The sequence below is a fragment of the Spongiactinospora sp. TRM90649 genome (assembly GCF_029382225.1).
In the GTDB taxonomy this organism is placed as follows: Bacteria; Actinomycetota; Actinomycetes; order Streptosporangiales; family Streptosporangiaceae; genus Spongiactinospora.
This window is the reverse complement of sequence record NZ_JARLTC010000035.1, coordinates 1-113,892: the sequence shown is the minus strand read 5'-3', so window position 1 is coordinate 113,892 and position 113,892 is coordinate 1. Positions and strand designations below refer to the sequence as shown.

General features: G+C 71.5%; 105 protein-coding genes, 2 tRNA genes and 2 pseudogenes (1 of these 109 only partly in view). 51 read left to right on the top strand and 58 right to left on the bottom strand.

The window, feature by feature from the left end; all coding sequences use genetic code 11:
* The 3 genes in view from P3X83_RS34395 to P3X83_RS34385 are tightly spaced (at most 42 nt apart) and all read right to left on the bottom strand, a layout consistent with a single transcriptional unit that may run on beyond the window.
* Positions 1–275, bottom strand: partial view of a TatD family hydrolase gene (locus P3X83_RS34395; RefSeq protein ID WP_277309506.1) — the 5' end (the start) only. It extends 622 nt beyond the left edge of the window; the window shows 275 of its 897 coding nt (coding positions 1–275); it begins with the start codon at positions 273–275; its stop codon lies beyond the left edge, outside the window.
* Entirely contained in the window at positions 247–2,034 is a 1,788-nt protein-coding gene (metG, locus tag P3X83_RS34390) for a methionine--tRNA ligase (RefSeq protein WP_277309505.1), read from the bottom strand. Before metG ends, P3X83_RS34395 begins: the two co-directional genes overlap by 29 nt.
* Positions 2,035–2,076: 42 nt before the next feature.
* Entirely contained in the window at positions 2,077–3,327 is a 1,251-nt protein-coding gene (locus P3X83_RS34385; RefSeq protein ID WP_277309504.1) for a glycosyltransferase, read from the bottom strand.
* Between the two features lie 100 nt (positions 3,328–3,427).
* Here P3X83_RS34385 and P3X83_RS34380 point away from each other — a divergent pair, with 100 nt between their 5' ends.
* The gene (locus tag P3X83_RS34380) at positions 3,428–4,996 is read left to right on the top strand and encodes a hypothetical protein (RefSeq protein WP_277309503.1); all 1,569 of its coding nucleotides are present in this window, start codon (positions 3,428–3,430) and stop codon (positions 4,994–4,996) included.
* On the opposite strand, the gene P3X83_RS34375 is transcribed toward P3X83_RS34380, so the two are convergent.
* The 7 genes from P3X83_RS34375 to P3X83_RS34345 all read right to left on the bottom strand — a co-directional run bounded on the left by P3X83_RS34375 (position 4,941) and on the right by P3X83_RS34345 (position 14,999).
* Positions 4,941–6,476: a phospholipid carrier-dependent glycosyltransferase gene (locus P3X83_RS34375; protein ID WP_277309502.1), complete on the bottom strand. Its 1,536-nt coding sequence runs from the start codon at positions 6,474–6,476 to the stop codon at positions 4,941–4,943. The genes P3X83_RS34380 and P3X83_RS34375 overlap by 56 nt on opposite strands.
* A 70-nt stretch (positions 6,477–6,546) precedes the next feature.
* Positions 6,547–7,383 carry a 16S rRNA (cytidine(1402)-2'-O)-methyltransferase gene (rsmI, locus tag P3X83_RS34370; RefSeq protein ID WP_277309501.1) on the bottom strand — a complete coding sequence of 279 codons (837 nt, stop codon included), beginning with the start codon at positions 7,381–7,383 and terminating at the stop codon, positions 6,547–6,549.
* A gap of 41 nt (positions 7,384–7,424) precedes the next feature.
* Positions 7,425–10,421, bottom strand: a complete 2,997-nt coding sequence (locus P3X83_RS34365; RefSeq protein ID WP_277309500.1) for an NHLP bacteriocin export ABC transporter permease/ATPase subunit — start codon at positions 10,419–10,421, stop codon at positions 7,425–7,427.
* A gap of 2 nt (positions 10,422–10,423) precedes the next feature.
* Positions 10,424–12,562, bottom strand: a complete 2,139-nt coding sequence (locus P3X83_RS34360; RefSeq protein ID WP_277309499.1) for an NHLP family bacteriocin export ABC transporter peptidase/permease/ATPase subunit — start codon at positions 12,560–12,562, stop codon at positions 10,424–10,426.
* A gap of 77 nt (positions 12,563–12,639) precedes the next feature.
* Positions 12,640–13,410, bottom strand: coding sequence for an HlyD family efflux transporter periplasmic adaptor subunit (locus P3X83_RS34355; RefSeq protein WP_277309498.1), 771 nt, complete (start codon positions 13,408–13,410; stop codon positions 12,640–12,642).
* Between the two features lie 150 nt (positions 13,411–13,560).
* Complete coding sequence (locus tag P3X83_RS34350; RefSeq protein ID WP_277309497.1) at positions 13,561–13,740, bottom strand: hypothetical protein; 180 nt, start codon at positions 13,738–13,740, stop codon at positions 13,561–13,563.
* Between the two features lie 593 nt (positions 13,741–14,333).
* Complete coding sequence (locus P3X83_RS34345; RefSeq protein ID WP_277309496.1) at positions 14,334–14,999, bottom strand: TetR/AcrR family transcriptional regulator; 666 nt, start codon at positions 14,997–14,999, stop codon at positions 14,334–14,336.
* A 103-nt stretch (positions 15,000–15,102) separates the two neighbouring features.
* Between P3X83_RS34345 and P3X83_RS34340 the strand changes: the two genes are divergently transcribed.
* The 3 genes from P3X83_RS34340 to P3X83_RS34330 all read left to right on the top strand — a co-directional run bounded on the left by P3X83_RS34340 (position 15,103) and on the right by P3X83_RS34330 (position 19,344).
* Positions 15,103–16,065: an NAD(P)-dependent alcohol dehydrogenase gene (locus P3X83_RS34340; protein ID WP_277309495.1), complete on the top strand. Its 963-nt coding sequence runs from the start codon at positions 15,103–15,105 to the stop codon at positions 16,063–16,065.
* Between the two features lie 211 nt (positions 16,066–16,276).
* Complete coding sequence (locus tag P3X83_RS34335; protein ID WP_346742774.1) at positions 16,277–17,911, top strand: phospholipid carrier-dependent glycosyltransferase; 1,635 nt, start codon at positions 16,277–16,279, stop codon at positions 17,909–17,911.
* A 113-nt stretch (positions 17,912–18,024) separates the two neighbouring features.
* On the top strand, positions 18,025–19,344 hold the full coding sequence (locus P3X83_RS34330) for a hypothetical protein (RefSeq protein ID WP_277309494.1): 1,320 nt from the start codon (positions 18,025–18,027) through the stop codon (positions 19,342–19,344).
* Here the strand turns inward: P3X83_RS34330 and P3X83_RS34325 are convergent.
* Together P3X83_RS34325 and P3X83_RS34320 are read right to left on the bottom strand one after the other, a co-directional pair.
* Positions 19,331–19,993: a class F sortase gene (locus P3X83_RS34325; RefSeq protein WP_277309493.1), complete on the bottom strand. Its 663-nt coding sequence runs from the start codon at positions 19,991–19,993 to the stop codon at positions 19,331–19,333. The two genes, P3X83_RS34330 and P3X83_RS34325, sit on opposite strands and share 14 nt — an antisense overlap.
* Positions 19,994–19,999: 6 nt before the next feature.
* A complete protein-coding gene (locus tag P3X83_RS34320; protein ID WP_277309492.1) occupies positions 20,000–20,608 on the bottom strand; it encodes a hypothetical protein in 609 nt (202 codons plus the stop codon).
* A gap of 191 nt (positions 20,609–20,799) precedes the next feature.
* Between P3X83_RS34320 and P3X83_RS34315 the strand changes: the two genes are divergently transcribed.
* Positions 20,800–21,198, top strand: a complete 399-nt coding sequence (locus P3X83_RS34315; protein ID WP_277309491.1) for an STAS domain-containing protein — start codon at positions 20,800–20,802, stop codon at positions 21,196–21,198.
* Positions 21,199–21,248: 50 nt separating this feature from the next.
* Here P3X83_RS34315 and P3X83_RS34310 read toward each other — a convergent pair whose 3' ends face one another.
* Entirely contained in the window at positions 21,249–22,154 is a 906-nt protein-coding gene (locus P3X83_RS34310; protein WP_277309490.1) for an endonuclease/exonuclease/phosphatase family protein, read from the bottom strand.
* Between the two features lie 378 nt (positions 22,155–22,532).
* Between P3X83_RS34310 and P3X83_RS34305 the strand changes: the two genes are divergently transcribed.
* From P3X83_RS34305 to P3X83_RS34245, 13 genes are read left to right on the top strand one after another with little or no spacing between them, the layout of a single operon-like run.
* Positions 22,533–23,492 carry a Gfo/Idh/MocA family oxidoreductase gene (locus P3X83_RS34305; protein ID WP_277309489.1) on the top strand — a complete coding sequence of 320 codons (960 nt, stop codon included), beginning with the start codon at positions 22,533–22,535 and terminating at the stop codon, positions 23,490–23,492.
* On the top strand, positions 23,489–24,202 hold the full coding sequence (locus P3X83_RS34300) for a hypothetical protein (RefSeq protein WP_277309488.1): 714 nt from the start codon (positions 23,489–23,491) through the stop codon (positions 24,200–24,202). The genes P3X83_RS34305 and P3X83_RS34300 overlap by 4 nt, the downstream gene beginning before the upstream one ends.
* Positions 24,187–25,029 (top strand): sugar phosphate isomerase/epimerase family protein, encoded by an 843-nt coding sequence (locus tag P3X83_RS34295; protein ID WP_277309487.1) that lies wholly within the window; start codon positions 24,187–24,189, stop codon positions 25,027–25,029. Before P3X83_RS34300 ends, P3X83_RS34295 begins: the two co-directional genes overlap by 16 nt.
* On the top strand, positions 25,026–25,811 hold the full coding sequence (locus P3X83_RS34290) for a sulfotransferase (protein WP_277309486.1): 786 nt from the start codon (positions 25,026–25,028) through the stop codon (positions 25,809–25,811). The genes P3X83_RS34295 and P3X83_RS34290 overlap by 4 nt, the downstream gene beginning before the upstream one ends.
* Positions 25,808–26,236 carry a VOC family protein gene (locus tag P3X83_RS34285; protein WP_277309485.1) on the top strand — a complete coding sequence of 143 codons (429 nt, stop codon included), beginning with the start codon at positions 25,808–25,810 and terminating at the stop codon, positions 26,234–26,236. The genes P3X83_RS34290 and P3X83_RS34285 overlap by 4 nt, the downstream gene beginning before the upstream one ends.
* 1 nt (position 26,237) lies before the next feature.
* Positions 26,238–27,500, top strand: a complete 1,263-nt coding sequence (locus tag P3X83_RS34280; RefSeq protein WP_277309484.1) for an MFS transporter — start codon at positions 26,238–26,240, stop codon at positions 27,498–27,500.
* Positions 27,500–28,900, top strand: a complete 1,401-nt coding sequence (locus tag P3X83_RS34275; RefSeq protein WP_277309483.1) for an Ldh family oxidoreductase — start codon at positions 27,500–27,502, stop codon at positions 28,898–28,900. Before P3X83_RS34280 ends, P3X83_RS34275 begins: the two co-directional genes overlap by 1 nt.
* Positions 28,901–28,904: 4 nt before the next feature.
* Positions 28,905–29,636, top strand: coding sequence for a polysaccharide deacetylase family protein (locus tag P3X83_RS34270; RefSeq protein ID WP_277309482.1), 732 nt, complete (start codon positions 28,905–28,907; stop codon positions 29,634–29,636).
* On the top strand, positions 29,612–30,457 hold the full coding sequence (locus tag P3X83_RS34265; protein ID WP_277309481.1) for a glycosyltransferase family 2 protein: 846 nt from the start codon (positions 29,612–29,614) through the stop codon (positions 30,455–30,457). The genes P3X83_RS34270 and P3X83_RS34265 overlap by 25 nt, the downstream gene beginning before the upstream one ends.
* 1 nt (position 30,458) lies before the next feature.
* Positions 30,459–31,988, top strand: coding sequence for a condensation domain-containing protein (locus tag P3X83_RS34260; RefSeq protein ID WP_277309480.1), 1,530 nt, complete (start codon positions 30,459–30,461; stop codon positions 31,986–31,988).
* Positions 31,985–34,363: an amino acid adenylation domain-containing protein gene (locus tag P3X83_RS34255; protein WP_277309479.1), complete on the top strand. Its 2,379-nt coding sequence runs from the start codon at positions 31,985–31,987 to the stop codon at positions 34,361–34,363. Before P3X83_RS34260 ends, P3X83_RS34255 begins: the two co-directional genes overlap by 4 nt.
* 38 nt (positions 34,364–34,401) lie before the next feature.
* Complete coding sequence (locus P3X83_RS34250; protein ID WP_277309478.1) at positions 34,402–35,133, top strand: thioesterase domain-containing protein; 732 nt, start codon at positions 34,402–34,404, stop codon at positions 35,131–35,133.
* Positions 35,115–38,060, top strand: a complete 2,946-nt coding sequence (locus P3X83_RS34245; protein WP_277309477.1) for an AMP-binding protein — start codon at positions 35,115–35,117, stop codon at positions 38,058–38,060. Before P3X83_RS34250 ends, P3X83_RS34245 begins: the two co-directional genes overlap by 19 nt.
* On the opposite strand, the gene P3X83_RS34240 is transcribed toward P3X83_RS34245, so the two are convergent.
* Positions 38,053–39,189: an acyltransferase gene (locus tag P3X83_RS34240; RefSeq protein WP_277309476.1), complete on the bottom strand. Its 1,137-nt coding sequence runs from the start codon at positions 39,187–39,189 to the stop codon at positions 38,053–38,055. The genes P3X83_RS34245 and P3X83_RS34240 overlap by 8 nt on opposite strands.
* Positions 39,182–40,081 (bottom strand): alpha/beta hydrolase, encoded by a 900-nt coding sequence (locus P3X83_RS34235; RefSeq protein ID WP_277309474.1) that lies wholly within the window; start codon positions 40,079–40,081, stop codon positions 39,182–39,184. The genes P3X83_RS34240 and P3X83_RS34235 overlap by 8 nt, the downstream gene beginning before the upstream one ends.
* Positions 40,082–40,326: 245 nt before the next feature.
* Between P3X83_RS34235 and P3X83_RS34230 the strand changes: the two genes are divergently transcribed.
* Genes P3X83_RS34230 through P3X83_RS34220 form a run of 3 tightly spaced genes read left to right on the top strand, consistent with a single transcriptional unit; the run spans position 40,327 to position 45,605 of the window.
* Positions 40,327–41,499 carry a sensor histidine kinase gene (locus tag P3X83_RS34230; RefSeq protein ID WP_277309473.1) on the top strand — a complete coding sequence of 391 codons (1,173 nt, stop codon included), beginning with the start codon at positions 40,327–40,329 and terminating at the stop codon, positions 41,497–41,499.
* Entirely contained in the window at positions 41,496–42,149 is a 654-nt protein-coding gene (locus tag P3X83_RS34225) for a response regulator transcription factor (protein ID WP_277309472.1), read from the top strand. Before P3X83_RS34230 ends, P3X83_RS34225 begins: the two co-directional genes overlap by 4 nt.
* Positions 42,150–42,206: 57 nt before the next feature.
* Positions 42,207–45,605: a protein kinase gene (locus tag P3X83_RS34220; RefSeq protein ID WP_277309471.1), complete on the top strand. Its 3,399-nt coding sequence runs from the start codon at positions 42,207–42,209 to the stop codon at positions 45,603–45,605.
* A 66-nt stretch (positions 45,606–45,671) separates the two neighbouring features.
* Here P3X83_RS34220 and P3X83_RS34215 read toward each other — a convergent pair whose 3' ends face one another.
* The 9 genes from P3X83_RS34215 to P3X83_RS34175 form a co-directional block, all read right to left on the bottom strand.
* Entirely contained in the window at positions 45,672–46,454 is a 783-nt protein-coding gene (locus tag P3X83_RS34215; RefSeq protein ID WP_277309470.1) for a sulfite exporter TauE/SafE family protein, read from the bottom strand.
* Positions 46,455–46,466: 12 nt separating this feature from the next.
* Complete coding sequence (locus P3X83_RS34210; RefSeq protein ID WP_277309469.1) at positions 46,467–47,036, bottom strand: rhodanese-like domain-containing protein; 570 nt, start codon at positions 47,034–47,036, stop codon at positions 46,467–46,469.
* 26 nt (positions 47,037–47,062) lie between these two features.
* Positions 47,063–48,466, bottom strand: coding sequence for an MBL fold metallo-hydrolase (locus P3X83_RS34205; protein WP_277309468.1), 1,404 nt, complete (start codon positions 48,464–48,466; stop codon positions 47,063–47,065).
* A gap of 126 nt (positions 48,467–48,592) precedes the next feature.
* Complete coding sequence (locus tag P3X83_RS34200; protein WP_277309467.1) at positions 48,593–48,862, bottom strand: metal-sensitive transcriptional regulator; 270 nt, start codon at positions 48,860–48,862, stop codon at positions 48,593–48,595.
* A 120-nt stretch (positions 48,863–48,982) separates the two neighbouring features.
* The gene (locus P3X83_RS34195) at positions 48,983–52,063 is read right to left on the bottom strand and encodes an amidohydrolase family protein (RefSeq protein WP_277309466.1); all 3,081 of its coding nucleotides are present in this window, start codon (positions 52,061–52,063) and stop codon (positions 48,983–48,985) included.
* A 345-nt stretch (positions 52,064–52,408) separates the two neighbouring features.
* Positions 52,409–52,780, bottom strand: coding sequence for a hypothetical protein (locus P3X83_RS34190; protein WP_277309465.1), 372 nt, complete (start codon positions 52,778–52,780; stop codon positions 52,409–52,411).
* A gap of 68 nt (positions 52,781–52,848) precedes the next feature.
* On the bottom strand, positions 52,849–53,223 hold the full coding sequence (locus tag P3X83_RS34185; protein WP_277309464.1) for a roadblock/LC7 domain-containing protein: 375 nt from the start codon (positions 53,221–53,223) through the stop codon (positions 52,849–52,851).
* A gap of 29 nt (positions 53,224–53,252) precedes the next feature.
* Positions 53,253–54,194 carry a hypothetical protein gene (locus P3X83_RS34180; RefSeq protein ID WP_277309463.1) on the bottom strand — a complete coding sequence of 314 codons (942 nt, stop codon included), beginning with the start codon at positions 54,192–54,194 and terminating at the stop codon, positions 53,253–53,255.
* Between the two features lie 3 nt (positions 54,195–54,197).
* The gene (locus P3X83_RS34175; RefSeq protein ID WP_277309462.1) at positions 54,198–54,572 is read right to left on the bottom strand and encodes a roadblock/LC7 domain-containing protein; all 375 of its coding nucleotides are present in this window, start codon (positions 54,570–54,572) and stop codon (positions 54,198–54,200) included.
* Positions 54,573–55,055: 483 nt separating this feature from the next.
* Between P3X83_RS34175 and P3X83_RS34170 the strand changes: the two are divergent.
* Positions 55,056–55,496 (top strand): annotated as a pseudogene (locus P3X83_RS34170) (NAD(P)-binding oxidoreductase); the annotation flags it as partial.
* Between the two features lie 7 nt (positions 55,497–55,503).
* On the opposite strand, the gene P3X83_RS34165 reads toward P3X83_RS34170, so the two are convergent.
* The gene (locus P3X83_RS34165; protein ID WP_277309461.1) at positions 55,504–55,788 is read right to left on the bottom strand and encodes a hypothetical protein; all 285 of its coding nucleotides are present in this window, start codon (positions 55,786–55,788) and stop codon (positions 55,504–55,506) included.
* Between the two features lie 311 nt (positions 55,789–56,099).
* Positions 56,100–56,555 carry a carboxymuconolactone decarboxylase family protein gene (locus tag P3X83_RS34160; protein ID WP_277309460.1) on the bottom strand — a complete coding sequence of 152 codons (456 nt, stop codon included), beginning with the start codon at positions 56,553–56,555 and terminating at the stop codon, positions 56,100–56,102.
* A gap of 179 nt (positions 56,556–56,734) precedes the next feature.
* Here P3X83_RS34160 and P3X83_RS34155 point away from each other — a divergent pair, with 179 nt between their 5' ends.
* The gene (locus tag P3X83_RS34155; protein WP_277309459.1) at positions 56,735–59,221 is read left to right on the top strand and encodes a tetratricopeptide repeat protein; all 2,487 of its coding nucleotides are present in this window, start codon (positions 56,735–56,737) and stop codon (positions 59,219–59,221) included.
* A 70-nt stretch (positions 59,222–59,291) separates the two neighbouring features.
* On the opposite strand, the gene P3X83_RS34150 is transcribed toward P3X83_RS34155, so the two are convergent.
* From P3X83_RS34150 to P3X83_RS34075, 16 genes are all read right to left on the bottom strand, one after another.
* Positions 59,292–59,564, bottom strand: coding sequence for a hypothetical protein (locus tag P3X83_RS34150; protein WP_277309458.1), 273 nt, complete (start codon positions 59,562–59,564; stop codon positions 59,292–59,294).
* A 213-nt stretch (positions 59,565–59,777) separates the two neighbouring features.
* The gene (locus P3X83_RS34145) at positions 59,778–61,241 is read right to left on the bottom strand and encodes a serine hydrolase domain-containing protein (RefSeq protein WP_277309457.1); all 1,464 of its coding nucleotides are present in this window, start codon (positions 61,239–61,241) and stop codon (positions 59,778–59,780) included.
* Positions 61,242–61,345: 104 nt separating this feature from the next.
* Complete coding sequence (locus P3X83_RS34140) at positions 61,346–62,104, bottom strand: SIS domain-containing protein (RefSeq protein ID WP_277309456.1); 759 nt, start codon at positions 62,102–62,104, stop codon at positions 61,346–61,348.
* On the bottom strand, positions 62,101–63,324 hold the full coding sequence (locus P3X83_RS34135) for a hypothetical protein (protein ID WP_277309455.1): 1,224 nt from the start codon (positions 63,322–63,324) through the stop codon (positions 62,101–62,103). The genes P3X83_RS34140 and P3X83_RS34135 overlap by 4 nt, the downstream gene beginning before the upstream one ends.
* Positions 63,321–63,986 (bottom strand): N-acetylmannosamine-6-phosphate 2-epimerase, encoded by a 666-nt coding sequence (locus tag P3X83_RS34130; RefSeq protein ID WP_277309454.1) that lies wholly within the window; start codon positions 63,984–63,986, stop codon positions 63,321–63,323. The genes P3X83_RS34135 and P3X83_RS34130 overlap by 4 nt, the downstream gene beginning before the upstream one ends.
* Before the next feature lie 2 nt (positions 63,987–63,988).
* Entirely contained in the window at positions 63,989–64,924 is a 936-nt protein-coding gene (locus P3X83_RS34125) for a BadF/BadG/BcrA/BcrD ATPase family protein (protein ID WP_277309453.1), read from the bottom strand.
* Positions 64,921–65,742, bottom strand: a complete 822-nt coding sequence (locus tag P3X83_RS34120; protein WP_277309452.1) for a carbohydrate ABC transporter permease — start codon at positions 65,740–65,742, stop codon at positions 64,921–64,923. The genes P3X83_RS34125 and P3X83_RS34120 overlap by 4 nt, the downstream gene beginning before the upstream one ends.
* Positions 65,739–66,629, bottom strand: a complete 891-nt coding sequence (locus P3X83_RS34115; protein ID WP_277309451.1) for a sugar ABC transporter permease — start codon at positions 66,627–66,629, stop codon at positions 65,739–65,741. The genes P3X83_RS34120 and P3X83_RS34115 overlap by 4 nt, the downstream gene beginning before the upstream one ends.
* Positions 66,630–66,631: 2 nt before the next feature.
* Positions 66,632–67,813 carry an extracellular solute-binding protein gene (locus P3X83_RS34110; RefSeq protein WP_277309450.1) on the bottom strand — a complete coding sequence of 394 codons (1,182 nt, stop codon included), beginning with the start codon at positions 67,811–67,813 and terminating at the stop codon, positions 66,632–66,634.
* Positions 67,814–67,954: 141 nt separating this feature from the next.
* Positions 67,955–68,668 (bottom strand): GntR family transcriptional regulator, encoded by a 714-nt coding sequence (locus P3X83_RS34105; RefSeq protein WP_277309449.1) that lies wholly within the window; start codon positions 68,666–68,668, stop codon positions 67,955–67,957.
* Positions 68,669–68,865: 197 nt separating this feature from the next.
* Positions 68,866–69,615 carry a PQQ-binding-like beta-propeller repeat protein gene (locus P3X83_RS34100; protein WP_277309448.1) on the bottom strand — a complete coding sequence of 250 codons (750 nt, stop codon included), beginning with the start codon at positions 69,613–69,615 and terminating at the stop codon, positions 68,866–68,868.
* 212 nt (positions 69,616–69,827) lie between these two features.
* Positions 69,828–70,559, bottom strand: a complete 732-nt coding sequence (locus P3X83_RS34095; protein WP_277309447.1) for an alpha/beta hydrolase — start codon at positions 70,557–70,559, stop codon at positions 69,828–69,830.
* Positions 70,560–70,594: 35 nt separating this feature from the next.
* On the bottom strand, positions 70,595–71,770 hold the full coding sequence (locus P3X83_RS34090) for an MFS transporter (protein WP_277309446.1): 1,176 nt from the start codon (positions 71,768–71,770) through the stop codon (positions 70,595–70,597).
* 76 nt (positions 71,771–71,846) lie between these two features.
* On the bottom strand, positions 71,847–72,107 hold the full coding sequence (locus P3X83_RS34085) for a hypothetical protein (protein ID WP_277309445.1): 261 nt from the start codon (positions 72,105–72,107) through the stop codon (positions 71,847–71,849).
* Positions 72,104–72,262, bottom strand: a complete 159-nt coding sequence (locus P3X83_RS34080; RefSeq protein WP_277309444.1) for a hypothetical protein — start codon at positions 72,260–72,262, stop codon at positions 72,104–72,106. The genes P3X83_RS34085 and P3X83_RS34080 overlap by 4 nt, the downstream gene beginning before the upstream one ends.
* 28 nt (positions 72,263–72,290) lie before the next feature.
* Entirely contained in the window at positions 72,291–73,244 is a 954-nt protein-coding gene (locus P3X83_RS34075; protein WP_277309443.1) for a YafY family protein, read from the bottom strand.
* Positions 73,245–73,306: 62 nt separating this feature from the next.
* On the opposite strand from P3X83_RS34075, the gene P3X83_RS34070 reads away from it, so the two are divergent.
* Positions 73,307–74,194 (top strand): NAD(P)H-binding protein, encoded by an 888-nt coding sequence (locus tag P3X83_RS34070; RefSeq protein WP_346742773.1) that lies wholly within the window; start codon positions 73,307–73,309, stop codon positions 74,192–74,194.
* A 387-nt stretch (positions 74,195–74,581) separates the two neighbouring features.
* Here P3X83_RS34070 and P3X83_RS34065 read toward each other — a convergent pair whose 3' ends face one another.
* Complete coding sequence (locus tag P3X83_RS34065) at positions 74,582–75,283, bottom strand: hypothetical protein (RefSeq protein WP_277309442.1); 702 nt, start codon at positions 75,281–75,283, stop codon at positions 74,582–74,584.
* A gap of 177 nt (positions 75,284–75,460) precedes the next feature.
* On the opposite strand from P3X83_RS34065, the gene P3X83_RS34060 reads away from it, so the two are divergent.
* The 3 genes from P3X83_RS34060 (at position 75,461) to P3X83_RS34050 (ending at position 80,370) form a co-directional block, all read left to right on the top strand.
* Complete coding sequence (locus P3X83_RS34060) at positions 75,461–76,357, top strand: aminoglycoside phosphotransferase family protein (protein ID WP_277309441.1); 897 nt, start codon at positions 75,461–75,463, stop codon at positions 76,355–76,357.
* A gap of 774 nt (positions 76,358–77,131) precedes the next feature.
* Positions 77,132–79,471 carry a tetratricopeptide repeat protein gene (locus tag P3X83_RS34055; RefSeq protein WP_277309440.1) on the top strand — a complete coding sequence of 780 codons (2,340 nt, stop codon included), beginning with the start codon at positions 77,132–77,134 and terminating at the stop codon, positions 79,469–79,471.
* A 248-nt stretch (positions 79,472–79,719) separates the two neighbouring features.
* Positions 79,720–80,370, top strand: a complete 651-nt coding sequence (locus P3X83_RS34050) for an HAD family hydrolase (RefSeq protein ID WP_277309439.1) — start codon at positions 79,720–79,722, stop codon at positions 80,368–80,370.
* 233 nt (positions 80,371–80,603) lie between these two features.
* Here P3X83_RS34050 and P3X83_RS34045 read toward each other — a convergent pair whose 3' ends face one another.
* Positions 80,604–81,017 carry a GntR family transcriptional regulator gene (locus P3X83_RS34045; protein ID WP_277309438.1) on the bottom strand — a complete coding sequence of 138 codons (414 nt, stop codon included), beginning with the start codon at positions 81,015–81,017 and terminating at the stop codon, positions 80,604–80,606.
* 106 nt (positions 81,018–81,123) lie between these two features.
* Here P3X83_RS34045 and P3X83_RS34040 point away from each other — a divergent pair, with 106 nt between their 5' ends.
* Entirely contained in the window at positions 81,124–81,501 is a 378-nt protein-coding gene (locus tag P3X83_RS34040; RefSeq protein WP_277309437.1) for a hypothetical protein, read from the top strand.
* A gap of 174 nt (positions 81,502–81,675) precedes the next feature.
* Here P3X83_RS34040 and P3X83_RS34035 read toward each other — a convergent pair whose 3' ends face one another.
* From P3X83_RS34035 to P3X83_RS34025, 3 genes are all read right to left on the bottom strand, one after another.
* Positions 81,676–82,266 (bottom strand): guanylate kinase, encoded by a 591-nt coding sequence (locus P3X83_RS34035; protein WP_277309436.1) that lies wholly within the window; start codon positions 82,264–82,266, stop codon positions 81,676–81,678.
* The gene (locus tag P3X83_RS34030) at positions 82,263–83,003 is read right to left on the bottom strand and encodes an AAA family ATPase (protein WP_277309435.1); all 741 of its coding nucleotides are present in this window, start codon (positions 83,001–83,003) and stop codon (positions 82,263–82,265) included. The genes P3X83_RS34035 and P3X83_RS34030 overlap by 4 nt, the downstream gene beginning before the upstream one ends.
* A 553-nt stretch (positions 83,004–83,556) precedes the next feature.
* The gene (locus tag P3X83_RS34025) at positions 83,557–83,928 is read right to left on the bottom strand and encodes a winged helix-turn-helix domain-containing protein (protein WP_277309434.1); all 372 of its coding nucleotides are present in this window, start codon (positions 83,926–83,928) and stop codon (positions 83,557–83,559) included.
* Between the two features lie 131 nt (positions 83,929–84,059).
* Between P3X83_RS34025 and P3X83_RS34020 the strand changes: the two genes are divergently transcribed.
* The 8 genes from P3X83_RS34020 to P3X83_RS33985 all read left to right on the top strand — a co-directional run bounded on the left by P3X83_RS34020 (position 84,060) and on the right by P3X83_RS33985 (position 89,807).
* A complete protein-coding gene (locus P3X83_RS34020; protein ID WP_277309433.1) occupies positions 84,060–84,383 on the top strand; it encodes a hypothetical protein in 324 nt (107 codons plus the stop codon).
* Complete coding sequence (locus P3X83_RS34015; protein WP_277309432.1) at positions 84,383–85,759, top strand: FtsK/SpoIIIE domain-containing protein; 1,377 nt, start codon at positions 84,383–84,385, stop codon at positions 85,757–85,759. Before P3X83_RS34020 ends, P3X83_RS34015 begins: the two co-directional genes overlap by 1 nt.
* Positions 85,756–86,385, top strand: a complete 630-nt coding sequence (locus P3X83_RS34010; RefSeq protein WP_277309431.1) for a DUF2637 domain-containing protein — start codon at positions 85,756–85,758, stop codon at positions 86,383–86,385. The genes P3X83_RS34015 and P3X83_RS34010 overlap by 4 nt, the downstream gene beginning before the upstream one ends.
* A complete protein-coding gene (locus tag P3X83_RS34005) occupies positions 86,382–86,681 on the top strand; it encodes a hypothetical protein (RefSeq protein WP_277309430.1) in 300 nt (99 codons plus the stop codon). The genes P3X83_RS34010 and P3X83_RS34005 overlap by 4 nt, the downstream gene beginning before the upstream one ends.
* Before the next feature lie 17 nt (positions 86,682–86,698).
* Entirely contained in the window at positions 86,699–86,869 is a 171-nt protein-coding gene (locus P3X83_RS34000) for a hypothetical protein (protein WP_277309429.1), read from the top strand.
* Between the two features lie 210 nt (positions 86,870–87,079).
* A complete protein-coding gene (locus P3X83_RS33995) occupies positions 87,080–88,402 on the top strand; it encodes a replication initiator (RefSeq protein ID WP_277309428.1) in 1,323 nt (440 codons plus the stop codon).
* Positions 88,399–88,584: a helix-turn-helix domain-containing protein gene (locus P3X83_RS33990; RefSeq protein WP_277309427.1), complete on the top strand. Its 186-nt coding sequence runs from the start codon at positions 88,399–88,401 to the stop codon at positions 88,582–88,584. Before P3X83_RS33995 ends, P3X83_RS33990 begins: the two co-directional genes overlap by 4 nt.
* The gene (locus P3X83_RS33985; RefSeq protein WP_277309426.1) at positions 88,581–89,807 is read left to right on the top strand and encodes a site-specific integrase; all 1,227 of its coding nucleotides are present in this window, start codon (positions 88,581–88,583) and stop codon (positions 89,805–89,807) included. The genes P3X83_RS33990 and P3X83_RS33985 overlap by 4 nt, the downstream gene beginning before the upstream one ends.
* 68 nt (positions 89,808–89,875) lie before the next feature.
* Here the strand turns inward: P3X83_RS33985 and P3X83_RS33980 are convergent.
* The 7 genes from P3X83_RS33980 to galU all read right to left on the bottom strand — a co-directional run bounded on the left by P3X83_RS33980 (position 89,876) and on the right by galU (position 94,652).
* Positions 89,876–89,949 (bottom strand) — tRNA-Ala (locus tag P3X83_RS33980).
* Positions 89,950–90,029: 80 nt separating this feature from the next.
* Positions 90,030–90,713: a hypothetical protein gene (locus P3X83_RS33975; RefSeq protein WP_277309425.1), complete on the bottom strand. Its 684-nt coding sequence runs from the start codon at positions 90,711–90,713 to the stop codon at positions 90,030–90,032.
* Positions 90,714–90,837: 124 nt separating this feature from the next.
* Positions 90,838–91,482, bottom strand: coding sequence for a GNAT family protein (locus P3X83_RS33970; protein ID WP_277309424.1), 645 nt, complete (start codon positions 91,480–91,482; stop codon positions 90,838–90,840).
* A 58-nt stretch (positions 91,483–91,540) separates the two neighbouring features.
* The gene (locus tag P3X83_RS33965) at positions 91,541–92,038 is read right to left on the bottom strand and encodes a molybdenum cofactor synthesis domain-containing protein (protein ID WP_277309423.1); all 498 of its coding nucleotides are present in this window, start codon (positions 92,036–92,038) and stop codon (positions 91,541–91,543) included.
* Positions 92,035–92,508, bottom strand: a complete 474-nt coding sequence (gene moaC, locus P3X83_RS33960; protein WP_277309422.1) for a cyclic pyranopterin monophosphate synthase MoaC — start codon at positions 92,506–92,508, stop codon at positions 92,035–92,037. Before moaC ends, P3X83_RS33965 begins: the two co-directional genes overlap by 4 nt.
* Positions 92,505–93,719 (bottom strand): gephyrin-like molybdotransferase Glp, encoded by a 1,215-nt coding sequence (gene glp, locus P3X83_RS33955; protein WP_277309421.1) that lies wholly within the window; start codon positions 93,717–93,719, stop codon positions 92,505–92,507. The genes moaC and glp overlap by 4 nt, the downstream gene beginning before the upstream one ends.
* Positions 93,720–93,752: 33 nt before the next feature.
* Positions 93,753–94,652: a UTP--glucose-1-phosphate uridylyltransferase GalU gene (gene galU / locus P3X83_RS33950; protein ID WP_277309529.1), complete on the bottom strand. Its 900-nt coding sequence runs from the start codon at positions 94,650–94,652 to the stop codon at positions 93,753–93,755.
* A 43-nt stretch (positions 94,653–94,695) separates the two neighbouring features.
* On the opposite strand from galU, the gene P3X83_RS33945 reads away from it, so the two are divergent.
* The 3 genes from P3X83_RS33945 to P3X83_RS33935 all read left to right on the top strand — a co-directional run bounded on the left by P3X83_RS33945 (position 94,696) and on the right by P3X83_RS33935 (position 97,347).
* The gene (locus tag P3X83_RS33945) at positions 94,696–95,265 is read left to right on the top strand and encodes a 5-formyltetrahydrofolate cyclo-ligase (RefSeq protein WP_277309419.1); all 570 of its coding nucleotides are present in this window, start codon (positions 94,696–94,698) and stop codon (positions 95,263–95,265) included.
* 62 nt (positions 95,266–95,327) lie between these two features.
* Positions 95,328–96,827, top strand: coding sequence for a potassium/proton antiporter (locus P3X83_RS33940; RefSeq protein ID WP_277309418.1), 1,500 nt, complete (start codon positions 95,328–95,330; stop codon positions 96,825–96,827).
* 160 nt (positions 96,828–96,987) lie between these two features.
* On the top strand, positions 96,988–97,347 hold the full coding sequence (locus tag P3X83_RS33935) for an FmdB family zinc ribbon protein (RefSeq protein WP_277309417.1): 360 nt from the start codon (positions 96,988–96,990) through the stop codon (positions 97,345–97,347).
* A gap of 80 nt (positions 97,348–97,427) precedes the next feature.
* Here the strand turns inward: P3X83_RS33935 and P3X83_RS33930 are convergent, their stop codons facing one another.
* Positions 97,428–97,574, bottom strand: coding sequence for a hypothetical protein (locus P3X83_RS33930; protein WP_277309534.1), 147 nt, complete (start codon positions 97,572–97,574; stop codon positions 97,428–97,430).
* Here P3X83_RS33930 and P3X83_RS33925 point away from each other — a divergent pair.
* From P3X83_RS33925 to mscL, 6 genes are all read left to right on the top strand, one after another.
* The gene (locus tag P3X83_RS33925) at positions 97,519–97,797 is read left to right on the top strand and encodes a hypothetical protein (protein ID WP_277309528.1); all 279 of its coding nucleotides are present in this window, start codon (positions 97,519–97,521) and stop codon (positions 97,795–97,797) included. The two genes, P3X83_RS33930 and P3X83_RS33925, sit on opposite strands and share 56 nt — an antisense overlap.
* Positions 97,731–98,537, top strand: a complete 807-nt coding sequence (locus P3X83_RS33920) for a hypothetical protein (protein ID WP_346742772.1) — start codon at positions 97,731–97,733, stop codon at positions 98,535–98,537. The genes P3X83_RS33925 and P3X83_RS33920 overlap by 67 nt, the downstream gene beginning before the upstream one ends.
* Positions 98,534–98,860 carry a MarR family winged helix-turn-helix transcriptional regulator gene (locus tag P3X83_RS33915; protein WP_277309414.1) on the top strand — a complete coding sequence of 109 codons (327 nt, stop codon included), beginning with the start codon at positions 98,534–98,536 and terminating at the stop codon, positions 98,858–98,860. Before P3X83_RS33920 ends, P3X83_RS33915 begins: the two co-directional genes overlap by 4 nt.
* A 473-nt stretch (positions 98,861–99,333) precedes the next feature.
* Entirely contained in the window at positions 99,334–100,140 is an 807-nt protein-coding gene (locus tag P3X83_RS33910; RefSeq protein WP_277309413.1) for an S-methyl-5'-thioadenosine phosphorylase, read from the top strand.
* Positions 100,141–100,307: 167 nt separating this feature from the next.
* Positions 100,308–100,958 (top strand): Flp pilus assembly protein CpaB, encoded by a 651-nt coding sequence (cpaB, locus tag P3X83_RS33905; protein ID WP_277309412.1) that lies wholly within the window; start codon positions 100,308–100,310, stop codon positions 100,956–100,958.
* Between the two features lie 73 nt (positions 100,959–101,031).
* Positions 101,032–101,433 (top strand): large conductance mechanosensitive channel protein MscL, encoded by a 402-nt coding sequence (gene mscL / locus P3X83_RS33900; RefSeq protein WP_277309411.1) that lies wholly within the window; start codon positions 101,032–101,034, stop codon positions 101,431–101,433.
* A gap of 55 nt (positions 101,434–101,488) precedes the next feature.
* Here mscL and P3X83_RS33895 read toward each other — a convergent pair whose 3' ends face one another.
* The gene (locus tag P3X83_RS33895) at positions 101,489–102,661 is read right to left on the bottom strand and encodes a D-alanyl-D-alanine carboxypeptidase family protein (RefSeq protein WP_277309410.1); all 1,173 of its coding nucleotides are present in this window, start codon (positions 102,659–102,661) and stop codon (positions 101,489–101,491) included.
* Positions 102,662–103,484: 823 nt separating this feature from the next.
* Between P3X83_RS33895 and P3X83_RS33890 the strand changes: the two genes are divergently transcribed.
* A tRNA-Arg gene (locus P3X83_RS33890) sits at positions 103,485–103,557 on the top strand.
* A 2,026-nt stretch (positions 103,558–105,583) separates the two neighbouring features.
* Here the strand turns inward: P3X83_RS33890 and P3X83_RS33885 are convergent.
* Positions 105,584–106,594, bottom strand: a complete 1,011-nt coding sequence (locus P3X83_RS33885; protein WP_277309409.1) for a site-specific DNA-methyltransferase — start codon at positions 106,592–106,594, stop codon at positions 105,584–105,586.
* Positions 106,591–107,055, bottom strand: a complete 465-nt coding sequence (locus tag P3X83_RS33880; protein ID WP_277309408.1) for an XF1762 family protein — start codon at positions 107,053–107,055, stop codon at positions 106,591–106,593. Before P3X83_RS33880 ends, P3X83_RS33885 begins: the two co-directional genes overlap by 4 nt.
* A gap of 229 nt (positions 107,056–107,284) precedes the next feature.
* Here P3X83_RS33880 and P3X83_RS33875 point away from each other — a divergent pair, with 229 nt between their 5' ends.
* From P3X83_RS33875 to P3X83_RS33855, 5 genes and pseudogenes are all read left to right on the top strand, one after another.
* A complete protein-coding gene (locus P3X83_RS33875; RefSeq protein ID WP_277309407.1) occupies positions 107,285–108,490 on the top strand; it encodes a hypothetical protein in 1,206 nt (401 codons plus the stop codon).
* Positions 108,491–108,562: 72 nt separating this feature from the next.
* Positions 108,563–109,942 (top strand): conjugal transfer protein TrbL family protein, encoded by a 1,380-nt coding sequence (locus tag P3X83_RS33870; RefSeq protein WP_277309406.1) that lies wholly within the window; start codon positions 108,563–108,565, stop codon positions 109,940–109,942.
* Positions 109,939–110,841 carry a PrgI family protein gene (locus tag P3X83_RS33865; protein WP_277309405.1) on the top strand — a complete coding sequence of 301 codons (903 nt, stop codon included), beginning with the start codon at positions 109,939–109,941 and terminating at the stop codon, positions 110,839–110,841. The genes P3X83_RS33870 and P3X83_RS33865 overlap by 4 nt, the downstream gene beginning before the upstream one ends.
* Positions 110,838–112,589: an ATP-binding protein gene (locus P3X83_RS33860; protein WP_277309403.1), complete on the top strand. Its 1,752-nt coding sequence runs from the start codon at positions 110,838–110,840 to the stop codon at positions 112,587–112,589. Before P3X83_RS33865 ends, P3X83_RS33860 begins: the two co-directional genes overlap by 4 nt.
* Positions 112,586–113,892 (top strand): annotated as a pseudogene (locus P3X83_RS33855) (ATP-binding protein); the annotation flags it as partial. The gene P3X83_RS33860 and the pseudogene P3X83_RS33855, both read left to right, overlap by 4 nt.

The window sequence follows — 113,892 nt, the reverse complement described above, 5'->3', positions numbered from 1 at the left end:
TCGGCGCACCACCGCGAGGACGCCAGGTCGTAGCCGACGGTGACCAGCCGGGTCACGCCCGCCTCGCGGGACCGCGAGACGATCGCCTCCACCGTGCGCCGGTCGGCCTGCGCGGCCTGGGCCAGCGGGTCTTCGTTGGCGGCGGCCCGCTCGCCGACCATCACGTCGAGGTGGCAGTGGCTGTCGAAGACCTCCGCCTCCAGGGGAGGAGGCGGAGGCTGCGAACGGCCGCGCGTCACGGCACGCTCACCCGCCCATCCGGGCCAGCTCCTCATCCACGACCTTCGGGTCGAGTTTCGGGAACAGCGGCGTCGGCGGGGCCAGCGGGACGCCGGCGGCGATCGGCCGGTGCTCCCAGCGGGCCGCGCCGGTGTAGTCGCCGGTGATGATCGGGTAGTCGCGCCCGCCCTCTTCGCTCACGTCGTGGATCTCCGGCATGCCCGACCAGACGCCCTCGCCGCCGAGCATGGCGTGGATCTTGTTGGAGGAGGTGGGCAGGAACGGCGTCAGCATCGTTTTGACGTCGTCGACCACCTGGAGCGCGGTGTGCAGGATGGACTTCTGCCGCTCGGGGTCGCCCTTGAGCTTCCAGGGCTCCTGCTCGGCCAGGTAGCGGTTCGCGTCGCGCACGACGTCGAGCGCCTGCGTCGCGGCGTTCTTGAACCGGGACCGGCCGAGTTCCTCGCCCACCGGGGCGAAGGCGGCCCGGGAGCGGGCCAGCAGCGCCCGGTCGGCGTCGGTGAGGTCACCGGCGGCCGGGATCACGCCGAAGTTCTTGGAGGCCATCGAGATCGACCGGTTGACCAGGTTTCCCCAGGCCGCGACCAACTCGCCGTTGTTCCGGTTGACGAAGTCGTTCCAGGTGAAGTCGGTGTCCTGGGACTCGGGCCCGGCCACCGCGATGTAGTAGCGCAGCGCGTCGGCGTCGTAGCGGGCCAGGAAGTCGCGGACGTAGATCACGACCTGGCGCGAGGAGGAGAACTTGCGCCCCTCCATGGTCAGGAACTCGCTGGAGACGACCTCGGAGGGGAGGTCGAGGGCGCCGAGCGCGCCGGGCTTGCCGTCGCGGGCGCCCTGGCCGTTGTAGCCGAGCAGCATCGCGGGCCAGATCTCGGCGTGGAAGACGATGTTGTCCTTGCCCATGAAGTAGTAGCCACGGGCGTCGGGGTTCTGCCACCACTGCCGCCACGCCTCGGGGTCGCCCGAGCGGCGCGCCCACTCGATGGAGGCCGACAGGTAGCCGATCACCGCGTCGAACCACACGTAGAGGCGCTTGTCGTTGCGGTCGCGCCAGCCGTCGAGCGGGATGGGCACACCCCAGTCGAGGTCGCGGCTGATCGCCCGGGGCTGGAGGTCGCCGAGCAGGTTGAGCGCGAACTTCAGCACGTTGGGGCGCCACTCGCCCTGCTTCGCCGAAAGGTAGGTGCCCAGGACCTCGGAGAAGGCCGGGAGGTCGAGCATGAAGTGCTCGGTCTCGACGAACTTCGGGGTCTCGCCGTTGATGCGCGACTTGGGGTTGATCAGATCGACCGGATCGAGCTGGTTGCCGCAGTTGTCGCACTGGTCGCCGCGCGCGCCGTCGTAGCCGCAGATCGGGCACGTGCCCTCGATGTAGCGGTCGGGCAGGGTGCGGCCGGTGGACGGCGAGATCGCCCCCAGCGTGGTGCGGGGGAAGATGTAGCCGTTGTCGTAGAGGCCCTTGAAGACCTCCTGGACGACCGCGTAGTGGTTGAGCGTGGTCGTGCGCGTGAAGAGGTCGTAGGACAACCCCAGCGCGGTGAGGTCTTCGGCGATCACCCGGTTGTAGCGGTCGGCCAGTTCGCGGGCGGTCAGCCCCTCCTTGTCGGCCTGCACCTGGATGGGCGTGCCGTGCTCGTCGGTCCCGCTGACCATCAGCACCTTGTTGCCCGCCATCCGCTGGTAGCGGCTGAATACGTCGGAGGGCACGCCGAAGCCCGATACGTGCCCGATATGGCGGGGCCCGTTCGCGTACGGCCAGGCGACGGCCGTCAATATGTGCTGGGACTGGGACATGCTTCCAAGCCTAGAGCCCTCGCGGGCCGCTCCCGAACCGGTTTACGCCTTGGTGGAGGTGGTTTCCTTGGATTCCTCGGCCAGGGCCTCCCTGGTGACCTGTTCGGCGGCCTCCTCCGCGGCGGAGGCGGCGACGTCGGTGGGGGTCTCCTTGGTGCGGCGAATGCCGAGAATGCTGATGAACAGGGCGGCGAAGATCGTCTGGAAGCTCATGATGAGCGCGGTGGCCGACGGCACGACCAGGCGCAGCGACTCGCGCGGGTTCAGCTCGCTGAAGCCCCTGACCTGCCAGTGGACCAGCGAGGCGACCAGGCCCGCCAGACCCGCCAGGGCCAGCAGCCCGCCGACCACCAGGCCGCGTTCCAGCGTGATCACGTCTACCAGCCGCTTGATCCGCCGGTCTTCCGGCAGGAAGCCCTCCTCGGCCGCGAAGACCTTGGTGAACAGCGCGAACAGCACCGCCTGGAAGCCGATCACCACCATGGCGGAGGCGCCGACCAGAGTGTCGACGTCGAAGGCCAGCTCGCCGATGCGCACCGGGCCGAAGGTCAGCGCGGTGCCCGCGACCACGCCGAGGACCATCATCACCAGGCCGGGGATGAAGAACAGCCAGCGGGGGCTGTAAAGGAGCAGGAAGCGCAGGTGGCGCCACCCGTCGCGCCAGGACCGCAGGTGCGGCGGCCGGGACCGGCCGTCCGGGGACAGGGTGGTCGGGACCTCGCGCACATCGAGGCCCTGCAGGGTGGACTTGACGACCATCTCGCTGGCGAACTCCATGCCGCCGGTCTGCAGCCCCAGGCGGAGGATGGAGTCGCGGCGGAAGCCGCGCAGCCCGCAGTGGAAGTCACCGACCGCCGAAGGGAAGAACAGCCTGCCGATGAAGGAGAGCACCGGGTTGCCCAGGTAGCGGTGCAGCGGGGGCATGGCGCCGGGGGCGATGCCGCCCTTGAACCGGTTGCCCATCACCAGGTCGGCGCCCTCGCGGAGCTGCTCCACGAAAGGGTTCAGGTCGGTGAAGTCGTAGGAGTCGTCGGCGTCGCCCATGATCACGTACCGGCCGCGGGCGGATCGGATGCCGCCGATGAGGGCGTTGCCGTAGCCCTTCTCCTCGACGTGCACGACACGCGCGCCCGCGTCTCTGGCGATCTGCTGTGATCCGTCGGTGCTGCCGTTGTCGGCGATCACCACCTCGCCGTCGATGTCATGCTCACGCATGCAGGCCAGTGCCTTGCGCACGCAGGTCTCCACGGTCTCCGCCTCGTTCAGGCAGGGCATGACCACGGTCAGTTCCACGTCTCAACCCTTCGTTCGCGGCACGTGCAATTTCACTATGATGCCCTCTGACCGGCCGTGTCCGGGTCAAGACCGCCAAACGGCTGGCATCCTTTAACTCATGGTGAGCGTTGTGAACAAGCCGCGGTTGAAGATGCCCGCGGTAGGCAGGGGCATGCGTCCGCTCGCCATACTGCGACGTCATCGGTGGTTCGCCGGTGCGTTCGCGCTCGGCGGCCTGCTGCGGCTGATCACCATGCTCGGCTACCGCCCGGCGCTGTGGTTCAACGACTCTTACGAATACGTCTCGGTCGCGCTGCACCCCTACCGGCCGCATCCCATCCGGCCGAACGGCTACGGCTTCTACCTGCTGGCCATGGAGCCGCTGCACAGCTTCAGCCTGGTGGTGTTCACCCAGCACCTGATGGGGCTGGCCACCGCCGTCCTGGTGTACCTGCTGCTGAGCCGCAAGTTCGGCCTGCCGGGCTGGGGGGCGACCCTCGCCGCCGTGCCGGTGCTCTTCGACGCGTACCAGATCCAGCTAGAGCACCTGATCATGTCGGACGCGCTGTTCATCCTGCTGGTGGTCGGGGTGATCACGCTGGTGCTGTGGCACCGGCGGATGTCCTGGCGCATCGGGGCGGCCGTCGGCCTGCTGTGCGCCTTCACCGCGCTCACCCGCAGCATCGGGCTGGCCATCCTGGCCCTGGTCGTGGTCTACCTGCTGATCAAGCGGGTCGGCTGGCGGCCGATCGCGGCCATGATCACCGCCTGCGCGGTGCCGGTGCTCGGCTACATGGGCTGGTTCGCCAGCACCTACGGCACGTTCGCGATGACCAGCAGCGACGGTCCCATCCTCTACATGCGCACCGCACTGTTCGCCGACTGCCACAAGATGGGCGTCGACAAGCGCGATCTCGACCTCGCGCTGCTGTGCATCGTCGTGCCGAAGGAGAAGCGCGGCATCTCCGGCCAGGGCTTCCTGTGGTGGAACCAGCAGGGGCAGAAGTTCCACATCTTCCCGGCCGGCACCAAGTTCAGCGTGGAGATGAACGAGAACGCCAGCCGGTTCGCGACACGGGCGATCATGTCCCAGCCCGGCGACTACCTGGCGGTGGTGGCGCGCGACTTCTTCCGCGCCTTCCGCTGGGACCGCCCGGTGTTCCCCGACGCCAGCACCTACCTGCAGTACGAGTTCCCGCGCGTGGAGAAACCGCTGCCCTCGTGGGACCTCTACCGGGGCAAGTCCGACTCCGACGCCGAGATCTACGAGCGCGGCTCGGCCGCCACCCAGATCGTCGCGCCGTGGGCCGACTTCATGCAGGGCTACCAGCGGGCCGTCCACCTGCCGGGCATCGTGCTCGGCGGGCTGCTGCTGATCGGCCTGTACGGCGTGGCGCTGCGCTGGCGCAAGCTCGGCGGCCCCGTGCTGCTGCCGTGGCTCGCCGCGCTCGGGCTGATCCTCGCGCCCGCCGCGACGGCCGAGTTCGACTACCGCTACGTGCTGCCCGCCGTACCGCTGGCCTGCCTGGCGGCGGGCATCACGCTGCGCCACGGCGTGCGCGTCCCGGCCCCGCTGCGCCGGGCGCTGACCCACTCACCCGGTGCCACGGGCTCTACTGGCTCTACTGGCTCTACCGGCCGATCCACGAAGGCAGCATCATCCGAGACCGCCACTCCTGATAAGTGAGCAGGTCGCCGACCAGCACCGGGTGCAGCCAGGCGAAGTTGGCCAGCGCCAGCAGGGCGAACGCGCCGACGGCCGCCGCGCCGACCGCCCGCCGGCGCGCGGTGGCGTCGGCGGGGCCGAGGATCAGCCCCGCCACGAGCACCAGGGCGAGCACCATGAACGGGATCAGCGGGGCCATGTAGAAGAGGTACATGGTCCGGTTGTCGGCGAGGGCGTAGTAGAACCACGGCAGCCAGCCCGCGGCGTAGGCGATCAGCACGGCCCCGGCCCGCCAGTCCCGCGTGGCCACGTACCAGGCGATCAGGCCCACCAGGGCGGCCAGCGCGCCGTACCAGATGACCTGCGTGCCGACGCCGTGGATGGCCTGGGAGCACGAGTCGGCCCCACACGCCTTGCTCGACCCCTTGTAGAAGAACGCCACCGGGCGCAGCAGCAGCGGCCACTCCCACGGCTCCGACATGTAGTCGTGGCCGGTCTGCAGGCCGGTGTGGAAGCCGAGGACCTGGCGGTGGTACTCGATCAGGGAGCGGACGGAGTCGAAGACGAAGTAGTACGGCCCCTGCGAGGTGGCCTGCTCCCAGTTGCGGCCGTAGCCGAGCGAGGAGACGAACCACCCGGTCCACGACACCAGGTAGACCCCCGCCGGGATCAGCGCCATGGCAGGGAAGACGCCGGGCAGGTCACGGCGCAGCGCCCCCACGTACGGCCTGCGCACCCCCACCGCGCGCCGGGCCCCGGCGTCCCACAGCAGCGACATGACGGCGAAGGCGATCAGGAAGAAGATCGCGGACCATTTCACCGCGCAGGCCGCGCCCAGGCACACGCCCGCCGCCAGCCGCCACGGACGCCCGCCCAGCCGGGGCCCTTCCGCGCTCAGCGGCGACGACTCGTACCAGGCGACGAGTCTGGCTCTGGCCGCCTCACGATCGGCGACCAGGCAGGCGAACCCGGCCAGCACCCAGAACATCAGGAAGACGTCGAGCAGCGCGCTGCGGCTGAGCACGAAGTGCAGGCCGTCGAGCGCCAGCAGCAGACCGGCCAGGCAGCCCAGCACGGTGGAGCGGGTCATCCGCCGCGCCACGCGGGCCAGGATCAGGATGGACAGCACACCCACCAGCGCCGCGACGAACCGCCAGCCGAACGGGTTCATCCCGAACAGCCACTCGCCCGCGCCGATCATCCACTTGCCCAGCGGCGGGTGCGCTACGTAGTCGGGGCAGGGCGACGCCTCCGGGGGTGTGCACCGCTCCCAGATGTTCAGGTCGCCCTTGAGGATCGCGCGGTCGGCGATCGGGTCCTGGTTGCTGCCGAGCGTCTTGCGCTCGACACCGAAGTTGACCAGCGCCCACCCGCCCTTGGCGTAGTAGGTCTCGTCGAACATGACCGCGTGCGGGCGGCCCAGATCGGTGAAGCGCAGGATCGCCCCGAACAGGGTGACGCCCAGCGGTCCCAGCCAGCCCCACAGCGGACTGCCGGGCATCGGCGGTATCAGGCGTCTGGGAGAGATGTCGGCAACTGGCACGGAACGCACCCTATGCGGGGATGATCCGTCAAGCACGATGAACGACGTCGTACAACTCCCGTTTGGGCACTCCCGCCGCCTTCGCGACGTCGGCCACCGCCTGCTTGCGCGACATGCCCGCCGCCGCCAGGCGCTCGACCTCGGCGGCCAGCGCGGCGAGGTCGGGCGGCCCCGTGTCGGGCTCGTGCCCGGCGACCACGATGGTGATCTCGCCCTTCACGCCCGGCTCCGCCCAGGCGGCCAGCACGGCGAGGCCGTCGCGGCGAATCTCCTCGTAGGTCTTGGTCAGCTCGCGGCACACGGCGGCCCTGCGGCCCGGCCCGAACGCCTCGGCCATCGCGGCGAGGGTCGCGGCGAGCCGGTGCGGGGCCTCGAAGAAGACCATCGTGCGCTCCTCGCCCGCCAGGGCGGCCAGCCTGCGCGCCCGCTCGCCCGGCTTGCGCGGCGGGAACCCCTCGAAGCAGAAGCGGTCGCTGGGCAGCCCGGACACGGCCAGCGCGGTCGTCACGGCCGACGGGCCGGGCAGCGCGGTGACCGTCACCCCCGCCTCCACGGCCAGCCGGGTGAGCCGGAACCCGGGGTCGGACACGCCCGGCATCCCCGCATCGGTGATCACCAGCACGGTGGCCCCCTCGCGCAGCACCCCGACCAGCTCCTTCGCCCGCTCGGCCTCGTTGGCGTCGTAGTACGACACCACCCGCCCCCCGATCGTCACCCCGAGGTCCGCCGCCAACCGCCGCAGCCGCCGCGTATCCTCCGCCGCCACCACGTCGGCCCCGGCCAGCGCATCGGCGAGCCGCGGCCCGACATCCCCCACCTGCCCGATCGGCGCCCCGGCCAGCACCAGCTTCCCCAACTCCGTCACGCCTACATCCTCCCAGTCCCCTGCCGCGCACGAAGCGGGGATCACACCGCCTGGGAGCGGGCGAGGCGGTAGAACAGCCCGTCCCGCTGTGCCATGAGTTCCGCCGGGGTACCGGACTGGACGATCCGGCCGCCGGACATGACGATGACCCGGTCGGCCCGGATGACGGTGGACAGGCGATGGGCGACGACCACGCGGGTGGCCCGGAGACGGCCGGTGCTTTCCGTGACGACCGCCTGGGCCTCGTTGTCGAGCGCGCTGGTGGCCTCGTCGAAAAAGAGGATCTTGGGCTGGCGGATCAGGGCCCGGGCGATCATCAACCGCTGCCGCTGACCGCCGGACAGCCCCGGGGCTCCGTCGGCGACCGGCGTGCGCATGCCCATGGGCATGCGTTCGATGTCCTGGGCGAGCCCGGCCGCGCGTGCGGCGGCCCATGCCTCATCCATCGTGTACGGCTCCGCGCCGCAGATGTTGCTGAAGACGGTGCCCGCGAAGGGCTGAGCGTGCTGCAGGACGACTCCGCACTGCCGCCGGACCTCCAGCAGGTCGAGCCGGCCGAGATCGGCTCCGTCATAGCGCACGGTGCCCGTGGTCGGCCGCTCGAAGCCGATGAGCAGCCGCAGCACGCTCGACTTGCCGCAGCCGGTGGGGCCGACGATGGCGACGAACTCACCGGCGCCGATCTTCAAGGAGATGTCGTCGAGCACGAGCGGCCCGTCGTCCGCGTAGCGCAGGGAGACACCGGAGAGTTCGATGTCGCCGGTGAGCGTCTCCGGTGCGACGCTCGCCTCGGCGACCTCGGGCGGTTCGGTCAGCAGGGGCCGGACCTTCTCGAACATCGGAACCACCTGGCCGACCGACGACACAGCGGTCACCAGCTGCGTCGCCGCCGCGAGCAGCGTGGTGAACGCCATGAGGAACGTGACGAAGCCGGACAGCGACAGAGTCCCCATGGCCGGTCCGGCGAGCAGCAGGAACAGCAGGAACGTGCCGATGGGCACCGTCACCGTGTTGATCAGCGTGATGGCCGACTGGCCGCGCTGTAATCTGCGGTACAGCGCGCGGCTTTCGGCGAAGGTGAACGCCCACCGCGCGTAGGCGTACGTCTCCGCGCCCGCGACACGTAGCTTGGGCAGCCCTCGCAGGGTGTGGAACACCTGGTCGGAAAGCCGATACTCCACCTCGACCAGCTCGCGCTGCCACCGCAGCCGCCGTACCGCGATGTACGCGAAGGCGGTGCCGTGGACCAGCACGACCGACACCGCCAGCAGCCCCAGCGAAGGGCTGTAGGCGATGAGGAGAGCCAGGTTGACCACCCCGAGCAGGACGGCGTTCAAGACGACTGTCGCGATGCCGGTCAACTGCGCGCGAATGGCGTTGATCCCGAGTGCCGCGTTCGCGAGTTCGCCTGTGGAGTAGCGCCGGAAGAAGGTCATCGGCAGGCGGAGCAGCCGATCCCACACCGCCGCCTGGATCGTGGCGTCCAGCCGTCCTTCGAGCCGCACCACGGCCACCGCGTTCACCACGGCGAAAGCGGTCATCACGACACCGGCCATGACCAGCGCCAGGCATGCCTGCACCAGGAGATCGGTGCGGGCCGCCGGAACGTACTCGCCGATGATCCGCCCGCTCAGGATGGGAACGCCCAGGCCCAGCCCGAAGGCCGCCAGCCCGGTGATCAGCAGGCGGGCCAGGTCGGCCCCGGCGCCGCGCAGGCCGAAGCCCAGCAGTCGCAGCCCGCCGACGCGCTCGGGCGGCAGGGACCGGTAGAACATCACGGCTTCGGGGCTCAGGTCCCGCGCCGTCGTCTCCGTGGCCCGCCGGCGCGTGCCGTCCGGATCCACGATGTCGTAGCCACCGCGCCGCCAGAGCAGGGCGACCGGAGTCCGGTCGCCCGCCCGATGGGCGAGCAGGGGGCCGGCCTCGTTCAGCCACCATGCCCCGGCCAGACGAACCGGCCGGGTCCGGACGCGCGAGGCCGTGGCGATCCTGGTCACGGCGTCCACCCGGCCGTCCGCGGGGCCGTGCGGGAGCCGTACATCCGTGATGCCCACGGCCCGGCAGACCAGACGGCACACAGCCAGGGCGGCGTCGACGTCTCCGGCCGATGCGGCGACACCCCCGACACCCCCGACACCGACACCGCCGTCACCGCCGGCAGGAGGTCGCGCGTGCGACGCCCGCGCGGCGTCCGCGAGCACCGACACGGCCTGCCGCATCGCCCCCTCGCTGGCCTGACGCCCGGCCTGGAGACGATCGCCGTCGACCCGGCGTTTGTCGTCGATCCATCGGTCCAGGGCGACCATCGCGTCGGTGTGGTGCCGGATCAGGATCTCCCACACCATCCCCTTCGCCACCAGCTCTCCGGTCCGCCGCAGGACCAGGTCCGCGTCGGCGACCGCGGCGATCCGATCCCCCTTGGTCAGGGCGATCACCTCTCCGGCCACCCGTTCCGCGTGCCCGCCGATCCCCGTTGGCATGACCCGGCCTGAGTCGATCACCGCCCAGGCCACCCCGTCGCCGAGGACTCCGACGTCGCCCGCCGGCAGGTGAACCTCCCGCACCCCGCCGAAGGCCGCTGGATCATCGCCGGGGAAAGCCTGCCGGACGCAGTCGTGCAGCAGCGTGATCCCATGATCCAGCGCACGGCTCAGCGCCTCGTGCCGCTCGCGCAGCGACTCCTGGTTACGCGCCTGCCCGAGCGGCCACAGCGGCACCTGCCGTACCCGGCAGCCCGGCTCCGTGCGCAGCACCAGCGCGTGCCGCGTCCGGCGGGCGGAGCCGGGGATCACCGTGTCCGCCGTCACCCGGCCGACGAAATGCCACGCGCCGCGCTCGACGGGATCGACGGCGAACAGGTCCGCCGGCGCTCCCTCGATCACCCACACACTGTGCTCGCCGCCCAGCATGACGTGCCGGGCCTCACCGACCCCCAGTTCCTCCCCGAACTCGGCCAGCAGCCCGTCCCGGCCGTGCGGACCGGGCGGCGGCGGGCTCACCCGCAGCTGCCGGGTCCTGCGGCTCGGCTCACCGTCCACGATCAGCTCTCCCGGATCAGGCGGGCGTAGACGGCCCCGAGACGAAGGAGATCGTGGTGCGTGCCGCGTTCGACGACCCTTCCTTGGTCGAGGACCAGGATCTCGTCACTGTCGCGGACCGTGCTGAGCCGGTGGGCGACCAGCACGCAGGCACACCCCCGGCGGCGGAGCCTCGTGATGATCTCCGCCTCCGTCTCCGCGTCGAGGGCGCTGGTCGCCTCGTCGAGGATCAGCAGGCCGGGCGCCCGGACCAGCGCCCTCGCCAGCTCCAGGCGCTGCCGCTGCCCGCCGGAGAAGTTGCGCCCGTCCTGTTCGACGACGCCGTGGATGCCGCCCGGCCTGGCCGCGATGACCTCGTCTAGCCGTGCGTCCCGCAGGGCGGCGAAGACGTCCTCGTCCGGGATCGACGGGTCCCACAGCGTGACGTTGTCGCGTACGGTCCCCTGGAACAGGTAGATCTCCTGATCCACGAACGCGACCGACGCGGCGAGCTCGTCTCGGCCCACCTCCTCGCGGGGCAGGCCGTCAAGCGTGATCCGGCCTTCCCAAGGCTCGCCGAAGCCCGCTATGAGCCTGCTGACCGTCGATTTTCCGCTGCCCGAGCCGCCCACCAACGCGATCTGTTCCCCAGGATGCACCTCGAACGACAGTTCGCGCAGTTGCGGTGGCGACATGCGGTCGTAGCCGAACATCACCGCCTCGAAGCGCAGATGACCCACCAGGCGGTGGGTGGTGCCGGCGGAGGCCCGGCCGAACACGGCGTCCTGCTCGGCCGTCTCGACGTCCCGGATCCGAACCAGGTCGCCGGCCGTGTCCTGCAACGTCGGCACCAGGCCGGCCAGCTCGCCGACCGGCCGCTGCAGACCCGCGACCAGCAGCTGGGCCGCGACGAGCGCCCCCATCGCGAGCTGCCCTTCGATGGACCGCAGGCCGCCGAGCAACAAAACCGCGGCCGCGGACAGGGTGGCCAGGAACAGCCCCAGGGCCGACAGCCCGGCGACCGGAACGGACACGCGCTGCTGCTCGGTCAGCAGGGCGGCCTGCTGGTCGCCCCACCGGCGGAAGTAGCCGCTCTCACCGCCGCTGGCCTTCATGGTCTCGATGAGCTGGAGGCCGCTGAACGCGATGGAGTGCAGTTTCGCCCGTTCCACCAGTTGCCGGGCCACGGCGGCGCGCCGTAGCCGCAGCACCGCCCGTACCAGGACGAGGTTGAGCGACGCCACCGAGATCCCGGCCAGCGCGAGCAGCGGATCGTAGATCCACAGCAGGACGGCGTACAGGCAGGCCGTGACCACACCGGTGATGACAGGCGAGACGGTGCGGGTGAGCGCCGCGGCGATCCGGTGGTGGGCCGCCAGCCGCTCGGCGAGATCGGCAGGGGCGCGGTGGTCGAAGAAGCCGATGGGCAGGCGGAGCAGATGTCGCATGAAGCGGGCACTGTGCCCGATCGAGACGTGCATCTCCGCCTGGAGCAACTGGGTCTGCGAGATCTGCACCAGCGATGCCGTCAGCAGGATCGTTCCGGCCATGAGGGTGAAGAACGACACGAGCGGAGGCGCGCCGCCGGCCGTCAGGATGGTGTCGGCGAACCCCCGGGTGAGAGCCGGGACGACGATGGCGAAGGCCGCCAGCAGCAGGCTCGCCAGCAGCGCCGCGGCCAGGGCGGGGCGGACGCCCCCGAGCCGGTCTCGCACGTCCCGCCAGAGCGAGGACCGGTGACCGCCGGGCCGGAAGCCGGGCCCGGGGGTCAGGGTGAGCACGACGCCGGTGAAGCCGTCGCTGAACTCCTGCGCGGTCAGCACCCGGCGCCCCCGAGCGGGGTCGTTCAGATACACGACGGGCCTGCCCCGGCGGCGCCCGGACCCTTCCCAGACCACGTAGTGGTTGAACTCCCAGAACAGGATGGCGGGCGGCTGAAGCCGGGCGAGCGCCGCCGGGCTCATCTTCTTGCCCGATGCCACCAGGCCGAAGGTCCGGGCGGCCCGCAGCAACTGACCGGCCGTGGCCCCGTTCCGTGAGACCCCGCATCGCACCCGGAGTTCCTGCGGCTCGGCGTGCCTGCCGAAGTGGGAGAGCACCATGGCGAGCGAGGCCGCGCCGCACTCCACGGGTTGCATCTGCAATATCGTCGGAGTCCGCACCGGGCGGTGGGGCGTCGCACCGGCGGTCTTCCCGTCCCGGCTTCGTCGGAGACGGCCCAAGCCGTCGGCGAATGACTTCACGGCAGGATCCAGTCGATCGGCCGCCGGGCGGGCTGGTGGATCGCCCCGGTGACCGCGGTACGCGATCGCAGCCGGGACTCGGCGGTGGCGGATCGGGGCAGTTCCACCATCACCCGCTGGACAGGTCCGCCGGGGCCGGCGAGTCCGGCCAGGTCGTCGTCGCCCACGAACGCCGCGATGTCGTCCTTGGTCCACATGGTGGGGTCGACGTCCGTGACGCGGCCCCGCAGCATGCCGTACGAGCCGGCGGGCGGCTCCATCGTCAGGTCCACCCGCTGGCCGCCGCGTACGGCCGCCGCCTGCGCGACGGGCACGAAGAGCACCGCCACCAGCCGGTCGTCCGGCGCTCCCGCGTACTCGGCCACGGCGAGCGTCTCCCCACGGCGCACGACCTGCCCGTGTCGGATGGGCACCGCGAAGACCTGACCTCGTGTGGGCGCGGTGACCTCGGTCGTGGAGCCGCCGTCGCGGACGGCGGCGATCCGGCCGCCCGGCCGCACCGCATCGCCCGGCCGCACGAAGACGTCGGAGATCTGACCACCGCTGATCGCCTGAATGGGAAAGCTGCCCCGAGGGACCGTCAAGAGCCCCCTGGCCTCCACCGGCATCTGAACGCTGCCGGCGAACGCCCAGAGGACCCCGACGAGGGCGACGGCCGCCACCGCGGCCAGGACGAGCCAGGTACGCGGGCCGGTCAGGCGTACCGGCTGATCGAGGACATCGGACGCCTGGGCGGCCGCCACCGCCTCGCCACGGAATTGAATCAACGGTTTCCCTCTAAAGGGTGTGCTGGGGTGAAAGGCGATGCGCAGCGGAAAACGACCCTCTTCACGTCATGCCGCCGACCGGAACGCGTGCGACGTATCGCACCCGTTCCGGTCGAAAGAGGTTCATCGAACCAGAGAAGAAGGAATCGATCAGATGTAACTATTGATCACGTTACGCATGCGGTGCTCGATGCGCAGCAGGGTGTCCTGGCCGGACTCCCCGACCTGGCCTTCCCAGGCACCGTTGACGGTGTCCAGCTCCTCGTCGGAGAGCGGCACCTCCACGAGGTCGTCCCGCGTCTCGCGGTTCTCGCCCGGCTTCGCCGTCATGACAGTCTCCTCTCCATGGCCGGCGGCCAGGCCGCCCGGCCATCGCACGGATACGAACAGGCAGTCCGAATCGACGCATCCGACACAGCGGCCGACCGGATGTCAACCGGCCGGCCATTCCCCCCACATTCGGCTCGCGTGCGATCGCCGGCCACCAGGAACCTGTTCCACGGGCCGCCCTGACCAGGTTCGCAGGCCATCCATCGCGGACCGGTCCCGCTATTCCCGGCAGGGCCTCCGGTTGACCCGGTTCAACACCTCGCGCGCCGCCACCGCCCGGGGAATTGGATGCCAAAACTGCCTATAAATGCCAATCAATGCACTGCTGGACGGATCGTAGTCGCCCCCACAACCCCGACGCGACCAAGTGAGAAGAACAAGCGACGAGGCCTCTCAAGTACTCATCGATGAGACGTCGAAACGCGATCGCGAGGATCTGGCGCTTTCGCGGGCCGGTGTTCGCACGCCGTGACACCGGGCGCGTTGTCACCATGTTCTGGGAGGATCACTCGGCGGCGGACGCGCTCGAAGTCCCGGCCTCCCACTGAGAGACGGTGGCCCGGATCACCGCGCCGGGATTCCTGACCGGCGAATCACCCATCGAGCGGTTCGAGGTGCACGGGCGCGGCCTCCCGAACGTGCTCCGACAGAGCCGCGGGCAGCGCGATCCGGCGAAGGTCCAGCGGGGCGGGAGGCGGCAGCGGGGCGTGCCGTCCGCTCTCGAACGCCTGGAGGAGGTAGGCGACCAGGCGGCGGGAGGACGCCAAGGTGAGCGCCGGGGACTCGTCGACGAGGCCGGCGATGGCGCGGAAGAGCAGCATGAGGTCGACGATCTCGAAGTCGGGGCGGAGGCGGCCGGTGGCCTTGGCGCGCCGTACCAGTTCCGTCAGCCTTGCCTCGGCGCTCTCGCGGGCGCGCTCGAAGGCGGGGTCGCCGGGAAATCTGGCCAGGAAGGCGGCGGTGAAGCCGCGGTCGGCGGCCTGCATGGCGCACACCTTCTCGACCATCGAGCGGAAGCCGCGCCATGCGTCGGGGTCGGCGAGCGCGTCGTCGAGCACGGCGGCGCACACGGTGAGCTGCTCCGCGAACGCCTCACTCACCAGGGCGGCCCGGGTGGGGAAGCGGCGGTAGAGGGTGGCGACCCCCACTCCCGCCCGTCTGGCGATCGCCGTGAGGGGCACGTCGATGCCGTGCGCGCAGTACGCCTCGCGGGCCGCCCGCAGGATGCGGTCGCGGTTGTCGCGAGCGTCAGCACGCAACCCACGCTCCCCGGCAGGAGTCTTATGAGAAGGCTGATCAGGCATTTCTCTCACTTCCGCGCAAGTGGAGGGCATCGTCCACTTAGCAGGTTAGCGTGACGGCATGACGAAGATGATGAGCGCGGCGCTCTTCGACTCCTACGGTCCCCCAGACGTGCTGTACGTGGGCAAGGTTCCCGTTCCCACGCCCCGGCCCGGTGAGGTGCTGGTCCGGGTCCACGCGGCCTCCGTTAACGGCGGTGAGGCTCACGCCAGGAGTGGCCGGGTGCGCCTGCTGACCGGGAACCGCTTCCCCCAGCGGGTCGGCCTCGACTTCGCCGGCGAGGTCGCCGTCACGACGGCCGGCGGCCTGCGCGAGGGCGACATGGTGTGGGGCACGATGCCCCGCAACCCACGCGCCTTCGGGAGCGTCGCCGAGTACGTCACGGTCCGGCCGAGACAGATCGCGCTCGCCCCTTCCAACCTGACCCCGGTCGAGGCCGTCTCGCTGCTCGCGGGCGGCACCACCGCGCTCACCGCGCTGCGCGACAAGGCGCGGCTGAAGGCGGGCGAACGCCTCCTCGTGCGCGGCGCGAGCGGCGGCGTGGGCAGCGTCGCCGTCCAGTACGGCAAGGCGTTCGGCGCCCGCGTCACCGGTCTCGCGCGCCCGCGCAACCTGGACTTCGTCCGCGAGATGGGCGCCGACGAGGCCCTTGACCACACCACGATCCCCCTGGCCGCGCTGGGCGCCTTCGACGTGATCCTGGACGCGGCCGGCACCCGGCACCGCGAGCTGCGCGGGCTGCTGGCCCCCGGCGGGCGCATGGTGGCCATCGCCTTCGACACGGCCCACATCGCGCGCAGCCTCGGCTACATCGCCGCCTCCGCCGTGCACGGAACGGGCAGGGTGCGCTTCTTCAGCGGGAACCCGTTCCACGACATGTACGCCGAGCTCACCCAATACGTGGAGAGCGGCACGCTACGGCCCGTCGTGGACACCGTCCATCCGCTGTCCGCCGTCGCCGAGGCGCACCGCGCCCTGGAGGCGGGCGGCGTGCGCGGGAAGCACGTGATCCAGATCGTTTGACCTGGTGGGTAAAGACGGCACGGCTGTCCGGTTCCGGACACAGGCGGCACAGCCCTGTCGGAGATCTTGTCAGAACCGCGAAAACCAGAAAACACCCAGGTCAGCGCCGCCGCTGCCGGTATGGCCCAGGTCACCGGGTCGGGCCTCCGAATTAGGACTTAGGTGGTGTTTCTTATCCTCCCGTCGCTCCAGGCCCCGTAACATTGCCCGCGTGGCGGTGACGGACTTCTCTTCCCAGGCTCCCGAGGGCTCCCAGCAGGAGCCCGTGCCGGACGTGCCGCCGAAGTCGCTGCGCGACCGGCTGGTGCCGGCGATGCCGGGCAGCGTCCTGTGGGGCTGGCTGGCCCCGATCGCAGTGGCGCTCTTCGGCGCGGTCCTGCGCTTCTCCCAGCTCGGCCAGCCCAAGGCGATCGTCTTCGACGAGACCTACTACGCCAAGGGCGCCTGGTCCCTGCTCAACTTCGGCGTGGAGCGCAAGGCGCTCGGCACCGGCGAGGATCCCATCGCCGATCGCATGCTGATGAACGGGCAGACCGGCATCTGGGAGCAGTGCTCGCCGCCGACCGCCGCCCCCTGTCCCGACTACGTCGTCCACCCCCCGCTGGGCAAGTGGATGATCGGCGCGGGCGAGTGGCTGTTCGGGATGAACCCCTACGGCTGGCGCTTCGCCGCCGCCCTCGTGGGCGCGCTGTCCATCCTGATCCTGGCCCGCGTGGCGCGGCGGATGACCCGCTCCACCGTGCTGGGCTGCCTGGCCGGTCTGCTGCTGGCGCTCGACGGCCTGCACTTCGTGCTCAGCCGTACCGCGCTGCTCGACGTCTTCCTGATGTTCTGGGTGCTGGCCGGGTTCGCCTGCCTGGTCGCCGATCGTGAGGCGGCCAGGGCCAGACTCGTCGCCTGGTACGAATCCTCGCCGATCGGAGACGAGGGCCCGTGGCTGGGCTGGCGCCCCTGGCGGCTCGCGGCCGGGGCGTGCCTGGGCGCGGCGTGCGCGGTGAAGTGGTCCGCGATCTTCTTCCTGGTCGCCTTCGCGATCATGTCACTGCTCTGGGACGCCGGGGCCCGGCGCGCGGTCGGGCTGCGCAGGCCGTACCTGGGGGCGTTCCACCACGACCTGCCCACCGGGCTGTCGGCGATGGCGCTCACCCCCGCCGTGGTCTATACGGTGTCGTGGACCGGCTGGTTCACCTCCGCACTCGGCTACGGCCGCAACTGGGACCAGGCGGTCTCGGGCGGGCCGTTCTACTTCGTCTTCGACTCGCTGCGTTCATGGGTGCAGTACCAGCTCCAGGCGCTCAGCTTCCACGGCGACCTGGTCTCCAAGCACCCCTACCAGTCCGAGCCGTGGGAGTGGCCGCTGCTGCTGCGCCCGGTGGCGTTCTTCTACGAGTCGCCGCCCAACGCGTGCGGCACGCAGAACTGCTCGCAGGCCATGCTGGGCGTGGGCACGCCGGTCATCTGGTTCGCCTCGCTGGTCGCGCTGGTCGCCATGATCGCCTGGTACGTCTCCTCCCGCGACTGGCGGGCCGGGGCCGTGCTGCTCGGTTACGCCGCGGGGTGGCTGCCGTGGTTCGCCTTCGCCGTCCTGAACAACCGGACCATGTTCCTGTTCTACATGGCCCCGGTGATCCCGTTCATGGTGCTGGCCCTGGTGCTGGCCTGCGGACTGCTCATCGGACGGCCCGACGCCTCGCCCCGGCGGCACATGGTCGGGGCGGCGCTGACCGGCGCATTGGCGCTGCTCGCGCTGGCCAACTTCTGGTGGCTGCATCCCGTGCTGGCCGCCGAGATCATCCCGTACGACGACTGGCACGCCCGCATGCTGTTTAAGAAAGGCTGGATCTGAGCTGAATACGTCGTCTTTATATAGGTTTCCCTAAGGTGGGCGACGTGGGCGAGCCGATACGCACTGGTTTCGGTCATCGTCATGGCCGGGGTCCATACGGCAGACTTCGAGGCATGCCTGCACCGGATGTCGCCGCGCTCCTCAACGAACTGGAGCGTTCCGCACCCGATGTCGTCGAAGACGCCAGGACCGCCGTCGAGTGGCTGACGGGCGGCGAGCCGCTGGAGTCCGTGACGCAGTTGGACGTCTGCGAATTCCTCTGGTACACGCTGCCGCTGAAGGTCAGCGGCGACGAACGCGAGCACGCCGCCATCGCCGACGCCCTCGGGCGGCTGCTCGACCTCGGCGGTCTCACCCGCTACGCCGCGCTGTGCCGTTCGCACACGACCACGCGGATCCTGCGCACCTACGCCCGCGACGGCGACGAGGCGGGCGGCACGGCCTACCAGGCCGCGCTCGACGCCACCGGCGTGCTGCCCCCGGACGTCCCCGATCTGCGGTGGAGTTCGATCATGGGGCCCGAGGAGCTGGGCGCGCACCTGGCGTGCTCGGCGGCCCTGGAGCTGGCGATCGTGTCCGGCGAGCTGGAGCCGGGCTCGCCCACGTGGAAGGACCAGCGCGAGGCGCTGACCCGGCGCTGGCTGACCGAGCCGCGCACCGACCTCGGCGGCGACTGCTGGCTGCACCGCGTGCACGGCGAGCGGCTGAACCGCTGGGTGCTCGGCCGGGGCGCGCAGCGGCGCGAGCTGGCCCAGCCGTTCGAGGTACGCCTGCACGCGCCGGTCCCGCTGCCGGGCGGCGACGTCCTGGGGCCGCTGCGCTGGCTGCTGCGCGGCGCGGCCGACCCCGGCGGGCTGCCGCTGACCAGGAACCACCACCTGTCGCGGGCGCTGAGCACGGAGGCGGCCGATCGGTTCGGCTGGAGCGAGGGCCGCCGGGTGCGCGGCGAATCCGACGTGCCGGTGCTGGCCACCCTGCGCGAGGCCGCCCAGGGCGAGCTGAGCGCCCTCGGCCGCGAGGGCAGGCGGCTCACCCTCACTCCGGCCGGCCGGTGCCTCCTGGACGATCCCGCGCGGCTGTGGGACGCCGCGGCGGCGGCCCTGCTCGCGCCCGGCAGGGGCGAGCACGACTTCGAGGTGTCGGCGCGGGAGGCGGCCCTGATGCTGCTGGCCGACGGCGCCGCGGTGACGGCGGCCGAGTTGCGCGAGCGCGTGGCGGGCGTGGTCAGCGGCGAAGGCTGGCAGCCCTCCTCCGGCAACGACCTGAGCGGCCCGCTCGGAGCGCTCCTGCGCCGCCTGGCCGCCTTCGGCCTGATCGCGAAGCCCCCCACCGCCGACGGCCACATCCGCCTCACCCGCTGGGGCCAGTCCGCCGCCCTGGCCGCCCTCCGGGCCCACGCCCTCCGCCCCCGCCAGTACGTCAACGTCGGCTGACCCCGTGCGCCGGGACGGCGTGGGCGAAGGCGACGATGTTGTCGAGGTACTCGCGGCCGGCCGGGTCGTAGCGTCCGCCGCAGGTGACGAGGCGGAGGGTCGGCGCAGGAGTGGGGCCGTAGACCTGGCGGGCCGGGAAGGCGGTCTTGGCGTAGACCCTGACCGCGTTCACCTCGAAGGCGGCGAGGCTGCCGTCCTCGCGGCGGATCTTCACCTCGTCGCCGGGCCGTAGCCGTCCCAGGCCGTAGAACACGGCGGGCCCGGACGACGCGGTGTCCACGTGGCCGAGCAGGGTGGCGGGCCCGCGCTCACCCGGGGTCGCGCCCTCCTCGTACCAGCCGACCAGGTTGGGCTCGTGCACGGACGGCACCGCGATCGTGCCGCCCCAGCCGCGCCCCACGGGCTCGATCGGCGCCGAGACGCCGATCGCCGGGATCGACAGGTGCACCGGCACGGACCGGCGCAGCACCGCGACCCTCGCCCCCGGCCCCGGCTCGGCGACGACCTCCTCCTCCTGCCGCTGTTGCTCCGGGACGGGCGGCGGCGCGTAGTCCCGGTTGCCCACGGCGTCCACCGCGAGCGCGGCGCCCGCCACGAAGAAGGCGCACGCGGCGGCCTTGAACAGCGCCTCGCCTGGCGAGATCCGCACTCCCGCCTACCGGCGCGCGGCGGCCCGCCTGCGGCGTGCCAGGGCGACCAGGCCGCCGGCCACGGCGACCACCCCGAAGCCCGCCCCGACGCTGGCGGCCGGGCTCACCGGAGCCATCGCGGTGGAGCCGCCGCCGGTCGCCGGGCCGTAGTCGGGCCAGGAGTCGTAGTCGTCCTCGTCGTCGTAGTACCCGCCGTCTTCGCCGTTCTCGTCGCCGAACCCGCCGTGACCGCCGTCGCCGTAGCGGCCGTCGCCGCCGAGCCCGAACAGGCCGCGGAAGCGGTCACCGTCGCCGACGTCGAGCCACGCGTCGCCGTTCACCCAGTCGGCGTCCTCCGCGCACCTGCCGCGCACCCGGTGGTGGCCGGGGCGGCCGGAGACGGTCACGTCGACGCTCCGCTCGCCGTTGAAGTCGACCCGGCCGAAGGCGTCGGAGGTCACGTACGCGTTGGAGTAGTCGTCGCAGGGGATCGTGACGCGGGCGACGCCGCCCTTGTGGACCGACCTGGGGCTCACGCTGGCGCCGTCACCGTCCTTGGCGCCGATACCGCCGTTGGCGTACGTCAGCACCCCGAACGCGATGGCCACGCCCACAGCGGCACGAAACACAGTCACGAACACTCCCCGACATCCACGCGATCAATGTCTGCTGTGTTCCCGCACGTCCCCCCTGGGATGTTCACGGCATCACCAAAGATCACCGCGTGTTACACCATGACCCACCAACGGTGATATTTCGACTATTTCGTCTATCTGACGATTAAATATCTCGTCCACGGGCACTAGGCCGCAAAGGAGGTGTGTCCATGGTGGCATTGGACGGCTTCCCGACCCTAGAAATCCGGACAGAATGTCATGGGTGCTCCCGCACCCTGTTCCTCGCCGGTGAACTCGACCTATCCGCCGTTCCCCTGGTCGAACTGCACGCCTTCCCCGCGCCCACGGACGCCGAGGGCGCCGGTCAGGATCTGGTGATCGACCTCGAAGGCATCACCTTCTGCGACTCGTCGGGCGCCGCGGCGCTGATCCGCGTGCTCGAACGCACCAAGCGCGCCAAGGGACGCCTGACGCTCACCGGGATCCCCCGGCAGATCAGGCGCCGGCTCGGGCAGATGGGGGTGATCGACCTGTTCCACACGGCCGAACCGGACGACGCCGAAGGGCGGCCGCCGCGCGCTCCGGCCCGGTCGGTGAGCCATTGGTGACGCCCAGGTCGGAACAATCGTCATTCCGCGATTTCCGGCCGCCGTGACGGTCAGGATCCGGCCCCCCGGACGGCGGGCCGCCGGGGCAGCGCGATCTCCGCGTAGATCGGGCGGTGGTCGGATCCGGTCGCGCCGTGGTCCACGTGGCAGCGCCGGACGCTCCCGCGCGGGGCGAAGAGATAGTCGATCTTCCGCAGTGCGCCCGTCCGCGCCTGCTGGTAGGTCCAGCGGCCGTTCGCCGCGCCGTCGCACTCGCCGTAGGCACGGTAGAGCGCGGCCACTGCGGGCCGCCGTGGCGTCATGTTGAGGTCGCCGCCGAAGATCGGCACGTACCCGCGCCGGACCGCCAGCGCCCGCAGCTCCCTGATCTGCCTGGTCCGGTACGGCGCGCCCGCCTGCCGGTCGTCCACCGACAGCCCCGACGACAGGTGGGTGCCGCACGCGTTGACGCGCACCGCCGGGACGACCGCGCAGATCGCCGCCCGCCGCACGTACCAGGACGGGGCGGTCAGCGGGTGGACCGTGAAGACCGCCCCCGGCCCGGCGACCGCGACGGTGACCCCCTGGGTGCCGCGCGGGCGGTTCTGCCGGTCGGGGTGACACGCGTACGGCCTGCCGTCCCACGCCGTGGTGAGCCCCCACGACCGGACCGTCCACTGCCGCCCGGTCCGCCATTCCAGGGCCAGCTCCAGCGCGAGGTCCGCGCCCGTGCACGACTCCTGGAGGAAGATCACGTCGGGCCGGATCTGGCCGGTCACCGCCTGGCGGCCGATGTTCCAGGCCAGTTCCTGGGGGCTCATCCGGTAGAACGCGCAGGCCGGGTTGGTCGCGGCGCACACGTTCCAGCTCATCACCGAGATCGTGCGAGCCGGAGCCCCGGCTTGTCGCCCGGTCGAGGCCCCCGGTGAGACCAGGGCGAGGGCGACCCCCAGGGCCAGCACGGCATGTGCGGTCATGGCCGCACATACAACCACACATTCCCCGAGGTCACGACATCACGACCGATGGCCCTGGAGCGCTCCAGACCGAGGCTCGTCACGAGCCCGGTCACTACAAAATTCATGAAACGAGAGCCGAGGTCATATTCGCCCGCTCGCATTCGAGCCCTGGTCACATTCGTCCGCACATTCCCGGCGAGTTCGCCCCTGGCGAAAGTCCATGGGCGAGTTAGGGGCGGCCACTCCGGCCGCCCCGCCTCTCCCAAAAGCACTGAACATCCCATCTACCTGCACGTTTCCCCATCAATATCCCTCTTGGCAGATAGAGAAAGACTGGATGCGATCAATACGACCTAAAGGGTTGCGGGTGTGTCGAAACTTCGGCTTAGATTTGGCATGGTTCGCAGGGGGACCGATGTACTCCGGCCGGCCTATGGGGGCACTGTGCGGGTTGCGATCATTGGCTTTGGGCGAGCGGGCAGGCAACATGTGGAAGCGATTAATCGCGCCGGAAATGTCAGCCTGCACTCCGTTCTGGAATCCAGCGAAAATGTAGACGTCTCTCCTCACCTCCGCGCGCCCTCGTGGGCCGCGGTCCTCGACGATCCCGCCATCGACGCCGTCGCGCTGTGCGTCCCGCCCGACCGGCACGCGCCGCTGGCCACCGAGGCCCTGGCCGCGGGCAAGGCCGTGCTGCTGGAGAAGCCGCCGACGACCTCCGTCGCCGAGCTCGACGACGTGATCGCCGCCGGCGGGGTGGCGGCGGTCATGCTCCAGCACCGCTTCCGGATCCCGGCGGAGGCGCCGGCCGACTGGAACGGCCGGTCGGCCGCCACCCTCCTGGTCAGCCGTCCGCGCGACACCGAGCACTACACCGGCTGGCGCGGCGACCCGGCCCAGGCGTTCGGCGGCATCACGGCCCACCTGGGCGTCCACTACCTCGACATCGCCTGCCAGTTGCTCGGCGAGGTCGAGCGGGTCGAGATCGGCGACCACCGGGAGTGCGCGCCCGGCATCGACGTCCGGGTGTCCGGCACCGTCGTGTTCCGCTCCGGCGCCACCCTCGCCTTCTGCGTGGCCGCCGACGCGGGCGCCCGGCTGGAGCAGCTCGTCGTGCTCGGCGAGGGCGGGCGGCGCTTCGAGGTGACCGACGGCGTCACCACCGTGCACGACGGCCAGGGCGGCGTCGGCCGCCGATCCGCCGCCACCGCCACCGCCCTCGACCTGCGCACGCGGGTCTACGAGGAGTTCGCCGCGGGCCCGAGGCTGTCCGCGCTCTCACGGGCCAGGCCCGCCCTGGTGGTGCTGGAGGAGATACGCCGCGCCGGTTCCCCGGCCGAGGCGGTCGCGCGATGAGCGCCCGGCTCGGGCTCTCCTCCGGGTCCGTCCCCCGGCTCAGCGCCGCCGAACTGGCCGCGCTGACCCGCGCCGGGGGCGGCGAGGTGGTCGATCTGCGCACCGGCAAGGGCCAGCGCTGGGAGCACGACGGCATCCCCGCGCTCGACGGCCTGCCCGTGGCCTTCGTCGGCGTGTCCCTGGTGCTCGGGCGCGACGACGCCGCCGACGGCCTCGCCGCCGCCAGGCGCTTCCCCGGCCGCCCGGTCAAGGTGTTCGCGGCCGAGGGCGCCGCGCGGGCCAGGATCACCCTCGACCAGATCGCCACGCTGAGCCACGACCGGGAGCCGCGCGACATCCTCGTCGAGACCCACCGGGGCGGGGCCGCGCCCGCCGAGCTGGCCGAGCTGTGCCACCGGCACGGCTGCGCCCTGGTGATCGACAATCTGGGGCTGCACGAGATCTCCGGCCACGACGACGACCCTCATGGCCCGCATGTCCTGCGGGAGCTGGCGGCGCTGGCGCGTGCCGTCCAGGTCAAGGGGTTCACGCCGGCCAGGCCCGGCGAGCGGCCCCGGCACCGGGCGCTCACCGAGACCGACCTGACCTGGCTCGACGCCTTCGCGGGGCGGGCCCCCGACATCACCGTCGAGTCCCGGGCGGGCACGCCCGCCGCCGACCTCGCCGTGCTCGGCCGCGCGTGGAGGGACCTGACGTGCGCCTGTCCATAATCGGCGACGAGATCGACCAGGACCTGCTGACCGTCGCCCGCGACGTCCGCGACCGCGGGCTCACCGGGGTCGAGATCCGGTCGGTCGGCAATGTTCGCCCGCACGAACTGACCGATGACCGGCTCCGCGAGATCCGCGAGGTCCTGGCCGTGCACGGGCTCCGGGTCGCCGGGTTCTGCCCGCCGGCGCTGAAGCAGCCGCTGCCGCGCACCGACGCCGAGGTCGCCTCGGCCAGGGCGCTGCTGGCGCGGTCCGTAGAGCAGGCCCGCGTGCTGGGCTCGCCGCACGTGCGGATCTTCACCTTCTACCGCGAGGGCGAGCCCGATCCGCGCGGGGCGGCGGCGGTCGCGCGGGAGGTCCTCTCCGGACTGGTCCCCGGCGACGGCGTCCGGCTGCTGGTCGAGACCGGCACCCGGACCAACACCCCGACCGTCGCGCTCACGCTGCGCTTCCTCGACGCTCTGGGCCGCGACGACCTGGGCGTCCTGTGGGATCCCGGCAACAGCGTGTTCAGCGGCGCCGAGCCCGTCCCCTTCCCCGGCGAGTACTTCGCCGCCCGGGAGCTGATCGGCCACGTCCACGTCAAGGATCCGGCCGGAACCACCGGATACGTCCGGCTCGGCGACGGCGACCTCCCGTGGGCCGCGATCATCGGCACGCTGGCCGCCGACGGCTACACCGGCTGGCTGTCGCTGGAGACCCACTGGCGGCAGGGCCGCACGCTCACCCAGCGGGAGCGCGACGAGCCGTGGGGCGACGCCTTCAGCCGGGGCGGACGGCAGGCCAGCGCCGAGTGCATGCGCGAACTGGTCAGGCTGGCGACATGAGCCCCGGGGCCCCCGTCGTGCTGCTCGGCGCGCAACGGTCCGGCACCACCGCACTGGCCCACGCGCTCAGCAGGGCCTACGCCGACGCCGGCGGCCTGTTCACGGTGAACGGCAAGCTGCCCTACCTGCTGCCTCGCTGGTGCACCCGCGCCGACCTGGACGGCCGGCACCTGCGCGCCGACGAGATCACCTTCGCCCTGAGCCGCAGGCCCCCGGGCGGCGAGGGCGCCGGCCTCTGGACGGCCCGCGTCGCCGAGACCCTGCGCCACGCCGCCGCCCGCGTCGCCGAGGGCGAGCCCGCCGACCCGCGCGAGCTGATCGCCGACATCGTCGCCGAGTCCTACGCCGGGTGGCCGTTCTGGGGCGACAAGTACAACGAGTACCTGCTCGACCTCCCCGCGCTGCTGGCCGCCGTCCCCACCGCCCGCCTGGTCCTGCTGGTGCGCGACCCCGGCGAGGTCGCCGCGTCCGTGCTGGCCTGGACCGGCGATCGCCCCTACCGCCCGGCCACCCTCCGGGGCGCCTACGCCAAGTGGGCGGCCTGGCACCGGGGCTGGCTCGACCTGGCGCCCACGCTCGACCCCGCCCGGCGGCTGGTGATCGGCTACCGCGAGCTGTGCGCGGGCCGCGAGACCGCGCGGCTGAGCGACTTCACCGGCCTGGACCTCGTCCCCTACCTCGGCGGGCTACGCGCGTCGCGGCGTCATCCCGGCGCGCCCCCGCCCGATCCACAGATCACCGCCGTCTGGCGGAGCGTTCGCGAAATGGAGCACGTGCGATGAGCCCGATTTCCGACCAGGGCTACGGCCCCGACCATGAGTCCCCCTTCGGCTACAGCCTGCACCATGTGCAGCTCGCCATCGCCGCGGACAGCGAGGACGCCTGCCGGGCGTTCTACGTCGGCCTGCTGGGGATGACCGAGATCCCCAAGCCGCCGGTCCTGGCGGCCCGGGGCGGCCTGTGGGTGCGGGCCGACACCCTGGAGATCCACCTGGGCGTGGAGGGCGACTTCCGGCCCGCCCGCAAGGCCCACCCGGGCATCCGCGTGGCCGCCCTGGACGAGCTGGCCGAGCGGCTGACCGCCGGTGGCGTCGAGGTCACGTGGGACGACAACTTCCCCGGCCACCGCCGCTTCTACGCCCATGACAACTCGGGGAACCGCCTGGAGTTCATCCAGCGGGACCCCAGCGTGCCAGCGGAGTGGTGACATGACCGGCTTACTCGGAAGACTGGTCGGCCTGCCCGACGTCCCCGCGGTGCGCAGGTGGGCCTGGGTCGCCGTGGTCGACTCGCTCGGCACCGGCCTGATGCTGCCCCTGGTGATCATCTACTTCACCCAGATGATCAAACTCAGCCCGGTGATGGTGGGCCTGGCCATGAGCATCGCCGGTCTGGTCGGCGTGGCGCTGGTGCCGGTCGGCGGCGCGCTGGTCGACCGGATCGGCGCCAAGCCGGTGGTGATCGGCGCGTTCGTGCTGGCCTCCGTCGGCGTCGCCGGTTACATCCTGGCCGACGGCTTCGCCCTGCTGGTCGCCGCCGTCCTGCTGGCGCAGATGGCCGACGCCACCGGACGGCCCGCCAAGCACGCCTTCATCGCGCAGATCGCCGAGGGCGAGACCCGCAACCGGCTGCTGGCCTTCAACCGGTCGATCCGCAACGCCGGGTACGGCGCGGGCGGCCTGCTCGCCGCCATCGTGCTCGGCATCGGCACCCGCCCGGCCTACATCGTCGCCATCGTGCTCGACGTGCTGACGTTCGTGGTGGCGGCGATCCTGGTGACGGCCATCGCCGCGCCCCCGCCGAAGGCCGTCCCCGCCCCCAAGGACGGCGAGCCCGCCGCGCGCGGCGGCTACCGCGAGGTGCTGTCCGACTGGCGCTACGTGGGCCTGGCCGGGCTCAACGCGCTGGTGCTGCTGCACGGCAACGCCTTCATCGTGGGCATGCCGCTGTGGCTGGTGCACCACACCACGATCCCGCAGGCCATGGTGGGCGTGCTGTTCACCGCCAACACCGTGATGGTCGTGCTGTTCCAGGTGCGGGCCACCCGGGGGCTGTCCGGCCCGGCCGACGTCGGGCCGGTCTACCGGCGCGCGGCGCTGACCTTCGCCCTCGCGGCGGCGGCCTACGTGCTCGCCCAGTACGCCGGTCTCTACGTGGCGATCGCGGTGATGGCCGTCGCGGTGGTGCTGCACTCCATCGCCGAGCTGTCGGCCTCCGCCGGGGAGTGGACGGTCTCCATCGGCCTGGCCCGGGAGCACCTGCGGGGGCGCTACCTGGCCGTGTTCGCGCTCGGCGACTCCGCCACCAAGGCGGTCGGGCCGGTGCTCGTCACCTTCCTCATCACCGACCTGGGGTCGGTCGGCTGGATCGTGCTGCTCGTGCTGATCAGTGGCGGGAGCCTGCTCAGCGCGCACCTGACCGCGCGTCACCCCCGCACGGTGGGGCCGCGCCCGGCGGAGGTGGCCACCTGATGCTGAGCCTTCGTGATCTCGTGGTCGCGGTCGGCGGGCGCGACGACGAGGTGGTCATCCTGCGGGGGGCCGATCTCGACGTGCCGCCCGGCGCGACCGTGATCGTCCAGGCCGCCCGAGGGTCGGGCAAGAGCGTGCTCGGCGCGGTGCTGCGCGGCAGGCTGCGGCCCCGCTTCGGCGAGGTGCGCGGCAACGCGCTGATCATGGACGACGCCGACCTCGTGCCCGCCGAGCACCTGTCGGCGCTGCTGGCCAGGCGCCGGACGGCGGGGCTGACGACCGTCCTGATGTGCACCGAGGTGAGCGCCGAGCGGCGGGCACTCGCCGACCGCGTGTACGTGCTGGCGCGGGGCGCGCTGGTCCCCGAGCCCGCCCCGGCCGCCGCTCCGGCGGAGCTGCGCATGCCGTCCGGCGAGGTGCGCGACCGCGCGGTCACCGCGCTGCGCGGCGCGGGCGCCGACTCCGGCACGGCGGGCCTGGTGGCCGACGTGCTGGTCGAGGCCGACGTGCGCGGCCACCACTCGCACGGCGTCGGCCTGCTGCCCACCTACCTGGAGCGCGTCGAGAAGGGCGGCATCGACCCTGCCGCCGAGCCGGTCGTCACCGAGCGCGGCGCGACCGCCAGGATCGACGCACGCGCCGGTTTCGGCCAGGTGGCGGCGGCCCGCGCGGCCGAGTGGTGCGCGGCCAAGGCCGCCGAACTGGGCGTCGCGGCGGTCGCCGTGCACGGCAACAACCACGTCGGGATGATGGCCGCCTACCGGTGGCCCTTCCAGCGGCGGCGCGTCATCGGCCTGCTCTACAACATCTCCGGCCCGAGCCTGGCCGCGCCCGGCGCGGTGCGCCCAACGCTCGGCAGCAACGCCGTCTGCATGGTCACCCCCGCCGACGGCGACGAGCCGTTCGTGGTCGACTTCGCCACCGGGGTGGTCGCGCTCGGCAAGATCCGCGACGCCGCCTACCGGGGCGAGGGCATCCCGCCCGACTGGCTGCTCGACCGGGAGGGCCGCCCCACGACCGACCCCGCCGACCTGGAACGGGGCGGATCCGTGCCGGTCTTCGGCGGTTACAAGGGGCTGGGCGTGACCATCATGGCCGAGGTCCTGGCCGGGATGCTGGCCGGTCAGACCATCAGTCCGCTCGTCGCCAAGCAGCGCAAACACCCCGAGCAGCCGATGAACGCCAGCCAGCTCTTCATCGGCCTGTCGCTCGACGCCTTCGGGCTCACCGCCCCGGGCAAGCTGGTGGACGCGCTGCGCGAGGCCGTCGCGGACGGCTACGCGGGCGACCCGCCGATGCCCTACTTCCCCGACCAGAAGGAGGCCGCGGGCACCGCTCGCGCCCGCCGCGAGGGCATCTCGGTGGCCCCCGGAGTCGCCGACGCGCTGGGGTGGAGGTGACGGCGTGCCCGCGACGACCTTCCCACAGGAGATGTCCTTCGCGGTCACCGGCTCGGCCCCCGGCTGGCCGCTGGTCCTCTACTTCCACCACGTCCATCCGGAGCTCGACCACTACACGTCGCTGACCCCGCGCGCCTTCGCCGAGGGCCTGGCCACGGTGTTCGACCTGTACGGGCCGCCGCTCGACCCCGCCGCCCTGGACGGCCCGCCGCCCGGCGAGCCCACCGTGCTGATCACCTTCGACGACGGGCACCGCGACACGCTGGAGCACGCCGTCCCGGTGCTCGACCGGTACGGCGCGCGGGCGGTGTTCTTCGCCATCACCGGCCGCGCGGGCGACCCGGCCCACCGGGACGCCGCGCTGACCTGGCCCGAGCTGGCCGCGCTCGGCGCGGCCGGGCACCGGATCGGCGCGCACACGACCACCCACCGCAAGCTGCCCGAGCTGACGGCCGCCGAGCAGGCCGCGGAGATCGGCGGCTCGCTGGGCGAGGTCGCCGAACGCCTCGGCGGTCCCGCCCCGCCGCTGGCCTACCCATACGGCCTGCCGCCCACCGCTTCGGGGGTCGTGCCGTCCGGATCCCTGGCCTTCGGCACGGTCAAGGCCGCCCCGCTGCCCTGGGCCACGGCCCCGCACCTGATTCGCCGCACCTGCCTGCCGGTCGGCCACGAACGCCACTGGCCGTCCCTCTGCCGGGAATGGAGAGACCAATGGTCGCGCCCGTCGCACGGCTGAGCACCGGGCCCGCTCCCGCGTCCTCCGGAGGGCCGATCACCGTGATCGTGCCGAGCCGCGACCGCTTCCGCGACCTGCGCCGCTGCCTGCACGCCCTGGCCGAGTGCGACACCCGGCTGCTGCACGAGGTCGTCATCGTGGACGACGGCTCCCGCCCCCGGATCTCCGACGCCGCCGCCGTGCCCGGCCTGCGCACCCGGCTGATCCGCAACCCCCGGCCGATCGGCGCGACCCGTTCGCGCTGCCGCGCCGCCGAGCTGGCCGTCTCCCCCGTGCTCGCGTTCCTCGACGACGACGCGCTGCCCAGGGCCGACTGGCTGACCCGGATCTCCGAGGAGCTGACCCCCGACCGGGGCGGCATCACCGGCCGGGTGCTGCCGTTCGACTCGGGCCTCGTCTCCCAGGCCCGGCAGGCGCGCTACCAGCAGCGTTACCGGGGCCTTGGCGCGGGGCAGCGGGTCGCGTTCTTCGCGGGCGGCAACGGCGCGGTGTGGCGCGACGCGTTCCTCGCGGCGGGCGGCATGTCCGTGACCGGCCCCGGCGGTGACAACCGTCTCGTGGACGACCTGGCCAAGCTCGGGCTCGACGTCCACTTCGTACCTTCCCTGGTGATCGTGCACCGCAACAGCAAGGGCTTCGGGCGGGCCGTGACCGACGCGTTCGGCGCGGGACGTCACCGGGGCGAATCGCCGTCCGTTTCGGAGATCGTCCGCGAGGTGACCCGCCCGGCCCCCGGCGTCCGGCCGATCATCCGGCTGACCAACCGCGTCCTCAACGTCGTTCACCTGACCGGACGCTGCCTGCCTGCGAAAGCGAGATGACATGCTGACCACCTCCGGCGACGTCGCTCAGACGCTGCGGGACGCCTGGCGCGACGCCCTGGGCCGGGAGCCCGACGACGCCAGCGACTTCTTCCTCTCCGGCGGCGACTCCCTGCTCATCGCCCGCATGGTCGCCCGGTTACGGCGCGCCGGGGTGACGATGGGCCCCAGGGACGTCCTGGCGGGCCGCACGTTCGGCGGGATCCTGCGGCGCGTCACGGCCGGCGCGCCACGGGAACAGACCGAGACCGGCGGCGAGACGCGGGCGGGCCGCACCCGCGTCCCCCTGCTGCCGACCCAGGCCCGCTGGGTGGGCAACCGGTTCACCCGGCCCGACCACTTCAACCTGGGCTGGGTGTTCCGGCTCCCCGGCGACCTCACCCACGACCGCCTGGCCGAGGCCCTGGCCGCGCTCGCCGCGCGCCACGAGGCGCTGCGCACCGCCTACCTGCTCGACGGGCGCGGGGGGGCGGCGGCCGAGGTCCTGCCCGGCATCCCCGGCCTCCCGCTGACCGTCCTGGACATCGGCCCCGACCAGGCCCCCGCCGCGCTCGCCGCCTGCCAGCGCCACCACGAGCTGGCCACGGGCGCGGTGCTCTCCGCCGCCTGGCTGCCCGGCCCCGCGCTGTTCCAGGTCGCCGTGCACCACCTCACCCTGGACGGCTACTCCATCGGCGTGCTCGCCGACGACCTGGAGGAACTGCTGTTCGGCACCGAAGGCGCCGAGCCCTCCGGGGCCCGGCCCGCGCAGCCCGCGCACTACGCGGCGGCCGTCGCGGACTGGCTGAAGGGCCCGCGCGCCGCCGCCGCGTGCGCCGAGTGGGCCGGGGCGTCCTGGGACCTCGTCACGCCCGTGCCGATCGAACGCTCCGGTGCGGCGCGGCTGCCGAGCATGACCACCGAGTCCGGCGCCCTCGCCCCCGGCGACTACGCGCGGCTGCGCGCCCGCTGCGCCGCCGAGGGCCTCGGCGTGGACTCCGCGCTGACGGCGGCGGCGGCGACCGCCATCGCCGAGCGGTTCTCGCTGCCCGCCGTCAGCGTGGACGCCTACCACCACTCCCGCGACGAACTGGAGGAGGCGCACGACCTCACCAGGACCATCGGCTACCTCCAGGCGACCTACCCGATCGTGTTCCGCCGCGCGCAGCCGGACTCCTGGTGGGACCAGGCCACCGCCGACCTCGCCCGGGTGCCCGCCGAGCGGTTCTCCTTCGACGCGCTGCGCTTCACGGGGGGCCGCACCGAGCTGCGGTCGCTGCCGAGCAGCCTGGTCAGGATGAACTTCCGGGGGCAGTTCGCCCGGCTGAACGAGCGCAGGTCCGGGCGGCTGCGCCCGGCCGAACTGCCGCCGCGCGGGATGCGCTCGCCCGAGCAGGCCGAGCCCTACCGGCTGATGCTGGAGGGCGACGTGATCGACGACTCCCTGGTCTTCACGATCAAGTTCAGCACCGACCATTACGCCCCGGAGACGGTCACGGCCCTGGTGCGGCGCACCGTCGACCTGCTCGCCTTCCCCGGGCGGGCCCGATGACCCGGTTCCTGCCGACCGACCTGCCGGGGGGCGGGCGGGAGGGCAGGACGCGCGTCACGGCCTCCCTGTCGGAGCGGGCGGTGCGGGCCTGGCACGACACCGCCGGCCGGCACGGCCTCGACACCACGACGGTGCTGCTCGGGGCGTGGGCCGTGGTGCTGGCCCGCCGTACCGGGGTCACCGACCTGCCGATCGGGCTCTCCGCCGATGACGGCGGGCCGCTCACCGTGCGGTGCGTGGTCGCCGGGCACCTGGCCATCGGCGACTACCTGGCCTCGGTGCGCGCGGCCGTCACCGGCGCGGCGGGCACGGGCCCGGCCCGCGCCTTCCTGTGCGTGGTCCCCTGCGACGACCTTGATGATGAGCACCCGCCGGTCCTCCTGCTCGGGAGCGGGGAGCATCCGACGATGGTGCTCGACGCCTCCGCAGGAGACCTGACCCGGGCGGAGGCCGCCGACCTGCTGGACTCGCTGGACACGGCACTGATCGAACTGGCGGGGGACGGCCCGCTGCGCACGGTCCGCACCATCTCGCCGGGGCAGGCGCGGCGGCTGCTGGCCGTACGCAATGGGCCGGACGTGGACTCCGGCACCGACCTGTGGGACCTGATCGCGACGGTGGCGCGAACCTGGCCTTCGGCCCCCGCCGTACGCGACGCCGACGGCCGGACCCTGGACTACGCGGGCCTGCTGGCGGCGGTGCACACGCAGGCCGACGCCCTGTCCGCGGCCGGAGTGACGGCGGGCGCCACGGTCGCCATCGCCCTCCCACGCGGCACGGCCGAGATCGTCGCGGTCCTGGCCGCCCTCCGCCTCGGCGCCGCCTACACCGGCCTCGACCCCACCCTCCCCGAAGCCAGACTGCGAGCCCTACTCACATTCGCCACCTCCACCGCCGTCCTGGCCCCCACCCACGACCAATCGGCGCACCTCGCCGCCCTGTCCCCACCCCCCTGCACCCCCCTCACCCCACCCGACCGGCCCCCCTTCCCCCCACACCCCTTCACCGCCCTCCCACCCGCCGCATCCCCCTCGCCCGCGCCCGAGGCCGTCGCCTATGTCGCCTTCACGTCCGGTTCCACCGGAGGGCCCAAGGGGGTTCGCGTTCCACGGCGGGCGGTGACGCGCCTGGTACCGCCCGGCCCGCACGCGGTCGCGGCGTGCGGGCCCGGCGAGCGGATGCTGCGGCTCGCGCCGCTGTCCTTCGACGCCTCCACACTGGAGATCTTCGCCCCGCTCACCGCCGGAGGCTGCGTCGAGGTCTACCCCGACGTGGCACCGTCGCCGCCCGAGCTAGCGGCGTTCCTCGCCGAACGGGGCGTCACCGTGCTCTGGCTGACCTCCGGCCTGTTCCGCCTGATGGTCGATCTCGCCCCCGAGGGCTTCGCGGGAGTGCGGCACGTGCTGACCGGCGGCGACGTGGTGCCGCCCGAACGGGTGCGCGCACTGCTCACCCGGTGGCCGGGCCTGCGGGTGACCAACGGCTACGGCCCGACCGAGAACACCACGTTCACCACCGCCCACCACGTACGCGGCCCGGACGACATCGCGGACCCGCTGCCCATCGGCACACCGATCGCGGGCGGTGGCGCACTGGCCCTCGACGCCGACGGCCTGCCGGTGCCACCGGGAGGCATCGGCGAGCTGTACGCCACGGGCGACGGCCTCGCCCTCGACTACCTCGGCCGCCCCGAGGAGACCGCCGCCGCCTTCGGCCTGCCCGCGCCGGACACGGGCGAGCGCACGTACCGGACCGGCGACCTGGTCCGCCTGGACGCGCTCGGCCGCTGGCGCTACCTCGGCCGCCGCGACCGGCAGGTGAAGATCCGGGGATTCCGGATCGAGCTGGAGGAGGTGCGCAGGCAGCTGCTCACACACCCGCGAGTCCGCGACGCGGTGGTGACGGTGACCGGCGAAGACGCCGAGTCACGACGCCTCCTCGCCGCCCTGGTCCCGTCCGCCCGCCCCGGCCACATACCCCCCGACCTGCTGGACGACGTCCGCCAGAAGGCAACCGCCGTCCTCCCGGCATACGCCGTCCCGGCCCTATGGGCCATCGTCCCCCGCATCCCCCTCACCCCCAACGGCAAGGTGGACACCTCCGCCCTGAGCGCCTGCGCGACCGCCACCCCTCAAACGGCGAAGGAAGGGGAGAGCCGGGCGGAGGAGTTGGCGGGGTGGGCCTGGGGGGTGGCGCTTGGTGGGGGGCCGGCGAGTTGGGACGCGGACTTCTTCGCCTGTGGTGGCGACTCGTTGGCGATGGCGCGGCTGGTCGGGTGGTTGCGTAAGGAGCATGGGCTGCGGATTCCGATGAAGGAGCTGTACAGTCGCCCGACCGCCGGCCGGTTGGCCGAGCTGATCGATGCGGAACTTTGAGCGCGTCAGGAGAGGAACGTCCAGTGGAGTCCCTGGTCATGCCGGAACATCCGCCGAACTCCCCAAAGGTCCGGCTGCTCGTGGTGCCGCACGCCGGGGGTGGCGCGGCCACCGCGAACCGGTTCAGGGACGCGGCCCCCGCCGCCTGGTCGGTCGGGGCGGTGCTGTTCGGCGGGCGGGAGAGCCGGTTCGCCGACGACCCGCCGTCCGGGTTCGCGGAGATGGTGGACGACGTGGTCGCCGCCGCGTCCGCGATGCCGCCGCACGGTGTGCCGCTGGTGCTGGCCGGGCAGTGTTCGGGCGCGAAGCTGGCGTTCGAGGCGGCGCGGCTGTTGCGCAGGCGCGGGGAGGATCTGGCGGGTCTGGTCGTGCTGTCCAGTCCGCCTCCGGACGGCGTGGCGTCCGGCCCCGACACCACGCTCCCCGACGAGCGGTTCGCCGAGGAGGTGGTCCGGCTCGGCGGCGTCCCCGCCGAGGTGGCGGAGCTGCCCGACCTGCTGGAGCTGCTGGTGCCCGCGTTGCGCGCGGACTTCGCCGCCCTGGCGTCCTACCGGACCTCCGGCGGCCCCCCGCTGGACCGCCCGGTACTGGTGCTGCACTCCCCCGGCGATCCGGGGTGCGACCGCGAGGCCGTGCGCGGCTGGGCCGTCCACGCCAAGGAGACCGCGTTCGCCGAGACGGACGGCGGGCACTTCCTGCTCGGCGAGCAGCCCTCGGCGGTGGCCTCGCTCATCGGACGCTGGATCGCCGAATGGCCGCACGACACATGAGCACGGCCGGCCCCTACGCGTACGGCGAGCGCATCGAGCGCGCCGTGTACCACCACGCCGCGCGCACCCCCGAGGCCGTCGCCCTGCGCCAGGACGATCGCACGCTCACCTACGCCGGGCTGCGCGCCGCCGCCGGGCGGGTGGCGGCCGGGCTGCGCGGGCGCGGCGTCGGTCCCGGCCATCACGTGCCGGTCCGCGTCGAGCGGTCCCCCGAGCTGGTGGTGGCGCTGCTCGGCGTGCTCGAAGCCGGGGCGTCCTACATCGCGATGGACCCGGACTGGCCGCGCGAGCGCGCCGACGACGTGCTCGCGCGGGCGGGCGCGCCCCTGGTCCTGACCGAGGGCCTGCTCACGGAGTTGCCCACCGACGAGAACGTCCCACCGGTCGGCACCGGGGCGGACGCCGCGTGTGTGTTCTTCACGTCCGGCTCCACCGGCAGGCCAAAGGGGGTGATCTCCCCGCATCGTGGGACGATCCGCACGCTGGTCAACTGCCCCACGCTGCCACTCGACGCCACCAGCGTGCTCATGCAGTCCGCCCCCCTCCCCTGGGACGGCATGTCGCTCGAACTGTGGGCCCCGCTGCTCAACGGCGGCCGGTGCGTGCTGGTCGGCAGGGGCGCGCGCACCCTCGACGCCGCCACCCTGCGTGCCGCCATCGAGCGCGACGTGAACACCCTGTGGCTGACCAGTTCGCTGTTCAACGTGCTCGCCGAGGAGGACTCCGGCCTGTTCGCGGGGGTCAGACTGCTCATGGTGGGCGGCGAGCGGGTCTCGGTGCCGCACGCCCGTGCCGTCCTGCGGCGCTTCCCCGGCCTGCGCATGGTCAACGGCTACGGCCCGGTCGAGAGCACCATCTTCACCACCACCCACGTGATCCGCCCCGCCGACATCGCCGACGACTCCACCGAGATCCCGATCGGCCGGCCGGTCCCGCGCACCGGCGTACTCCTCATCGACGAGCACGGACGGCCCGGTGAGGAAGGCGAGATCGCCGTCTCCGGCGACGGCCTGGCGCTCGGCTACCTGGCCGATCCGGAGGAGACCGCGCGCCGATTCCTCGACATCGACGGCGTGCGCCACTACCACACCGGCGACCTGGCCGTCCGCGACGCCGAGGGGAACCTGCGCTACCGGGGCCGCGCCGACCGCCAGTTCAAGATCCGGGGACTGCGGATCGAGCCAGGCGAGGTCGAGGGCGTGCTGGAGGCGCACCCGAGGGTCGCCACCGCCTGCGTGCTGCGCGTCGAGACCACCCCCGAGCGCCCCGAGGTCGCCTGCGCCTACACCACCTCGGACGGCGAGCCGGTGGACCCCGCCGAGCTACGCGCCTTCGCCGCCCGCAGACTCCTTTCCGGGATGGTCCCCGCCGTCCTGCTGCACATCCCCCGGATGCCGCTCGGCGCCACCGGCAAGACCGACCAGGCGGCGGTGCGGGAACTGCTCGCCGAGCGCGCCGGCGCGCGGGCGCCGCTGTGGGAACGCGACCTGCCGGGCGACCTCGACCTGATCGAGGCGGGCCTGACCTCGCTCGACGCCGTCCGCCTCGCCGCCCGCCTGAGCAGGCGGACCGCGCGCCGGATCACCGTCCGCGACGTCTACCGGCTGCGCACGACGGAGCGGATCCTGGCCGCCGGACGCGAGCCCGACACCGCGCAGGCGTCCTTCGGCGAAGGGGCGGAGCGGGCGCCGATGTCCCACGCCCAGCGCCGGTTCTGGGTGGCCGAGCAGCTCTCCCCCGGCGAGGCCGACAACCTGATAGTGCTGGCCTACGCGCTGGACGGCCCGCTGGACACCGCCCGCCTGGCCCGCGCGCTGGACGACGTGACGTCCCGGCACCCGATCCTGCGGACGGTCTACCCGTGGGAGGCCGAGCACCCGGTCGCGCGGGTGCTGGACAAGGGCGATCTCGCGCTGGAGACCGTCCCGGCCTCGGACGGCCACGAGACGGCCGGGCCACGCGAGGTCGCCGAGCGGATCACCGCCGACTGGTGGGACACCCCGTCCTGGCTGGACGACGAGCGCCCGCTGCGCGCCCGGCTGTGCCGTCTCGGGCCCGGTCGGCACCTGCTGTGCCTGCGGTTCCACCACATCGCCTTCGACGGCTGGTCGGAGGGCGTGTTCGCGGGCGACCTGCGCGCCGCCTACACCGGGCGGCCCCGCGAGACGCCCCCGCTCGCCTACGCCGCCTACACCGAATGGGAGCGGGCCGGCCTGGCGCGGTGGACGGAGACGGACCTGCCCTACTGGCGGCGGGTGCTGGCGTCGGCACCGCCGCCGTTCCTGCCCGCCCCGGCCGGGCAGGGCGAGGCGCGGCGGCTGGAACGAGTGCTGCGGGCCGGGCCGGGCACCGTCGCGGCGCTGGCCCAGAACTCCGGCCGGTACGGCGGGCCGCCCGTCGCGGGGCTGCTCGCCGTCACCGGGCTGGCGCTGGCGCGCACCTTCGGCGTGGACGACGTGTGCCTGGGCACGGTGACCTCCGGCCGGATGGTGCCCGAGCTGGAGAACATGGTCGGCTACACGGTCAATCCGCTGGCCGTCCCGCTGACCGGTGTGCCGGATCGCACCCCGCCGGACCTGCTGCGCGCCTCGGCCGAGGGGGTGCTCGACGCCCTGGAGCACTCCCGCACGCCGTTCGACGCGCTGGCCACGGCGCTGCGGCCGGGCCGCGAGCGGCACCCGTGGTTCCAGGCGTGGGCGGTGCTGCAGAACCCGCCGCCGCACGGGCCGCTCGGCGATGGGGTGACGCTGACCCCGCTGCGTGTCCGCCCGCCGAGGACCTCCATGGAACTGCTGCTGGAGGCCGTCCCCCAGCCGGACGGCTCATGGGACCTGGTCGTCGGGTGGCGCGAGGACGGCATCGACGGCACGGCCGCCGCCTGGCTGGCCGACGAACTCGAACGCGCGCTCCACAAGTGCTCTAAGTGATCACGGTCGGGGTGGTCCGGATACGCCCGCGCTCGTGGGCGTGGAACGCGGCGCGGCACAGCAGCAGGGCCGCCGCGAACACCGGGAGCCAGGCCAGGCGGGCCGGCGGCCAGCCCGCGTGGTCGGGCACGGTGTGCAGGCCCTCCAGGCGCTCACCGCCGAGCAGCGTGAGGAGGCTGACCGCGATCATCGCCGTCTGGTGCCACAGGAAGATCGTCATCGCGGACAGGTTGGCCAGCGCCACCACCGCCCACGCCGCCGGACGGCGCAGCCACCTGCGCAGCGGGCCGAGCAGCAGCAGTGCCGCGCCGCACTGCGCCAGGCCGAACGCGGCGGCGGCGAGCGTGGGCGGCGACTGGTTGGAGACCGGCGCGCCGGGCACGCCGACCATGGAGGCCGGGTAACCGGCCCACAAGACGAGCGCGGCGGTGGCGGCGGTGCCGCCGAGCAGGAGCGTCCAGGCGGTGGCACGGCCGGGCGGCCCCTGGCGGGCGCAGGCCGTCCCGACGCAGTACGGCACCAGCCAGCCCGCCACCAGGTTGACCCACCCGGCCCACGCCGGGCCGCCGAGCCCGAACCTGACCAGATCCGCCACCGCCACGACGGCCAGCGGCCACGCCGGGTGCAACCTGGCCACCAGCGGGGTCGTGGCCGTCAGCACGGCGAACACCAGCAGGAACCACAGCGGGCCGTACATCAGCTTGAGCAGCGCCAGGACGGTGGCACTGTCGGCCCCGGCGGCCAGCGCGGCGAACGCCACCACGGCCCACACCGCGACCAGCGCGGCCACCGGCCGGAACAACCGGGCCATCCGGACCGCGAGCCAGGTCCGGTAGGAGCGGCGGCCCGAGGCCAGGCTCCGCGCCGCCATCCAGCCGCCCACCAGGAAGAACACGGCCATCGTCTGGAGGATCCAGGAGAGCGGGGTGAGCTGGGGGAGGAACTTCAGCGGGCTGGTGACGCGGATCGTCCCGCTGTCGGCGATCAACGCGGTCACCATCCAGTGGCCGAGCACCACCCCGCAGACCGCCAGCGCGCGCAGGCCGTCCACGCCGCGATCGCGGTCATCCGGCGTCGCCGCCGCCACGCGCGCGGCCACCCCGACGGGTCCGGCGTGGTGGTCACGCATGGGGAGCCTGGCCCATGACAATGCGGGCGATGTTCTCGAGGGCGAGGCCGGGGCGCAGGTAGTCGCTGTGGCCGCCGCCGCCCGCCGCGAAGACCCGCGCGCCGAACGCCGGGGAGACCGAGTCCCGACCGAACCCGACCTCGGCGAACGGCAGCCGGACGCTGACGTGCGGCACGTTCCCGATCCAGTCGCGCGCGGCCCGGCCGGTCCAGACGGCGGCCCGTGTGCGGAGGGCGGCGACGTGCCCGGCAGCGACTCCGGCGCTGCCGTAGAGGACGACGGCCGCGGCGGCGTCCCCCACGCCCGGCGCGGCCTTGGCGCAGACGACGGCCCCGTAGGAGTGGCACACCAGGGAGATCCGCGCGGCGGGGCGGGCGGCGGCGAGCTCCCGCGTGAACGCGCGCAGCGCGGGGGCGGCCTCCTCGGCGCGGCCGGGGGTCAGGGCGGCGAGGCTCAGCACGCTGGGGGTCCGGTAGCCGAGCCAGGCGACGACGGCGGAGCGCGGACCGAGCCGCTCCGCGAGCCGTACCGAACCGCCGCGCAGCAGGCCGTACTTGTCCAGGTTGGTGTCCGAGCCGGGGACCAGGACGGCGATCCGCTCGGCCGTCGCGAGATCGCCGACGACCTCCACGACCCGGCCGCCGTCACGCCCGTCGAAGCTCAGGTAGTGGCGGGCCGGGTCCGCCATGGCCCGGAGCATCCCGGCCCGCCAGCGGTCCCCGTTCGCCGCCGCCACCCGCTCGGCCGCCACCACGGCACGCCGCCCAGCGTCATACCGCCCGGCCAACGCCCCGGCGCTGAGCGCCCCCAACCCCCCACCCTCCACAGGCACCGGAGCGCCCACCACCGAAGGCCGCGCCACCCCCACCACCCCCACCACCAACACCACCACCACGACTCCCCCCACCCCCCACCGCCGCAGGACACCCCCGCCCCGGTGGGGCGAAGGGGATGGCCGTGGCGGGTGGGGGGTGTCGGGGGGATGGGGGAGGTTGGGTCGGGGCATGGGAGTGACGGTGCCGGAGTGGGGGGACCATCGCATCGGACCGTTGGTGGCATTCGGCCTGGTGGGGTAGACCGTGGGTGTACGACCGTGGCCCGATGTCCGGGGCTGGGGGCGCTGGTTACCATCGGCGGATGGACGCCGTACCGCCGCCGCCGGCCTTCAAGCGGGTGCCGCCCGGAGCCTGGGCGATGGTCGCCTGGTGCGCCGGGCTGGCGTTCACGTTCCTGATGCGGGTCCGGCTGCCCGGCGAGGTCGCCCCCTCGATGACTCCCGGGGTGCTCCTCTACCGCTGGGACGGCCTGCTGAACCTCGGTCTGGCCACCGCCACCGCGCTCGTCGGCGCCGTGTCGCTCTCCCGCCGCCCGCTGGGCTCCCTGGCCTTCCTGCTCGCCGCGGCGGCGCTGGCGAGCATCCCGCTCAGCGTGGCGGAGATCCCGATGGCCCAGTACCTGGCCGTCAACGTGGCCCTCTACTACATCGCCGCCACCCGCCCCCGGCGGGACGCGGTCGTCGCGCTGGCGATGGCGCTCGCCGTACTGGCTGGATATGTCGTGACACGCGGGCTCATCGGGTGGACCGTGGGCACCTCGGCCGAGGTGGCGGTGGCGCTGGTGACCGTGATCGCCTGGCTGATCGGCCGGTCGGCGGGGCAAGCGCAGGAGCACACCAGGCAGCTCACCGAGCAGGCGGTGACCGGCGAGCGGCTGCGGATCGCGCGCGAGCTGCACGACATGGTGGCGCACAGCGTCGGCATCATCGCCCTGCAGGCGGGCGCGGCGCGGCGGGTCATCGCGACCCGCCCCGAGCGGGCCGAGGCCGCGCTGGGCGAGATCGAGAAGGTCGGCCGGGAGACGCTGTCGGGGCTGCGCCGGATGCTCGTCGCGCTGCGCGAGTCGGACGGTTCCAGCGGAGACGCCCAGGGCCTGGCCGACCTCGACCGGCTGGCCGCGACGACCACCGGCGCCGGGGTCCGCGTGGAGGTGCGCCGGGTGGGCGAGTGCCGTCCGCTGCCCGGCGAGATCGACGTGTCGGCCTACCGGCTCATCCAGGAGGCGGTCACCAACGTGGTCCGCCACGCCGGAACCGGCTCGTGCGAGGTGGTCGTCGAGTACCGCGACGAGGAGCTGTCCATCGAGGTCCTGGACGAGGGACGCGGGCGCGGCCGGGGCGGCGGCGGCTCCGGCTACGGCCTGGCCGGGATGCGCGAACGGGTGGCGCTGCTGAACGGCGTGCTGTCCACGGGCCCGCGCCCCGGCGGCGGGTTCCGGGTGGCCGCGCGGCTTCCCCTGCCGGAGGCGGGGTGACCGTCCGCGTCCTGCTGGCCGACGACCAGCCGCTGGTCCGGGCCGCGCTGCGGATGGTCATCGCCGAGGCCCCGGACCTGGAGACGGCCGGGGAGGCCGCGACCGGCGGCGAAGCGGTGCGCCTCACCGAGGACCTGCGCCCCGACGTCGTGCTGATGGACGTCAGGATGCCCGGCATGGACGGCGTCGCCGCCACCCGGCTGATCACCGGCAGCGGTTCGGGGACGCGCGTCCTGATGCTGACCACCTTCGACGACGACGAGAACGTCTATGGCGCGCTGCGCGCCGGGGCGTCCGGGTTCCTCGTCAAGGACATGGACCTGGACGACATCCTCAGCGCGATCCGCGTGGTGGCCGCCGGGGACGCGCTGCTCGCGCCCGGCGTCACCCGCCGCCTGATCGCGGAGTTCGCCGCCCGCGCCGAGCCCGCGGCTCCGCGACCGCGCCCGCTGAACGGCGTGACCGACCGGGAGCGCGAAGTGCTGACGCTGGTCGGCCGGGGCCTGTCGAACGCCGAGATCGCCGCCGAGCTGTCCATCAGCGTGACCACCGTCAAGGCGTACATGACCCGGCTGCTGGCCAAACTCGACGCCCGCGACCGGGTCCAGCTCGTCATCATCGCCTACTCGGCGGGCCTCGTGGCACCCTGATCGCGAATCCGGCCCGATGGGCGCAACCTTCCGGGGACGACCGGCATCCAACCTCTCGTGGATGAACGTATCGGGCAGTACTGGCTCGCCGGACGCCTTGGTGAGGGCGGCCAGGGCGTGGTATACGAGGCCTACGATTCTTCGGGCGGCCGGGTGGCCCTCAAGGCACTGCACACGACCGGCGACCCCGCGCTGCGCGAACGTCTGGCCCGCGAGGCGTCCGCGGCCCGCCGGGTCGCCTCCTTCTGCACGGCACGCGTGCTGGACGTCGAGACGGACGGGCCGCGGCCGTTCATCGTGACCGAGTACGTCCCGGGGCCCAGCCTGCGCCGCGCCGTACGCGAGGGCCGGTCCTTCGAGGGCGACGACCTGCACCGGCTGGCGACGGCGGTCGCCACCGCGCTGGCGGCCATCCACGAGGCGGGGGTGGTCCACCGCGACCTCAAACCGGACAACGTGCTGCTCGGCCCGGACGGCCCCCGCGTCATCGACTTCGGCATCTCACGCACCGACGAGATGTCCCTCTCCTCGACCGGTGTGGTCGTCGGCACCCCGGCGTACATGGCGCCCGAGGCGTTCAACGGCCACCGGGCGGGAGCGCCCGCCGACGTCTTCGCCTGGGGGGCGGTGGTCCTGTTCGCCTCGCTCGGCCACGACGTCTTCCGGGGCGGCAACACCGGCGCGGTGATCCACCAGGTGCTGACCGCCACGCCGGACCTCGGCCATCTCACGCCCGCGCTGCGCCCCCTGGTGGCGGCGGCGCTGACCAAGGAGCCGCAGGCCAGACCGACCGCGCGGGAACTGCTGCTGGCCCTGGTCAGCGGGCACGGCGAGGCCGGGCTGCTGAGCGCGGGCGGCGACCGCGCCGGGCAGATGCGCCAGGACGCGCACCGCGACCCGGGGCTCGGCGCGATCGCCGAGGAGGCGTACACCGCGCTGTCCGAGGCCGAACGGGCACTGGTGCCCGGGGTGTTCCTGCGGCTGGTCGCGGTGGGCGACGACGGCGCCGAGACGCCGGTACCGGCGGATTCGTCCAGGCTGGGCAATGGGCCGCAGGTCGAGCGGATCCTGCGGGTGTTCTCCTACGTGATCAGCGAGCGGGACGGCAAGGTCGTCCTGTCACGCCCGGCGGTGCTGCGCGCCTGGCCGCGCCTGCGCACGTGGGTGGACGCCGAGCGCGGCGGGCTGCCGCTCGCGGCGGAGCTGGCGGGCGCCGCCGCGCACTGGGGGAGGCACGGGCACCGCGACGGCGACCTGCTACGCGGCAGCAGGCTGGAGTCGGCCAGGCGCTGGGCGGCGGAGGAGCGGCGGCACATCACGCTGACCTCGCTGGAGAACGACTTCCTGGCGGCCAGCGACCGGGCCGAGATCCGCGCGGGGCGGGTGCGCCGCGCCGCCGTGATCACGCTGGTCACGCTGCTGGTGGTGGCCCTGGTCGGCGCGGGCGCGGCCGTCCTCTACGCCTCCCGGGCCGACCGGGAGCGGGTGGCCGCCGACGCGGCCAAGCGCCAGGCGCTGTCCAGGCAGCTCGCGCTGCGCAGTGCGAGCCTGGCCGAGGTGGACCCCGGCGCGGCCCAACTGCTGGCGGTGACCGCCTGGGAGTACGCGCACACACCCGAGGCCCGGTACGGCCTGCGCAACGCCCTGGCCCAGCCCGCGCGGTACGCCGCGCCCCGGTCCGTCAGCTCGGTCGCCTACAGCCCCGACGGCCGGACGCTCGCCGTCGGCACCGACGAGGGACCCGTGGAGCTGTGGGACGCCGCCACGCACCGGAGGATCCGCGTGCTGACCGGCGCTCCGGGTGCCGTGACCTCCGTGACCTTCAGCCCCGACGGCAGGCTCGTGGCGGCGGCCTCCACCGACGTCCGCCTGTGGGACGCCGCGAACGGGCAGCCGAACGGCGAGCCGCTGCCCGGCGACACGGCGGTGGCCTTCTCCCACAACGGCAAGCGGATCGCGACCGGCGGGACGCGCACGCGGCTGTGGAACGTGGCCTCCCGCCGTCAGGTCGGCGATTCCCTCCCCCGCGCCGACGCGATCGTCTTCACCCGGGACGGCGAGCTGTTCGCCACCGTGCACGCCGCCGACGCCAACACCCGGCTGTTCGACGCGGCCACCCGCGAGCAGGTCGCCCTGCTGCCCACCGGGCGCGCGTCCACCACTCCGGCGCTGGCCTTCGGCGGCGGGCTGCTGGCCGTCTCGACCAAGGATCTGACCCTCTGGGACGTGGCCGCCCGCCGTCCCGTCGGCGGGCCGCTGCCCGGCGGCGGTGCGGTCGCCTTCGCACCCGGCGAAACGACTCTCGCCGTTTCCGTCGACGGTGACGTCCGGCTGGTGGACGTGGCCGCCCGCCGGGCAGCGGGGCGGCCACTGGCCGGTCCGGAGTTCCGCGCGCAGCAACTGGCCTTCAGCCCGGCGGACGGCACGCTGGCCGCGCCGGGGCTCGACGAGCTGCGGATCTGGGACCCGGCGGTGCACCGCCAGCGCGGAACGCCCTACTCCCTCGACGACCACAACGGGCTGGAGGTGGCCTACGCCCCCGACGGCAGGACGCTGCTCGGCACGGCGGAGGACGCGGTCCGGTTGTGGGAGACGTCCTCCGGCAAAACCCTCGCCCGGCTGAAGGCCCGGGGCAACAACGGTGTCACCGCGTCGTCCGCGCTGAGCCCGGACGGCACGCTGCTGGCCGTGGTCAGCGGCGGCCGGATCGACTGGTGGGACGCCGTCAGGCGCCGGTACGTCGACGGCACCGACCTGCCGGGTGATCTGGCCCCGTATCGCACGGTCTTCAGCCCGGACGGCACGCTGCTGGCGACCGCCGCGAGCGACGTGCGGCTGTGGGACGCGCGGACCCGCCGCCAGGTCGGCCGGGCCATCCCCGTCGAGGCCACCGAGGACCTGCTGTTCACCCCCGACGGCAAGCGCCTCGCCACGGTCGGCCGCGAGAACGGGCTACAGCTCTGGGACACCGCCACCCAGGCCCGCACCGGCGCCGCCGTCCCGGGCGTGCAGAGCGCCGCGTTCAGCCCTGACGGCAGGCTCCTCGCGGTCGGCGGCACGACGGGCCGCGTGCTGGACGCCGCCACCCGGCGGCAGATCGGGCAGCCGTTCGCCCGCGCGTCCCGCGTCGTCTTCGACCCCGGCGGGAACGTGCTGGCCACGGCCGACACCGGCGGCGAGGTCCGGCTGTGGGACGTCGCCACCCAGCTACGGCTCGGACCGGCGCTCTCCGGGCACACCGCCGAGGTGAGGGACGTCGCCTTCGCCCCTGGCGGCGGGCTGCTGGTCACCGCGAGCATGGACGACACCGTCCGGGTGTGGACCCTGCCGGTGGCGGCCGAAAGGCCGGATGACATGGCGGACGCGCTCTGCGACCTGGCCGGGCGCACGCTGACCCGGCAGGAATGGGAGCGGTACGTGCCCGGCGAGCCCTACCACTCTCCCTGCGCCGCCTAGACCAGAACGCCGACGCCATCCCCAAGCCGTCCGACGAGGCGGACTCGCCGCTCGCCAGGCGCTGAGTCAGCCGGTCAGGGCCGCCGGGTTCGCCAGCGCGGCGACGGCGACGAAGGCGGCCACGGCGAAGACCAGGTAAGCGAACCAGCGGCGCAGCCGTACCGGGTCGAGGCGGTCGCCGAACCGGGTGGCGGCCAGGGAACCGGCCACGGCGGCGACGGTGAACACGGCGACGACGCCGTAGTCGAGGGTGGCCTCGCCGACGTGGGCGGCGAAGCCCGCCACCGCGTTGACCAGCACGATCAGCAGTGAGGTGCCGATGGCGGCGGTCATCGGCAGCCCCAGCCCGAGCACCAGGGCCGGGATCACCAGGAAACCGCCGCCGACCCCGAACAGGCCGGTCAGCACGCCCACGGCGGCACCGGCGGCGACGGCCTTGGGCAGGCAGCTCCGCCAGTTCACGCCGCCGCCCGGCAGCGCGCACGCCCCGCCCATGGCGGCCCGCTCGGCCAGCATCCGCCACCCGGCGGCCACCATGAGCACGGCGAAACCGACCAGGACGGCCTGTGGCGGCAGCAGCCGTCCCAGCGCCGCCCCGCCGAAGGCGGCCACCGCGCCCGCGCCGCCGAAGATCGCGCCGACGCGCCAGCGCACCTGCCGGGCGCGGATCCTGGGCAGCAGCGCGGTGGCCGAGGTGACACCCACCACCAGCAGCGACGCGGGCACCGCCGAGGCGAGCGGCAGCCCCGCGCCGTAGACGAGGGCGGGCACCGCCAGGATCGACCCGCCGCCGCCCAGCAGCCCCAGCAGCACCCCGATCACCGCTCCGAGCAGGAGCGCCGGAATCATCTCCGCCCCCGGTCAGGGCCTGGCGTCGGCGAGGGTGGCCAGGACGGCGGCGATGTCGGTCCGCGGGCCCCGGTTGTACGGAAGCCTGGCCAGCAGCGAGCCCATGGCACAGGTGTCGGACACCGCGGCGAAGGTCAGCCCGCCGCCGATGGCCGCCGCGACCCACTTGGCCCGGGGCAGCACCGCGCTGGTCACCACCGAGCCGAGGACGATGCCGCCCGCCGTCAGCCGGACCTGGCGCTCCAGGCTCCAGCGCGGGCGGCCCGTGGTGACCTGGCCGCCCTCCGCCCGCCAGGCGCCGACCCCTCCGCTCAGCACCCGCAGGCCGGGCAGGCCCGCCTCGGCGAGCAGCCGCCCGGCCGTCTCGGCCCTCTGGCCGGAGGCGCAGAGCAGCACCGCCCGCTCGTCCAGGTGGGCGCGCACCTCGTCGCGGTGCTCGCGCAGCAGGTCGAGCGGCACGTTGCGGGAGCCGGGCAGGTGGGCGGTCTCGAACTCACCGGGCGTGCGCACGTCGATCAGCCGGGGCGGATCGCCCGACTCCAGCAGCACGCGCAGCGTGGCTGCGTCCAGTGCGGCGGTCATACCGTTCTCCTTCTTTTGATTTCCGGTCAAAGCCCGGCTTCGGCGGCGTGGGCGTAGGCGTCGTCGATGTGGACGGCACGCCGTCCGGCCCTGACCAGCAGGCCGGCCGCGGCGGCGGCGCGGTAGCCGGAGCCGCAGTGCACCCAGACCGTGCCGCCGGGGCCGCCGGGGCCGCCGGGGCCTCCCGGCACCTCGGCCAGGCGTTTCGGCAGCTCGGGCAGCGGGATGTGCACCGCGCCCTCGATGTGCCCGGCCCGCCACTCGCCCGGCAGGCGCACGTCCAGCACCACATCGGGCGACGGCAGGCCGCGCGGGGCCCGCCCGGCGCGGGCGGCGGCCAGGTCGGCGAACGTCGCGACGGTCAGGTCGCCCAGCCGGGTCTCGTCACCGGCCGCCCACTCCTCCGGGCCCCCGGCCGCGGCGGCGGCCGGGCGATCGACGCCGATCCGCGCCAGCTCCCGCTGAGCGGCGGCGACCTGCTCCGGGCTCTCGCCGAGCAGCGTGATCGGCGTCCCCCACGGGACCATCCAGCCCAGCCAGGTGGCCATCGGCCCGTCGAGGCCGAAGCTCAGCGTGCCCGCCAGGTGCCGCTGCGCGAACGCCTTGCGCGAGCGCAGGTCCACCACCCACTCCCCCGCCTCGATGCGTTCGCGCAGCTCGGCGGGGTCGGCGATGGCGGCCGGGGACAGGTCGATCAGGTCGGCCCCGGCGCGGTTGCGGGCCCCCATGTGGGCGTAGTAGGCGGGGTAGATGTCGAGCCCGGCAAGGGTCTGCGCGACGAAGTCGCCGGCCGTCAGCCGCAGCGCCGGGTTGGCCAGCCGCTCGCGGCCGACGGTGGAGGCCGGGGCGTCGGACTGGGTCGCGGCGCAGAAGCTGCCGAAGCCATGGGTGGGCCAGACCTGCGCGCCGTCGGGCAGCAGATCGGCCAGCCGACGCACCGAGGCGTGCTGGTGGTGGGCCAGCGTGTCGGCGTGCTCGGCGCCGAGCAGATCGGTACGACCGGTGGTGCCGAACAGCAGCGAGCCGCCGGTGAACACCCCTTCCGGCCCGCCGGGACCCGAAAGGATGTACGAAAGATGGTGGAAGGTGTGCCCCGGCGTGGCCACGGCGCGCAGGCTCATCGCCTCCGAGAGGGCGAGTTCGTCGCCGTCGGCCACCGGCAGCCGGTCGAAGTCCACCTCGTCGGCGCCGCCGACCAGGTAGGTCGCGCCGGTGACCCTGGCCAGCGCGAGGCCGCCGGAGACGTAGTCGTTGTGCAGGTGGGTCTCGGCCACGTGGGTCACGCGTACGCCGAGCCGTCCGGCCAGGGCCAGGATCCGGTCGATGTCGCGCTGCGGATCCACCACCAGCGCCACCCGCCCGTCGTGGGCCAGGTAGCTGCGGTCGCCCAGCGAGAAGGTCTCTATCACCTCGACCTGGATCGTCATCATTTCTCACTTCCTAACGCATATACCCGGGGGGGTATTTCAAGGAGGGACGGCCGCCCGCGTTTCGCGGTCTCCGCTCACCTACCCGGTGAGCGGAGGTCATGCCACGTCAGGCGCCCGCGGAGCGGTTCAGGAGAGGGCCAGGAACAGCTTCTCCAGCCGCTCGGGGTCGATCGGCGGTTCCTCGCCGCGCTCCCGCGCCGCCTGACACTGCTGCAACCCGGTCGATATGATCTTGAAACCGGCCCGGTCGATGGCCTTGGAGACCGCCGCGAGCTGCGTCAGCACCCGCTCGCAGTCATCGGCGTTCTCGATCATCGCGATCACCCCGCCAAGCTGCCCGTGGGCCCGCTTGAGCCTGGTCAAGGCGTCGGCCAGCACGGCCGCGTCCATGTCCACGTGCCTCACCTCCGCCTTCAATGTACCCCCCGGGGTATACCGGTCCTGCCCGGGGTACGGGAAAGGGGGCGGAGGCCGTCACGACCCCGCCCCCTTGAGGCGCCCCCTCAGGGACTCACATCAGTGCGCGTGGTTCTCCTCCGACGGCTGGGGAGCCGCCAGCCCGGTGGGCGACGCGGTCGCCCGCTCGCCGGAGAACGGCGCCATCAGGTCGGTCACGTTGTGCACCATGCCGTTGGTCATCACGTCACGCACGTTGGCGAGGCTGTTGATGTCCGCCAGCGGGTCGCCCTCGATGAACATCAGGTCGGCCAGCTTGCCGCGCTCGACGCTGCCGAGGTCGTTCTCGATGCCCAGCGCCTTGGCGTTCGCCAGCGTCGCGCTCTGCAGCGTCTTCACCGGCGAGATGCCGAACTTGACCATGGACCGGAGGTTCAGGTGCAGGCTGACCGCCGGGTTGTCCAGCGGGCCGTCCGTGCCGGCGAGCACCGTCCCGCCCGCGTCCATGATCTTCTTGAACTGCTCGACCGAGCGCTGCGCCGACGCCATGTTGCCCGAGAGGAACCCGCAGGGGCCCGTGCCGAGGGCGCACTTGAGCTCGCCGTCCAGGATGTCCTGCTCCCAGCCGGTGTAGAGGGACTTGACCCGCGGGTCGTCGACCATGCCCGGGTCGTCCGCCAGCAGCGCGCTGGAGGCGAACAGCGTCGTGCTGAGCGGGAAGCCGCCCTTGCCGAGGAGCTTGACGACGTCGTCGTACACCACGCCCTGCGAGACGTTGCGGGAGAACGAGAAGTTGTACCGGGTCGGGCCGGACAGGTGCTCCTGCATGTCCACGCCGTGCCCGATGCCCGGGCTCAGGTAGTGCGAGGTCGTCGGGATGCCCAGCTTGTGGCCGCGCTTGGCGACCTCCGCCTGCATCTTGAACGGGAACCGCATGTAGGTCTTCATCAGGTCGAAGTCCAGCGCCTTGGCGCGGGAGAACTCCAGGTCGAGCTGCCGCTCGTTCATCACCGGCCGGGCGAAGTCCCACGACAGGCGGGAACCCTCCAGCATCTCACCGGTGAGGAAGTGCCTCGGGCCGATCCGCGCGCCGGCCTGCGCCGCCTCGCGGTCCTCGACCGCGCGGTACGCCTGGTCGCCGGTGGAACGGGTGGTGGTGATGCCGTAGGACAGCAGGAGCCTGCCCTGGCGGTCGCCGTAGAACTTGGACTGGAGCTGCTGGTGGTAGTGGATGTCGATGAGGCCGGGCATGACGGTCCGGTCGGAGGCGTCGATCACCTTCCAGCCGGGCGGGTGCGGCCCCGGCCGGTGCGGGCTGACGTCGGTGATCCGGTTCTTGACGACGGTGATGTCCACGTTGGCGCGCAGGCTGTCGCTCTTGCCGTCCCACATCTTGCCCGCGTGGATGACGACGCGGCCCTTGGGCTGCGCGGGCTGGTAGCTCACGCCGGTCTTGACGGCGTTCGACCGGCCGCCGTCCCTGGAGATCGTGCGCAGCTCGCCGTTCTCCAGGTAGAGCAGGGTCTTGCTGTCGCCGCTCCACGAGGGGGCGTCGCTCGGCTTGTCGGTGAGCCGCCTGGCCTGACCGGCGGGCGTGCCGTCGGGGTTGACCGGCAGCACCCACAGGGTGGTCTCCATGATGAAGGCGAACCAGCGGCCGTCGGGCGACCAGGCGGGGCCGTCGTCACCGCGGACGGAGATCGACCGCCACGGCGCGGGCTCGACCACCTTGCTCGTCCTGGCCTCGACGTTCACCAGCTCGATCTGGTTGCGCGAGCCGGCGGAGACGGACAGGGCGACCGTGCGGCCGTCGGCGGACCAGCTCGGCCGTCCGGGGGCGGTGCGGGTGCCGAGCAGCTCGGCTGGGGCGGCGCCGCCGTCGGCGTTCACCAGGAACGTCTTGCCGCCCTGGTCCTGGAAGACCAGGCGCTTGCCGTCCGGCGACCAGGCCGGGGCGATCTCCGCGCCCGGCAGCGAGGTGACCCGGTGCTCACGTCCGTTGGACAGCTCGCGGACCCAGAGGTCCATCGTGCCGCCCTTGTCGGAGGCGTACGCGATCTTCTTGCCGTCGCGCGACCACACCGGGTCGATCTCGTAGAAGTCGTCGTCGGTCAGCTTGCGCGCGTTGCCGCGCCCCACCGGCTGCACCCACAGGTCGTTGAGCGCCTTGTAGAGCACCTCGCGGCCGTCGGGGGACAGCGCGGGCCCGACGATGCCGCGCACGTCGCGGCGGCCGTTCGAGTCGAAGTCGTACTCCTTGCGGTCGTAGACCGGCCGCTCCAGGGTGAACGTCGCGGCGAACGGCACCCGGCGGGTCTCGCCGGTGGCCGCCTTGGACACGACGATCTTGCCGTTGCCCGAGTAGAGCAGCTCCTCGGCGGAGATCCACGAGGGCGGGAACGAGTAGACGTCGGTCAGGTCGCCGACGGTCGTCTCCTCGCCGGGCGCCGAGGAGACCTTGAGCCTGCGCGCCCCGCTCTCGGTGCGCAGGAACGCGATCTTGCCGCCGTCCGGCGACCAGGAGGGGGCCGCCAGGGCGCCGGTCTTGCTGGGGACGAGCGTCTTCACCGCGCCGGTCGCCAGGTCGACGCTCTCCACGACGTTTTCGCGGACGTAGGCGATGCTCTTCCCGTCGGGCGACCAGGTGGGCTGGGTCTCCTCCACGGACGCCGAGGTGACCCGCTTGAGCTGACCGTTCGCGACGTCAACGATCCAGATGTCACCGTTGCCCGCCCTGGCGGACGAGAAGGCGATCTTGCTTCCGTCAGGGGACCAGGCGGGCTGGAGGTCGTCATACTCCCCGCTGGTGAGCTGCCTGGCGGTGCCGTTCTTCAGGGAAACGGTCCAGATGTGGAACATGCCATCCGCGAACGACTGGACGGCGACGCTGCCGCCGTCCGGTGACAAGTCCGGCCAGAAAGGATCGAGCAAGGGGTCACCGAAGGCCCTGGCCGTGCCCCCGGAGCCCGCGACGCTGTGCAGGATCCCCTGGAGGTCCATGACGATGGTCCTGCCGCCGGAAGCGGCGGTGACCGCCATGCTGGTGCCCTCGGTCACGGTTACTTTGATCGTTCTGCTGCCATGTGATCGGTCCGACGAGGGATTCGCGCCACTCGCGGGCGTCGCGGTGGTGACGGCGAGCAACGCCGCCACGCTCACGACGGACGCCCCGATGAGTCGTCCCCGGCTTCTTCGAGCCATGCCTGTCCTCCTAAACGGCTGGCCGTGCCAGCGAACGCGCGCAGGAGGGGACGATGTCATTACTTGGGGGATGAATCCCACTAAAGTGACACCGAGTAGCGAACCCCGCATACGTCACACTCGCTGGACAAAGCTGCCCGCAACCTAAGCGAGCGCCTGCACAGCGCCAAGAAGGTGATCGATCGGACCGCGATGAACGGGGTGCCTCACGCGCCGAGCGGTGATCTGGGCGCGCCGAACGGTAGATCATTTACCGGCTCCGCCGGAATATCGGTCTCCGTTTTCCGGGGTTGTGGGCGGCCCGCTGACTGGGATGGAGGCGAACCGCCCACGCTCTCACCCGGGTCAGACCTCCAGACGCTCCTCGATCCCCCGGAGCAGGTGCCTGGCCATGGCCAGGTTCGCGCGAGCGCGGTCGAGCGCCAGGTAGAGGAACAACCCCTTCCCTCCGCGCCCCGTGATCGGCCGGATGATGTGGTACTGACCGCTCAGCGTGATCAGGATGTCCTCGATGTTGTCCTTGAGACCGAGCGAGTCCATCGTGCGCAGCTTGGCCTTGACCACTTCCGTGTTGCCCGCGGCGGCGACCTGCAGATCCAGGTCCTTCGAGCCGCCCAGGGTGCCCAGTGCCATACCGCTGCCGTGATCGACGATCACCGCGCCGAGCGCGCCGTCGATCGCCATCATCTCCTTGAGGGAGACATCCATGCCGGCCATCGATTCCTCCTCCTGTGCCGCCAGGGCACGTGTTTCTTCCGGTGTTGTTGGGTGTTGTCGGGTTTCGATCAGGGTTCGCGTGCTACGACGGCGGCCACTCCGGCAGCCGTTCTTCTGCCCTCCAGCCGCAGCAGCCCGACGTTCGCGCCGGGTCCGGCCAGGACTGTGAGGACGACGGTGGGGCCGGCGGCGTAACAGGCCACGAAACCGGCGGAGCCCGAGATGAGCGTCTCCTCGAAGGCCCCTCGGCCGGTCATGGTCAGCATCCGCCCGCTCATCGCGAGCATCGCGGCCGACAGCGCCGCGGCCTGCTCGCCGTGGTCTCCCGCGAGGTCGGAGGCGATCCGCAGGCCGTCCACGCTGCAGACGACGCTGCCGCTCACGTCCGGCGCGCGCTTGCGCAGCAGCGCCATCTCCTCCAGAACCTCTCCTTGCAACTCCACCCGCGGCCTCCTCCTGAGCGAGAGGAACCTCACGACAGCTCCTCCAGCGCCTTCTTCAGGCGCATCAGCAGCGCCAGATCGGTCGGATCCCCGTTGGTGGGCGGGCCGATCGGCCGGAGCACGGCCGACGCCGTCTCGGGACCACCCGCCTCCCGCTCGTACGGCCGCCGCGCACGACGCGGCAGCCCGCCGTCCTCTGCCGGCTCGTCCACCACCGTGGGCGCCGCGAAGATCCCCGCCGCCGCGCCCCTTTCACCCCCGCGACCGAACCCGGGCTCGGTATCGGACTTTGACCCGGACTCGGACTCGGGCATGGCCTCGGGGCCGGGCTTGGGCCGTACCAGCAGCCCCGCCGCCGCCAGCCGCCGGACCGCCAGCAGCACCGCGTAGCCCGACCGCCCCGCCTGCTCGGCCAGTTCGAGCGGGGTCGTCCTCTGGTCGGCCCTGACCAGGACCTCCCACTCGACCCCGCTCAGCGTGACGCCGTGGCCGGGTAATCGCCCGACCGGCCGTACCGGCACCGCGTCCATGTCCGCGCACGGCCAGATCTCCGCCAGATACACGCCCCGGCGGTGGCACTCCCGCAGCAGCCCGGCCACGTCGAGGAAGCACTGCCCGCCCAGCCAGTGCCGCTCCCCCGGGCGGAACTTGGGCCGCGCACCGCTGACCGGCAGCAGGAAGAAGGCCGCGTCGAGGATCACGCCGAGCACGGCGTACTGCAGTTCGGTGCGTGTGACGCGGCCCTCGGCGAGCAGCCGCTCGCAACCGCCGTCCGCCCGGAGATCCCTCAGCGCCGTTTCGGTCATCCGTCCCGCGGCGACGAGCATCCGCTCGACGCCCGGCGTCTGGGCGCACTCCATGTATGTAACCCGTCCGTCAGAAAGGAAGATCGTGCCGTCCGCCCCGAGGCGCAGCGCGCCGGTGGCGCGTTCGCGCGCGAGCCCGGTCAGCAGCTCGTCGAGCCTGGCCATGGCTCACGACGTCATCTGGCCGGAGATGGAGCGCAGGCGATGGCGGGCGAGGGCCAGGTTCGAACGTTCCCGATCAAGCCGGACGTGGATCACCAGCGGCCCCTCGACGACCGTGTCCAACGGCCGGAGCAGGTGATACCCCCGGTCGGTGGTGACGAGCATGTCGTCGATGCGGACGGCCTCCCCGGGACACGAACGGGCGAGGCCGTCCGTGGTGGCCCGCAACGCCTCGGTCAGCGCGGCGGCCAGCCGATCGGCGTCCACCCCCACGGCACCGGTGAAGGCCACGGCCATGCCACTGGTCTGATCGACCAGGATGGCGTTCTGGGCTCCCGGTATGGCCATGACCTCAGCCAGGCAGGTGTCGATTCCGAGCACGTGACCTCCCTTGCCATCAGCGGACCGGAGACAGCGTAGGTGGTACTGAATCCCGCTGAACTAGCACATAGCGATGGCGTGAAGGTTTTATACGGCTAAGGCATAAAAAAACAACCCCGGCAACATTGCGGCATTTATCGTGAACTTTATTCGCAACCACCGGGCACGACGGCCGGCCCGCACCCGACCAGGGCGAATCATCTTGACCTCGCCTTACCGGGGTCTGACCTGTATGAAATCAGATATGACACGTTCCATAGACCGCACCGGGGCGAACGATTATCCGCAGAGCGCCTCGATATCCACATTAACGCCAAGTCGGAATATCGATCGACGCCCAGCGATATATCACCCACCCCGTCCAATATCTTCCCGCCCGAAACGGCGAGGCCACCACGACGCTTCCGGAGCCTCCCCAGCGGGTGGCGGAGAAGGTCACAGAGACAAGCTCCTTGCCGGAAATATCGGTAAGGCGACGCGCACGATCTGGACACCGTGCGCGCCGCCGTGAAAGGACAGGACGCGGTTCTCGCCGCCGTCGGCACCAGCCTGATCGCGAGCACCATGATCACCGCGATGCGCGAGAACGCGGTGCGGCGAGTGGTGATGACGAGCGGCCGCTCGGTCCCCGCCACCCGCCCCCGCGTGCCCCTGGCCCTTGCGTGGCTGATGTTCCGTCAGGTGTACGTGGACCTGGCCAGGGCGGAGGGCATGCTCCAGGTCAGCGGCCTGAATTGGAGCATCGCCCGCGCCACGATGCTCAACGACAAGCCTCCCGCCGGGCGGGTGCACATCGACTTCGAGGCCAACGCCACGGGCGGCGCGATGCGCCTGTCCCGCGCGGACTACGCGATGGCGCTCCTCGACACGGTCGAGGACCCCGGCGTGGCCGGCAAGGCCCTCGGCATCTGCGGCCCCCGCTGAGCCCGGCTCAGCTCACCCAGATCTGCAGTTGGTAGCGGGGCCCGTTGCCCGGATCGAACAGCTCGCACTTGTAGCGGTCCTTCCAGAGCTTTCCGTCCGCGTTGCAGTCGGCCCACCCCTGAGGTGTCCCCGGATAGAACGCGACTCCTCTCCAGTACTGCACGTGGACGTCATCGGCGCGAGCGGCCACCGCGGACTCCGCGCTCGCGGTGGCCGCACCGGCGGCTCCGGTGGCGGTGACCGTGGTCAGCGCCAGCATCAGGCCGCCGAGCAATCGCTTTGTCGTGGACATGACTCTCCCTTCAGCCATTACCGATCCTCGCCATGGCCGGAGGTCACCGTCCAGGCGGAACGACGCCATCGGCCGTGGGTTTCCCGCCATTCACCGGTTCAGCGGAGGGCCCTGGTGAGGAGGTCGCCGATCCGGGCCTCGACGTCGGGGGTCAGCTCGGTCTCCGGCGCCCGGCCTTCTTCAGATCCGCGGCGTGCTCCTTCATCGCCGCTCGCTCTTCTTGGTGAATCCGTCGTAGGTGGACGTCCGGGCTTCGCTCATGGCGGGAATCTCCTATCTGTGAATCATGGACTGCCGGGCGTTCGGGGCCGTCAGCCCCAGGCGCCCGCGATCTGGCGGGTCGTGGCGTTGAGCCGGTTGAACAGGTTGGTGACGCCGGTCATCAGCACGATCGCGGCCAGCTGCTTCTCGTCGAAGTAGGTCGCCGCGGCGTCCCAGATCTCGTCGCTCACCGAGTCGGGACGGTCCGCCAGCCGCGTGGCGGCCTCGGCCAGGGCGAGCGCCGCCCGCTCCTCCTCGGTGAAGTACGGGGTCTCCCGCCAGGCGACGACCGTGGCCAGCCGTTCGTCGCTCACGCCGGCCTTGCGCGCCGACTTGGTGCCGGCGTCCACGCAGGCGCTGCAGCCGTTGATCTGGCTGACCCGCAGGTGCACCAGCTCCAGGATCTCCCCCGACACCCCGCCGGAGTGCACGGCCTTGAAGAGGTCCTGGATGGGCTGCATCGCACCGGACAGGACGGCGGCGGGGTTCTGCATCCGAGACTTCATGATGATCTCTCCTCTTTCGGATCGGCGCCCCGTTCCCTCGGGGGCGTGGGTCAATAACAGCCGGAAGGGGCCTAGCATGACGACGACGGTGGGACACTCTGGGACAGTTGGCGCGGCTCTGACCAGCGGTAACTCAATCCGGAGAAGTTCCACCAAGGTGGGACAGGAAGACGGGAACGGTGGTCGTGCAGCGGCAGGTGACGGGACAGACCAACCCACAGGAAGAGCTGGCGGCCAGGCTGCGCCTGCTCCAGGAGCTGTCCGGGCGCGGCGTCCGGGCCCTCGCGCGGGACACGGGCCTCAGCTCGTCGTCGCTGTCGCGCTACCTCAGCGGCCAGTCGGCGCCGCCGTGGACGGCGGTGCTCGCGCTCTGCCGCCTGGTCAAGCGCGACCCCCGCCCGCTGCGACCCCTGTGGGAGCGGACGGCGAGCCCGCTGCCCGCGCCGCCGAAGACGAGCCGTCAGGTCCATCCCCCGTCGCCGCCCGCCGGGGAGCCGCGCCCGCCCCGCAACGACCTGCCGCGCGACGTGCCCGACTTCACCGGACGGCAGGCCGCGCTCGCCGCCGTGCTCGCCGCGGTCGAGGACAGCCGGGTGGTCGCCATCGACGGCATGGCGGGCGTCGGCAAGACCTGCCTGGCCGTGCACGCCGCGCACGGCCTCACCGCCGGATACCCCGACGCCCAGCTCTACGTGGACCTGCACGGATTCACCGCCGGGCGCGACCCCCTCGATCCCGACGCCGCGCTGCGCACCCTGCTCGCCGCGCTCGACGTGCCGTCCGAGAAGATCCCGCAGGAGGGCGGCATCGAGCCGCTGGCCGCCTGCTGGCGGTCGGAACTGGCCCACCGGCGGGCCGTCGTGGTCCTCGACAACGCGGTGGACGCCGATCAGGTCCGCCCGCTGCTGCCGGGCGCGGGGCCGTCCGTCGCGCTGATCACCAGCCGCAACCGGATGCTGGGCCTGGACGAGGTGCCCCCGGTGTCGCTGGACGTGCTGACCACGCAGGAGAGCGCCGAGCTGCTGGCGCGCGCCAGCGGCGACCCCGGCGGGTCGGAGGGCCGGCTGGCTCGCGACCCGGAGTCCGCCGCCGAGGTGCTGCGGCTGTGCGGCCACCTGCCGCTGGCGCTGCGGCTGGCCGCGGCCCGCCTGCGGCACCGGCCGGGCTGGACGGTCGGCGTCCTCGTCGAGCGGATGGCCGAGGGGGCCGGCGAGTTCGACACGGCGTTCGCCATGTCGGTCCGGCAACTGGACCGGGCGCGGCGCCGCTTCTTCCGCCTGCTCGGCCTGTTTCCGGGTTCGACCTTCGACGAGTACGCGGCGGCGGCGCTGACCGGCATGCCGCTGCGCGACGCACGGGAGACGCTGGAGGATCTGCTCGACGCGCATCTCGTCCAGCAGCCCGCCGTCGGCCGCTACCGGCTGCACGACCTGGTGCGCCAGCACGCGCGCCGCGCCGCCACCGAACACGACTCCCCCGCCGAGCTGGAGCAGGCGCTACTGCGGCTGTTCGACTACTACGTGCACGCGGCGGCCGCCGCCGACGCCGCGGTGTCGTATCTGTCCCTCAGCAACGAGGTCTCCGTGGGACCGCCCCCTGCCGACCTGCCGTCCTTCGCCGGCAAGCACGCGGCGCTGTACTGGTTCGGCACCGAGTACGCGAATCTCATGGCCGTCTTCGAGGCGGCGGCCGCCGCCGGGGCCGACGCGCACGTGTGCGAGCTGCCGCGCGTCATGCGGGCCTTCTTCGCCCGGCGCTGCGGCACGACGCACCTCAACGTCCTGTTCGAGCGGTCGCTGATCGCCGCGCAGCGCCTGGGCGATCCGCTGCACCTGGCCGAGGCGCACAGCGATCTCGGCTTCGCCCGATACAACGCGGGCCGGATGGCGGAGGCGGGCGCCGCGTACGAGGCGGCGGCCCGTCTGGTCTCCGAGGCCGGGGCCACCAGGTCCGGGGCGGAGCTGACCATGCGCCGGGGCTACCTGCTCTGGGACGAGGGCGATGTCGAAGCGCCCCTGGACCTCTTCCGGCTGGCCGGCCGGCAGTACGCGGACTCCGGCTGCCCGATGGGCGCGGCCCACGCCACCGCGTACGAGGCATGGGCGTTGCTCCAGCTCGGTCACCGCGAGGAGGCGGCCCGACTGGCCCGCGCGGCCCTGGACGTCCCGCACGCCGACCCCGCGTGGCCCCCGACCCTGACGGCCCGGCTCACCCTCGGCGTGGCCATCGCCGACGACGAGCCCGACGAGGCGATCGGGCACCTGGAGCAGGCGCTCGCCCTGGCCCGCGAGGACGGCCACCGGCACAACGAGGCGTGGTGCCTGCACTGCCTGGCCGTCGCGCTGCGCCGGATCGGCCGCTACGACGAGGCGCTCGCCTGCCATCGGCGGACGTTCGCCCTGCTGGACGAGCTGTTCGAGGAACACTGGAAGGTCCGTTTCCTGAACGGCTACGCCGAGACCTGCCGCCTGGCCGGTCTGCCCGACGAGGCACTGCGGCTGCACCGCCACGCGCTGGAGCTGGCCCCCGGACTCGGCTACCGCTTCGCCGAGGCCCAGGCCCACGAGGGCATCGCCGCCGTCCTCGCCGGGACCGACCCGTCCACGGCGGCCACCCACCGCGCCTCCGCCCAGGCCATCCTGCACGACCTCACCCCGCAGCCCTGACCCGCGGCCGAAAAGGCCACTTCCGTTGATCGGAAGTGGCCTTTCGCGTTTTTGTGCCGCGCGCAGAATGTTAGGGGGTCACCTGCACGTACAGGTCGATCCGGTCGGGCGCCTCACGGCAGTCGGCGTTGTACCACCATCCGTTGCGAATTCCTTGGTACGCCACCTGTCGGCAGTCGTACCAGCGGTTCCAACCGTAGAAGGATTCGACGTAACGCCAGGGCGACAGTGCGGCGGCCGACGTCTTCGCCGTCTCGGCCGTCTCGGCCTGCGCCGGAACGCTGGTGACAAGGGCGCCGGCCAGGGCGGCTCCAACGCCGGCGAGTGCCAGGAGTTTCTTCACGGGTGTCTCCAATATCAGCTCATGCCCTCGCGGAGGTTCACGAAAGGCTTCGCCCTGATTATTCGCACACCCGCACCGCCGATCATGGAAATCCCGCATGAACGAAAGGCGGATAACAGCTTTCGGTATATCTTGTCGAGCTACCCAAACAATCTACAATAGATGCGATTTCCGGCCAGGCGTCAGCGCTATTCCTGCCAAATACCATCGCATTCAAGCCCGGCTACGGCGACCAGTGCGGGCGAGGTGCAGCGAGCGGGAGATGATGACGGCCGCGGCCGCGAGTGCGCCGGTGACGGCCCACACGTACAGCGCGAGCCACACGTATGTGATCAGCTCCAGCGTGGCCGCCCTGTGCGTCACGAAGCCGGCGAGGTCCACGAGGCCGAAGAAGAGCACGAACGGCATCGTGTACGGAAGCAGCCTCACCACCGCGCGCCAGATGGCCCGGCCTTGGCGGCGGCGGGCCCATCGTCGGGCACGGCAGACCCCCAGGGCGCCGAGCGCGAGGTTGAGCACGCTCAGCCCGGCCAGCCAGAGGTCCACGCTCATGGTGAAGGGCGCCGCTCCGGCGTCGGGGCGGCCCTCGATGATGTCGATCAGGCCGTTGGTGATGAAGAGCGCGTCGTCGCCGGAGATCATCCCGGTGTTGGTGACCACGGCGATGCCGTACCGGCTCTCGGGCAGGACCGTCTGCATGGAGTTGTGGGTGAGCAGCCAGCCGCTGTGCTGGACCTGCGGCGCGCCACCGGCGGTCTTCCCCGCGTACCAGCCCATGCCGTACGTGCTGCGGCCCAGGCCGGAGGGGGCCTGTGCGGTCTTCACGAGGTTCGCGGGCAGGGCCGGGTTCGCGCCGTTCTGCGCGATCAGCCACCTGGCCAGGTCGTCGGCGGTGCTGACGACGCCGAAGGAGCCGTTGAGGAACCACTTCGGATGCGCGCGCTCGATGACGCGGCCGTAGGCGCGGATGTACCCCGCGCCCCGGCCGGGGAGCGCCCCGGTGGTGTTCACGGTCGTGGTGGACGTCATGCCGAGCGGACGGAACACCGCGGCGTTCATGTGGTCGGCGAACGGCACCCCGGCCACCACCTCGGCGAGCCGCGCCGCGACGGCGTAGTTGGGGTTGTGGTAGGCCATCGCGGTGCCCGGCTCGGTGGCGAGCGGCGCGGTTCGCAGCATCGCGACGGCGTCCTTGAGGGTGTCCGGCGCGGGGAGCGTCAGCTCGGGGAAGGTCATGTCGCTCATCCCCGAGGTCTGCTGGAGCACCTGCCGCACGGTGATCTTCGCGGCGCGCGGGTCGGCCATGGTGAACTCGGGGAGATATCTCCGCACGGGCGCGTCCAGGTCGATCTTGCGCTCCTCGGCGAGCCGGAGGACCGCCATGGCCGTGAACGACTTGGACAGCGAGGCGATCGAGATCGGAGTGGTCTTGGTGATCGCCTCACCGCCGGCCGTGCGGCCGTAGCCCGCCGTGTGCACGACCCGGTCGCCTTTGGTGACGGCGACGACGGCACCGGGCAGCCCGGTCCGCTCGGCGTAGTCGCGCACGTAGTCGTCGAGCACGCTCGCCGTCAGGTCTCCGGACCGCTCAGGCGTCGCGGCGGCGTGCACCGTCGTCGCTCCCAGGGCCAGCAGCGCCCCCGCCACCCCGGCCACCCTGGCCATCCGCATTCTCATCGGGTTCCTTCCAAGCCGTCCGCTCACTTGGAAGCCAAGCTAGAAGCCCATGCGGGCCGCACACATCACGCGATCGTCCAGCCCGCACCCCGACTTTCGTCAGGTCACGGCTCGCTGACGCGGACCCTTTCGCCGTAGTGGGCGAGGAGGCGGTCGTTGTGAGCGGAACCGCCCTCGATGTTGGCCGAGAGGTAGATCGCCGGCTCGATGCCGCGCCCCAGCAGATCGGCGCAGATCGCGGCGTTGAGGAGCTGGGCGATGAGCGTGCCGGTCAGGGTCGAGGTGGGGAGGATCCTGGCGCCGGACGGCAACTCGTAGGCCGAGTCCCCGGGCACGCCGCAGTTGTCGATCACGACGTCGGCCACCTCGAACAGCCGCCGCCCCGAAGGGTGCCTGGAGGCCGCCGACGTGCTGTGGGCCACCGAGGTGATCGCGACGACCGGGTTGCCGTTGGCGCGGGCCAGTTCGGCCATCTCCACGATCGCTCCGTTGATCCCCGAGTTCGAGGCGATCAGGACCACGTCGGACGGCCGCACGTCGTGCAGCTCCCAGACGCGGTGGGCGAGGGCCGGATCCCGTTCACGGGTCGGGTCGAGGATCTCCGACGGGTCGGCGCCGCCGAACATGACGACGTCCTTGATGCCCAGTTGGTTGGCAGGGATGAGGCCGCCCGCGCGGCCGGCGATCTCCATGGCGAACGCGCGGGAATGCCCGGTGCCGAAGGCCTGCACGATGCCGTCGGCGGCGAGCGCGTCGGCGCACAGGCGCGCCGCCCGGTCGATCGCCGGCAACTGGGTGGCGACGACCCGGTCCATGACCTCCCGTAGCACCTGCAGCGCGAGCGGATGATCCAATACGGTCAAGGCTGATCCTTCTCTGTGAGCCGGGTGGCACTGGCGAGGACCCGTTCGGCGCCGCCGGGGGCGGCCGGCGAACGGAGCACCTCGTACTCGGGGTGGCGGTAGGCAGCGCGTACGGGCAGGTAGCCGAGGTAGTCGTTGGTGTAGCCGATCAGGACGGCCGGGCCGTCGACGGCGCGGTCGAGCCGCGCGGCCAGGTCCAGGTACGGCTCGGCGCCCATGGACACCAACGTCAGGGGGCCTAGCCTGGCGACCGACACGGCGCAGGACAGATCGGCGGGAGGCGGGTGTTCCGCGGCCAGTTGGGCGGCCTGAAGCGCGGTCCAGGCGGTGCGGACCAGCACGGGATCGCCGTCCCGCTCCGCCTCGCGCAGCCGCTCCCGCAGCGGGCCGGTCGGCGGCGCCTCCGGTGACTTGGGCTGCAGCGCGACCCGTTCGTACCGCACGCTCATCGCCGCGTCGCCGGGAACGGTGAGCCGGGCCGGTTCGCGCAGGCGGCGCACGACCGAGGCGGCCACCAGCGCGCCCAGGCGCTCGACCTCCATGGGCGTCTGCTCGCGGCGGTGCGGGCGGGTGCTGACGTCGCCCGCCGCGCCGGTGGCGACCACGACCCACGCCCCGCCGAGCCGTCCGGCGAGGGCCCGCCGGACCGCGCCCGTCAGGTCGGCGCTGACCAGCAGGTTGTCCGCGCCGAGCACGGTCGGGTGGACGGGGAGCACGACCAGGACGCCGGAGCGCCCGCCGTCCGGCAGGTCGAACGACAGCACGTCCACGGGCACCGTGCGCCGGGGCCGCACCCCCGAACGCTGACCGCCGACGCCGGACAGCCGCCCCCGGCGCACGCTCAGCTCGACGTCGCGCTCGCCGGCCAGCGCGGCGCGGACCGCCTCGGCCGCCGCGGCGGGGACCTCGGCCGGCCACCGGGCCGGCGTGTCGACCGGGTGGCCGGGGCAGGCGGTGTCGGGGGCCGAATGGGTGTGCGTGGCCGACACCCACACGTCGTGGCCGGGGGCCTCACGCCGCACGGCCCGGCGAACCGCCTCGGCCAGGTCGGCGTTGACGTACGGCAGGTCGGCCACCACCCAGGCGAGCCGCCCCAGCGTCACGGCGGAGACCTCCAGCTCGTCGAGCGTGCCCGTGGAGGCGCCCGCACGGTTCGCGTACCCGCCGAGCACGGTCCCGGCGGGCACCGGCAGCGCACTGCGGCCGTATCCGGATCTCATGTCGCCGCCCGCAGGAAGCGCGCGGTGATCGCGGCCGGATCGGTGATCGCGGTGCCGATGACGACGGCGTGCGCACCGGCGTCGAGTGCCGCGCGGAACAGCTCGGGCGTGGAGTAGCGCCCTTCCGCGATCACCGGGCAGTCCAGCGCCCCCGCCAGCTCGGCCACCAGCTCCAGATCCGGCCCGCCGGGCACCGGGCCCGGCCCGGTGTAGCCGGACAGCGTGGTGGCCACCAGATCGGCGCCGGCCTCGCGGGCGGCGAGTCCCGCCTCGTAGTCGTCGACGTCGGCCATGATCGGCACGCCGTACTCGTCGTGGATCGCGGAGATCTGCTCCGCGAGCGTGCTGCCGTCCGGCCGGGGCCGCCTGGTGCCGTCGAGGGCCACCAGGGTGGCACCAGCGCGGATCACGTCCCCGGCGGCGGCCGGCGTGGGGGTGATGAAGACCCCGTTCCGGTCGCCCAGCTTGTTGATTCCGATGACGGGCACGCCGACGGCGCGCGTGATCGCGGCGACGTCGGCGGGGCCGTTGGCGCGGATGGCGGCGGCACCGACCTGTTCGACGGCACGGGCCAGCAGCGTCATCGGGCCGGGGCCGTGCAGCGGGCTGCTCGCGGCGGCCTGGCAGGAGACGATCAGCGATCGCGGGGGAAAGGGCAGCATGGTCACAGACCTCGATAGATGTGCAGGTGAGAGCGGTAGCCGGCGACGTCGGGGGCGGCGGCCAGCCGGCACGCGCCGTCCAGCCCGGTGCCCGCCGCCGGCACCGGATCGGCGCGCGGGCAGGCGGCGGCCAGCTCGGCGAGGAACGCCTCTTCCAGCAGGCCGCCGGGCCGGACGAGCCGTCCGGTGTGGGCGACGGGGACCGGCTCCCGGCCGGACACCGTGTTCACCCCCGTCGCGGCGGTGTGTGCGAGTTCGCGGGCGGCGTCCGCGAGGATGTTCAGGGCCACCTCGTCGCCCAGGTCGGCGGCGGCCAGGACGTCCGGCGCGAACCTGGCCGTGAGATCGACCGGCGTGCCCGAGGTGTAGACGGCGGACGGCATCTCGGCGGGCGGGCCGTACCGGAGCCGGGCGGGCTCGGACAGCCGGGTGCGCGGGCCGCGCCCGTCGAGCGCGCGCAGCACCGCCGCGATGCCCGCCCTGCCGATGGCGAAGGCGCTGCCCGCGTCGCCGAACAGGTAGCCCCACCCGTCGAAGCGCAGGCTCGTTCCGGTGGCCGCGTCGGCGGCCAGGCAGTTGACGCCGGTGCCGATCGTCAGCACTACGCCGTGCCCGGCGGGCAGGGCGCCGGCGTGCGTGGTGACGTTGTCCGCGCACAGGACGACCTCCCCTGCACCCAGGACGCTCGCGACCTTGGCGGCGAGCAGGTCGCGCGGCCTCGCCGTCGCGGGCAGGCCGGTCAGCCCGAGCACGGCCCGCGTGACCGGCCCCGGGTGGCCCGCCGCCGCCCACGCCTGGCCCACGCTCGCGGCGATGGCGGACACCGGATCGGGGCTGGGGTGGTGGAAGCCGGGCGCCTCGTGGACCACACCGCTGCCGGCGATCGTCAGCCGCAGGGTGGACTGGCCGCCGTCCACGCCGACGTACACGCCGCTCATCGCAGCCCCGCGCTCATCGCCACGCCCTCCACGAACCTGCGCTGCAGGGAGATGAACAGCGCGACCGTGGGCGCCATGGCCAGGACGGCCGCCGCCATCATCATCGGCACCCCGGCCGCGCCCAGGTTGTTGGCCTGCATCGCGGCCAGGCCGACGGGCAGGGTCCGGTGCTCGTCGTCGGAGGCCACCAGCAGCGGCCAGAGGTGGCTGTCCCAGTTCATCATGAAGATGAACAGGGCCAGCGCCGCCATCGGCCCCTTCACCAGCGGGACGACGATGCGCCCCAGGCTGACCAGGGCGCCCGCGCCGTCCAGCCTGGCGGCCTCCAGCAGTTCGTCCGGGACGGCGTCGATGCTCTGCCGCATGAGGAAGATGCCGAAGGCGCTGGTCCCCGCCGGGACGATGAGCCCGGCGAAGCTGTTGACCCAGCCCAAGTCGTAGATCAGCGAGTACAACGGCACGTAGATGACCTCAAGCGGCACCATGAGCGTGGCCAGCACGATCACGAAGGCCAGGTTGCGTCCCGGATAGCTGAACTTGGAGAAGCTGTATCCGGCGAGCGTGCAGGTGACGACGTTGAGCAGGGTCACGGCGACGCCGACGAACACGCTGTTGGCGTAGTACCGCGCGAAGGGCGTCTCCAGGAACGGCCGGGCGAAGTTGTGCCAGTCCCACTGGCTGGGCCACCAGCTCAGCGGTACGGCCAGCACCTCGCCGGGCGGCTTCAGCGCCGACACCACCGCGTATCCGAGCACCGCGGCGAAGGCGACGCCGCCGACGGCCACGACCAGGAACACCAGCCACCGCACGGCTCTCATCGGTCCTCCCGGCGAAAGGCGCGCAGTTGCAGCAGGGTCACGGCGACCAGGACGAGGAACATGAACACCGCCACGGCGCTGGCCCGTCCCATGCGGGCGTTCTCGAAGGCCGTCTTGTAGACGAACAGGTTGACGACCTCGGTGCCGAACGAGCCGTCGGTCAGCACGACCTGCGGGCTGAACGCCTGCAGGCCCCTGATGATCCCCATCACCGAGCAGATCGCGGTGATGGGCTTCAGCAACGGGAACGTGATCCGCCAGAAGCTCTGCCAGGCGTTCGCGCCGTCGGTCTGGGCGGCCTCGTACACCTCGGGGGGCAGGCGGGACAGCCCGGCCAGGAACAGGATGAGGAAGAAGCCCGTCTCCTTCCAGATCCCCATGATGACCAGCGCCCAGGTGGCGGCGGCCGAGCTCGTCAGCCAGTTCACGTCCAGCCCGAAGGTCTGGTTCAGCAGGCCGTCCGGGTGCAGCACGAGCCGCCAGACCACGGAGATGGCGACCCAGCTCGTCGCCACCGGCAGGAAGTACAGGAGCCTGACCCAGCCGGAGCCGCGAAGCTTCCGCGACAGCGCCAGCGCCAGCACGAGCGCCAGCGCCACCGCGGGCACGTACGTGCCGACCGTGTAGACGAGCGAGTTGAGCAGCGCCTCGCGAAAGCGCGGGTCCTCGGCCAGGAACGTGAAGTTGGCCGGCCCGACGAAGGTGGGCGGGGCGGTCAGGCTGTAGTCGAACAGGCTCAGATAGAACACCCGCAGCCCCGGGTAGATCGCGAAGGCGGCGAACAGCGCCAGCGCCGGCCACGACAGCATCGCGCCGACCAGGTTCCTGCCGCTCACCCGGCGGCGGGCCCGGGAGGGCCGGCGCGTGGCCGGCCTCCCCGCCGTCATGGTCAACTGAGGCTCCGCCGTACGGCCTCGTCGGCCTCGCGCAGCACCGCGTCCACCGGCTCGCCGTCGAAGACGGCCTTGTCCACGGCCTTGCGCAGGATGTCCTGCACCTCGCTCCAGCGAGGCCCGACCTGGTCATACCGGCCCTGACCGTACGCCGTGGAGATCACATCGACGAACGGCATCTTCTTGGCCGGCTCGCTCTGCTCCCAGCCGGTCACCGGCTGCACGAAGCTGACGTCGCCGAGCCAGCGGTCGTGCTGGCCGGCCAGATAGGAGATGAAGCGCCATGCCTCGGTCTTCTGCTTACTGGCGTTGCTGACGGCCCAGAAGTAGGCGAAGACCCGGCTCACCGGCTTGGCGGGATCCACCTGCGGGAGCGGCACCACCTTCAGGTCCTTGTAGGTGTCGGGATTGGACTGGCTGATCTGCTCCATCGCCCACGGGTAGACGATGGCCATGGACTGCGTGCCACTGGCCAGGTCCTGGAACGGCACGGTGGCGTCACGCGAGGAGGTCTTCGGGTCGGCGATACCCGACGTCCTGGCCAGTTCCACCCACAGGTTCAGCGCCTGCTTGGCGCCGGGCGACTGCAGCGCGGGCGACTTGCCGTCCGGCGACAGGATGGCTCCGCCGGTCTGGTTGGCCAGGGTCTGGAACCACTGGCTGTACCAGCCGGAGTGCAGGTAGAGGAAGTTGAACGCCTGCTTGTGCCCCGCCTTGTTGAGCGCCTTGCCGGCGGCGATCACCTCCTGCCAGGTCTTCGGCGGGCTGTCGGGGTCGAGCCCGGCGTCCTTGAAGTGCCTGGCGTTGATCGCGAAGGCGGTGCCGTTGAACTCGCTGGGCACGCCGTACAGGGTGCCCTTCGCGTCCTTGGCCCCGTCGAGGGTGCCGGGTACGTACCCGCTCTCCAGGCCGGCGACGGATGACTTGCCGAAGCCCGCGGGGTCCACCGGCGCGACCAGGTTCTTGGGGATGTAGTCGCCGCGCAGGGCGTTGTCGTCCATGTTGATGATGTCGGGACCGGCCCCCGTGCTGAGCGCGGTCAGCATCTTGGTGCCGAACTCGGTGTTGGGGATGGACTGGTACTCGATCTTGACGTTGGGGTTCTTGGCCTCGTACTCGGCGATGAGCTTCTTGTTCAGCTCGACCATCGGGGGGTGGGTGTGGGTCCAGAACGTCAACGTGGTCGTTCCGCCGGAGCCGCCGCCTGCAGTGGTCCCACAGGCTGTCGATATTAGGACAGCCGAAACTGCCAGTAGGAGCTGATAGTGACGATACCTGGGCATGGTTACCTCCAGGTCTTGCAGGGGGGTTGGGCGGTTTCAGGAGGGCATGAGGTCGACGGTGATGGTGTAGTAGTCGCCGCGATAGATCGACTCGCCGTATTCGATCACTCTGCCCTTGCGGTCCCTGACCGTGGTGCAGATCCGGAAACAGGGGTCACCAACGGTGATTCCCAGCAGCTCGGCCGTGCGCTCGTCGGGAAGCGCCGGCTGGATCTCGGCGGTGCCGGCGCTGATGTCGACACCGTATTTCTCCGCCATCACCGCGTACCACGAGCCGTCCAGGTCCTCCTCGGTCAGGTCCTGGAACGGCCCCGCGGGCACGTAGTTGGTCTCAATGGCGACCGGCTCGCCGTCGCCCTGGCGCAGGCGGGTGAAACGGATGACCGATTCCCCCTGAGGCACCCGTAGCCGCCGGGACACCTCGGTGGTCGCGCGCATCCGTCGCAGGGCCAGGGTTCTGCTGGTGGTCTTGATTCCGCGCCTGGTCATCTCCTCGGTGAAGGAGGTGATGGTCAGCGGGCGCCGGACCCGCGGCCGGCAGGTGTAGGTGCCCCGCCGCTGCCGCCGTTCGAGGAGGTCCTCCAGAACGAGGCGGTCGATCGCCTTCCGCAGCGTCATGCGGGCCACGCCCCAGCGTTTGGCCAGGTCACGCTCCGACGCTATGCGCGCTCCCTGCGGGAGCGAGTGGATCAGGTCGAGGAGGCGGGCGCGCGTCTCACTCGAACGGTCCGACGATCTGCCGGGTGTCATGGCGCTCACCTCCCTGACGAGCAGGCTAGGCACAACACGAGATCGGGTACCAGACCACGGCTCACATTCGTGGAGACCAGAGGCCGCCGCTCGCCGTCCAAAAGCCCTGGCCGGCAAGGTGCGCAGCGCCGCCGAGCGGCGCCGTGGTCTAGAAACACCGGCAACCACAGAATCCCGCGCCCGCGGCCGAGTGACGGTCAGCGTCCGTTGAGGGTGAAGGCGTACAGCTTGTCGTTGTCCCCGGCGTAGGGCAGCCCGAACTTCGAGGTGTCGTAGCCGGAGCCCCAGTAGACGGTGCCGTCCACCACGGCCGCGCCACCGAACACCGAGCCGCCGCTGGCGTGGCTCCACAGCACCTCGCCGGTGTCGCCGTCGAAGGCGTACATGTTGGTGCCGGACGGAGCCGAGGAGCCCGCGTACATCACGCCGCCCCCGCTGGAGACGAAGGAGATGCCCAGCCAGTCGCCGGTGGCCGCCTGCGGGTCGGGGACCTGCCAGTCGATCTTCCCGGTGGCCGGGTCCAGCGCCGCGAAGATGCCGCCCGTGGTGACGGACTTGGTGCCGTCGGCCGCCGTCAGCGTCCAGGGGATGTGGGAGAAGTTGGCGACGTCGGCGTAGATGTGCTCGCCGTCGGTCGCGGTCCCCCACTGGATGCCGCCGAGCGGGCCGCCCGGGCCGACCTGGGTGTTCCAGATCACCGCGCCGGTGTCCGGGTTCAGCGCCCAGTACACGCCGCTCTTCTGCCCGATGCCCAGCACGTCCGTGCGCCGGCCGTTGATCACCGTGGTGTAGAGGTTGGGGCCGGCGCCGAAGTCGAAGTCCGGCGACCGCCCCGGCTCGAAGATCGTCCAGGTGTCGGCGGTGAGCTGCCCACGGTGCGCGGGGTGATGACACGCTCGGTCGCGGCGTCGCGGGTGTTGTGGTTGTTCTGCCCGGCGCTGGTCCAATCGGACCGCACCGCGACCGGGCCGGGTGCGGCGCGGTCGGCGTACGTGGGCGTGCCGGCTACCAGCGCCGCCGGCACGGCGAGCAGCAGGGCGGCGGCCGTCCCCAGGAATGAACGCATGGTTCCTTCTCCTCTACGCGCCCGGTCCGTCCGCCTCATGGTGCGCCTTCGGTAAATCGACTACAAGGGGTTCGCGTTCATGACCATGCGTAGTCACATCCTGTCGGCCAGGATCTGGGCGAACAGCTTTGGACGTTGCAGAGGTATGCCATGGCCGCATTCCGGCACGACGGTCAGCCGGCTGCCCGGGAGGGAGCCGTGGATATCGCGCGCGGAGTCGTGCATCAGCTTTCGCTCCTGCCCTCCCACCAGGATCAACACCGGGTTCTCGAAGCCGGCCCAGCCGGCGGGGAGGGTGAAGCGGATGTTCTCGCCGACGGCGGCGAGAAGGGTCTCACGGCTCATGCCGGCGCTGTCGCGAAGGTAGTCGGTCAGGAGTTCGTCCGGGATGAACAGTTGCCGCGCCTGGAGCTTCGCGAACCACGGTTGCCGTGCGAGCGGTGCCGTCGCGGCGAGGAGCCCGAGCGTCGCACGCGGAGACCGGAGAGGCCGAGCCTGCGCGCTGACGACGACGGCACCAGCGACAAGATCGGGACGTGTCGCGGCGAGCAGGATCGTGAGCTGCGCACCTAACGAGAACCCGGCGACCATCGCTCCCTGAGGCGCGCGTTCCTCAAGGACTCGCGCCAGGGCCTGGGTGGTCTCCTCGTGTGATCGATACGCTCCGGCCGTACTGCGGCCGTGGCCGGGAAGGTCGGGAATGATCACACGGGCCGTCGTCGCGAGCCGCTCCAGCGCCGGACGCCACATCCATCCAGCGACGCCGCCGCCGTGCAGCAACAGAATGGGAGGAGCATGCGCGTCACCAGCCTCGAACACGTACATGCACGGCATCCTCCCAGGGGGTGCGGGGCTCCGGCTCAGCGGGATTTGGTGAGTGTCCACAGGGATGCCGCCATGAGCAGAGCGGTCAGCCCGCCACAGATCATCACGGTGGAGACCGAGAAGGAGTCGACGACGCGGCCTCCGAGGAGCGCGCCGAGCGCGAAGGTCGCCTGGAAGGAGGAGGTGAAGATCACCGTGGCGGCTTCGGGCGCGTGCGGGGCGGCGGCGATGAACGACGCCTGGGAGCAGACGGGCACGCCCCCGTAGGCCAGGCCCCAGACCACGAGCGACACCACGGCTCCGACGGTCGAGCCGCCGACCGAGGGCAGCAGCAGAGTGGTGGCCGCGATCAGGCAGCCGCAGGTCACGAAAGCGGCTCGCAAACGCGTGGCGGTGGCCTTGCCGGCCAGGAAGTTGCCGGCGATCCCGGCGATTCCGTACGCCAGCAGGACGGCGCTGACGGCCGCGGCAGACAGGCCCGTGACGTCCTGGAGAAATGGCGTGACGTAGGTATATGTGCTGAAGTGGGCTAGGACGATGAGGAAGGTGGCCGTCAGGGCGATGGCGGCACCCCGGGTGCGCAGCAAGTCGAGCAGGACGCGAGGGCTGGTGACCTGGCGCGCGGGCAGCGGCGGCAGCAGCATCAGCAGCGCGGCCAGGACCAGGACGGCCAGCACCGCCAGGACCAGGAAGGCGGTTCGCCAGCCGGCCAGGTCGCCGATGAAGGTCCCGGCCGGCACGCCGAGCACAGAGCCCAGCGGCACGGCCGAGAAGATCACAGCGGTGGCGGTGCCGACGGCCTGCGGCGGCACCAGGCGGCCGGCCAGCCCCGCCCCGATCGACCAGAAGCCGCCGATGGTGAGGCCGACGAGCACCCTTGCGATCAGCATGACCCAGTAGGAGGTCGCCACCGCGGCCAGCACGTCGGCCACGGCGAGCACCGCCATGAGGACGCACAGCATCACGCGGCGATCCAGGCGCGCGGTGGTCAGCGTGACGGTGGGCGCGGCGACCGCGGCGACGATGCCGGGCAGCGTCATGGTCAGCCCCGTGGTGCCGGCGGAGACGCCGAAGTCGGCGCCGATGGAGGTCAGCAGCCCGATGGGCAGGATCTCGCTGGTGACGATGGCGAAGATGCCCAGCGTCAGCGAGGCGACCGCGAGCCGGCCGATGAGGGGCGATCGGGGCCGGGCGAGCGTGGTGGTGGACATGGCTCCCGTTCAGGCAGGTGCGTATGGCGTGCGGCACCCAGCCAAGCAGTGACGAAGCCACGGACACTGGCACCTTTCAGACGCGACCGTGGAGCAACCCACAACGGTCAGCGTTCGAAGCCGGAGACGAGCCGGGCGATCGGCGCGGTGCCAGCCAGTCGGCGATGTCGGTGATCACGGCCGCGTCGACGTGCTGGGGCTTGTCGTAGTCGGCGGGCGCGGACGGGCCGGAGCCGGGGAAGAACAGATGGTCGTCGGCGTCGTAGACGCGGATGGTGACGTCCGCACGGTGGGCGAGGCCCGCCTGCCAGCCCGCGAGGTCGTCGGCGACGGTCACCTGTAGTCGCGGCCGCCCTGCAGGATGAGCATCGGCTTGTCCAGCGTGGCCGCGGTCGCGACCGGGTCGTAGCCGCGCAGGTCGAGCCAGTAGGCGCCGGACCGCAACCAGTACCTGCTCAGCCCGCTCTCCTTCCCGGTCGAACAGCCACCCACCGGCCCCGGCCTGGAATGACCCGCGCCCTCATCCGCCGGCACGCAGGAAAAGCCGGCCGACGTCGCGCAGGTATCGGCGGAACTCGGGCGGATCGATGACGTCGAACTCCGCGCCCACCGCGGCGAGGATGAGCACCGGCCAGTCGAAGGCGTCCACCTGCAGGCGCAGGTGACAGGACCGGTCGTCGACGGGTTCGACCCGGCCGCCGGTGACGGCGACGACCCGCTCCACCGTGTCCGCCGGGGCGTGGAGAAGGACGGTGATGTCGTAGCGGGCGGGGCGGGCGCCGAGCCGTTCCTGGACGAACGCGGCGGCGTCGGCGGCGGGCAGGTCGCGCGGGCGGAAGCGGGCCCCGGTGACGGCCGGGCCGGTGAGCCGGTCGAGGCGGAAGACGCGCCAGTCGGCGCGGCCGAGGTCCCAGGCGACCAGATACCACCGGCGCTTGAACGAGACGAGCCGATGCGGTTCGACCAGCCGGGAGGCCGCCTCGCCGGAAGGGGCGGCGTAGGTGAAGGTGAGACGTTCGTCGTCGCGGCACGCCTGGGCGATCACGGTGAGCGTGACGGCGTCGATCCGCGGGCCGTCCGCCGGTGCCGTGACCGTGTACGCCCGCAGGGCGTCCACACGACGGCGCAGCCGGGGCGGCATCACCTGAACGACCTTGGTCAGCGCCCGCAGCGCGGTCTCCTCCATGCCTTCGACGGTTCCCCCGGCGGCCGTGCGCAGGCCGACGGCGATGGCGACGGCCTCCTCGTCGTCGAGCAGCAGCGGCGGCATCACAGTGCCGGACCGCAGTTGGTAGCCACCGGCCGAGCCACGGCCGGAGTGCACCGGATAGCCGAGCTCGCGCAGCCGATCGATGTCGCGGCGCAGGGTCCGCTCGCTGACCGCGAGCCGATCGGCCAGTTCCAGGCCGGGCCAGTGGCGGTGCGTCTGCAGCAGGGACAGCAGTCGCAGCATGCGCGCGCTCGTGTTCGCCATGGTTCCAGATTCCCTCACCTTCCGGCCAGAAAGTGACCGGAAGGCACTCTAACGTCGCTCTCATGAACGACACACCGCAAGGAACGCAGATGAAGATCCTGGTGACCGGGGCGACGGGAATCGTCGGCCGCCAGGTGGTGGACCAGCTCCTCCGAGCGGGCGCCGACGTGCGTGCGCTCACCCGCACGCCCGCTGCGGCCAAGCTGCCGCCTCAGGTGGAGGTCTTTCAGGGCGACCTCACCGACCCCGCGAGCGTGGCCGCCGCACTGGACGGCGTGGACCGCATGTACCTGTTCCCGGTGGAGGAGAGCGCGCGCGAGGTCGTCGAGCTGGCCAGGCAGGCGGGCGTACGGCGCATCGTGGTGCTGTCGGGGGCATCGGTGACCGCCGGCCTGCACGTCAATCCGGTAGAGCAGGCGGTGGAGGAGTCCGGCCTGGAATGGACGCATGTGCGGCCATGCGAATTCATGACGAACCTGCTGCAGATCTGGGCACCGGCCATCCGGGCCGAGCGGGTGGTGCGCTACCCGTTCGCGGACGAGCCGATGAACCTCATCCACGAGGCCGACATCGCCGCGGTCGCCGTCACCGCCCTGCTACGGGACGGCCATCACGGCAAGGCCTACACCCTGACCGGCCCCGCCCTGATCACCGTCCGCGAACAGGTCGCGGCCATCGGCGCGGCACTGGGCGAGGAGGTCCGCTACGAGGAGGTCACCCGCGAACGCGCCCGCGAACTGATGAAGGCCCAGGGCGGCTTCGCCGCCGAGTCCGCCGACCTCATGCTCGGCTTCGTCGAGTACGACGGCGCCGCCCCGGCCGACGGCGCCTACGCCGACCAGGACTGGTCGGCCCTGATGCGAGTCTGGCCAGACGTAGAACACGTCACCGGCCACCCCCCACGCCCCTACACCCAATGGGCCCACGACCACGCCCTGGACTTCCGCTGACATCAGGCGAGTTCGCCGCCATGCTCGGGCGAGTAGTAGTGCGAGAGAGATGGACGCGTTTGAGGGCGTTGATCGCAGGCGCCGACGTTCAAGGCGAACGCCGGTACGATGCTCGGCGAAGGCGAGCGCGGCTTCGAGATGCCGTTCGATGAACCCGTCGCCGGGATCCTGGTAGCCGGGGATCATGTCGAGGTATTCGTGCGGGGGTCGCCATCGGTAACGAAGGCCTGCCAGCGGCGCGAATCACGGTCTTGGCCTTTCCATGCCGGCGGCTGAGCGGCCTCCCGAAGACCGTGCGAGTTTCGTCGCGATTCCGTGCACCTTGGGGCTTCTGAACCATCCGTTCGCGCTCGGCGCGCCGGCCTCCCTCCCGATGGCCCTGCGGGGTCAGTCACCTTCTGGATCCGATGGCTCCGTGGCCGGTGTGATCTCCAGTGGCGTGGCGACCCCGCCTGTGAGCTGGTGCCCATGCGTGAGCGTGTGGTCGAGCTGCATGGCCAGGCGAGGGACGGTCAACGGGGGCAGATACGCATCGGCGCCGGCATCGAGCAGGCGCTGCACCGGGCCCGGGTAGTTGACGCCGAGTTCGTCGTCCTCGATCTCGGTGACGATGACACGGGCTTTGGGGAACATCGACCGCAGGCTCGCGATCAACTGCGGGCTGCCCGGCGGCACCAGCAGCACATCGGCCGTCGCGGGGGCCGCCTTGATGTCGAGCACGATGTAGTCCGCGCCGAGCCGGGTGGACAGCGACGTCCGCGCCTTCGCCGACAGCTTCATCGTGGTGGCGACGACCGTCACGTCGTCGTAGTCGACCGGCGGCTGATCGTCGGCTTCGTCCGATGTCTCGCGATCGACGATGGTGCCCTGGAGGACCTCGACCGTACTGGAGATCGCCGCGATCGACCGGCCGTCCCGCGTGATCACCAGGTTCTCGCCGGGCTCCAGCGCGTCGATGAGTGCCACGACGTCCTCGGGAAGACGGGCCACGTCAAGCGGCCGGGTGGCACGCTTGCGGCTCACCAAGCCTGGAACAAGCCTTGCGTGGCGGAAGTAGATGGCAGCGTCGTCACAGTGTTCATCCCCCATAAATCGGACAAGCAGTCAGTGACGAGCCTACGCCGATATGGATCACTTCGAGTCTGAGCGAAGAGTGGCACAGGGGACGACTTCGGTCTCGGCCGGCCGTCGGCCACCGGCTCGGGCGGCCGGCCGGTCGCGGACCGCGAGCGAAGCCGGAATTCCGCCCCAGTAGTGTGGGCTCGCATGACCGACCCCAAGATCAAGATCACTGCGGACCTGGTCCATGACCTGCTGCGGGAGCAGCATCCAGACCTCGCGGGACTGCCCATCCGCGAAGTGGCGGGCGGGTGGGGCAACCAGATGTGGCGCCTTGGGGACGACCTGGCTGTGCGCATGCCGCGTACAGAAGGCGCCCAGGACCTCCTGCGCAAGGAGTACCGGTGGCTGCCGGTCCTGGCCCCGCGCCTGCCGCTTCCGGTCCCCGGCCCCGTACGGATCGGTGAGCCGTCCGCGCGCTTCCCGAAGCCCTGGACCATCATGACGTGGGTCCCCGGCGAGCCACTGGACCACACCTCCATCAGCCGCGGCGACCACGCGGCCGGCACTCTGGCGGACTTCCTCAGGGCACTCCATGTGGAGGCGCCCGAAGACGCGCCGATCAGTGCGGACCGCGGCGACCACCCCAAGAAGTGCACGGGCGGATTCGACCACTTCTTCCACGCCGTCCTCCCCGACGAACTCGCCGACGGTGTCCGGGCCGTCTGGGACGACGCCGTCGCCGCGCCCGAGTGGGAGGGCCCGCCGCTATGGGTGCACGGCGACCTTCATCCCGCGAACGTCGTCGTCTCGGACGGGACGCTCTCGGGCGTGATCGACTTCGGTGACATGTTCGCCGGCGATCCGGCGTGGGACCTCGCGGCCGCGTGGGTGATCCTTCCCGACGGCGCCGCCTCCTCCTTCTTCGACGCGTACGCGCAGGCAGACGAGGGGACGATCCGGCGCGCCCGCGGGCTGGCCGCCCTGAAGGGCCTGTTCCTCATGCTCATGGGCCAGAACGGGGACCGCGGCCTTCCTGGCGGCAAGCCGACGTGGGGACCCGCAGGCCGGGCAGCACTCGACCGTGTTCTGAGAGACGGTTAGACGTTCTGAGAGACGGTTAGACGTTCTGAGAGACGGTTAGACGTTCTGAGAGACGGTTAGACGTAGGCACGCAGTGACCGAGCCCCATCCGGCATCCCGCTGCCGGAGCCGCCTCCCCGCCGGTCGACGGCGGGCTTTCCGGGTCGCCGACCGGCTCAGATGACGGTCGATCAGTTCGCCGACGCGGGCGGCGTCGCCGACCGGATCGTGGGGTACTGGAGCAGGTTCGTCGGGACCGGGTGGCCCCAACGGGGCGGGCAGCACGAGATGGCCCCGTCTGGACGCCGCCGACCGTGCCCTCAAGGTCGCCCCGGACACGGTACGACCCATCAACCTGAACAGCGCTCACCACTGCGGCCTCTGGTTCTGACCCCAGCATCGCTTCCAGACCCGGGAAAGCCGAAATCCCGTCCGATCGAGTGATCGGACGGGATTTCGTAAGTTCAGTCCGGCCGTCCCCAAGAGAACGGCCCTGGGTGGAGCTGAGGGGATTTGAACCCCTGACCCCCTCGATGCGAACTAGCTGCGTGACGCTGGTCGTGGAACTGCTGCCCTGCTCTGGGGTATGGGGAAGGACGGCGGGGTGAGGCAACGTGCGGGGATGTTGCTGTACTCCCGTGCTGTACAGCAGGACGGCTGACCTGACCCTGGGTTGCTATCGCGTAACTCCGCGCGCGGTCGGCGGCTGTGTGGGCTACTGATGGCGGTATGGGCGGTAGACGCGCATTGGGGCTGGGGGTCGGGCTGGCGCTGGCCGGGGGCGTGGCCGGTGCGGTGACCGACGGCAAGGCGTCGACGGCTGTGCTGGGAGCGGCGATCGCCGGCACGCTGGGCGCGTTCGCCCCGACCGTCTATGACGCTGCGGTGGCACGACGACGCGCGATGGATGATGCGGAATCGGCGGCGGCGCTGACGGATCTGGATGCGGGCCCCGCGACGTTGCTGACCGCACGCCGTGCAGTGGCGGATTTCATTGGTCGTGCCGGGGAGTTGCAGGCGCTGGCGGACTGGTGTGCCGATCCGGATGCGACGCGGATGCGGCTGGTGACCGGGCCGGGCGGGGTGGGCAAGACCCGGCTGATGCTGGAGCTGTCCGCGCGGATCCATGATCGCGGGTGGTTGGTGGCAGAGGTCGGGGAGCGCCAGGAGGCGACGGTGCTGGAGCGCTACCGGCAGACCTCTGATGGCAGGGTGCTGCTGGTGGTGGATTACGCCGAGACCCGGACCGGTCTCGAGGCGTTGCTGGCCTCGGTAGTGGCTGATCGAGGGGCGGAGGTGCGGCTGTTGCTGCTGGCCCGCAGTGCCGGGGAGTGGTGGGATCGACTGGGGGCGGGTGAGCCACCGGTACGCAAAGCGCACGCGCGGGCCACCGTGGAGCGGATGGAATTGGCCTCCGAAGTCCAGGCCGGGCTCACCGATGCGCAAGTGGTGGCGTCCGCGGCTGCGGATTTCGCGAGGGTACGCCACGTGGCGGATGTTCCAGAGATCGTGCTTTCCGAAAGGCGTGGCCGGGCGCGGATTCTTGATCTGCATGCTGCAGCGCTCGTGGGTGTTCTGGAGGCTGAACGGGTGCCGGGGACGGGCACGGTTCATGTCGATCTGGCCGAGGTTTTGGCGGAGTTGCTGGGGCATGAGCGGCGGTTTTGGCAGCGTAGCGCGGAGACGGCCGGGCTGTGTGCGGGGCCGGGCGGGTTGACGCCGGTGATGCTGGGTCAGTTGGTGGCGGCGGCGTCGTTGCTGGGCGCACGGGATCGCAGTGAGGCGGTGGCGTTGCTGGGGCGGGTGCCGGAGGTACCCGTTTCGGGCCGGGTGGCCGACTGGCTGCGCGGCCTGTATCCACCCGATGCGGACAGCACCGACAGCACGGGCGGCGGGGAATGGCTGGGCAGCTTGCGCCCCGACCGGCTGGCCGAGTTGCACGTGTCGCGGGAACTGGCGGACTCCGATGAGCTGGCGCTCCGGTGTCTGCGCGACCTGGACACCGCCCAGGCGCGCCAGGCGTTGATCGTACTGGGTCGCGCGTCGGTGGACTATGAGCCGGCGGAGCAGTTGTTGCACCGGATCGTGCCGTTGGTGGCAGGAGTGGCGGCGGAGCTGGAGGCGCCGCGGGAGACGTTGGCGGCCATCTCGGCGGCGATTCCTTATCCGTCGCTGGCGCTGGCCGAGGCTGATGCGATCATCGCCCGCAAGGTATTGGAAAGCATTCCTGCCGGGGAACGCACGGCTGAGCGGGCTTCCTGGCTGACAACGGTGGGAACGTTGACCGCCCAGTTGGGCCGCCCGGCCGACGCCCTGCCCCCCACCCAAGAAGCCCTCACCATCCGCCGGGAACTGGCCGAGACCAACCCCGACCGCTACCGCCCCGACCTCGCCCGCTCCCTGTCCAACCTCGGCGTCCAGTTTTCAGAGCTGGGCCGCCCGGCCGACGCCCTGCCCCCCACCCAAGAAGCCCTCACCATCTACCGGGAGCTGGCCGAGACCAACCCCGACCGCTACCGCCCCGACCTCGCCGACTCCCTGTCCAACCTCGGCGTCCGGTTCGCGGCGTTGGGCCGCCCGGCCGACGCCCTGCCCCCCACCCAAGAAGCCCTCACCATCCGCCAGGAACTGGCCGAGACCAACCCCGACCGCTACCGCCCCGACCTCGCCACCTCCCTGTCCAACCTCGGCACCACCTTCTCTGAGCTGGGCCGCCCGGCCGACGCCCTGCCCCCCACCCAAGAAGCCCTCACCATCTACCGGGAACTGGCCGAGACCAACCCCGACCGCTACCGCCCCGACCTCGCCCGCTCCCTGTCCAACCTCGGCGTCCGGTTCGCGGCATTGGGCCGCCCGGCCGACGCCCTGCCCCCCACCCAAGAAGCCCTCACCATCTACCGGGATCTGACCGAGACCAACCCCGACCGCTACCGCCCCGACCTCGCCACCTCCCTGACCAACCTCGGCATCACGTTTGCAGAACTGGAACGCTTGGATGAGGCGTTGCCCTTAGTACTTGAAGGGGTGGACCTGTGGCGGGACCTGGCCGACCGTGATGCACAGCGATTCGCGGCGCGCCATGAAGCGTCGATCAACCTGCTAAAAGCCCTCACCAGGGAACAGGATGAGTCCTGAGCACGGGTCTCGGTTCGTAACATCGCTCCGGGTTCTGTAGTTGACGAGTAGCCGGGTGCCCCGGTGGCAAGCGGACCCGGAGCGCAGGGCCTCCAGGCCCGAGCACCGGAGGCGGCGCGGCAGCGATCGGCCCCGGCCTATTACGGCCAGAAGCGAAGTCTGCCGATCGTCCCACCTCCACCGGCTACGGACCGATGGGCTTGGGCATGATCAGTGCCGTATGGGTGTGAGGGTTAGGCTCCGATGGCATGCAGCGGTTGGCGCTTTTCGATTTGGATGACACCTTGATCGACCTGCGGGACGCGTTTCGGGTCTGGGCGACGGAGTTCGCTGCGGATCATCGGCTCGGGGACGGGGCGGTTGACTGGCTGATCGCCCTGGACGGGACCGGGCTGGCGCACCGGGGAGAGTTCTTCGCCCGGGTGCGGGAGCGGTTCGCCTTGCCGCCCGAGGTGGATGAACTGTGGGCGGGTTACCGGCGGCGGATGCCGCATCTGGTGAGGTGTGCCCCTGAGGTGCTGGCCAGCCTTGCGAGGTTGCGGGCAGATGGATGGCGGATGGGGATCGTCACCAACGGGACTGCGGACAATCAGGCCGGAAAGATCGAGCACAGCGGGTTGGCGGAGGTGGTCACCGGCTGGGCGTGCTCGGGGGCTGAGGGAGTCAGCAAACCGGATCGGCGGCTGTTTGAGATCGCCGCGGCACGATGCGGGGCTTCGCTGGCCGATGGTGGGTGGATGATAGGTGACAGCCTGGTCAAGGACATCGGTGGTGGGGGCGCCGCGGGGCTGCGTACGGTGTGGGTCAATGCCGGTGGGCTTGCAGCGGATCGCGTGCAAGTCGATCACGTGGTCGGGCATGTCAGCGAGGCCGTCGCGTTGCTGGCGGGCCTGCGCTGAGCGCTCGATGGACGACTTGAACGTTAGGTGTTCGCTCGTGGCTCCTGGCGCGCACGGCGGTGCCGATCGCGACCGGCCGGAGAGCCGCAGCGCGGGCGGCGACCGCCAGGCGCGCGGTGGGCCGCGAAGCGGACCGCCTTTAAAGACGAAGAGAAAGTTCTCATCGGAGCGGCAAGTAGCACTGATCTTGAGCTGGAGCCGGGTCGCTGTCATGGTTGGCCCGCCAGATACCGCTACAGGGGTTCGCCGGTGTGGAGGATGGTGCGGTCGGCGGGGAGGAGGCGGGTTTCGCCGTCGGGGTCGGTGATGACGAGGATGGGGATACCCTCGCCGATGCCGAGTTGGCGGCGTTCGGGGTCGGTGGGCATGCGGGCGGCGATGGTGGTGCCCGCGTCGACCTGGACCTCGACGGACTCTTCGGGCTCGCGGACTCGTGAGCCGCGGAGTTCAGTCACGATCAACCCCTCGCTTCTGAGGACGGCCATGGCTCGGCGGACCGAGTCGCGGGAGATGCCGTACTCGGCCACGTAGTCGTTCTCAGCCAGGAGGCGTTGCCCCGGCCGTAGCTCTCCCGCCTGGATCTGCGTGCGGAGCAAGTCGGCGAGTTGCTTGTAGACCGGGCGATCAGCGCTGGAGTCGATCGTCATGGGTCATGAAGCTACGTAGCAGCGTACGAGCATCCGCTTGCACGTACATAGCTATGTAGCTACATTCGTACCGAGGGTTGATGTCGCCTTGGGAAGGGTGCGGATGATGGCCAGACGGCATGCGCCACCGGGAAGCGGTGATCTGTTGCATCTCGCCTGGGCGCTGGACGTGCAGAGCGTGGGGGCGCTGGAGGCCGCCGAGGAGCTGCACGCCGCGCTGGGGGAGCGTGGGATCGCCGGTGACATCCATGGCGGGCACGGCCTGGCCCTGGTCTCGGTGTGGCAGGAACTCATCGTGTGGAGCGACGGGCGCTACTTCTGGTGGCGCACGGGGTGGGACCGCCACCGCTACCGGGCGATTCATGCCTGGCACTCGGCGCTGGATCCCCGGGGCGCCGCCGGGCGGATCGCGGCGACCTACGAGAGGTTGCGCGCCGTGTACCCGGCTCCGCCGTCCTTGCGGGAGGAGGTGCATCCGCTGTGAGCGAGCATGACTCCGCCGCCTCCGAGGAAGGCCGGCCTTTCACCTCGAACCCCTCGGACTGCCCGCATGCGAGGGTGGCGTGGACCAACATGTGGCCGCACCACGCGCGTGCCGGGGTCATCTGTTTCGCCTGCGGGACGTGGTGGCGGCTGGACGTGGTCCCCTACGAGGTGCTCAAGCACCTTCCGTATGGCCTGCGGGTCGCCGCGATCCTGAGGCAAGTACGGTGAAGGCGTCGGCGATCTCCCGGGCCGCTTGGTCGCTGCCGATGCGGTCGGTGGCGAGGCGCAGGTGAAACAGCTGCTCGGTCTCGTGTTCCTCCAGGTCGGTGAGGGTCTCCTCCCATGCCTTGAGCCGCTCGGCGGTGTCGCTGTCGCCGCGCCGCAGCGAACGTGCCCGGCAGACCTCGCGGGGCAGCCACAGCAGGACGGCGAGCCACTCCCCCGTCACCGCCAGGCGCTTGAGATCGGCGCAGTTGCCGACGTGGGCGACCGGCACCAGCCCAGCCCGTGCCATGTGTTCGACCGGGTGGCGGTCGATGGCGTAGCGGTTGCCGTAGCGGTGGGTCTCGGTGACGATCCGACCGGCCGCGCGCAGCCGGTCGAGTTCCTCGCCGGTCACGAAGTCGTACTCCTCCGCCCGCCCGGTGCCCACCTTGAGCTTGCGCAGCAGTTCGAAGCGCGGGTCGAGGTCGGTCAAGGCCGCGGTGACGGTGCTCTTGCCGCTCGCGGGCGGCCCATACAGGATGACGCCGCGCACGGTCATGTGAAGATCCGCTTGAGGGCCTCGCGGGTCTGGTCGGCGAGGCTGATCGCCGCGCCGAGCCGGTTGTCCACGGTCAGGTGGGCGGTGGGCGGGCTGCCGTCGACGGACAGGGCTCCGACGTACGCGGGCCAGTTCTCCAGCTTCCAGCCGTCGCGGGCGGCTGCGCGGAACTCGATGTACTCGCGCATCGATTCGGGGTCGCAGCGCACCCAGATCGCGGCGACGTCGATGCCCTTGGCCGCGCAGCGGTTCTCCAGGCGGGCGAACCACGCCTCGTCGTTCATCTCGGCGATGAACGGCGCGGACAGGATGGTGGAGGTGCCGACGCCGAGGTTGTCCCAGGCGGTCTCCATCAGGCAGCGGTACTCCAGCGGGCGGACCTCGCGGAGGTACAACTCGGTGTGCCGGTCGTTGGGGTCACCGCCGAGTGAGACCAGCAGGCGTTCCACGATGGAGCGGGTGAGTGAGTCCTTGTCCAGGAACGCCCAGCCGGTGATGTCGGACAGGAAGCGGGAGAACTCGGTCTTGCCCGATCCGGCGTATCCGCCGACCAGGACGAGGATCGGCCGGGGGCTGCCGCCGCCGTGCCGCCGTCGCCACGCGTCGACGACGCGCGTGCGCAGCAGGGCCTGCGGGGAGTCGGGCGTCTGGATGGCGTCCAGGGACACCTTGGTGAAGGCTTCTTCGATGACGCGGGCGGCGGCGTTGTCGGTGGCAGGGTCGGCCGGTACCGGCAATTCCGATATCACAATCTCCGCTTTCTGTGATTCACCGGGCAAAGCGGGACGAAAGCCTAGTTCAGGTTCAGTGGCCCCATACAGGAGGCAATAGGCACGACGGTAATGCGGCCCGGGGAAAATGGTCCCCTGCTCGTGTCCCCAAAGGGTCTGAAAGTTGGCGGCGGGGACGGTCAGGCCGTGCCGGCCGGCCGCCTCGCGTAGCCGCTCGCCTGCGGCCTCCAGGGTGAGGCCGTGGGCCTCGCGGTGTTCCCGCAGCCGGGCGGGGGTCCAGCCGGTGCGCTGGGTCGTCTTCATCGCTTCCCTTCGCCTGCACAGAGTGGGGCGGTTGGCGCATGTGAAAACGGCTGTGTAAATCGCCGTTAGGCAGCAATGAAGAAGCTTAGCTATGGCCGCGTGATACCGGAAATCCCCTGGTCACGGTGAACTTGAGCCATCCGAAAGGGCGACCACCCGAAGCCGGAGGACAAGGAGGTCACCGTGGATATATTGCCGCAAATAAGGGACGAACTTCTCGCCATCCAGACAGAGCTGGAGGAAATGGCCTGTCGGGTCAGCGAGATCGCTTCGGCTCTTCGGAGAACACCGCCGACTCCAGGGCGGCGAGACGGCCCCCCAGATCCATGAGCGTCCGCCGGACCTCGGCGAGCTGGTCCAGGACGTCGCCGTCAGAGCCCGCCGGGCCGGGGACCTCCGGCAGGACGTCGCGGACGAAGACGCCCTTGCCCTGCTGGCCGACGACCAGCCCCTCGGTGCGCAACACGCTGATGGCGGCCTTGACGACACTGGCCGACACGTCGAAGCGCGTGCCCAACTGGGCGGTGGACGGCAGCGCCGTCCCGCCGGGCAGGGCACCGGACCGGATCTGCCCGCGCAGCTCATCGACGATCTGCAGGTAGGCCGGACGGCCGGTCTTCTCCACCACCGGGGGCTCCTCTCAACCCCCCAAGTTCAACACACCCCCACCGTGATGCCAACCATGCAGCCAAAGAACTCCTTGACAGCTTAGGATGCTAAGCGTTCTATGTATTCAAGGAACTACAGAGAGGCGCGATCATGCGAACCATCCCCATCCCCGTCGACGTCAACAGGCTGACCTTCACCTGCGTGAAGCCGCCCCGGCCGCGCCTGGTCAGCAAGGAGACCGGCGAGGTCAAGCGCGACCGCGACGGCAACGACATGTTCGAGGTGACCCTCCTCGCCGAGGACGAGTCGGGCCGCATGGAGCTGCTCAAGATCAGCGTCACCCCCGAACCGCCGATCACCGCCGGGCAGGCCGTCGTCCCGATCGGCCTCGTCGGCTACGTCTGGGAACAGCAGAACCGCTGGGGCATCGCCTACCGCGCCGCCTCCTTCGCCCTGCGGGGAGGTGCGGAGTGATGACCGAGCTCCCCCGCCCCATGCTCCTCGCCCTGGCCGTCTGGCTCGGGCTGCTGGCCTGGCGCCGCTGGGCGCCCGTCTCCTACTGGTACGTCGCCGCGTTCCCGCGCAAGGCCGTGTGGCTGCGCTGGTCCTGGCGGCACGTCGCCTCCGGCTGCGGGCTGACCAAGAAACGGCACCGCTGGTGGTTCACCGTCGTGCCGAACATGGTCGCCTCCACCGGCGTGGTCCGGGTACGGCGGCGCTTCCAGCGCATCGCCGTGGACACCAAGCCGTGGATGGGCCTGCCCCGGCCCACCCGGTACGGCTTCCGCGTCACGCTCCGCCTCCTGGACGGCCAGATCCCCGACGACTACGCCAAGATCTGCGAACGCCTCGCGCACGCCTGGCGCATCGAGGCCGTCCGCGTGGTCGCCTCCCGGCCCGGCCGGGTCACCCTCCAGGCCACCACCCACGACCCGCTCGGCCACGTCGCGCCCGCCGTACCGCCGTCCGATCCGCCCGGCGGGTGGAGCGCCGCCGAGCTGCTCCGGCCCGTCGTCGGCCTGCTCGACAACGGCACGCCGTGGCGGATGGACTTCCGGCTCATCCCGCACTGGATCAACGCCGGAGCCACCCAGTCGGGCAAGTCCAACCTGGTCAACGCCCTGCTCGTGGCGCTCGCCCCGCAGCCGGTCGCGCTGGTCGGGTTCGACCTCAAGGGCGGCGTGGAGCTGTCCGCCTACACCGACCGCCTCACCGCCCTGGCCACCACCCGCGCCGAGTGCGTCGCGCTGCTCGCCGACCTGATCGCGATCATGGGCGCGCGGATGCTCGCCTGCCGCCAGCACGGGGTGCGGGACATCTGGCAGCTTCCCGACCAGTCCCGGCCCATCCCGGTCGTCATCCTGGTCGATGAGCTGGCCGAGCTGTACCTGACCGCCGACAAGGCCGAGAAGGACGAGGTCACCCGTACGGCGACCGCCCTGCTACGGATCGCCCAGCTCGGCCGCGCCTTCGGCATCCATCTCGTACTGTCCGGCCAGCGCATCGGGGCCGACCTCGGCCCCGGCGTCACCGCGCTGCGCGCCCAGGTCGGCGGACGCGTCTGCCACCGCGTCAACGACCCCGAGACCGCCGTGATGATCCTCGGCGACCTCGACCCCGACGCCCTGGTCGCGGCCCGCTCCATCCCGCCCGAGACCCCTGGCGTGGCCATCGTGACCGGTTCGGACGGCCGCTGGTACCGCGCCCGCTCCGGATACGTCTCCACCACCGCCGCCGAGGAGGCCGCCCGCGCCTACGCCGACATGGCCCCGTCCTGGGCCCAGCTCGCCGCTGCCGGCCTGGGCCTCGACCTCCCGGCAGCCGCCGGACCTGGAGAGATCGCCGCATGAGCAGAACGACGGCGGTACGACTGGCCGACACCGCCCCCGTGGTGATCCTCGCGCTGATCGCGGGGGCGGGCAGCTTCACCCACATCCGCACCACCGCCGCCCAGCACGGACAGGACGGCCCGATGGCCTGGGCCGTGGCCGTCTGCGTGGACCTGACCTGCGTCATGGCCGCCCGCGAACGGCAACGCGACAAGAAGACCGGGCGGCGGGCCGACGGCTGGATCTCCTGGCCCACGCTCGTCCTGGTCGGCGGGATCGTGCTGTCGCTGGCGGCCAACCTCGCCCAGGCCGACCCGTCCGCGTGGGGGTGGATCACCGCCGCCACTCCGGCCGCCGCGTTCCTCACCGCCGTGTCGATGCTGGAACGCCGCGCCGCCGTACCGGCAGCCGTCGCCGTACCGGACGACACCTCAGAGGAGAACGAGCCGCAGAACGACACCGGTACGGCGAGCCCGCTGCTCGACTACGCCCGCCGTATCGCCGCCGAACACGACCGGCAACACGGCAGGCCCATCACCCGCGACGGCCTGCGCGCCCGGCTCGGCATCTCCAGCAAGCTCGCCTCCGACCTCCTGCACGCACTCCGCCGACCCGACAGCCCCAACCCGCGAGAGGAGCCCGCATGACCCCCGCCGACCACTCCGCCGACCACCGCGCCGCCATCATCGACGGCCTGCTCGACCTGGCCGCGCTCTTGGAGGCCAACCCCGACCTGCCCACACCGCCCTACATCGAGGCGCACGTCTTCCCGAAGGGCACCGACGAGGAGATCCGCGCGGAGGTGGACCGCCTCGCCGTCCTCCTCGGCACCACCATCGACGCCGACGCCCTGCCCTACGGCCACTACGTCACGGCGCTCTCCCTCGGCCCCACCGCCTACCGGGTGGTCGGCGTCCTCACCACCTCGCCCTTTCATCACTGACCGAATTGGAACGTTCCATGCGCATTCGGATCGAAGGCACCGAAGACGAGATCACCTACCTGACCGGCAGGATCCGCACGATCCTGCCCATCCGCCGGATCAGCCCGTTCATCCGCCTGGGCCGTCCGCACACCTGGCGCGTGTTCCTCGACACCGCCCCCACCCGACAGGAGCGCCAGGCCCGATGACCGAAGAGATCGAACCCCAGCACTGGCGGTGCTGCGACTGCGGCGGCACCGGCATCGACAGCCACGGCGACACCTGCCGCCTCTGCGAGGGCCTCGGCTTCTGCTGAGCCCCGCGAGCGCCCCCGGCGTGACCACACATCCGCCAAGACGTCCGTCACGTCGGGGGCCATCCCGCACCGAACCCAACACGTCCGGAAGGGACACCCCATCATGGCAACAGATCTCAAGCCCGCGATAGCCGAACTCATCACCCGCCTCAACGATCCCGGCTACGACCGCTGGGCCGGACAGATCCGCCGCACCGGCGGCTGCCGCCAACCCATCCACCTGCGCGGCCACGTCACCCACGCCGACCGCGCCACCGGCCGCCGCCTGCACACCTACACCACCGCCACCGAACCGGACGGCATCCTGCGGGTCCCCTGCAAGACCCGCCGCGCCTCCCGCTGCCCGGCCTGCGCCGAGACCTACCGCGCCGACACCTACCACCTCATCCGCGCGGGCCTGGCCGGAGGCAAAGGCGTCCCCGAGACGGTGACCGGCCACCCGGCCCTGTTCCTCACCCTCACCGCCCCCTCCTTCGGCGTCGTCCACAGCCACCGCAACAACCAGCCCTGCCACCCACGCCGAGACGCTCAGCCGTGCCCGCACGGCCGGACCATGTCCTGCACCGCCCGCCACAGCGCCACCGACCCGCGACTCGGCGAACCGCTCTGCCCCGACTGCTACGACCACACCGGCACGGTCCTGTTCAACGCCGTCGCCCCCGAACTGTGGCGACGCTTCACCGAAGCGCTGCGCCGCCGCCTCGCCCGCGCCGCCGCCCTGCCCATCAGCGCCCTGCGCGACCACCTGACGACCTCCTTCGCCAAGGTCGCCGAGTACCAGCGGCGCGGCGTCGTCCACTTCCACGCCATCATCCGCCTCGACGGCCCCGGCGGCCCGGCCGCGCCACCGCCCGCCTGGGCCACCACCGACCTGCTGAGCGACGCCGTACGGCAAGCCGCCCACGCCGTCACCGTCCCCATCCACGGCCGGACCCTGCGCTGGGGAACCCAGCTCGACACCCGCCCCATCACCGCCACCGGCGCACTCACCGACACCGCCGTCGCCGCCTACCTCGCCAAGTACGCCACCAAGGCCGCCGAGACCACCGGCACCCTCGACCGCCGCATCAACCGCCTGGAAGACCTCACCGCCCTGCCCGTCCGCGACCACGCCCGCCGCCTCATCGCCGAATGCCTCCGCCTGGCCGACCTCGACGACCTGGCCCACCTCCGCCTCACCGCCTGGGCCCACATGCTCGGCTTCCGCGGCCACTTCGCCACCAAATCCCGCCGCTACTCCACCACCATGACCCGCCTGCGCACCGAACGCCTCGACCACATGCGCCAACAGGCGGGCCATCTCTTCGACGAGGACACCGTCCTGGTCATCGCCCACTGGCGCTACGCCGGAAAGGGCCTCTCCCCCGGTGATCAGATCATCGCCACCTCACTCACCGCCCAGCGGTCCAGGGGAGGCCCTTCATGAGCTGCGGCCTGCTCACGGTCCGGGAAGCGATGGCGCTGCTCAAGGTCAGCCGGTGGACGCTCTACAACCTCATGCGTTCTGGCCAGCTCACGTCCGTCGTCGTCTCCAAGCGCTGCCGCCGTATCCCCGAATCCGCCCTTAACGACTACCTGGCCCGGCTCTGCGAGGAGACTCTCCGATGACCGCCCCGAAGAAGGCGTCCCGCCGTACCCGTGCCAACAACGAGGGATCGATCTTTCCCTACCGCAACGGTTATGCGGGCTATGTCTGGGTCACCACACCGACCGGCGAACGCAAGCGGAAGTGGGCGTACGGCAAGACCCGCGACGAGACGCACGACAAATGGCTGAAGCTCCACGAGCTCGCCCGCAAAGGACCAGTCGTCACGAAGTCGGAAACGCTTGCCGCCTACCTGGACCGATGGCTGCGCGAGGTCGTCCAACCCAACCTGGCCCCGAAGACGGCCGAGACGTACGAGATGTTCGTGCGCCTGTACATCTCGCCGGGGCTCGGGAACAGGCGGCTCGACAAGCTGGGCGTCCGCGAGGTCCAGACCTGGCACAACAAGCTGCGCGCCGCCTGCCAGTGCTGCGCGCAGGGCAAGGACGCCCGGCGTTCGCCGAAGAAGTGCTGTGCCTTGGGGAAATGCTGCGGCCAGACGGTCTCCGAACGGACGGTCCGGGACGCCTGGACCGTCCTGCGCGCCGCGCTCAACAACGCGATTCGGGAAGAGGTCCTGACTCGGAACGTGGCGGCGCTCATGCGCGTGCCCAAGCCCAGGCGCCGGAAGGTCAAGCCCTGGTCGGTCGACGAGGCGCGGCGGTTCCTCGAATCGGCGCGCAAGCGACACGATCCTCTCTACGCCGCCTACGTCCTGATCCTGGCGGTCGGCCTGCGGCGCGGGGATGTGCTCGGGCTGAGCTGGCAGGACGTCGAACTCGACCAGGCGGAACTGACGGTCGGCTGGCAACTCCAGCGCGTCGGCGGCAAGCTCCTGCACCGGGAGACCAAGACCGAGGCGTCGGACGCCGTCCTGCCGCTCGTCGATGTCTGCGTGACGGCGCTGCGCGAACGCCGTAAGGAGCAAGAAGCGACCCGCGCCGCAGCCGACCAGTGGACGGACAACGGCCTCGTCTTCACGACCAGGACCGGGCAGCCGATCGAACCGCGCAACTTCAACCGCAGCTTCGCGGCGGCGATCAAGAAGGCGGCGGTGCCGTCCATCCCCGTCCACGCGACCCGCAAGACCTGCGCGTCTCTCCTCGTCGCCCTTGACGTCCACCCGAGGATCGCCATGCAGATCCTGCGCCACAGCCAGATCGCGGTGACCATGAACGTCTACAGCGAGGTCTACTCCGAAGCCACCCGCAAGGCGCTCAAGAAGCTCGGCCGAACGCTCTCGTAGCTGTATTTCCGTGCTGTACGGCAGCGAAAAGGCCACTTCCGATCAACGGAAGTGGCCTTTGACCTGGGTGGAGCTGAGGGGATTTGAACCCCTGACCCCCTCGATGCGAACGAGGTGCGCTACCGGACTGCGCTACAGCCCCAAGGACCTCGACTAGGTTAGCAAACACTTGGGGATTCCCGCGCCATCCGGGGGGCTCCGGTGGGGACGGATCGGGGTAGGTCAGTGTCCGACGGCGCGGCGGGGCGGGTCGGCGTACTGGTCGAAGAGCTCGTCCTGCTGGTGGGCGGTGAGATCGATGATCTCGGCCTGGGGTTGTTGCTGGGCGGCGAGTTCGAGGGCGCGGAGGCGTTCGCGCTCGCGGCGGGCGCGGTTGGTGCGTGCCTCGGCGGCCTGGCGGGTACGTTCCCGGTCCACGCGTACGGCGGTGCGCAGCACCGCGAGGTAACCGACCATGAGGAGGGCGGATGGCGCGACGCCCCACCACGGGATCACCCGGACCGCGGCGGTGATGACCGAGGCGAGGACGAGCAGCGTGCACCAGAACAGACGACGGCGGCGTGTCGCGACCACGACGGCGCGGCGGCGCATCGCGGCCCGCCTCTGGGGGTCCGCTGAGGAATCCGGGGAGTCCGGCGCCTCCGGCGCGTCCGAGGCCTCGGTGCCCTCTGGAGCGTCCTGGCCTACCTCCTGAGCGCCTTCGGCGGCGTCGTGGGCCGCCTCCTCGACGGCGGCGATCGTGGCCGTCGGGACCGGCGCGGTGAGGTCGTTGGCGCCCGGCGTGCCGTCTGAAAGGCCCAGTTCGCGGGGCTCGACCAGTTCGCTTCTGTCGCGTCTGAGCCACATCGGGATCAGGACGCCCAGCCACATGAGTACGATCGCCACGTAAAGGAGGGCGCTGCTCACGACCACCTCCGGGCAGCATGAAGACACCTGGTGTCTCTTGGCGTCTTCGATGTGCTCACGTCACGCACCGTAAGACCGCGTGTCACTAATTGACGAGCATTCGGTGCGGTGTGTCGCGAGATCGTCAAACCTCTTCATGGGGAGGACCACCATGGGAGGCCGCCTCCATGGCCCTTCTCCATTGCACGAGAAGGCCGCGAGGGGCGTCCTCCACGGTGATCGCGTAGCAGATGTGGTCGCGCCAGGCGCCGTCGATGTGCAACTGGCGGCGGCGGATGCCTTCCTCCCGAAACCCAAGCTTCTCCACGACGCGGCGGCTCGCCTGGTTCTCCGGCCGGATGTTGGCCTCCAAGCGGTGCAGGCCGGAGGTGAAGAAGCAGTGGTCGACGGCCATCGCGAGCGCCGTCGGGATGATGCCGCGCCCGGCGAGCCCACCGTCGATCCAGTAGCCGACCTGGGCGGAACGGGCGGAACCCCACACGATCGCGCCGACGGTGAGCTGCCCGGCGAAGGCCCCCCGGTAAGTCACGACCCACGGCATCGCCATCGCCTGACGCGCCTCTCGGCGCAGCGTGGAGGTCATGGAGATGTAGGGGCCGAGGCCGGTGCGGAACAGCGGGGTCTCGGGGTTGCTCGGTTCCCAGGGTCGCAGCCACTCGGCGTTTCGCAGGCGGGTCTCCCGCCACGCCCGCACGTCGCGCAGGCGCAACGGCCGAAGCCCCACCGGCCCTTCGGTCAGGGTCGCCGGCCAGCCGCGTAGTCGATCCACATCCCCATCATCCCCCCTAGTGGCACGAAGCCGCATCCCCGGCCCATGCCATAACAGTTCAGCCTGAAGCCCCCGAAGGGCGCGGATGGTCGCCGCCGTGCATCTGTTCGACCGCGTGCCGCAGGATCGGCGCGAGCACGGCCATGCCGTCGCGCACCCCGCCGGACGAACCGGGCAGGTTGACGACCAGCGTGCGCCCGGCCTGACCGGCCAGGCCGCGCGACAGGACCGATGCGGGCACCTTGTCACGGTTCGCCTGGCGTACGGCTTCCGCGATGCCGGGGACCTCTCGGTCGAGGACGCGCCGGGTCATCTCGGGGGTGAGGTCGGTGGGCGTGAGGCCGGTGCCGCCGGTGGTGACGATCACGTCGTACCCCTCGGCCAGGCCCGCCCGCAGCGCGGCCTCGACGGCCTCGCCGTCGGGGACGACGCGCGGGCCGTCCACGGTCTCGCAGCCCGCGTCGGCGGCTAGCAGATCGGCCAGCAGCGGGCCGGACTTATCCGGATAGACACCGACGGCGGCCCGGTTGGAGACGGTGATCACGAGGGCCTTCACGACTCGCGCGTCCAGTGTCCGGTCTTGCCGCCGATCTTCTCCTCCACCCGCACGTCACTGATCACGGCGGCCGGATCGACGGCCTTGACCATGTCGATCAGCGCGAGCGCGGCCACCGATACGGCGGTCAGCGCCTCCATCTCGACCCCTGTGCGGTCGGCGGTCTTCACCGTGGCGACGATCTCCACGCCGGTGTCGACGACGGCCAGATCGACCTTGACGCCGTGCACGGCGATCGGATGGCACAGCGGGATGAGGTCGGGCGTGCGCTTCACGCCCATGATCCCGGCGATCCTGGCCACGCCGAGCGCGTCGCCCTTGGGCACGTCGCCGGACCGCAGCACGGCGACGGCCTCGGCGGACAGCAGCACGCGGCCGGAGGCGCGGGCCGCACGGGCGCCGACGTCCTTGGCCGAGACGTCGACCATGCGGGCCGCGCCGGACTCGTCGAGGTGCGTCAGCTCGCTCACAGCGGCATCACGTCCACGGTGACTCCCTCGGGCAGCTCTGTCACGTCTTCCGGAATCACCACGAGGGCGTTGGCGGCGGCCAGGGCGGCGAGCTGGTGCGAGCCCTGCCGCTGGACGGGGGTGACCACCGCGCCGCCGTCGGGGCCGCGCCCGAGGGTGGCCCGCAGGAACGAGCGCTTGCCGCGCGGGGAGCGCAGGCCCGTGGTCGTCGTGGCCCGTACGGTGGACATCGCCGTGTCGGGGGTCAGGCCCTGCATCTTCCGCAGCGCGGGCCGCACGAAGAGCATGAAAGAGACGAACGACGACACCGGATTGCCGGGCAGCGCGAAGATCGGCACCTGGTCGTCGCCGACCACCCCGAACCCCTGCGGCATGCCCGGCTGCATCGCCACCCGCTCGAAACGCACGGTGCCGAGCGGCGTCAGCGCCTCCTTCACCGGCTCGTAGGCGCCCATCGAGACGCCGCCGCTGGTGATCACGGCGTCGGCCCTGACGAGCTGCGCGTCGAGCTGGTCGAGGAACGCGGCGGCGTCGTCGGGGACGACGCCCGCGCGAAAGCCCTCCGCGCCCGACTCGCGCACCGCGGCGGTGAGCGTGTAGCTGTTGGAATCCCAGATCTGGCCGGAGCCGAGTGGCAGCCCCGGCTCCACCAGCTCCGCGCCCGTGGACAGCACGACGACCCTCGGGCGCGGGCGTACCAGCGCCCGGCGACGCCCCACGCCCGCCAGGATGCCGAGCTGGGCCGCGCCGATCAGCGTGCCCGCCCGCAGGACGACGTCACCCTCTCGGACGTCTTCGCCCGCCCGCCGGATGGCGTGCCCCTCGGGGGCGGAGCGGCTGATCGTGACGGAGGTCCTGCCGGCGTCGGTCCATTCCACGGGCACCACGGCGTCGGCCCCGGCGGGCATCGGCGCCCCGGTCATGATCCGGGCGGCCAGGCCCGGACCCACCGCGTACAGCGCGCCGTCACCCGCCGCGACGTCTTCGACGACCGGCAGCGTGACCGGGGTGTCGGGCCCGGCCCGCTCGACGTCGGCGGCGCGGACGGCATAGCCGTCCATCGCCGAGTTGTCGAACGGCGGCAACTCCACGGGCGTCTTGACGTCTTCCGCCAGAGTGGTGCCGAGCGATCTCTCCAGCTCCACTTCTAGCGGCGCCAGGGTACGCACGGTCGCCAGGATCTCGGCGAGGTGATCGTCCACCGATCTCACGCGACCGTGCTCCCCTCTGATCGTCCGGCGGTTTCAGCGATTTCCGAGGAACTCACGAAGCCAGGGTACGAACTCCGGCGCGAGGTCGGGACGCTCAGCGGCGAACCGCACCACCGTGCGCAGATAGTCAAGTTTGTTCCCGGTGTCGTACCTGCGGCCCTTGAACAGGACCCCGTGGACGGGCCCGCCGCCCGACATGTCGCGGTCGGCCAGCTCCCGCAGCGCGTCGGTGAGCTGGATCTCGCCGCCGCGCCCGGGCGGGGTCTTCTCCAGCACCTCGAACACGGTCGGGTCGAGCACGTAACGGCCGATGATGATCCAGTTGGAGGGGGCCTCCTCAATGGGCGGCTTCTCCACCATGTCGGTGATCCTGACGACGTCGTCCTCGGCGGTGGCCTCCATGGAGACCACGCCGTACATGGACACCTGCTCCGTCGGGACCTCCATGAGGGCCACCACGCTGCCGCCGTAACGCGCGCGGACCTCGATCATCCGCTCCAGCAGGTGGTCGCGCTCGTCGATCATGTCGTCGCCGAGCAGCACCGCGAACGGGTGATCGCCGACATGCCGCTTGGCGCACAGGACGGCGTGCCCGAGGCCAAGGGCGTCTCCCTGCCGCACGTAGTGCATGGTCGCAAGGTCGGTGGACTCGCGGACGGCGGTGAGCCGCTGATCGTCGCCCTTGGCCTCAAGGGCGCCCTCCACCTCGATCGCGCGATCGAAATGATCCTCAAGCGGCCGTTTGGTACGGCCTGTCACCATGAGCACGTCGAACAGCCCGGCGGAGACCGCCTCCTCGACGACATACTGGATCACTGGCTTGTCGACGATCGGCAACAGCTCCTTGGGGGTCGCCTTGGTCGCCGGGAGGAACCTGGTGCCCAGGCCCGCGGCGGGAATGACGGCTCTTGTGACGGAGTCGAAGTCGGCCATACCAGCATTGTCAGCCATGGAGGAAACCCTAGTGGAGGGGGCTGTGGACAAACGGACCCTGCGGCGTGCCGTACAGACGGCGCGTCAGGCCATGCCCGAGAGCGAGCGCCGGGCGGGCGCCACCGCGATCAGGGAGAATCTGCTGGACCTCCCGTGGGTCCAGATGGCGGGACTGGTCGCCTGCTACTGGTCCACCGACGAGGAACCGGCGACCCACGGGCTGGTCTTCGCGCTGTGGAAACACGGCACGACGGTGATCCTCCCGGTGCTGCGCGGCGACCGCGACCTCGACTGGGCCGTCTACGACGGGCCCGACTCGCTGGCCCCCGGCCCTTTCGGGATCATGGAGCCGGTCGACACCCGGCGTGGCGTCGAGGCCGTGCGCACCGCCGCGCTGGTGATAGTCCCCGCGCTGGCGGTGGACAGGACGACCGGCGTACGGCTCGGCAGAGGCGGCGGCTCCTACGACCGGGCCCTGGCCCGGGTCGGCCCCAACGTACCCACGGTCGCGCTGCTCCACGAGGGCGAGCTGATCGACGGCGTACCCGCCGAAGCGCACGACCGGCGCGTACGCCACGCCGCATTGCCTTCGGGGATCATCTCACTCGGGTGAATACGGGTCGCATAGGGCACAATATTCCCACCAGGTGAATAGGGGGCCGAGAAGGGGGCCGGGTGGAGCTCGATGTCTGGCTGCTTCTCGGCGCGGCCGTCGTCATCGCGGCCATCGTGGCCGTGCGCGTCGCGCATCGCAGCGGACTCCCCAGCCTCCTGGTCTTCCTCGGCCTCGGCCTGCTGCTCGGCGAGTCCGGCCTGGGCATTCCTTTCGAGAACGAGCAGCTCGCCCAGCAGATCGGGCTGTCCGCGCTCGCGCTGATCCTGGCCGAGGGCGGTCTGACCACCTCGTGGAACCACGTACGGCGCGCGGTCCCGACGGCCGCCGTGCTCGCGACGCTGGGCGTGGCCGTCAGCATCGCGGTGGTGGCGCTGGCCGCGCAGGTACTGCTCGGCATGGACTGGCGTACCGCGCTGCTGCTCGGCGCGATCCTCGCCTCCACCGACGCCGCCGCGGTCTTCTCCGTGCTGCGCCGCCTGCCGCTGCCGCCACGCCTCGCCGGGATCCTGGAGGCGGAGTCCGGGTTCAACGACGCCCCCACGGTCATCGCCGTGACCCTCCTCAGCGTCACCCCCATACCGGGGCTGTGGTCGTTCATCGGCCAGGCGACCTTCGAGCTGGCCATCGGCGCGGCCGTGGGCCTGCTCGTAGGGCCTGTCGGGGCCTACACGCTTCGCCGCGTCGCCCTGCCCGCCTCCGGCCTCTACCCGATCGCCGTCCTGGCCCTGACCATCGTCGCGTACGGCGGCGCGGCCCTCCTGCACGGCAGCGGCTTCCTCGCCGTCTACCTGTCCGCGCTGGTCCTCGGCAACGCCCGCCTGCCGCACCGCTCCGCCACCCGGGGCTTCGCCGAGGGCGCGGCCTGGCTCGCCCAGATCGGCCTGTTCGTCATGCTCGGGCTGCTGGCCAGCCCCTCCGGGATGTCCACGGCGGTCGTTCCCGGCCTGATGGCCGGGCTGGTCCTGCTCCTGGTCGCCCGTCCCGTGTCCGTCCTGACCTCCTCGGCCCTGATACGGCTGACGGGCCTCGACCGCCTGAACTGGCGCGAACAGGCGTTCCTGTCGTGGGCCGGGCTGCGCGGCGCCGTCCCCATCGTGCTCGCCACGATCCCGTGGGCGCTGTCGATGTCCAAGGCCGAACTCGTGTTCAACGAGGTCTTCGTCATCGTCGTGGTGCTCACCCTGGTGCAGGGACCGACGCTGCCGTTCGTGGCCAGGCTCATGCGCGTCTCGGCTCCGGCCGAGGCGATGGACCTCGAAGTCGAGGCCGCGCCGCTCGAAGAGCTGAACGCCGACCTGCTTCAGGTGCGGGTGCCGCCGACGTCGCTGCTGCACGGTGTGGAGATCTTCGAGTTGCGCCTGCCGTCCGGGGCGGCGGTGACCCTGATCGTGCGGGAGGGCCGCAGTTTCGTCCCCTCGCCCTCCACCCGCATCCGCCAGGAGGACCAGCTCCTGGTGGTCACCACAGCCGCCTGCCGCGACGCCGCGGAACGCCGCCTGCGCGCCGTCAACCGCAGGGGCAAACTGGCCGGATGGTTCGGCGAGAGCGGCTCCTCCTGACCAGCGATGGCCACTCTCTGTGACGGGACGCCAAGGGTGAACTCCCCCAGATCGCCCGGAATTGCGCGGCGCAAAGTGGCGTTTAAGCTTGTCGGCTGCGTACCATTAGCAGTCGCACCGGCGGAGTGCCAGCCGGAGCGGACCATCAGAGGAGGAGCGCGTGCCCACCTACCAGTACGCCTGTACCGCCTGCGGCGAGCAACTCGAGGTCGTCCAGAAGTTCACTGACGCCGCGCTGACCGAGTGCCCGAGCTGCGAGGGCGCGCTGCGCAAGGTGTTCTCGGCCGTCGGCATCGTGTTCAAGGGATCCGGTTTCTACCGTACCGACAGCCGGTCTTCGAGCACGTCCAGCACGGCCCCGGCATCGTCGTCGAACGGCGACTCCAAGTCCAAGTCGTCCGAGTCCAAGTCCGACACCCCGGCCAAGAGCTCCGACAAGGGCGGCTCCGACGGCGGCAGCGGCGGCGGTACCGACAAGGCCAAGCCGACCGCCCCCGTAACGGCGTCAAGCTCCTCGTAATCATCTCGCCACGGGGAGTTACAATTTCGGTGGGGGGTCACGAGGGGTGCTGCGCCCGCGCCCGCGGGCACCGCACCGCCTCAGGGCCGGGGCGGGCTGGCGGCGGTCTTCGCCGCGCTCATGCTCGGCCTGCTCCTGGCCGCGCTCGACCAGACCACCGTCTCGACGGCGCTGCCCACCATCGTCAGCGACCTCGGCGGGCTTGAGCACCTGTCCTGGGTGGTCACCGCCTACATCCTGGCCTCCACCGCCTCCATCCCGCTGTGGGGCGAACTCGGCGACCAGTACGGCCGCAATGGCCTGTTCCTCGCCGCGAACGGCACCGCATCGACTACGCGGGCACCGTCCTCATCGCCTCCACCGCCACCTGCCTGGTCCTGCAGGTGGTGCACGGCGTCACCCCCACGCTCTCGGGCCTGTACATGTGGCCCATGGTCGCGGGCATGCTGACCGGCTCCGTCACCAGCGGCCAGATCATCACCCGCACCGGCCGCTACCGGATCTTCCCGACGGCGGGCACCCTGCTCATCGCGATCGCGCTGCTCCTGCTGTCCACCATGAGCCCGCAGACCCCGGCCGTCACCATGGGCGTCTACTTCCTGCTCCTCGGCCTCGGGCTGGGCATGGTCATGCAGGTCCTCGTGCTCATCGTGCAGAACGCCGTCGGCTACGCCGACCTCGGCGTCGCCACCTCAGGCGCGACCTTCTTCCGCTCCACCGGCGGAGCCTTCGGCGTGGCCGTGTTCGGCTCCGTCTTCGCCGCCCGCCTCGCCACCGACCTCACCGTCGCACTGCGCGGCGTCACCCTCCCGCCCGGCTTCAAGCCGACCGCCGCGCAGGCCGACCCCACCGTCCTACAGCGCCTCCCACCCGACGTGCGCGCCGGTCTCCTCGGCGCCTACTCCGACGCTGTCACCACCGTCTTCCTGTGGGCGTCCCGATGGCCGTCGTCGCCTTCCTGCTGTCCCTGCGGCTGCGCGAGATCCCGCTGCGCGGACCGGCCCGCGCCCCCGACTACGGCGAGGGCCTCGGCTGCTCCCCCGCCCAGCGCTCCTCCGCCGCCGAGGCCGGGCGCGCGCCCTGAGCGCCCTCCTCCGCCCGCGACGAGCGCGCCCGTGAGCTGTACGGCAGGCCCGCCGCCGTCGCCGGCCTCGACCTGTCACCGGGCGGCATGTGGGCGCTGTGCGTGATCGCCGACGTGGGTGACATCACCGGCCCCGCCCTCGCCGACCGCGCGGGCGTCCCGCCCACCCGTGGCCGCACCCACACCGACCGCCTGGTCGCCGGCGGCCTCGTCACCCGCCACGGCGAACTCCTCGTGATCACCCCAAAGGGCCGCCGTACGGCCGAGCGCCTGATCGCCGCCCACGCCGCGGCCCTCGGCGAACACGTGGAACACTGGACCCCCGAGACCACCCCGAACCAACAGAAATCCTCACCCGCCTGGCCCGCACCAGCCTCAGCGAACACCGCCACCCCCGACCTCGACTCCACACTCCCCATCCATGAGTGACCGATCATCGCGAGGATGGATTCCGGAGTGAACCGGAGCCGGAGCCGACCCGCCAGATGCGACCGCACGTCATCCAGTGACCTGCCCAGCGCTTACCCCACCCCGCCCGCGACCGAGTGGCATCCCGATCATGCCGCGCGCGGATCCTCGCCCTGTCCACGCCGTCCCCGCACCGTTGCAGCGATGATCCTCATCGCCACCGCGGAACCGAGCCACGCCTCACGCGCCGCCGACCGGAATGCGTCCCTTCTTCGGGAACTCACGGCCGTGGCCACCCTGTCAAGGACACCGACGCCTGCTGGTCCGGCTTTGGCAATCTCTGCCAGACATATCCCGCTCTGATACCCCTGCACACAGCCGCGAGCAGGCATTCTCGCGATATCCACAGGCTCCCCACGCCCGCCCACCCCGGTTATCCACAGAACGCCGCTCGGCCGGCCCCCGGCCTCCAGCCGAACGCTAGTGTCGGCGCCATGGTCAATCCCGCAGAGATCGGCGTCATCGGCGGCTCCGGCTTCTACTCCCTCTTCGACGAAGCCGAGCAGGTCGAGTTGTCCACCCCCTACGGCCCGCCCAGCGATGTGATCACCGTGGGCCGAATCGGCTCCCGCACTGTCGCGTTCATCCCCCGCCACGGCCGCGACCACCGGTTCCCGCCCCACGGCATCCCCTACCGCGCCAACCTCTGGGCCCTGCGCTCACTCGGCGTCCGCCAGGTCCTCGCCCCCAGCGCCGTCGGCTCCCTGCGCGCCGAACACGGCCCTGGCGTCATCGTCATCCCCGACCAGCTCGTCGACCGCACCACCGGCCGCAAACAGACCTTCTACGACGTCTCCGCCGCCGTCCACGTCCCCTTCGCCGACCCGTACTGCCCTCTCGGCCGCTCCGCCGCCGTCGCGACGGCCAAGGCGTCCGGCCTTGATCCCGTAGACGGCGGCACCCTTGTCGTCATCGAAGGCCCCCGCTTCTCCACCCGCGCCGAGTCCCGCTGGTTCTCCGGCAACGGCTGGACCATCGTCGGCATGACCGGCCACCCCGAGGCCATCCTGGCCCGTGAGCTGGCCCTCTGCTACACCTCGATCTCCCTCATAACCGACCACGACGCCGGAGTCGAGAGCGGCGAGGGCGTCACCCAAGACGAGGTCCTGTCCGTCTTCGCGGCCAACATCACCCGCATGCGCTCCCTGGTCTCCGACACGGTCCAAGCCCTCCCCACCGACCGCACCTGCCCCTGCGCCCGAACCCTCGACGGCATCAAACTCCCCTTCGACCTCCCCTAGCCCCCGCAGCACCCTCATCCAGGCCACAGGCCACCCGCGCCGAAGAGCACGGCGCGGCGCGGCGCGTACGGCGACAGCTCAAAGCCACGCATCGCCGCCTTCCTCCAGATCGCGACATCAGCCGCCACCGCCACTCGGACGACAGGAGCGGCCGAAGGGAAGCCGCCATGCAGTCCATCAGCCGCGCGCTCATCCGCCACCGCCGTCTCGTGGCGGCGTCTCTCACCGCCACCGCGGTCGCGTGCGCCCTCATCATCCTGGCCCCATCCCCTCCCCTCACCGTGAGCGTCCTCACCGCCGCCCGTGATCTCCGCAGCGGCCCCATCGCCCCTGGCGACCTGATCCCCGTCCCGCTCCCCACGACCGCGGTCCCAGCCGGCGCCGTCCAATCCCCCGACCGAGCCCTCGGAAAGACCCTCGCCGCCCCGATGCGCCGAGGCGAACCGCTCACCGACGTCCGCCTGGTGGGCCCGCCGCTGGTGTCCACCCACATCCCCGGCACCATCGCCACCCCGGTCCGCATCGCCGACGCGGACGCCGCCGCCCTCCTGACCCCCGGAGACACGATCGACGTACTCGCCGCCCGCAGCGGCGAATGGAACGAGGCCCTGGCCGCGCTCCCGGCCCAGACCGTCGCTGACGACGTCCGCGTGATCGCCGCCCCCCGGCCACCGACAGGCACCGGCACCACGGCCGGCGGCAGTGCCGGCGGAGCACTCCTGGTCCTGGCCACCACCCAAGAACAAGCGGCGAAACTGGCCGCGGCCCAGGCCACCGGCCGCCTCTCCATCACGATCGGACCACAACAACAGCCCTGAAGCGATCACTCAAACACGGAGAGTCATATACTGCGCAACGCCAGACCAAGAACCACCCAACCGGGAGACCCAGATGAGCGGGTTCAAGAAGTTCCTCATGCGCGGCAACGTCATCGAACTGGCGGTCGCGGTAGTGATCGGCGCCGCCTTCACCTCGATCGTCAACTCGTTCGTCGCGGACCTGCTCACCCCGCTGATCTCGGCCTTCGGCGGCCTCCCCGACTTCCAGAACCTGACCTTCAGGGTCGGATCAGCCGTCTTCCGCTACGGCAGCTTCATCAACGCCCTGATCTCATTCGTCATCATCGCGACCGTGGTCTACTTCCTGGTCGTCTCGCCGTACGAACGGCTCAGCGCCCGCTTCGCCCGCGCCGAGATCAGCGCGACCCGCGAATGCCCGGAATGCCTCTCCGAAATCCCCAAGGCGGCGACCCGGTGCGCCCAGTGCACCACCCAGCTCAGCCCGGTCGACTGAACCAGCGACGCCACCCGCGTACGACCCACCGCCACCGGTCGGCGGGCCGTACCGGTCAGAGCACCGACCCGAGCTTCGGGTCGTACTCCCAATGCCACGGCTCAAAGGGGCTGCTGTACGCCCACTTCGGGTGAATCCACCCGTACCTCTTACCGTTGGCCTCAAGCCACCTGAACTGCGCCGAACCGGAGATCTGCACACCACCGCACAGGTCCACCGCCATACCGAGCCCGTGGTTGCTCCTACCGGGCACGGCCGCGAATCCGGGCCGGCGATAGTAGACCGACTGCTGCGCCGCCAGGCTGCGGTAACTGTCCGTGACACACATCGGCGTACCGAACTGCTTGCGATACGCCTCGTTCAGGCTGATGAACGCGATCGCCGCGTCCGCCCGCAACTCCTGGCCCCGCTGCTGCAACGGACACAGATACGCCGCCGGGATCAGCCCGTTGGGGAAGCCGTCCGCCGACTTGATCTTCGTCGGGTCACACCCAAGCGCGGCCCGCCCGACCTTGTCGATCTTGATCCCGAGCTTCACCAACGCCTGGGTGAGCGACTTGACGACCTTGTCCGACCGCTTGCGCAGCACGTCGATCTCGACGGCCATCTGCGCCTCGGCCAGCAGCTTGCCCGACCTCAGCTCCTGCGCCTCGGCCGCCAGCCGTTCCCGGCCCTCCAGCAACTGCCCGGTATCCGCCACCACCTGGTCCTGCCGGGCCACCAACTGCGACACATTGCTCATCGCCCGCAACGTGGACTCGTCCGACTGCCCAGTCAGAAACGGCGCGATCTCCCCGCTGCCGGCCTGCTGATAGAGCAGCTGCACCATGTCAGAGAGCGGCTGCCGCACCTTCGCGAGCGCCTGGTCGGCGCTCTGCAGTTCGCGCAGCTTCGCCGTCAGATCCTTGTCGGCCCCTTTGACCTGCGTCCGCCGCGACTCCAGCGCCTTGGTCGCCTCCTCCAGATCCCGTGCGGCCAGCTCCGCTTCCTTCCGCAGCTCCGCCAGATCCTTCGGATCCTTCCTCAAGGTCGCCCTCGGCACCGCACCACCGGTGGCCGGAACGCCAACCTCCACCCGAACCTGATCACCGATGCGGACGGACACCCCCGGCGAGGCCTCCACCCCCACCCCGGGCTCGTCGGTCGCCGCCTGACTCGTCGCCCCGGAGAGCAGCGAAGACAACATCGCGACTGCCACGATCAGGCCCGCTGATCGAGGAGATGGCACCTTCGACTCCTCCGTTTGCGAACTTGTGACCTGGGCCAGGCACGCACGTTACTACAGCTCCACCGATGCCCGTGCCTGAGTCGCCACAGCAGTAATGCTCCAGAAAGATCCCGCTGCCGGATTCATCGACGTCCAGACCCCAATCGTCCACCTTCACCCCCACACCCCCTCCATCCCAATCGGCCGCAAACGCCCACTCACTTACTCCTCACCCCACCACCGCTCCACACACGACTCCCACATCCACGACCCCCGCCACTCCTCCGGACACTCCTCATCCTCCTCACTCCGCGTAACCACCTCCCCCAACTCCCCATCAGGCTCCTCAACCCCCTCCGACTCCACCTCACCCAACCCCCGCCCCCTCCCATGGCGCGTCCCCCCATCCCGCTCCCCCACCCGTCGCGGAGCAGCCCGCCCCACCACCGGAGCCGACCGCACCACCGACGCCTCACTCCGCCGCCCAGGCACAACCCGCCCATAAACCACCTCCCCATGCGCCAACGCCGTCACCAAAACCGGCCCCACCTCCCCCTCCACTGCCACACTGGGCCGCCCCCCACCACTCCCCCCATAACCAGCCATCTCCGCCAGCACCAACCCCCCACCCAGCACTCCAGGCGCCACCATCGCCACCACCAAAACCGCCGGCCGCACAACCCCACGCCCCCGCACCCCAGTAACCACGGAGCGTGACAGTATCTCCGCCCCCGCCCCCCTCCCTCCCACTTGCCATGCCTTTACCGCCCCCCACACCACCCATGACAGCCCGCCGCCCCCACACCCCACCAAACTTTCGGCTACGCTTAGCACCAGTCCTCCAGCCTCCGTAGCTCAGGGGATAGAGCACCGCTCTCCTAAAGCGGGTGCCGCAGGTTCGAATCCTGCCGGGGGCACACTGAAGTAGGGAATCGCTTTAGATGCCGGTCCCGGCCGCGAAACCTCGGTGATCTTGTTGGTGGCGCTGTTGATCGCAGGCAAGTTGTCCTCCTTTACGGTGATCCTGATCAGAACTTCATGGGTGGTCTGGCGGTAGCGCAGCTCCAGGTTGAAGGCCTCGAAGAGCCGGCGCTGGAGCTCCTCCCCGACCGTGGCAAGTCCGGTGGCGAGGTCGGGTAGTGCGTTGAGCAGGCTGTGGTCCTCGGCCGGCCGGGTCCCCTGCTCTGTCAGCTTCTGTAGCTCAGCCGCCTTCTGCTGGCGCCTACGCGCGAGATCGGTGTAGCGACGCTGAAGACGCTCACGAAAGTCGCGATCGATCTCCTCTTCGCCGGTGGGCGCGTACTCCTCTATCTGAGCGAGCACGTTGTTCTGCCGCTTGTCCAGATCGACGATCTCCTGGCGCAACCGCTTGGCGGCCGTCTCGTCCCGGGGCGGCCGCTGCGCCAGGTCGGCGCGGACCGCCTCGATGCGGTGAGGGTTGAAGACCCGTTCGGCGAAGAACTCATGGACCAGGTCGAGCAGGTCGTCCTCACGGACCCACAGACTCTTGGGGTGCCGGGCGTACCACTCCCGGCGATCCTTGTGATGACGCATGTCGGGCTCACAGGCGTGATAGGCGACACCTGCTCGAGTCTTGCCGTACATCCGCCGGTCACAGATGTCACAGACGACATACGACCGCAATGGGTACGTCCGGCACGTCTGCGGGTGGGCGTTGGCGCCCGGAGCCGTTCGAGATCCCTGACGCGTGCGGCCGATCGAAGTGACCGACTGGAAGACCTCCTTCGTGATGAGCGGTTCATGCGTCGGGCGAGGCGACCAGACCCACTCGCCGGGCGGATTGTTCTTGCCCCCTTTCTTGGTGGCCCGGCGGTTCCACACCATGTAGCCGGTGTACTTCGGGTTGCAAAGGATCTCCCGCACCGCCGAGCCGCTCCAGCGGCCCAGCGCCCGCCGGGGATCCACCGGCATGGGCGGTGGATACTTCTCCGGCTCGATGTTGAGCTTGTCGGCGATCGCGTCGTACCCGAGCCGGTGGACGCTGCGGAGCAGGAAGATGTGCGTGACCGTCGGTCCCTCCGCCGGGTGCGGGACCAGACGGCTCTTGCTTCTGCCCTCCGCCCGCTTGGCCGCCACCGGATGCGGAATCTTCTTCGCGCGATAGCCGTAGCAGGGCTTGCCGACGTTCCAGCCCTGCTCGGTGTGCTCGCAGAAGGCGTCCCACGACAACTCCAGCATCTGCAGCACGTACCACTCGGCCACCGCCTGCTTGACCCGCCGGGTGAGCACCGGCGTGGCGCGTTTGCGCGCACGCCCGCCCCGGGGCCGGTCGAGCTGCGGCATCGGCTCATCGGCCGCCAGCAGCATCACCCCGGCCTGCTCCAGCTCGTATTCGATCTTCGTACCGAAGTAGGTGCGCCGCGCCACCCTCTCGACGGACTCACAGATGACGGCGGCGAACCGGCGGTCGGGCCGCTCGGCCTCGGCCAGCAGGTCCTGGATGCCGCCATCACGGGCGATAGGAATGTCGAAAGCCTCGTGGGCGTGCCCCCGGCCCCGGGCGGCAAGATCCATCCGCCCGGACTCGACATCGTAGTAGTGCGCGACGATCAGGCACCCGTCCGGCAATGCGTCCCGGCAGCTACGGAGCTGACGCGGCAGGGACAGGGTGGGATCTTGCTGGTCATCGGTAGAGGTACGCCCGAGCCAGGCCACCGCCAGCGGAATCCCGCTGGTCTCGATGGCGGCGGCGGTTTCAGGCGCGTCCCATGGATAGCTCACGGTTCCCGCCGTTCGAACAGACATCGAAGGATCTCCCGGATGATGGCGTGTTGACGCGCCTCGATCTCGTCCCCCTCAGCTCCGCCCAAGGTGACGATCTCGACGTGCAAGCCCGGCCTGCCCTTGCGCCCACGGCCGGGCCCTGCAGGGTACGCCCGCAGGCCGGATTCGGGAGGCCCTGAGCAGGCCTTTTGTAGCCGATCAGCCACCATGACCTCCTTCGGAGATCAGGCGGTCACGAGCCAGGTCGCAGTAGGCGGCGTTCAGTTCGATCCCGATGAAGCGGCGGCCGAGGCGGCGGGCGGCGAGGCCGGTGGTGCCGCTGCCGGTGAACGGGTCCAGCACGGTGCCGCCGGGGCGGCAACCGGCGGCGATCGCCCGCAGCGGGATGTCGATCGGGAACGCCGCGAAGTGCGCCGCCCGTAGTGGCCGGGTGGAGATGGACCACATATCGCCGGGGTTGCTTCCCTGTGGGTGGGTGGTGTCATGCTGTCGGCCGGTGGGGCGCATGGCGGTGCCGTGCCTGCCGTCTGCCAGGGCGTCGCCGGTGTCGGTGTACTTGCCCTTCGGCGGCCATGGTGTGGTGATGCTGTTCGGCTTGCTGCCGCCAGAGCGCGAGCGGCGGGACAGCGATCGGTCTCCGGTGTAGGGGCGGCGGATCGGGTCCAGGTCGAACCAGTAGGTTCGCTGCTTGACCAGCAGGAAGATCAGCTCGTACCGGTTGGACAGCCGGTCGCGGACCGACTGCGGCATCGCGTTCGGCTTGTGCCACACGATCGCGTTGCGCAGGATCCACCCGTCGTCCTGGAGTGCGAAGGCGACTCGCCAGGGCATGCCGAGCAGGTTCTTCGGCGATCGGGCCTGCCGGGCTTTGGGCCGTAGGGCAGGCTGGCGGATGTTGTAGTCGGCGCCGCGAGCGCAGCCGTCGGAGTTGGCCGCGTACACGTCGCCGAGGTTGAGCCAGCAGGTCCCATCGTCGGCCAGGACCCGGCGGGCCTGGTCGAAGGTGGCCCGCAGGTTGTCCACGTACGCCTGCGGGGTGGGCTCCTGGCCGTACTGCCCCTCGCAGTAGTGCCGCAGCCCCCAGTACGGCGGGCTGGTCACGATGCAGTCCACCGACCCGGCGGGCAGTTCGCCCAGCACCTGCCGTGCGTCGCCGTGGTAGAGGGCCGCCTGGCCGTCGCTCCAGTAGGTCCCTTTGAATACGGTCATCGGCGGTCCCCGACCGTCCGGATCTCCCACAGAGCGCCATCGACGGCCCTCCCAGGCATGGGGTGGGAGCCAGCGGCGCGCAGGCTTGCCCCCGACTCACCCGGCCGGGTGCGGACGATCAGCCGCCGGTAGCCCTTCGTGCGGGCGGCCCGCCGGGCGGCGCCCAGCAGTGCCGAGCAGGCGTTCGGGGTGCCGTCGGTGGACAGGCACACGATCTCGGCCGTGTGCCCGTCGTCGTGCCTCCAGCAGGCCAGAGCGCCGACGAACACGACACCGGCCAAGCTCGTGCCGGCCTGAACGCCCAGAATGATTTCGGCGTCGGCCGGTGGGGCGAGGTAGCGGTGCGTCCAGGTGACGAACGCCCGTGCCGTCCGCAACCGCACCGGTGTGATCGCCAGATGCCGTCTTGTCGACGTGGTCAGCCCGCCGGTCGTGGCGCTTGTGCCATTCCAGTTCTCCATTGCTGTTGTCGGGACACACTTCTTCGGATGCACGCCCCCGGAGCCGTAGGTACGGCAACGGCGGTGTGTGACCAGGCAAGCAGCGAGCTCAGAATCTGCTCAGAAGCCGCTCAGAGACCCGAACTTCTGAGGAATTCCCAACCGGGTTCCCAGGTCGTTTCCGAGCCGTTTCTGAGGCGTCGTGCACAACCGGACCGAGACCACGAACTCTTCTCGACCGGAGCACGACATGAGCGTCTATCGCCTCACCGAATCGCCCCTGGACACCACCGAGACCTCGTTCCGGCTGCTGACGACCGGTCCGGGCGGCATGGCCCTGGACTGCACCGAGCTCGCCCCAGGTCTGCCCCGAGGCCCGGTCGGGCTACGCGACCTACGGCTGCTGCTCACCAGCTACCAGGTCACCGACGAGGCGCGAGACGCCGTCTGGCGGGAACTCATCGCCCGCGCTCGCCACTCCGGATCGGCTTGGAAGGTCGCGGCGGTCGGCATGGCGATGCCCGCCCTGCGCCGGATCGCGCTCGGACTGACTCGTGATCTGCCCTGCGGCGACCCCATGGACATCGACATCGCGATCATTGCGGGCTACCTGCGTGCGCTCCACCGCGCCGACACCGACCTGCCCTACGTCCGCTCTCACCTGTGCGCGGCGGCCCGCCACGCGGGCGAGACCACCCGCCGTCACCTCATCACCAAAGCCGAGCGCCGACGGCCAGCAACCGAGCCACCACCGCTGCCTCGCCCCTGGTACCACCCCGACCTGGTGCTCATCGACGCGGTGACCGACGGCGTGCTGAGTGAGCACGACGCCGAGCTCATCGCCCTCACCCGGCTCCAGGACGTTCCACTGCGCGTTCCGGCCCGCAGACCACGAAACCGGTACGGCATGCCCTGCCCCTACTTCCCACTCGCTTCCGCGCGGAGCCAGGCACCTTCGGATGCAGACACTGGAACCGACTCGAAGGGAGGCAGGGACACCAGCCCTGGCTCCGCGCGGATCTCGCCGAACCATCCTTCCGTAGCCGCCCGACGCGTCCGGCAACAAGCGGCAACGCGGCAACCCTCCGATTACCGCCGCCACCGGCGTGGCAAGCCCACTCCGCGGATTGCCGTCTGGGTGGTGGCCCTGACGGCAGTGGCGGTCCTGCTGGTGGCCGTGGTGGCAACCGGCGCGTTCGCCGCCACCGTGGCGGCTGCCGCCCCCGCAGACCTCAACGCCGTCCTGGCCAACCTGCGGAACTGGCTGATCGGGCTGCTTGCCGCACTGGCAACGCTGATGCTGACCGTCGGCGGCCTGCGGTACCTGATCGCGGGCGGTGACCCCGGCGAGGTCCAGAAGGCCAAGGCAGCGCTGAAGGCATCGGCCTTCGGGTACGCCCTGGCCATCCTGGCCCCGCTCTTCGTGAGTGTCCTGCGGCGCGTCGTCGGCGGATGAGCGACCATGAACCTTCGTACGACCGTGCCGCCGGTGGCAACGCTCTTTCTCACTGCCGCAGCGGTTGCCGCCATGACGGCAACCGCGAATGCCACCCCGGCACCGACCCCGACACCCGAGCCACCATTGCCGCCCGACGGTGGGGGCTTCGGGTTCGGCATCGGCGACCTGATCAACAACCAGATCAACGCCTGGTTCACCAACCTGGTGGCTCTGGCGATCAAGCCCCTGCTTGAACTCTTGGCCGTGACGCTCCTGGCCACCCCGGACGTCGTCGGCAACGAGCGGGCGTTCGACCTGTGGAAGGCGACCGTCGTGATCGCCGATTCCGGGTTCGTGGTGCTGGCCACCATCGGCGCGATCGCCGCGATGGGGCATGAGACCGTCCAGACCCGGTACGCGGTCAAAGAGGTCCTGCCCCGGCTGCTGGTCACGGTGCTGGCCGTCAACGCCAGCTTCACGGTCTGCGGGAAGGCGATCGAGCTGGCGAACGCGCTCTCGCGGGCGCTGCTCGGCCAGGACTTCGACGGCATGCGCGCGGTCGCGACCCTCCGGTTGTTGATCATCACCGGAGGGCAGCAGGCGATCTTCTACATCCTGCTCACCCTGGTCGCGGTCATCTTGCTGATCGTGCTGCTGATCGCCTACGTGATGCGGGCCGCCCTGGTGCTGCTGCTGGTGGTGGCCGCTCCGCTCGCGCTGGCCTGCCTGGCGCTGCCGTACACCGACGGACTGGCCAGGTTCTGGGCACGCGCCTTCACCGGGCTGCTGATCGCCCAGGTGGCCCAGTCGCTGACGCTGATCCTAGCGGTACGGATCTTCTTCAACCAGGACGGCCGCCTTCCGCTCGGACTCATGCCGAGCGGGCAGCTCGTCAACCTGGTCTTGGTCCTGTGCCTGCTGATCATCCTGGTCCGCATTCCCGGCTGGGTGTCCCGCCGGATCTTCGCCCAGACCGGCGGACGCGGTTCAACGATCACTCGGATCGTGAAGTACGCCGTGGCCTACAAGCTCACGTCCCCGATCTTGAACGCCCTGCACCTGGGCCGAGGCGGACGTGGTGGCGGACGGGGCGGCAAAGGCAATGCCACCAGGACTGCCACCCGTAGCGCCACCGTTGCCATGCCTGCCATCGCGGCAGGGCCCGCCGGAACGGCTGCCACCTACGCGGCAACGCGGCTTACTGGCCCCGGCGGCCACACGGCACGAGCCACGTCCGGTCCCAGCAGACAAAGCCCTACGGCGGGAAGGCGTCCTCGGACGGCCTCGCCGAACCCAGGCGCGCATCCATCGGGATCCCCGGGGCCGATCAAACCCACCACGCCGGTGTACGGGTACCCGCGCGAGACCTACTACGCCAACGGTCCGGCCGGACTGGCTCAGATGTACTACCTCCGCACCCGCCCCCACTCCGGGAAGCCGCCGCGCAGCGAGGGCGGTGGGAAGCGATGAGCTGGACAGACCCGGTCCGCATCCCCGCCGACGTCGATCAGGAAGACCGAATCGTCGGCGGCTTCACCGCCCGCCAGGTGGCCATCCTGGGCTGCACCGGAGCCCTGCTCTACGCCGCCTACCTGCTCGCCGAGGAACGCCTGCCACTTGCCGTCTTCGCCGCCGCGGCCCTGCCGGTCGCACTGACCGGGGTCCTGCTGGCGATCGGGCGGCGCGACGGCGTGCCCCTGGACCGCTACCTGCTGGCCGCGATCCGCCACGGGCGTTCACCGAAACACCTGGCCTCCACGTCATCGGACATCCCCGACGCCCCTGCTTGGGTGGCGGCGAAGCCCGGCCCACACCCCGCGCCCCTGCGCCTGCCCGCACGCGGCCTTACCGCTGACGGACTGATCGATCTCGGCCCGGACGGCGTCGCCGCAGTCGCGGAGGTGTCGACGGTCAGCTTCGCCCTGCGCACCCCCGACGAGCAAGACGCCCTCGTCGCAGTGTTCGGCCGCTGGCTCAACTCGCTGTCCGGCCCCGCCCAGATCCTGGTCCGCGCCGAACGCGTCGATCTCACCGGGCCGATCAGCACCCTCTTGGCCAACGCCGACACGCTCGCCCATCCCGCTCTGACGGCCGCCGCACACGAGCACGCGGCCTTCCTCACCGACCTGTCCGCCCGGCATGACCTGCTACGCCGCCATGTCCTCTTGATCGTTCGCGAGCCAACGGCGGCACGGGCCGTACGGCGCCTGGAAGAGGCGGCCCGGCTGCTGTCCGCCTGCGGGCTCACGATTCGCCCCTTGGACAGCGACGCCGCCGGCGCGCTGGTGGCCTCCTGCTTCGACCCGGCCGCCCCGCCCGGCCTGCGTTCCGAGCCCGCCGAGGTCATCACAGCGAGGGGACGCCAATGAGACTTCTCCACCGCCGACGTCCAAGCGTCAGCGGGTTCGGGCCGCATGCGATCAGGGTGCGGCCGAGGAGCCTGCACGTCGGTGACGGCCTGTGCGCGACCCTGGCCATCAGCGGCTACCCGCGCGATGTCTCGCCGGGCTGGCTCGAACCACTGCTCACCCACCCCGGCCGCCTGGACGTTTCCATCCATGTCGACCCGGTCCCGTCTCTGGTCGCTGCCGACCGGTTGCGCAAGCAGCTCGCCCGCCTGGAATCCGGGCTGCGCAGCGACCACGAACACGGCCGTCTCTTGGACCCCGGCGCGGAAGTCGCCGCCGAGGACGCCCAGGAGTTGGCTTCCCGGATCGCGCGGGGGCAGGCCAGGCTGTTCCGCGTCTCGATCTACCTCACCGTCCACGCCGCCACCCAGGACGAGCTGGACGAGGCATGCGCCCAGGCCAGGGCGCTGGCCGGCGCGCTGCTGCTGGACGCCCGGCCGGTCGCCTTCCGCCAGCTCCAGGGCTGGGTGTCCTCATTGCCGCTGGCGTTCGACAACCTGAGCGCGAGCCGTACGTTCGACACCCCGGCGCTCGCGGCGGCCTTTCCGTTCACCAGCCCGGACCTGACCACCGAGCTCGGCCCGACCGCCGTCCTGTACGGCGCGAACGCCGCCAGCGCCTCGCTGGTCGCCTGGGACCGGTTCGCCCAGCCCAACCACAACTCGGCGATCATCGCCAGCAGCGGCGCGGGCAAGTCCTACCTGGCCAAGCTCGAAGCCCTGCGGTCGTTGTACGCCGGGATCGAGGTCGCGGTCATCGACCCCGAGGACGAGTACGCCCGGTTGTGCACGGCGGTCGGCGGGGCCTACCTGCACCTGGGCGCGCCGGACGTCCGGCTCAACCCCTTCGACCTGCCCCAGGAGCACCGCGCGGACGGTGATCCGCTGACCCGGCGGTCGTTGTTCCTGCACACGCTGGTGACGGTCATGCTCGGCGAGCCGCTCGGCAATGCCGCCAGAGCGGCGCTCGACCGGGCGATCCTCGCCACCTACAAGCAGGCCGGGATCACCTTCGACCCCGCCACCTGGGACGAGCCTCCACCGCTGATGCGCGATCTAGTAGCCGTGCTTACCGATTCCGGCGATCCCAACGCCGCCGAGGTGGCCGCCGGGCTCAGCCCCTACGTGACCGGCAGCCACCGCAGGCTCTTCGACGGCCACACCACCACCCGACCCGACTCCCACTTGATCGTCTTCTCACTACGCGACCTGCCAGAGGAACTGAAGGCCGTCGGCACACTGCTCACCCTGGACGCCGTCTGGCGACGCGTCTCCAACGCAGATGACCGCCGCCCACGGCTAGTCGTGGTCGACGAGGCGTGGCTGCTCATGCAGGACCCCGAGGGCGCGAAGTTCCTGCTGCGGATGGCCAAGGCGGCCCGAAAGCACTGGGCGGGCCTGTCGGTCGTCACCCAGGACGCGGCCGACCTGCTCGGCTCCGAGGCCGGACAGGCGATCATCGCCAACTCGGCGACCCAGATCCTGCTCCGCCAGGCGCCCCAGGCCATCGACGCGATCACCGACGCCTTCCGCCTGTCCGACGGTGAGCGGCACCTGCTGCTGTCGACCGAGCGCGGCACCGGCCTGCTGGCCGCCGACGCCGGCGCGTCCCGCGTGGCCTTCCACGTCCTGGCCAGCGAGCAGGAGCACCGCTTGGTCACCTCATCCCCTCAGGAACTCGCCCAGTACGACGAAGAGGACGCCCTGTGATCGACAACAACCCCGACGTCATGATCGACCTGGCCGTCTCCTGGCTGGACGCCTACGGCTTGCTGCTCGCCGCCATCGCACCGCCCGCCGTGATCGCCGCCGAACTGGCCCGGTCCCTGCTCGCACGGATGCGTCATCGGGCGATGAACGACGGGGCCCGCTGCCTGGAGATCCTCGCTCCGCCCGTGGCGGATCTGCCCGGCGCGAAGGCGCTGTGGAGCAACCTGCTCGGACTGCTGCGACCGGCATGGAAGCGGGTCCTGTTCGGTCAACCCCATCTGGTCTTCGAGTACGTCTTCGGCGTCGGCGGCGTCCGGATCCGCATGTGGGTTCCGGGAACCGTGCCGCAGCACCTGGTGGATCACGCGATCGAGGCCGCGTGGCCGTCCGCGCGCACCGCCGTACTGGAGGCGGGCCCGCCGGTACCGCAGACCGGGCAGAGCACCGGCGGGCAACTGGTTATCGCACGCAGCGAGCGGCTGCCGCTCAAGCACGACCACGATCACGACCCGCTCCGTGCCCTGCTCGGAGCCGGGGTCGGCATGCCGTCCTGGCAGCACGCCGCCATCCAGGTCCTGGCCCGGCCCGCCACCGGCCGCCGCCACTCCCACGGCGGCGCGAGCCTGCTCCGAGGCGTTCTTGATTTCATCACCCCTGGCGCATCACGCCCAAGCACAAATCACCGTTCGCTGGATCACGCCGTACGGCTGGAGCACTACGCCGAGGCCCGCGCCATCCGGGACAAGGCCGTCCAACCCCGCTACGAGGTCGCCGTCCGCTATGCCGTACAGGCCGACGAAGGCGACGAAAAGCCACTCCGGCGCGGTGCGATCCGAGGCCGGGCGCACGCGATCGCCTCAGCGTTCGCCGTGTTCTCCGGACACAACCGGCTGGAGCGCCGCCGCCTCCTGCGCCCGGCACGGCAACTCGCCGCCCGTCGCCTGCGGCGGGGATTCCTGCTGTCGGTCCCGGAACTCGCCGCGCTCGCCCACCTGCCGATGGACCCCGCCGTGCCGGGACTCCAGCGGGCCGGAGCGAACGCCATCGCCCCCTCACCCCAGATCGCCCACCACGGCAAAGCCCTCGGCGTAGCCGACGCCGGCCACCAACGCCCGGTCGCCCTGGGCGTGATCGACTCCTGCCACCACGTTCACGTCCTGGGCCCGAACGGCACCGGCAAGAGCACGCTGCTCGCCCAGATGATCCTTTCCGACATCCAGGCCGGACGCGGCGTCGCCGTAGTGGACGCCAAGGGCGACCTGGTCACCGACCTGCTCGGCCTCATCCCCGAAGAGGCCGCGCC

Excerpts from the sequence above, each read along its gene's own strand:
- P3X83_RS33865 (WP_277309405.1), top strand. The coding sequence starts at position 109,939 with ATGAGCTGGACAGACCCGGTCCGCATCCCCGCCGACGTCGATCAGGAA.
- P3X83_RS34375 (WP_277309502.1), bottom strand. The coding sequence starts at position 6,476 with ATGCCCGGCAGTCCGCTGTGGGGCTGGCTGGGACCGCTGGGCGTCACC.
- P3X83_RS34310 (WP_277309490.1), bottom strand. The coding sequence starts at position 22,154 with ATGACCGCACATGCCGTGCTGGCCCTGGGGGTCGCCCTCGCCCTGGTC.
- P3X83_RS34255 (WP_277309479.1), top strand. The coding sequence starts at position 31,985 with ATGACCCGGTTCCTGCCGACCGACCTGCCGGGGGGCGGGCGGGAGGGC.
- P3X83_RS34340 (WP_277309495.1), top strand. The coding sequence starts at position 15,103 with ATGACGAAGATGATGAGCGCGGCGCTCTTCGACTCCTACGGTCCCCCA.
- P3X83_RS34015 (WP_277309432.1), top strand. The coding sequence starts at position 84,383 with ATGACCGAGCTCCCCCGCCCCATGCTCCTCGCCCTGGCCGTCTGGCTC.
- P3X83_RS34115 (WP_277309451.1), bottom strand. The coding sequence starts at position 66,629 with ATGACGGCGGGGAGGCCGGCCACGCGCCGGCCCTCCCGGGCCCGCCGC.
- P3X83_RS34250 (WP_277309478.1), top strand. The coding sequence starts at position 34,402 with ATGCCGGAACATCCGCCGAACTCCCCAAAGGTCCGGCTGCTCGTGGTG.
- P3X83_RS34285 (WP_277309485.1), top strand. The coding sequence starts at position 25,808 with ATGAGCCCGATTTCCGACCAGGGCTACGGCCCCGACCATGAGTCCCCC.
- P3X83_RS34050 (WP_277309439.1), top strand. The coding sequence starts at position 79,720 with ATGCAGCGGTTGGCGCTTTTCGATTTGGATGACACCTTGATCGACCTG.
- P3X83_RS34315 (WP_277309491.1), top strand. The coding sequence starts at position 20,800 with ATGGTGGCATTGGACGGCTTCCCGACCCTAGAAATCCGGACAGAATGT.
- P3X83_RS34020 (WP_277309433.1), top strand. The coding sequence starts at position 84,060 with ATGCGAACCATCCCCATCCCCGTCGACGTCAACAGGCTGACCTTCACC.
- P3X83_RS34145 (WP_277309457.1), bottom strand. The coding sequence starts at position 61,241 with ATGAGAATGCGGATGGCCAGGGTGGCCGGGGTGGCGGGGGCGCTGCTG.
- P3X83_RS34135 (WP_277309455.1), bottom strand. The coding sequence starts at position 63,324 with ATGAGATCCGGATACGGCCGCAGTGCGCTGCCGGTGCCCGCCGGGACC.
- cpaB (WP_277309412.1), top strand. The coding sequence starts at position 100,308 with ATGCAGTCCATCAGCCGCGCGCTCATCCGCCACCGCCGTCTCGTGGCG.
- P3X83_RS33860 (WP_277309403.1), top strand. The coding sequence starts at position 110,838 with ATGAGACTTCTCCACCGCCGACGTCCAAGCGTCAGCGGGTTCGGGCCG.
- P3X83_RS33885 (WP_277309409.1), bottom strand. The coding sequence starts at position 106,594 with ATGACCGTATTCAAAGGGACCTACTGGAGCGACGGCCAGGCGGCCCTC.
- P3X83_RS34035 (WP_277309436.1), bottom strand. The coding sequence starts at position 82,266 with ATGACCGTGCGCGGCGTCATCCTGTATGGGCCGCCCGCGAGCGGCAAG.
- P3X83_RS34380 (WP_277309503.1), top strand. The coding sequence starts at position 3,428 with ATGGTGAGCGTTGTGAACAAGCCGCGGTTGAAGATGCCCGCGGTAGGC.
- P3X83_RS34305 (WP_277309489.1), top strand. The coding sequence starts at position 22,533 with ATGGTTCGCAGGGGGACCGATGTACTCCGGCCGGCCTATGGGGGCACT.
- P3X83_RS34330 (WP_277309494.1), top strand. The coding sequence starts at position 18,025 with ATGCCTGCACCGGATGTCGCCGCGCTCCTCAACGAACTGGAGCGTTCC.
- P3X83_RS34000 (WP_277309429.1), top strand. The coding sequence starts at position 86,699 with ATGCGCATTCGGATCGAAGGCACCGAAGACGAGATCACCTACCTGACC.
- P3X83_RS34125 (WP_277309453.1), bottom strand. The coding sequence starts at position 64,924 with ATGAGCGGCGTGTACGTCGGCGTGGACGGCGGCCAGTCCACCCTGCGG.
- metG (WP_277309505.1), bottom strand. The coding sequence starts at position 2,034 with ATGTCCCAGTCCCAGCACATATTGACGGCCGTCGCCTGGCCGTACGCG.
- P3X83_RS34070 (WP_346742773.1), top strand. The coding sequence starts at position 73,307 with ATGAACGACACACCGCAAGGAACGCAGATGAAGATCCTGGTGACCGGG.
- P3X83_RS33985 (WP_277309426.1), top strand. The coding sequence starts at position 88,581 with ATGACCGCCCCGAAGAAGGCGTCCCGCCGTACCCGTGCCAACAACGAG.
- P3X83_RS34120 (WP_277309452.1), bottom strand. The coding sequence starts at position 65,742 with ATGAGAGCCGTGCGGTGGCTGGTGTTCCTGGTCGTGGCCGTCGGCGGC.
- P3X83_RS34105 (WP_277309449.1), bottom strand. The coding sequence starts at position 68,668 with ATGACACCCGGCAGATCGTCGGACCGTTCGAGTGAGACGCGCGCCCGC.
- P3X83_RS33875 (WP_277309407.1), top strand. The coding sequence starts at position 107,285 with ATGAGCGTCTATCGCCTCACCGAATCGCCCCTGGACACCACCGAGACC.
- P3X83_RS33990 (WP_277309427.1), top strand. The coding sequence starts at position 88,399 with ATGAGCTGCGGCCTGCTCACGGTCCGGGAAGCGATGGCGCTGCTCAAG.
- P3X83_RS34210 (WP_277309469.1), bottom strand. The coding sequence starts at position 47,036 with ATGACCGCCGCACTGGACGCAGCCACGCTGCGCGTGCTGCTGGAGTCG.
- P3X83_RS34045 (WP_277309438.1), bottom strand. The coding sequence starts at position 81,017 with ATGACGATCGACTCCAGCGCTGATCGCCCGGTCTACAAGCAACTCGCC.
- P3X83_RS34230 (WP_277309473.1), top strand. The coding sequence starts at position 40,327 with ATGGACGCCGTACCGCCGCCGCCGGCCTTCAAGCGGGTGCCGCCCGGA.
- P3X83_RS34190 (WP_277309465.1), bottom strand. The coding sequence starts at position 52,780 with ATGGCCGGCATGGATGTCTCCCTCAAGGAGATGATGGCGATCGACGGC.
- P3X83_RS33910 (WP_277309413.1), top strand. The coding sequence starts at position 99,334 with ATGGTCAATCCCGCAGAGATCGGCGTCATCGGCGGCTCCGGCTTCTAC.
- P3X83_RS34040 (WP_277309437.1), top strand. The coding sequence starts at position 81,124 with ATGGCCAGACGGCATGCGCCACCGGGAAGCGGTGATCTGTTGCATCTC.
- P3X83_RS34260 (WP_277309480.1), top strand. The coding sequence starts at position 30,459 with ATGCTGACCACCTCCGGCGACGTCGCTCAGACGCTGCGGGACGCCTGG.
- P3X83_RS34075 (WP_277309443.1), bottom strand. The coding sequence starts at position 73,244 with ATGGCGAACACGAGCGCGCGCATGCTGCGACTGCTGTCCCTGCTGCAG.
- P3X83_RS34350 (WP_277309497.1), bottom strand. The coding sequence starts at position 13,740 with ATGACGGCGAAGCCGGGCGAGAACCGCGAGACGCGGGACGACCTCGTG.
- P3X83_RS34165 (WP_277309461.1), bottom strand. The coding sequence starts at position 55,788 with ATGTCCACGACAAAGCGATTGCTCGGCGGCCTGATGCTGGCGCTGACC.
- P3X83_RS34245 (WP_277309477.1), top strand. The coding sequence starts at position 35,115 with ATGGCCGCACGACACATGAGCACGGCCGGCCCCTACGCGTACGGCGAG.
- P3X83_RS34060 (WP_277309441.1), top strand. The coding sequence starts at position 75,461 with ATGACCGACCCCAAGATCAAGATCACTGCGGACCTGGTCCATGACCTG.
- P3X83_RS33880 (WP_277309408.1), bottom strand. The coding sequence starts at position 107,055 with ATGGAGAACTGGAATGGCACAAGCGCCACGACCGGCGGGCTGACCACG.
- P3X83_RS34205 (WP_277309468.1), bottom strand. The coding sequence starts at position 48,466 with ATGATGACGATCCAGGTCGAGGTGATAGAGACCTTCTCGCTGGGCGAC.
- P3X83_RS34280 (WP_277309484.1), top strand. The coding sequence starts at position 26,238 with ATGACCGGCTTACTCGGAAGACTGGTCGGCCTGCCCGACGTCCCCGCG.
- P3X83_RS34130 (WP_277309454.1), bottom strand. The coding sequence starts at position 63,986 with ATGCTGCCCTTTCCCCCGCGATCGCTGATCGTCTCCTGCCAGGCCGCC.
- P3X83_RS33870 (WP_277309406.1), top strand. The coding sequence starts at position 108,563 with ATGACGGCAACCGCGAATGCCACCCCGGCACCGACCCCGACACCCGAG.
- P3X83_RS33995 (WP_277309428.1), top strand. The coding sequence starts at position 87,080 with ATGGCAACAGATCTCAAGCCCGCGATAGCCGAACTCATCACCCGCCTC.
- P3X83_RS34290 (WP_277309486.1), top strand. The coding sequence starts at position 25,026 with ATGAGCCCCGGGGCCCCCGTCGTGCTGCTCGGCGCGCAACGGTCCGGC.
- P3X83_RS34010 (WP_277309431.1), top strand. The coding sequence starts at position 85,756 with ATGAGCAGAACGACGGCGGTACGACTGGCCGACACCGCCCCCGTGGTG.
- mscL (WP_277309411.1), top strand. The coding sequence starts at position 101,032 with ATGAGCGGGTTCAAGAAGTTCCTCATGCGCGGCAACGTCATCGAACTG.
- P3X83_RS34195 (WP_277309466.1), bottom strand. The coding sequence starts at position 52,063 with ATGGCTCGAAGAAGCCGGGGACGACTCATCGGGGCGTCCGTCGTGAGC.
- P3X83_RS34180 (WP_277309463.1), bottom strand. The coding sequence starts at position 54,194 with ATGGCCAGGCTCGACGAGCTGCTGACCGGGCTCGCGCGCGAACGCGCC.
- P3X83_RS34095 (WP_277309447.1), bottom strand. The coding sequence starts at position 70,559 with ATGTACGTGTTCGAGGCTGGTGACGCGCATGCTCCTCCCATTCTGTTG.
- P3X83_RS34090 (WP_277309446.1), bottom strand. The coding sequence starts at position 71,770 with ATGTCCACCACCACGCTCGCCCGGCCCCGATCGCCCCTCATCGGCCGG.
- P3X83_RS34065 (WP_277309442.1), bottom strand. The coding sequence starts at position 75,283 with ATGGGGGATGAACACTGTGACGACGCTGCCATCTACTTCCGCCACGCA.
- P3X83_RS34215 (WP_277309470.1), bottom strand. The coding sequence starts at position 46,454 with ATGATTCCGGCGCTCCTGCTCGGAGCGGTGATCGGGGTGCTGCTGGGG.
- P3X83_RS34275 (WP_277309483.1), top strand. The coding sequence starts at position 27,500 with ATGCTGAGCCTTCGTGATCTCGTGGTCGCGGTCGGCGGGCGCGACGAC.
- P3X83_RS34160 (WP_277309460.1), bottom strand. The coding sequence starts at position 56,555 with ATGAAGTCTCGGATGCAGAACCCCGCCGCCGTCCTGTCCGGTGCGATG.
- P3X83_RS34300 (WP_277309488.1), top strand. The coding sequence starts at position 23,489 with ATGAGCGCCCGGCTCGGGCTCTCCTCCGGGTCCGTCCCCCGGCTCAGC.
- P3X83_RS34240 (WP_277309476.1), bottom strand. The coding sequence starts at position 39,189 with ATGCGTGACCACCACGCCGGACCCGTCGGGGTGGCCGCGCGCGTGGCG.
- P3X83_RS34265 (WP_277309481.1), top strand. The coding sequence starts at position 29,612 with ATGGTCGCGCCCGTCGCACGGCTGAGCACCGGGCCCGCTCCCGCGTCC.
- galU (WP_277309529.1), bottom strand. The coding sequence starts at position 94,652 with ATGGCCGACTTCGACTCCGTCACAAGAGCCGTCATTCCCGCCGCGGGC.
- P3X83_RS34005 (WP_277309430.1), top strand. The coding sequence starts at position 86,382 with ATGACCCCCGCCGACCACTCCGCCGACCACCGCGCCGCCATCATCGAC.